This window comes from Rhodoferax sp. U11-2br, assembly GCF_018619435.1.
Taxonomy (GTDB): Bacteria; Pseudomonadota; Gammaproteobacteria; order Burkholderiales; family Burkholderiaceae_C; genus Rhodoferax.
On the sequence record NZ_JAHFZF010000015.1, the window covers coordinates 1 to 103,021 of the forward strand.

The following is a 103,021-nucleotide window of genomic DNA, read 5'->3' on the forward strand; positions in this document are numbered from 1 at the left end:
AGACAGGGGGCTGGGGAGATAGGGGTGTTCATAGCGGTGGGGACAGGGAATCAGGTTCAGCGGCCATCGATGTGGGGTTCGGGCTGTGTCAGGGCTGCGTCTGCCAGCCGCCACCCAGCGCTTTGACCAGCCGGACATGGTCGGCACCCAGGGTGGCCTGCAGACTGGCCACACTGTCCTGGGTGCTGAGCAGGGTGCGCTGGGTTTGCAGCACGGTCTGGAAGTCGATCAGGCCGCTGGCAAAGCGGTTTTGCGCCAGCAGATCGGCGTTGCGGGCTGAGTCGGCGGCTTGTTGCAACAAAACCAGGCGTTCGCGGTCGTTTTTGAGGGCGATCAACGCATCTTCCACCTCTTTGAGCGCGGTCAACACCGTGTTCTGGTAGCTTGCGCGGGTCTGCTCCAAGGCAGCTTCCTGCGCCAGCACCCGGCTTTTGGCGGCACCGCCGTCGATCAGCGGCACCGAGACCGAGCCCAGCAGACTGCTGACCAGCGTGGCGCCGTTGCCCAGGCCCGTCAGGGTCAGGGCGCTCAGGGACAGGGAGCCACCCAGCTTGAAGCTGGGGTAACGCGCGGCATCCGCCGCATCCACCCGTGCCAGAGCGGCGCGGATGCGGTACTCGGCGGCACGCACATCGGCACGCTGGCGCAGGGTCTCGGCGGGAATCTGTTGGGTCATGGTGCTTCTGGCTTGTGGCACAGCACGCTCAGGCAGCAGCAGGGTGTCCAGATCCAGCGGACGCTGGCCGGTCAATACCGCCAGGCTGTGGCGGGTCTGGGCCAGGCTGGTCAACAGCGAGGGGATTTGTGCGGCTGTCTGCGCCGCAGCGGTTTGCGCCTGCTCCACTTCGAGCGAGGTCACCAGACCGGCCTGAGACCGCCACTGGGTGATCTGCAGGGTTTGTTGCTGGCTGGCCAGGTTGTTCTGGGCAATGGCCAGTTGGGCCTGGGTACCGCGCAACTGCAGGTAAGCCAGCGCCACTTCAGCAGTGATACTGACCTGCACATCGCGCAGGCTGGCCTGGGAGGCGAGTGCGTCGGCCTCGCTGGCCCGGATGCTGCTGCGGTTGGCACCAAAAATGTCGACTTCCCACCCGGCGTCCAGGCCTGCCTTGAAACTGTTGCTGGCGTCGTTGCCCTCAGATTTGCTGCGTTGGCCCGAGCCAGACAGGTTCACATTGGGGCCTGCGGTGGCCACACTCACGTCCCGCAGGGCACGCGCTTGCTGTAAGGCGGCTTGCGCCGAGCGGATGCTGGTGTTGGCCTGCAAAGCCTGGTTCACCAGCTGGCTCAGCAAGGGGTCTTGAAAATCGTCCCACCAGGCGGTGGGTTGCTGGGTCGAGGTGCTGCTTGCCTCCCAAGTCGGCTCTGGTGAGTCAGACGTTGTGCTCAGGTTGGCGCATCCGGCCAGTGCCAGGCTGGCGGTGAGTGTGAGCAACAGGCTGGGGCGGGCAGACGGGCAGAAGCGGGCGGTGCGAAGCGGTTTGGGGTGCATCAAAAAGGGATGTAGGGGCGGCGGCTGGGCCGGACGGGCGGATTGTGCTGCATCTTGATGAAAGCAGCGTCTCAGAGCGGTGAAGCTGTGTAAAGTTCCCGCAGCGGCCAAGCCGCCACTGGCTTGATAAGGTGCAATCCCCGGGTGATATCGCCGATTTGCACCGCTGCCCGGTGGCTCATGGGACAATGCGCGCCCTATGCATCCAAAAGCCCTGCTTGACGCCTGTTCTGAACTGGTTCGTCTCACCCTCAAATTCGATCACCCGGCAGACGCCATTGTGTCGCGCTTTTTTCGCGACCACCGCGGCCTGGGGCCGCGTGAGCGCGCCACCCTGGCCGAAACCGTGTACACGGTGCTGCGCAAAAAAAACCTGTTTGACCACTTTGCGCCATCCGGCAGTGGCCCTAAAGAGCGGCGCCTGGCGATTCTGGGTTTTTACGGCCCGGGTGATTTTCTGCGCAGCGCCCTGAGTGATCAAGAAATCAACTGGCTCGACCAGTGTGAAAAGATCCAGCCACAAGACCTGATGGACCGCCATCGCCACAACCTGCCCGAGTGGCTGGTGCAGCCGCTCAAAGACCAGCTCGGTGACGGTTTCTGGCCGCTGGTGGAGAGTTTTAACAAAGGCGCCGGGCTTGATCTGCGCGTCAACACCTTCAAGGCCAAACGGACCGATGTGCAAAAAGCGCTGGCCGAGTCCGGCATCAAGGCGCTGCCCACGCCGTACTCCCCCTGGGGCCTGCGTATTTCGGGCAAACCAGCGCTGAACAAACACCCTGCCTTTGTGGCTGGCGACTTGGAGGTGCAGGACGAAGGCTCACAACTGCTGGCGATGCTGCTGGACGCCAAACGCGGCGAGATGGTGGTCGATTTTTGTGCCGGTGCCGGTGGCAAGACGCTGGCGATTGGTGCGGCCATGCGCAGCACCGGGCGGCTTTATGCGTTTGACACCTCGGCTGGGCGGCTCGATGCCTTCAAGTCGCGCCTCGCCCGCAGCGGTTTGTCCAATGTGCACCCTGCTGCTATTGCGCATGAGCGTGACGACCGCGTCAAACGCCTGTCAGGCAAGATTGACCGGGTGTTGGTGGATGCACCCTGCACCGGCATGGGCACGCTGCGACGCAACCCCGACCTCAAATGGCGCCAGGACATGAAAGCCGTCGAGGAGATGGCGGTCAAACAAACGGCCATTTTGCAAAGTGCTGCGCGCCTGGTGAAATCGGGTGGCCGCCTGGTCTATGCGACCTGCAGCGTGTTGCCGCAGGAAAACGAAGCCATTGCGCAGGCATTCTCCGAGGCCAACAAGGACTTTGAGCCACTGGATGTGGGCGAAGTGTTGACCCAGCTTAAAGTCGAGCAAGCGGCTACCTTGTGCAGCGGTGGGGACAACGGCCAGCGTTATTTGCGACTGTGGCCCCACCAGCACCAGACCGACGGCTTTTTTGCCGCAGTCTGGCAGCGTAAATAAGCCGCGCTGCCGCAACTCGGTGCCAGTGATCCACTGGTAGCGCGGGATATTTATAAAGAGGGACAAAGCTTGACGACTTTTTTGCTCGATTGGGCCAGTGTGGGCCTGTGGGACATCAGTGCCTGGGCCATGGTGCTGTTCACGCTGGTGATGACCCACATCACCATGATTTGCGTCACCATCTTTTTGCACCGGCATCAGGCGCACCGCGCGCTCGATTTGCATCCGGTGGCCGCGCATTTTTTCCGCTTCTGGCTCTGGCTCACCACCGGGCAGGTCACCAAGGAGTGGGCGGCCATCCACCGCAAACACCACGCCAAGTGTGAGCAGAGCGACGACCCGCACAGCCCGCAGGTGTATGGCATCCGCACCGTGCTGCTGCAAGGTTACGAGCTGTACCGCAAGGAAGCGTCCAACCTCGACACCCTGGCGCGTTACGGCCACGGCACACCCGACGACTGGCTGGAGCGCAATGTTTACAGCCGGTTTTCGTCGGCCGGTGTGATCCTGATGCTGCTGATTGATCTGACTCTGTTTGGTGCGGCAGGGTTAGCCGTGTGGGCGGTGCAGATGATGTGGACGCCGGTGATGGCGGCCGGCATCATCAATGGCGCCGCGCACTACTGGGGTTACCGCAACTTTGAGGCGCCCGATGCCAGCACCAACATCTCGCCCTGGGGTGTGCTGATTGCGGGTGAGGAGTTGCACAACAACCACCATACCTACCCGACCTCGGCCAAGTTGTCGGTTAAGCCCTATGAGTTTGACATCGGCTGGATGTACATCAGCCTGCTGCAGCGCCTGCACCTGGCCAAGGTCAAAAAGACGCCGCCCCGGCTGGCACTGGGCAGCGTGCGGGCGGTAGCGGACGAGCAGACGCTGGAGGCGCTGATCCACAACCGTTTTGAGCTGATGGCGCGTTATGCCCAGGGCATGCGCAGCGCGTTCAAGCAGGAGGTCAAAGCCCTGCGCGCGCGCCAGGCCGATGCCAGCATGATCCGCGCCGCCAAAAGCTGGTTGCACCGCGATGCCGAGAAGATCCCTGCGGCGATGGCCGCGCAGCTGGCGGCAGCCCGTGCGGCCTCACCAGTGCTCGACAAAATGGTGGTGATGCGTGAAGAGCTGCGCCAGATGTGGCTCAACCGTTTGCACACGCGCGAGCAACTTGCCACCGAACTGCAGGCCTGGTGCCAGCGCGCAGAGGCCAGCGGCATTGCGGCGCTGCAAGAGTTTTCAAAAAAGCTGCGTGCCGTGCAGGCCTGAGGTTGCTGCAAATATAGGCACGAAACGGGCATTTAGCCCTTTTTCCAAGTGGATAGAATGCTTCTCTATTCATAGCGTTTCTGGGCGACTAGCCCCTGCCGCTGCCCCTTGGATGCCAGCCTTTTTGTGAAAGATGTTGACCATGATCCTGTCTGCGTTCCTGACCTTGCCTGCTGCGCCCTGGCCAGCCACTGATCACCTTGTGGGCTACGCCACGATGGGTTGCTTGTTTCACACCGGGAGCGCAACATGAACTTTGGACTGGCAGCGCATCGCCTGCACCGTATGGGAACAGATAGCACCTTGCTGCGTTGGGCGCGTGTGTGTGAACCGGCTCTGCCACTGCTTGGCCTCACCTGGCACGCCACCGGTGGGGCGCATGACACACTGGTGGTTAATGACTTGTTTCGTGGCCAGTTGATGTCGGTGGGTTATGGACGTGACGGCGGTTTGATGCGGCTGGTGTCGCGTATTGCGGGTGGCCTGACGCCTGAGGCTGAGCTTGATGGGGTGTTTTTTTTCATCGATCCGGTCAACCCGACCTCGATTTTTCCGGAGGCGCAGGCCCTCAAGCGCCAATGTGTGATCCATGGCAAACCCTTTGTGGCGACCTTCGCTGGCGCGGTAGAGTGGGTGGCCTTGGAACTGGTGCGTGCGGGCGTGGGCACGGGGCCGGTGCCGATGGCGGCGCAGCTGCTGGCGCTGGAATCCCAGGTGGTGGCGCTGATCGCCCACGATGCACTCAAAGAGGACATGGTCGACTTTGCCATGAAACACTTTGACACTTTGTCGCGTTTTGCCGGGCGGGTTGCCACCGGCACCACCGGCAGTCGCCTCAATGCCATGGCCTGGGCACGTGGCTGGCCAGCATCCCAGCCCTGGGTCACCTGTTACCAGAGTGGCCCGCTGGGTGGGGACTCGCAGATTGCCGAGCTTGTGCTGAATCGGCGTTGCCAGAAAGTGATCTTTTTTGAGGATCCGCATGTGGCGCGCCAGCATGAGGCCGACATCCAGCTGCTCGACCGTGCGGTCTACAGCGCGGGTGATGTCACCACCTGTTTCAACACCCCCGCCATGGCCGGGCGTTGGGCTGAGGCCATATCAAAAAACAGCTAAATTGGCCTCTAGCCCTTGATATGCAAGGGCTGATAGCTACAGTTATAAAAGCAAAAAGCCCGCTGGAAGCGGGCTTTTTGGTACTCAGAAACAACTGAATTACTTCAGCTTCATTTCTTTGTAGTCCACATGCTTGCGAGCCTTGGGATCAAATTTCTTGATCAACAGCTTTTCGGGCGTGGTCTTCTTGTTCTTGTCGGTGGTGTAGAAGTGACCGGTGCCAGCGGTTGATTCCAGCTTGATTTTTTCGCGTCCGCCTTTGGTTGCCATGATGATTCCTTCGTGAAATTAGGCTTGACCACGTGCGCGCAGGTCAGCGAGCACAGCGTCGATACCGTTTTTGTCGATCAAACGCAGACCGGCGTTGGAAATGCGCAGGCGAACCCAGCGGTTTTCAGTTTCCACCCAGAAACGGCGGTATTGCAGGTTCGGCAGGAACCGACGTTTGTTTTTGTTGTTGGCGTGGGAAACTGTGTTCCCAACCATCGGGCCTTTGCCCGTGACTTCACATACGCGTGCCATGTGGACACTCCGATATTTTTAACGGCCCCGACTGACGCCAGGAGCCTCACCTCGCCAAGAAAAAGGGTGGCGGTAACCCGATTGCCGTCCGATCCCCTCACGGGGGCGTTCAGCAAAGCCCAGCATTATAGCCCGCTATTTGTGCTTAGCCCTGTTGCTCCAGAAAACGCTGTGCGTCCAGCGCCGCCATACAACCGGTGCCAGCACTGGTGATGGCCTGGCGGTAGACATGGTCCTGCACGTCGCCAGCGGCAAAAATGCCGGGCACACTGGTCTGGGTGGCAAAACCCTTGTTGCCACCTTGGGTGATGATGTAGCCGTTTTCCATAGCCAGCTGGCCTTCGAAAATGCCGGTGTTGGGGGAATGGCCGATGGCGATGAAACAGCCTTTGAGCGTCAGGTCCTCCAGCGCGCCGGTGGTAACGTTTTTGATGCGGGCACCGGTCACACCGCTCTGGTCACCCAGCACCTCTTCGAGTGTGCTGAAGGTGCGCAGTTCGATCCGCCCGGAGGCCACTTTCTCCATGAGTTTGTCGATCATGATCGGCTCGGCGCGGAATTTGTCGCGGCGGTGGATCAGATACACCTTGGACGCAATGTTGGACAGGTACAGCGCTTCTTCCACAGCGGTGTTGCCACCACCCACCACACAGCAGACCTCATTTCGGTAGAAAAAGCCGTCACAGGTGGCGCAGCCGGAGACGCCGCGGCCCATGAAAGCATCTTCCGATGTCAGGCCCAGGTACTTCGCGGACGCGCCGGTGGCCAAAATCAATGCGTCACAGGTGTAGCTGGCGCTGTCACCGGTCAAGGTGAACGGGCGTTTGGAGAAATCAACCTGGTTGATGTGGTCAAACACAATCTCGGTATTGAAGCGTTCGGCGTGTGCCAGAAAACGCGCCATCAGGTCCGGGCCCTGCACACCGTCCACGTCGGACGGCCAGTTGTCGACCTCGGTGGTGGTCATTAGTTGCCCGCCCTGGGCCATGCCGGTGATCAGCAGTGGGGAGAGGTTGGCGCGGGCGGCGTAGATGGCGGCGGTGTAACCGGCGGGGCCGGAACCCAGGATCAGAACTTGTGCGTGACGTTGGCTTGTCATTTGTTACCTTTTGAATACGAGGGGCTGACGTGTACAGTCGAGATAATTTTTTAAACTATCGGGTTGCTTGAGGAACGGAAATTGTGCGTATTTTGATGCTATCTGTTCTGGGAATCTGCGTTTTTTAGGGTGATGAGATGGCTATGTTGACAACATCGGATTTATTGCGCAGGGTGCCTATTTTTGCGGGGCTCACCCCGGCGCAGATGTCTCAATTGTCCGGCAATGTGGTCAAACAGCGCTACAAGCGGGGTGAATTGATCGTTGAACAGGGCAAAAAAAGTGGTGCCTTGTTCATCATCCTGTCGGGTCGGGCCCGGGTCGTCATGACCGACCGGCGTGGCAAGGAGGTGATCCTCAACACCCTCGGGCCGGGCGATTGCATTGGTGAGATGAGCCTGATCGACGGTCAAAGCCATTCTGCCAGCGTCAAGACCGATATTCAGACCGATGTGTTGGTGCTCAGCTACACCGAGTTTGTGCGCTGCTTGGCCGAAAACCAGAGCATCGCGTTCTGGATCATGAAGGGCCTGGTGCAGCGTTTGCGCAAATCGGGTGAGATGGTCAGCTCGCTGGCGCTGATGGATGTTTACGGGCGCGTGGCCAAGGTGCTGGTGGACGCAGCCCAGCCCCAGGGAGAGAACGATCTGGTGATTTGCGAAAAAATGACACGCCAGGACATTGCCAAAATGGTGGGCGCCTCGCGTGAAATGGTCAGCCGGGTGATGCGTGATTTTGAAGAGCAAGGTTTCATCCAGACCAATGAAGCTGGCTGCTTTGTGCTGAAAGAACGTCGTCTGGCGTTGCGCCAACTCCCATGACCTATTCCCTCAATACCCTCAACACACCCCGTAACGAGGCGCCCAAGGCGGGCCGCTCGGTGATGGGCCGCTTTGCGCAGGAGCTTTGGCTGCTGATGGGACTGGTGTTGCTGGCGCTGTGGCTGCTGGCGCTGCTGAGTTATTCCCCGCTGGACCCGGCATGGTCCACCTCGGGCAACGGCGGACCCTTGCAGAACTACGCCGGTCATGTGGGCGCCTGGTTAGCCGACGGCAGCTACTTCCTTCTGGGGTATTCGGCGTGGTGGTGTGTGGCCGCCGCCCTGCGTGCCTGGTTGTCGGCCCTGGCGCGTTGGCTGCGCGGGCATGAGGAGGTTCTGGCACCGGCCAAACCCGGCGCTGAGGCCGTGTCGGCCGAAGGCGGGCGGGCCCTGTTCTGGCTCGGCTTGCTGGTGCTGATGTGCGCCAGTGCCACGCTGGAGTGGACGCGTTTTTACAGCCTGGAGTCGCACCTGCCGGGTCACGGCGGTGGATTGCTGGGCTATTTTTTGGGGCCCCTGGGGCTGCAGGGCCTGGGCTTCACCGGCTCGGGACTGGTGGCGATTGCCGCCGGGGTGATGGGTTCGTCTCTGGTGTTTGGTTTCTCCTGGGGGCTGGTGGCCGAACGGCTGGGCGCCTGGATGTTTGGCCAGATCGAAAACCGTCGCGAAAAAATCGCCCAGGACGAAGACCTGGCGCTGGGCCAGCAGGCCGCCCAGGCACGGGCCGAGGTGCTGGTTGAAGAGCGCCAGGACCAGGCGGTGCACCACCCCAAACCGGTTGTAGTGGTGGAGCCGGTGGTGATGGAAGTGCCCAAGAGTGAGCGTGTGGTCAAAGAGCGCCAGAAGCCGCTGTTCCAGGAAATTGACAGCAAGCTGCCGCAGGTTGACCTGCTGGACGCCGCCCTGCTGCGCCAGGAAACCGTGGCACCCGAGACGCTGGAGATGACCAGCCGCATGATCGAGAAGAAGCTCAAAGACTTCGGCGTCGAGGTGGCGGTGGTGCTGGCGCAGCCCGGGCCGGTGATCACCCGTTACGAGATTGAACCCGCTACCGGCGTCAAGGGCTCACAAATTGTGGGCCTGGCCAAGGATTTGGCACGCTCCTTGAGCCTGGTGTCGATCCGTGTGGTGGAAACCATTCCGGGCAAAAATTTCATGGCGCTGGAGTTGCCCAACGCCAAGCGCCAGACCATCAAGCTCAGCGAAATCCTGGGCTCCAAGATCTACAACGAAGCCAAATCGATGCTTACCATGGGGCTGGGCAAGGACATTGTGGGCAACCCGGTGCTGGCCGATCTGGCCAAGATGCCGCACGTGCTGGTGGCCGGTACCACCGGCTCGGGCAAGTCGGTCGGTATCAACGCGATGATCCTCTCGCTGCTGTACAAGGCCGAGGCCGATGACGTGCGCCTGCTGATGATCGACCCGAAGATGCTGGAAATGTCGGTCTACGAGGGCATTCCGCACCTGCTGTGCCCGGTGGTGACCGACATGAAACAGGCCGCCAATGGCCTGACCTGGTGTGTGGCCGAGATGGAGCGTCGCTACAAACTCATGAGCAAGATGGGTGTGCGCAACCTGGCCGGCTTCAACACCAAATGGGACGAGGCCAAGGCGCGTGGTGAGTTCATCTACAACCCGTTCAGCCTGACGCCCGAGGCGCCCGAACCGATTGAACGCCTGCCCCACATCGTGGTGGTGATCGACGAGCTGGCTGACCTGATGATGGTGGTAGGTAAAAAGATCGAAGAGCTGATTGCCCGCCTGGCGCAAAAAGCCCGTGCCGCCGGTATCCACCTGATTTTGGCCACCCAGCGCCCCAGCGTGGACGTGATCACCGGCCTGATCAAGGCCAACATCCCGACGCGCATTGCCTTCCAGGTGAGCAGCAAGATCGATAGCCGCACCATCCTCGACCAGATGGGCGCCGAGGCGCTGCTGGGCATGGGCGACATGCTCTACATGCCCAGCGGTACCGGCCTGCCGATCCGGGTGCACGGCGCCTTTGTCAGCGACGAGGAAGTGCACCGCGTGGTCAGTTACCTCAAAAGTCAGGGTGAGCCCAACTACATCGAAGGGATTCTGGAAGGCGGCACGGTCGACGGCGAAGACGGCGCTGGCGCGCTGGACGGCGGTGGTGGTGAAAAAGATCCGATGTACGACCAGGCGGTCGAGGTGGTGCTCAAGAACCGCAAAGCCAGCATCTCACTGGTACAGCGGCATCTGAAAATTGGTTATAACCGCGCCGCCCGGCTGGTGGAAGACATGGAAAAAGCCGGTCTGGTCAGCAGCATGAGCACCAGCGGCCAGCGCGACATCCTGGTGCCCGCGCGCAACGAATGATGGGTCCCACAATGCATTTCAAACGACTATTGATCACTACGGCTTTGATAGCTATCGGGGCAGGTAATACCTGGGCTGGCGGCATAAAAAGCTTGGAAGACTTCGTCAAAACCGTGAAAACCGGCAAGGCCGACTTCACCCAGGTAGTGACTTCACCGGCCAAGGACGGGCAGGCGCCACGTGTCAAAACATCGAGTGGCCAGTTTGAATTTGCCCGGCCCAACCGCTTCAAGTTTGTCTACGTCAAACCCTTTGCCCAGACCATCGTGGCCGATGGCCAGACCTTGTGGTTGTATGACGTTGACCTGAACCAGGTCACGGCGCGCCAGCAGTCGCAGGTGCTGGGCTCGACCCCCGCAGCGCTGATTGCTTCGGCCGCTGATCTGAAGGCGCTGCAAGCCGACTTCACCTTGACTGACGCACCCGACAAGGACGGGCTGCAATGGGTGCTGGCCACACCGAAGGCCAAGGACGGCCAGTTGCAGTCGGTGCGGGTCGGTTTCAAGGCTGGTGGCACCGAGGTGGCCACCCTCGAAGTGCTGGAGATTCTGGACAGTTTTGGTCAGCGTTCGGTGCTGAGTTTTGCGGGTTTCCAGGTCAATCCGGCTTTGCCAACCAAAGGGTTTGAGTTCAAACCCCCGCCTGGGGCGGATGTGCTCAAACAGTGAGGTCTGGCTGGTGATGGCCCCGGCCTGATCTGGTCGAGCCGTCTGCCTGAGCAGCGCGAGCGGGCGTGTTCCCGCTGCTGGTATCAAAAGACCCACCCAGGCTGACCTGGCCTGTATCTGCGCTGGAGTTGATCCAACTGGGGCTGGTGTGTGGTGCCTCAGGTGGAAAATGGCCCTGTTTCCGGCAGAATGTGGCCGCCGCACATTCGGGCGCCAGGGCCACTCTCAAGACACCAAACTTTTTACCTCACTGTTTATGCCAGCCCCTTTGCCGTCTGAGCGCCTGTCGACCATCCGGGCTTTGTTTGACGACTACATCGCGCAGTACGCCACGCGTGATGACCGGTTGACCACCCGTTTCAGCGACAACTTCAGTGGTTACAGCGGTGGCGGGGATGTGCTGGTGAAGGACCGCGCCGAGTGGGTGAAGATCACCCGGCAGGACTTTGCCCAGGTGCCGCAGCCGTTGCGCATCGAGATGCTCGACATTTGCCTGCAAGACCTGTGTCACGAGGTGGTGGTGGTCACCGCGTTTTTCCACATCCACCTGCCCGGTCCGGAGCATGTGTTGTCCCGCGAAACGGCGCGGCTGGTGCTGATTTTCCGGCTGGAGCAGGCTGACTGGAAAATTGTGCACAGCGGGATCTCCATCCCCTACCACCTGGTGCAGGCCGGTGAGGTCTACCCCTTGAAAGGTTTGCAGGACCGCAACAGCGCGCTGGAGAGTCTGGTCGAGCAGCGCACCAAACAACTCCAGGACAGCGAGGCGCTGTACCGCCTGCTGACCGAAGAAACCCTGGACGTGGTCTGGAAGGCCGACCGCAACTTGCGCATCACCTATATCAGCCCGGCCGACGAACGGCTGCGTGGCTTCAAGGCCGAAGAAGTGCTGGGCCAGCATGTGTTTGAGCTGTTTACCGAAGACGGTGTGGCCACGGTCCAGAACATCCTCAAAAACCAAGCCCAGGCCGGTGAGGGCAAAAGGTCCCCCGAAGGCTTTTGGATCTTTTCTGTACAACACCGCGCCAAAAACGGCCGGGTCTTGTGGGGCGAGGTGCTGGCCAAGCCGGAATATGACGCACAAGGCAACATCCTGGGTTACCACGGCACCACGCGCGAGTGCACCGACCGCGTCCGGCTGGAAAACGAGGTACGGCAACTGGCTTTTTTTGACCCGCTGACCAGCCTGCCCAACCGGCGCCTGCTGGATGACCGGCTCGGGCAGAGTCTGGTGGTGAGCAAACGCAGCGGCAACTATGGCGCGGTGATGGTGCTGGACCTGGACAATTTCAAAACCCTCAATGACCTGCACGGCCACCATGTGGGTGATTTGCTGCTGCTGGAGGTGGCCCGGCGGCTGGTGGACTGTGTGCGCCAGAAAGACACCGTGGCGCGTTTTGGTGGCGACGAGTTTGTGGTGATCCTGGGTGAGTTGAGTGCCGACCGGCCACGCTCCATCCAGCAGGCCACCGACGTGGCCGAGAAAATCCGCACGAGCCTGGTCGCGCCTTACCTGCTCAAGGTGTCCCAGAGCGGGCAGATGGACACCCTGGTGGAGCACCACTGCTCGGCCAGCATCGGCCTGGCGCTGTTTCTGGGCCAGGACGCCAGTCAGAATGACCTGCTGAAATGGGCTGATGCTGCGATGTACCGAGCCAAAGCGGCGGGCCGTAATGTGATCCGTCTGGCTGACGGCTGAGCGGACAACGGGGTCATTTTCCCGCTTGGTCAAGCCACAATAGGGCCATGAGCACCGCGCCCTCCAACCACCCACCGCTGGCCGAGCGCCTGCGCCCCAAGATACTGGCCGAGGTGATTGGCCAACAACACATGCTGGGGGAGGGCATGGCCTTGCGCCTGGCCTTTGAGTCAGGTCAGCCACACAGCTGCATCCTGTGGGGGCCACCGGGCACCGGCAAGACCACCATTGCGCGGCTGATGGCCGATGCGTTTGACGCGCAGTTCATCACCATCAGTGCGGTGCTGGGTGGGGTCAAGGACATTCGCGAGGCGGTCGAGCAGGCGCAGTTGGTGCAAGCACAAGGTCGGCGCACACTGGTGTTTGTCGATGAGGTGCACCGCTTCAACAAAAGCCAGCAGGACGCTTTTTTGCCGCATGTGGAAAGCGGTTTGTTCACCTTTATCGGTGCCACCACCGAAAACCCCTCGTTCGAGGTGAACTCGGCCCTGTTGTCACGCGCCGCGGTGTATGTGCTGCAAGCACTCACTGCAGATGATTTGAAGCAAATTGTGGCCTCAGCCCAGACGCTGCAAGGGGCGCCTGCTATTGAAGATGCAGCAGTTGAGCGTTTGGTGGCTTATGCCGATGGGGACGCCCGGCGACTGCTGAACACCCTGGAAACCCTGGCCGTGGCGGCGGCACAGGAGAAGCGCAGCGAGATCACCGACGATTGGTTGCTCAAGGTGCTGGGTGAGCGCATGCGTCGTTACGACAAAGGTGGTGAACAGTTTTACGACACCATCTCGGCCCTGCACAAAAGTGTGCGCGGTAGCGACCCGGACGCCGCGCTGTATTGGCTGGTGCGCATGCTCGACGGCGGCGCCGACCCCAAATACATGGCACGACGCCTGGTTCGTATGGCCAGCGAAGACATTGGCCTGGCCGACCCGCGGGCGCTGCGCCTGGCGCTGGACGCCGCCGAGGTCTACGAGCGCCTGGGCAGCCCCGAAGGTGAGCTGGCGCTGGCCGAATGTGTGGTTTATCTGGCCATCGCACCCAAGAGCAACGCGGTCTACAAAGCCTTCAACGCGGCCAAGGCTTTTGTCAAACAGGACGGCACCCGCCCGGTGCCGATGCACCTGCGCAACGCCCCCACCAAGCTCATGAAACAGCTGGACTACGGCAAGGGTTACCGCTACGCGCACGACGAGGCTGGCGGCTTTGCGGCCGGTGAACGTTATTTGCCCGACGGCATGGCCGAACCCGGTTTTTATCAACCGGTGGAGCGTGGTCTGGAGATCAAGATTGCCGACAAGATGCGTGGCTTGCGTGCGCAAAACCAGGCCGCTATGTCTGCTGGCAAAAACTGAAGCAAGGGCAGCGGGCCGCCAACCCGTGTCTGACCCAGCAGCGGCCCATACACTGGGACTGGCGTGCGCAGGTCGCCTCAATGAGACATCGTCATCCCCGATTAGCTGATCTGATGGAGCGTGAATCCGGGGGTAAACCCGCGCCAGCATTGGGGCGGCGGGCCATTTGACCTTGACTACAATCGCGGCCACTTCCGCCCCCGGTGCTTTGTACTGGCAGGCTTATTGCTAGAGAAACCGGGTTGCTTGTAGTGCATGGTTTTGCAGACCCTTACCCAGGGTCGACGTACCGGCCGACACAATTATTCGGCTAATTTCGGAGAAAAATATTTATGGAAACCTTGATACAGCAGATCATCAATGGTCTGGTGTTGGGCAGCATGTATGCCTTGGTGGCGTTGGGCTACACCATGGTGTACGGCATCATCGGATTGATCAATTTTGCCCATGGCGAGGTGTTGATGGTGGGGGCACTTACCAGCTGGAGCATCATCGGTTTGATGCAGGACGCGATGCCCGGTACCCCCGGCTGGCTAATCTTGCTGGTGTCGATGTTGATTGCTGCGGTGGTCGCTGCGGTCTTGAACTTTTCGATTGAAAAACTGGCGTATCGTCCCTTGCGCAACAGCCCCCGGCTGGCGCCGCTGATCACCGCCATTGGTATGTCGCTGTTGCTGCAGACCCTGGCCATGATCATCTGGAAACCCAATTACAAACCCTACCCGAACCTGCTGCCGATGGTGCCTTATGAAATTGGCGGCGCGGTGATCACCCTCACGCAGGTGCTGATTTTGGGTGTGACAGCGATCTCTCTGGCGGTGCTGATGTGGTTGGTGAACTACACCCGGCTCGGTCGCGCCATGCGGGCCACGGCGGAAAACCCACGGGTAGCCGCTCTGATGGGTGTCAAACCCGACTTTGTGATCTCGGCCACTTTTGTGATCGGTGCGGTGCTGGCCGCGATTGCCGGGGTGATGTGGGCTGCCAACTACGGCACAGTGCAGCACACCATGGGCTTTTTGCCGGGTCTGAAGGCCTTCACAGCGGCGGTGTTTGGTGGCATTGGCAACCTGGCTGGTGCTGTGGTCGGTGGTATTGCGCTGGGCCTGATCGAGTCGCTGGGTGCCGGTTACATCGGTGCCCTCACCGGTGGTGTGCTGGGTAGCCACTATTCCGACATTTTTGCGTTCATTGTGTTGATCATTGTGCTGACGTTGCGGCCCTCCGGCCTGCTGGGCGAGCGCGTGGCTGACCGCGCTTGAGGAGACGGGTCATGAAACAGAAACAAATCATCGTTTTCCTGCTGGCGGCCGTGGGCCTGCTGGTCACCCCCCTGATCCTGCAGGGCTTTGGCAACGCCTGGGTGCGGATTGCCGACATGGCGCTGCTGTATGTGCTGCTGGCGCTGGGTCTGAACATTGTGGTTGGTTACGCCGGTCTGCTGGACTTGGGGTATGTGGCGTTTTTTGCCATTGGCGCCTACATGTACGCGCTGCTGGCCTCGCCGCATTTGACCGAAAACTTCCCGGCCATTGCGGCCATGTTCCCGAACGGCTTGCACATGCCGATCTGGGTCATCATCCCGGCGGCTGCGGGTTTGGCGGCGCTGTTCGGCGTCTTGCTGGGTGCGCCCACCTTGCGTTTGCGTGGTGACTACCTGGCCATCGTGACCCTGGGTTTTGGTGAAATCATCCGCGTGTTCATGAACAACTTGGACCACCCAGTCAACATCACCAACGGCCCCAAAGGCATGGGCGAGATCGACTCACTCACGTTTTTTGGCATGAGTTTTGGCAAACGCATCGACATTTTTGGGTACGACATCTCATCGGTGACGCTCTACTACTACCTGTTCCTGGTGCTGGTGGTGTTCAGTGTGCTGATCTCGCACCGCCTACAACTGTCGCGTGTCGGCCGGGCCTGGATGGCGATCCGTGAAGATGAAATTGCCGCCAAGGCGATGGGCATCAACACCCGCAACCTGAAGCTGCTGGCTTTCGGCATGGGCGCCACCTTTGGTGGTGTCTCGGGTGCCATGTTTGCCTCGTTCCAGGGCTTCATTTCGCCCGAGTCCTTCAGCCTGATGGAGTCGGTGATGATTGTGGCGATGGTGGTGCTCGGTGGCATTGGCCACTTGCCCGGTGTGATCCTGGGTGCTGTGGCCTTGTCGGCCATGCCTGAAGTTTTGCGTTATGTGGCCGGGCCCTTGCAAAGCATGACCGGTGGTCGGCTCGATGCCTCCATCCTGCGCCAGCTGCTGATTGCATTGGCCATGATCAGCATCATGCTGCTGCGCCCACGTGGCCTGTGGCCCGCGCCAGAGCATGGCAAATCACTGACCAGCACCAAGCCCTGAGCGGTGTCTCAAAGGAATCGACGACTATGACAGATACAGTTCTCAACGTCTCGGGTGTGTCCAAGCGTTTTGGTGGCCTGCAGGCCCTCAGCGATGTGGGCATCCAGATCAAACGCGGCCAGGTGTACGGCCTGATTGGCCCCAATGGTGCCGGTAAAACCACGTTTTTTAATGTGCTCACCGGTTTGTACACGCCAGATACCGGCACGTTTGAGCTGGCAGGCAAACCCTACCAGCCCACCGCGGTGCACGAGGTGGCCAAAGCCGGCATTGCCCGCACCTTCCAGAACATCCGTTTGTTTGCCGAAATGACGGCTCTGGAAAACGTCATGGTGGGGCGCCATGTGCGCACCCATTCCGGCTTGCTGGGGGCGGTTTTTCGCACGCCGGGTTTCAAGGCCGAAGAAGCCGCCATCACCCAGCGTTCGCATGAGCTGCTGGACTATGTGGGCATTGGCAAACTGGCCGATTTCAAGGCCCGCACCCTGAGCTACGGTGACCAACGCCGCCTGGAAATTGCCCGCGCCCTGGCTACCGACCCGCAGCTGATTGCGCTGGACGAACCCGCTGCGGGCATGAACAGCACCGAAAAGGTGTTGCTGCGTGAGCTGATCGACAAAATCCGCAACGACAACCGCACCATTCTGCTCATCGAGCATGATGTGAAGCTGGTGATGGGCCTGTGTGACCGGGTGACTGTGCTGGACTACGGCAAGCAGTTGGTCGAAGGGACACCCGCCGAAGTGCAACGTAATGAAAAAGTGATTGAAGCCTATTTGGGCACGGGTGGCCACTGATATGACAAAAACTCTTCTGAAAGTAAAAGGCCTCAAAGTGGCTTACGGCGGCATCCAGGCCGTCAAAGGTGTGGACTTTGAAGTGCGCGAGGGCGAACTGGTGTCGCTGATCGGCTCCAACGGTGCGGGTAAAACCACCACCATGAAGGCCATCACCGGCTCGCTGCCGATCAACGACGGTGACATCGAGTACCTGGGCAAGAGCATCCGTGGTCAAGGGCCGTGGGATCTGGTGAAACAAGGCCTGGCCATGGTGCCCGAAGGTCGCGGGATTTTCACGCGCATGACCATCCTGGAAAACCTGCAGATGGGCGCCTACATCCGCAACGACAAGCCTGAGATCCAGATGGACATCGAGAAGGTGTTTGGCATCTTCCCGCGCCTGAAAGAGCGCAAGGACCAGCTCGCTGGCACGCTCAGCGGGGGTGAACAACAGATGCTGGCGATGGGCCGTGCGCTGATCAGCCGCCCCAAGGTGTTGTTGCTCGATGAGCCGTCAATGGGTCTGTCACCCATCATGGTCGACAAGATCTTTGAGGTGGTGCGTGATGTGTACGCCCAGGGCGTGACGGTGCTGCTGGTGGAGCAGAACGCCAGTCGCGCACTGGCTCTGGCGAATCGCGGCTACGTGATGGACTCCGGCCTGATCACCATGACCGGTGAGGGCAAGACCATGCTCAAAGACCCCAAGGTGCGCGCCGCCTACCTGGGCGAATAGTTCAAGCCTTTTATGCTTCTAGCCCTTATGCAAAAATGGCTGGTAGCTGCATAAAACGCAGCACGTCTCAGTGCACCAAATTGGCTAGCTGGCGGGCCAATCGGTTGTGCCTCTCAACCAACGGGCCCAGTTCCAGCGTGCTGAGTTGCCCTTTTCGCACCACAACGGTGCCGTTGACGACGGTGTAAGCCGCTTGTGGGCTGGCGCACAACAACAGTGCGCCGACCGGGTCATACACCGCCGCACCGGCAAATGCCAGCGTCTCCAGATCAAACAAGGCCAGATCGGCACACATGCCGACCGCCAGGTGGCCAATGTCGGGCCGTCCCAGCACCTGCGCGCCACCGCGTGTAGCGATGGTCAGCGCATCACGCGCGGTCATCTCGGCTGGCCCCAGATCACAGCCAAAAAAAGTGCGCTGTGAACCGTCCGCCTGGGTCCGTGTTTCTGGCGGCAACATGGCCCGGCCCACACGGGCCAGCAACAGGGCCTGGCGTGCTTCGTTGACCATGTGGGCGGCGTCGTTGCTGGCGCTGCCATCCACTCCCAGGCCGACCGGTACACCGGCATTGAGCATCTTGCGGATCGGCGCAATGCCCGAGCCCAGGCGCATGTTGCTGCACGGGCAGTGCGCCACCCCGGTGCGCGTGGCTGCAAACAGGCTGATGCCAGCCTCATCGAGCTTGACGCAGTGGGCATGCCAGACATCGGGGCCGAGCCAGCCCAGGTCTTGTGCGTACTGTGCGGGGGTGCAATTGAATTTTTCGCGACTGTAGGCCAGGTCGTGGTCGTTCTCGGCCAGATGGGTGTGCAGGCGTACCTGGTAGTTGCGTGCCAACAGGGCCGACTGGCGCATCAGATCTTGACTTACGCTGAAGGGTGAACACGGTGCCACCGCCACATTCACCATCGCACCATGACGTGGGTCATGCCAGGTCTCGATCAGGCGTTGGGTGTCTTTGAGGATGAACGCCTCGTTCTCGACCACGGCATCGGGCGGCAAACCCCCTTGCGACTGGCCCACACTCATGCTGCCCCGGCTGGCGACAAAACGCATGCCGATGGCCTGGGCGGCCTCAATGCTGTCATCCAGCCGCACCCCATTGGGGTAGATGTAGAGGTGGTCGCTGCTGGTGGTGCAGCCGCTCAGCAGCAGCTCGGCCATCGCGATCTGGGTGCTGACCCGCACCATTTCGGGTGTCAGCCCGGCCCAGATCGGGTACAGGCCACGCAACCAGCCAAACAACTCGGCGTTTTGCACCTCAGGAATAGCCCGGGTGAGGCTCTGGGTCATGTGGTGGTGGGTGTTGATCAGGCCGGGCGTCACCAGATGGCCACGCGCGTTGATCACCTCGTCGGCCGTGTTTGGCAGCTGTGCCGCAGGTCCGATGGCCTCGATGGTGTTGCCACGGATGAACACCGAGGCGTCCCTCAACTCGCGCGCGGCCAGGGGATCGGCGTTGTCAAAGGTGGCGATGCAGTGGGCGTTGTGGATCAGCAGGGTCTGCATGGTCGTCGGAATCGGTGGTGTTCGAAGGGGGCATGTTCGCATCAATGGCCTGGTCCCGATACCGGGCAAAGCGGGCAGAAGCCCGATGTTGTAGGTGAAGATGTGGTTGTTTCGCGTCAAAACAGGCCTTGTTTGATCTATCTCAAGGTTGTCAACTTGGGATTACGGCACAGTCACTCCCATGTTCTCAGTACACACCATCAATCCGCAGGCGCAAATGCGCACCCTTAACCGTGGTCAAGTCCTGCTGCGCCGCGGGTTTGAGGCGGATCAAGTTTGTTACATCGAGTCCGGCCGCGTGGCGCTGGGTGTCATGGGCGCTGAGGAGATGGAACACCAGATTGGTGTGTTGGAGGGCCCGTGCTGGCTCGACGCCAGCTCGGTGGTGCTGGGTTTGCCACATCTGGTGGATGCGGTGGCGGACACCCCCTTGCAACTGTGCTCGGTTGCCACCACAGATTTCAAAAAAGCCATTGCCGACATGCATGGTTCTGCCCAGGCGGTGCTGACCGATGTGGCGATGGCGCACCGTCGCCAGACCGAATTTGCGATGAGCCGTCTGGCCAAAGATGCCGAAGCACGTTGCGCCGAATGGCTGCTGAGCCATGCCCGTTTTGGTGCCAAGGGTGATTTGGCGGTGGAGCTGCAGCAGCGCAAACGCAGCATTGCCGCGCAGCTCGGTATTGCGCCAGAGACTTTCTCGCGGGTGTTGCGCACCCTGCGTGAAAAACGCCTGATCAGCGGTTCGGGCCGGGTGTTGAACCTGGTCAACCCGAGTGCATTGCGCTCTCTCGCCGGTTTCTGAGTCCCTCCCCAAACTATCCAAACGCCGCTTCTGCGGCGTTTTTCGTTTCTGACAGGTCCGTGCACCCAGGCTGGCCATTCAGCGCGCCTGTGTCAGGGCTTTGAGCAGTTTTTCCGGTGTCGCCGGTGCGTTGAGCTGCACCACCTCGCCATCATCCCGCGCACGCGCCACCGCGTCGCGCAGCGCCTCAAACACACTGATGGCGAGCATGAAGGGTGGTTCCCCCACGGCTTTGGAGCCACCGACGTTGTCCTCGGTGTTGGGCGCGTCCCACAAATCGACCTTGAAATGGGCGGGGATGTCACCCGCGGTCGGGATCTTGTAGGTGCTGGGGGCGTGGGTGGTTAACAAACCCTTGTCATTCCAGACCAGCTCTTCGGTGGTGAGCCAGCCCATGCCCTGCACAAATCCCCCTTCGATCTGGCCCACGTCCAGCCCGGGGTTGATGGAGCGACCGACGTCGTGCAGGATGTCGACACGCATCACCTTGTTCTCGCCAGTCAGGGTGTCGATGGCGACTTCGGTACACGCCGCGCCATACGCAAAGTAATAAAACGGCCGACCACTCAGCGTGGTTTTGTCGTAATGGATCTTGGGCGTGCGGTAAAAACCATCGCTCCAGAGCTGGATGCGGTTGGCATAGGCAAGCTGCACCACCGCATCGAACGTGCGCGTGGTCTTGGGGGTGAACACCTGGCCGCCCTGGAAGGTGACCGCACCGGCGCCCACACCGTCGAGCCCGCCGACAAAAGCCGCCAAGTTGTCACGCACATGGCGCGCCGCAAACTGGGCCGCGCGGCCATTGAGGTCGGTACCGGCCGAGGCCGCAGTGGCCGAGGCGTTGGGGATTTTGCTGGTGTCACTCGCCGTGGCCAGCACCTTGGCCAGCGGCACACCCAGTTCGTCGGCCACGATCTGTGCCACCTTGGTGTTGAGGCCCTGGCCCATCTCGACCCCGCCGTGGTTGACCTGCACACTGCCGTCCAGGTACACATGCACCAGCGCACCAGCCTGGTTGAACAGCGTGGCGGTGAAGCTGATACCAAATTTGATCGGTGTCAGGGCGATGCCACGCTTGAGCGTCTGCTGCTGCTTGTTCCATGCGGAAATGGCTTCCAGCCTTTGTTGGTATTGGGCTGACTGCTCCAGTGTTGAGAGCAAGGGCTGCAGGATATTGCCTTCCACCTGCATGCCGTAGTGGGTGGTGTCGCGGCGCAGGCCGGGCTCGGCAGGGTTGAGCGGCTCATCGCTGTAGAGGTTGCACAAGCGCACGGTTAATGGGTCGAGCCCGAGCTGGCGCGCGATGTCGCCCAGAATCGTTTCGGTCACGATCATGCCCTGCGGCCCGCCAAAACCACGAAACGCGGTGTGGCTTTGGGTGTGGAGCTTGAGCCGGTAGGAGGTGATGGCCACATCCTGCAGGTAATAGGCGTTGTCGGCGTGGAAGATCGCGCGGTCGGCCACCGGGCCGGACAGATCGGCGCTGAAACCACAGTGTGCAGCCATCATCAGTTTGAGGCCACACAGGCGGCCGGTGTCATCAAACCCCACGGTGTACTGGTAACTGAACGGGTGGCGTTTGCCGGTGATCAGAAAGTCGTCGTCGCGGTCCAGCCGCAACTTGACCGGGCGTTTCACCTTGGCGGCGGCCACCGCCGCCCACACTGCCAGATGGCCGGCCTGGGTTTCCTTGCCACCAAATCCGCCACCGAGTCGGCGGCATTCAACCCGCACCGCGTGGTTGTCCAGCCCCAGCGCATGCGCCGCCCAGTGCTGTACCTCGCCCGGGTGCTGGCTGCTGCTGTAGATTAACCACTGGTTTTGCTCCTGCGGCAGCGCGTAGGCGATCTGGCCTTCCAGGTAAAAGTGTTCTTGGCCACCGACTTCGAGCATGCCCGAGAGTTGGTGCGGCGCACGGGCCAGCGCCGCCTCGGCGTCACCTCGGGCCACCGTCACGGGTGGCAACACATAACTTTTAGCGGCCAGAGCGTCGGGGACCGTAAGGATCGCGGGCAGCGGTGTGATGTCGAGCTTGACCAGCCGCGCAGCACGTCGGGCCAGCATCACGTCATTGGCTACGACCAGGCCAATCACCTGGCCAATGTGCTGGACGGTGTCACGGGCGAACACCGGCTCGTCCCCGGCAAAGGCTGCCAGCATGGGGTCGCCCGGCACATCACTTGCCAAAACAATAGCAACTACCCCAGGCAAGGCAAGGGCTGCAGCCGTATGGATCTCATTGATCCTGCCGTGCGCCACGGTGGATAGGATGGGCGCCGCGTACAAGGTGCCGCGTAACTCGGGCAGGTCGTCGATGTAGGGGGCGGCGCCGGCGATTTGTGCACGGGCACTTTCGTGGGCCACGGTGTGGCCGATGCTCTGGGTGGTGGTGCTCATAGACCCTCCAGCGTCAGATCGGCCAGCGTCACAAGGGTTTGCCTCTGGCTCTCCAACCAGAAGCGCTGCATCAGGTTGCCCAGCACCTGTCGGCGGTAGTCGCTGCTGGCGCGCATGTCGGAGATCGGCTGGAACTCCTGGCGCAGCGTGGCGGTAGCGGTTTCTACCGTGGCTGCGGTCCAGGCTTGGTCGCTCAGTGCGGCTTCGGTCTGAAATGCGCGCACCGGTGTGGCAGCCACGCCGCCAACGCCGATGGAGGCTTGGCTCACAACACCGTCCTGTACCTGCAGCCGAATCGCGAGGCAGACCGCAGAAATATCGTCCTCCTGGCGTTTGGAGATTTTGTAGACCCGCAGCAGTTCACCGGGCTCGGGCTTGGGCACGATGATCTGCGTCAGCAGTTCGTCGCTTGCCATCACATTCTGGCGATAGCCGGTGTAGAGCGCCTCCAGCGCCAGCTCGCGGCTGCCACGCACACTGGCCAGTTGCACACGCGCCTGCAGCGCAATCAGCAGCGGCATCGAGTCCCCAATCGGTGAGCCATTGGCCACATTGCCACCGAGCGTGCCCGAGTTGCGCACGGGCGCCCCGGCAAAACGATTGGCAAAAGCAGAGAGAGCAGGGCGGTCCTGGACCAGCGCGGCAAAAGCGTCGGTCAGCGTCACCGCCGCGCCGATGCGCAGGTGGGTGTCGTCGGTGCTGATCTGGCGCAACTCGGCCACCCGGGTCACATCGAGCACCTGGGCAAAGTCCTTGTGCAACTTGTTGATCCACAAGCCCACATCGGTGCAACCCGCGACGATCTGCGCCTGCGGGTGGGCTGCACGTAGGGTCAACAACTCAGCCAGTGTGGTGGGCGATTTATAAGAAAAATCGGCCTCCAGCCCTTTGGGTACATGGGCTATTTGCTCCAGTTTTAAGAGTATTTCAGCCTCGTCGAGGGTGACCCGGGGCAGCGTCTGCATCTGCTGTGCGGCATCCAGAATCGGCCGGTAACCGGTGCAGCGGCACAGGTTGCCCGACAGCGCCTCCTGGGCACCCTCGCGGTTCACAGGTTTGCCCTGGCAAACCTGGTTCTGGTACAGGCCAAACAGGCTCATGGCAAACCCCGGTGTACAAAAGCCGCATTGGCTGGCGTGTTGGTTGAGCAGCGCCTGTTGCACCGGGTGCAAGCTGCCGTCGGCAGCACTCAGGTCCTGCGCGGTCCACAGCGCCAGACCGTGGATCGAATGCGCCAGGCGGATGCAGCTGTTGACCGCGCTGTAGTGCAGGTGGTCGCCACGTTGTTCACCGATCACCACGGTGCAGGCGCCGCAATCCCCTTCGTTACAGCCTTCTTTGGTGGCGGTCAGGCCCAGGTCGTCGCGCAACAGTTGCAGCAGGGTGCGGGTCGGTGGCACCTCGCGCAAGTGAATGATCTGACCACGGTGCACAAAGGAAAGCTCGGGATGGGGCATAAACATGGGGCCACAAGGCGGCGGTTGGTGTCAGGTAAAAGAGCGTTTTTAGCAGGTTTGGAGCAAGATCCTTGCCAAGGGTGGCATTGTCCTTGCTTTGAATTGATTGTTGCTTTGGGCGCTGAGTGGCCCGGTTTATTCAATACACTTCCGTCCAAAATCATTTTCCGCCCACCTTTGCTCGGTTTTCTGAAACACATCTTGCGCGTCCGTCCATGACCACTCCCCGACTCCAACTCAGCGGCATCACCAAGCGTTACCCCAGCGTGGTGGCCAACAGTGAAGTCAATCTGGTGGTGCTTCCCGGCGAAACCCATGCGGTGCTTGGTGAAAACGGCGCTGGCAAATCGACCCTGATGAAGATCATCTATGGCTCGGTCAAGCCCGACGAGGGTTCGGTGCTGTTCAATGGCCAGCCGGTGCACATCAAAAATCCGCAGGAGGCGCGGGCCCTGGGCATCAGCATGGTGTTCCAGCATTTCAGCTTGTTTGACACCATCACCGTGGCAGAAAACGTCTGGCTGGGTTTGAGCAAGACACTGAGTCTGGCGGAAGTGACCCGCAATATCGAGGTCAAGGCCGCTGAGTACGGGCTGGATATCGACCCGACGCGCCCGGTGCACACCCTGAGTGTGGGTGAGATGCAGCGGGTGGAGATCATCCGTGCGCTGCTGACCAACCCGCAGTTGCTGATTCTGGATGAGCCGACCTCGGTGCTCACACCACAGGCGGTCGACAAGTTATTTGTGGTGCTCAAGAAACTGGCTAGCGAGGGCTGCAGCATCCTCTACATCAGCCACAAGCTGCATGAAATCCGCGAACTCTGCAATGCCTGCACCGTGTTGCGCGGTGGCAAGGTCACCGGTGTCTGCAACCCGGCGCAGGAAAGCAATGCCTCCCTGTCCAAGCTGATGATCGGCGCCGAGCCGCCGCAGCTGACGCACCGGGCGCAAGACCCCGGCCCGAGTGTGCTGCGGGTCAGCAACCTGACGCTGGCGCGTGAGGACCAGTTTGGCGTCGACCTGGAAGCGGTGTCCTTTGAAGTGCGTGCCGGTGAGGTGGTGGGTATTGCCGGTGTCTCTGGCAACGGTCAGAAAGAACTGTTGTGCGCCTTGTCGGGTGAAGACACCCGCGCCAAACCCGGCAGTGTGCGCATGGGCCGCATCGATGTAGCGGCGATGCACCCGGGGCGCCGGCGCAAACTGGGCCTGCATTTTGTGCCCGAGGAGCGCCTGGGCCGTGGCGCGGTGCCGACCTTGCCCTTGGCACACAACCTGTTGCTGACACGCCAGGAGGCGATCGCCTACCCGCGTTTTTTGGGGGGCTGGGTGCGGCTCAGCCAGCTGGAGGCGCAGGCGGACGACATCATCAACCGCTTCAAGGTCAAGGCCGGTGGGCCGCGCTCGCTGGCGCGTTCACTCTCGGGCGGCAATTTGCAGAAATTCATTGTCGGGCGCGAGATTGACGCCAAACCCAAGCTGTTCATCGTCTCGCAGCCGACCTGGGGTGTGGATGTGGGCGCTGCTGCACAGATTCGGGGTGAGATTCTGGCGATGCGAGACGCTGGTTGTGCGGTGCTGGTGGTGAGTGAAGAGCTCGATGAGTTGTTTGAGGTGTGTGACCGGCTGCATGTGATTGCGCGTGGCCAGTTGTCGCCCTCGGTGCCGGTGGCGCAGGCCACGGTTGAAAAGATTGGGGAATGGATGAGTGGGTTGTGGGATGTGGAGGTGCAGGCGCATCTGGCCGAGATGTCGGGTGTGGTGGTGCAGGAGGCGGGTCATGCTGAAGCTTGAAGCGCGTCCCGAGCCGTCCAAAATCTGGACCTTTGCCTCGCCTTTGCTGGCGCTGGTGATCACGGTGCTCATTGGTACGCTGATGTTTGTGGCTTTGGGCAAAGACCCGGTCAAAGGGCTGCAGATGTTTTTCTGGCTGCCCATCAGCAGCGCCTACGCCTGGGGTGAACTGCTGGTCAAGGCCACACCCCTGCTGATCATTGCGCTGGGGCTGGCCGTGTGTTTCCGCTCGAACGTCTGGAACATCGGTGCCGAGGGCCAGTACATCATCGGTGCCATTTTTGCCTCGGGTGTGGCGCTGCTGGCTGAGCCGGGCACCAGTGCCTGGATCGTGCTGCCGATCCTGATCGCCGGGGTGCTGGGTGGCATGGTCTGGGCTGGCATCACTGCCTTGTTGCGTGACCGCTTCCATGCCAACGAGATTCTGGTGAGCCTGATGCTGGTCTATGTGGCGGTGCAGCTGTTGAGTTACCTGGTGGGCGGGCCTTGGAAAGACCCGATGGGTTTCAACTTTCCGCAAAGCAAGACCTTTGAGGCAGTGACCCACATTCCGAGGCTGTTTGCGGGCTCACGCGTGAGCATCGGGGTGTTTTTTGCCTTGCTGGGTGTGACTGTGTTGTGGGTGTTCCTGTTTCGCACCCGTGCCGGGTTTTCGCTGCAGGTGGGTGGGCTGGCACCAGCGGCGGCGCGTTACGCGGGCTTTTCGTCGCGCAAGGCCTTGTGGACGGCGCTGCTGATCTCGGGCGGGGCGGCCGGGCTGGCCGGGGCGTTGGAGGTGGCCGGGCCGATCGGTCAGCTGACCATTTATGTGCCTGCGGGTTACGGGTTTGCCGCCATCATCGTCGCCTTTGTCGGGCGCCTGCACCCGGTCGGCATGGTGTTCTCGGCCTTGTTGATGAGCATGTTTTACATTGGGGGTGAGCTGGCGCAGTCGCGTCTGGGGCTGACCAAATCCCTTACCGGTGTGTTCCAGGGCCTGCTGCTGTTCAGCCTGTTGGCCTGCGACACCCTGATGAACTACCGCCTGGTGTGGCAAAAGCAAAAGAACAGGAGTGAGTGATGGAGTCTTACGCGCTGCTGTTGGCAGCCACATTAAATGCGGGCACGGTGCTGGCCATTGCCTCGCTGGGGCTGTTGATCAACGAGAAGGTGGGCATCGTCAACCTCGGGGCCGAAGGCATGATGTTGTGTGCCGCCATCGCCGGTTTCGCCACGGTGGTCAGCACCGGGTCGGACTGGTTGGGTTTTGCCGCAGGCATGGTCGTGGGTGGCGCGCTGGCGGCGGTGTTTGGCCTGCTGGTGATCTGGCTCAATACCAACCAGTACGCCACCGGCTTGGCGCTCACCTTGTTTGGCACCGGCTTCTCCGCCTTTGTAGGCACCAGTTTTGTGCAGGCCAGGATTCCCGAACGTGCGTCGTTCGCTGTGCCCTACCTGTCAGACATCCCGCTGGTTGGCCCGGCGCTGTTTCGCCACCATCCTTTGGTGTACCTGACGGTGTTGTTTGCGCTGGCCTTGATCTGGTTCCTGTACCGCACCCGCAGCGGCCTGATTGTGCGCAGCGTGGGTGAAAGCCCCGAGTCGGCCCATGCGCTGGGTTACCCGGTGCGTCGTATCCGTCTGGCAGCGGTGGTGGTGGGTGGCGCGCTGTGTGGGCTAGCTGGCGCCTACATCTCGGTGATCTACACGCCGCTGTGGGTCGAAGGCATGGTGGCGGGCAAAGGCTGGATTGCGCTGGCCTTGACCACCTTTGCCACTTGGCGCCCGGCACGGGTATTGCTTGGTGCTTACTTGTTTGGTGGTGTGACGATGTTGCAGTTCCACCTGCAGGGCACCGGGGTCGATATTGCTAGCCAGTTCCTGAGCATGTTGCCGTATCTGGCAACCATTCTTGTGTTGGCGCTGATTTCGCGCAACCCGCAGTGGATCCGCATCAACATGCCAGCCAGCATTGGCAAGCCCTTTTATCCCGGCGCCTGAGCCTTGACGAATCGGTTTGCGCTGGGCTCATAATCACTGTTTTCTTCAACCCGTCGTTACCCCTTTGATAAGGATTCAACATGACTGATCTGCAAAAACGTACGCTGCTCAAGGTGGCTGCGCTGACCGCCGTGGCTTCTGCCGCGCTGGTAGGCTGTGGCAAAAAAGAGGAACCGGCTCCTGCGCCAGCAGCCGCTCCAGAACCGGCAGCGTCCGCACCCGCACCAGCCAAGCCTGAACCACTGAAAATTGGTTTTGCCTATGTCGGCCCGGTGGGTGACGGCGGCTGGAGCTTTGCCCACGACAACGGCCGTAAGGCCCTGGAAGCGGCCATGGGTGACAAGATCGTCACCACGTTTGTGGAAAACGTGCCCGAGTCCGCCGATGCCGAACGTGTCATCCGCGACATGGCTGGGCAAGGCAACAAGCTGATTTTTGGCACCACCTTTGGTTACATGGAGCCAATGGTCAAGATTGCGGCCGACATCAAGGACGTGAAGTTTGAACACGCCACCGGCTACAAACAAGGTGAAAACCTGCGCACCTATGACAGCCGCACCTACGAAGGCGCCTACATGGCCGGTGTGATTGCCGGCAAGATGACCAAGAGCAATACCCTGGGTGTGGTGGCTTCGGTGCCGATCCCGGAAGTCATCCGCAACATCAACAGCTTCACACTCGGAGCCCAAAGCAGCAACCCCAAGATCAAGACCAAGGTGGTCTGGGTGAACACCTGGTTTGACCCACCGAAAGAAACCGAAGCGGCCACCAGCCTGATCAATGGCGGCGCCGACGTGTTGTTCCAGAACACCGACTCAGCGGCTGTCTTGAAAACCGCTGAAGCCAAAGGCAAACGCGCCTTCGGCTGGGATTCCGACATGACCGCTTATGGTCCGAAGGCCCACTTGGCATCTTCTGTCATCAACTGGGGTCCGTACTACATCAAGGCCACCCAGGAAGTGCTGGACGGCACCTGGAAGGGTGGCGGTCACAGCTGGTGGGGTGTGAAGGAAGGCGCGATCGATATCGTCTCCATCGCTGAAGACGTGCCTGCTGAGACCAAGACCAAGGTCGAAGAAGTCAAGAAGGGTCTGGCTGACGGTTCCTTCGTGATCTGGAAAGGTCCTCTGAAAGACAGCGCTGGCAAGGAAGTGCTGGCCAAGGATGCTGTGGCAGACGACAAGTTCCTCAGCGGCATCAACTTCTACGTCAAGGGTGTGGAAGGCAAAGTGCCGGGCGCCAAGTAAACTATGGTGTTCCCACCCAAAAAAGCCGCCTGAGGGCGGCTTTTTTGTTCACTGACTGGCCGCTTGCGGGCGGTCTTGATGTTGCCCTGGCTCACGCCTTGGCCAAACCACCTATGAAACGGATTGCCATGAACACCGTCAAACCCATTCCCGCCCACCGACTGTCCGACTTGCTGCGGGTGTTGCCCAAGGCCGAGTTGCACATGCACATCGAAGGCTCGCTTGAGCCCGAGCTGATGTTTGCGTTGGCGGCCCGTAATGGCTTGAGCCTGCCTTATGCCGATGTGGCTGCACTCAAACGGGCCTATGTGTTTGGCAACCTGCAGGAGTTTCTGGACGTGTACCACGCAGGTACCCAGGTGCTGCGCACCGAGCAGGACTTCTACGACATGACCTGGGCTTACCTGGAGCGTGCGGCGGCGGATCATGTGGTGCATACCGAAATCTTCTTTGACACCCAGACCCACACCGGCCACGGTGTGGACACCGACACCGTGATCAACGGCCTGCACCGCGCCTGTGTGGATGCTCGGTCCAAATTGGGCATCAGCGCCGGGTTGATCCTGTGTTTCTTGCGCCATCTGAGCCAGGCCGAGGCTTTTGAGGCGCTGGAACAGGCCACGCCACAGCTCGACAAGTTGTTGGGTGTGGGGTTGGCCTCCAGCGAACTGGGTCATCCGCCTGAAAAGTTCACCGAGGTGTTTGCCAAAGCGCGCAAGCTGGGCCTGCGCTTGGTTGCCCATGCAGGCGAAGAAGGGCCACCAGCCTATATCTGGAGCGCTCTGGATGCGCTTAAAGTTGAACGTATTGACCATGGCGTGCAAGCTACGAGAGACCCGGCGCTGGTGGCGCGGCTGGTGCGTGAGCAGATTCCGCTCACGGTGTGCCCGCTGTCCAACCTGAAACTGTGTGTGTTCCCGACGCTGGCGCAGCACAACCTGGGTGCGATGCTGCAGGCCGGTCTGGTGGCCACAGTCAACTCGGATGACCCGGCGTATTTTGGTGGTTACATCAATGAGAACTTCACCCAGACCTTTGCGGCATTGGGCCTGAGCTCGCAGCACGCTTATCAGCTGGCAAGCAACAGTTTTGAGGCGAGTTTCATCGATGCATCAGCCAAACGGGCCTATCAAGACCAGTTGGCTGAGCTGTTTGAAACCTTTGAATGAGGGGTGTGTGAAGGGAAAACCGGCAACTTGCGGGTTGCCGGTCGGGTGGCCAGGTGCTTAGCGCACCGGCACCCACAGCTGCAGGCGCGGCAGCATCACGCGGTAGGGCGCCAGCAGCACCGCGGCCATGAGCCACTTGATGCTCAGGTCGCCAGCGGCCAGCATCAGCCAGTTCATGTCGGAGCCCGCAAACGCCAGAAAGAAGAAGATGCCGGTGTCGACCACCGATGCCACGGCCGAGCCAATCAGCGGTGCTTTCCACCACGATCCGGCGCGCAGGCGGTTGAAGGCCACGATGTCGAGCAGCTGGCCCACAATGAAGGCCGCACCGGAGGCCACGGCAATACGCCACGGCGCCAGGGCAAACGACACAACTACCGCAATCGCAAAACCGGCCCAGGCCACACGGCGGGCTGCCGCATTGCCGACCGCTCGGTTGGTCAAATCGGTCACCAGAAAGGCCACCGGGAAGGTGAAGGCGCCCCAGGTCAACCAGTCGTTGAGCGGGAACTGCACCAGGTAATTGGACGAAACGATCACCACCAGCATGGCCAAAATCGGCCGCCAGAGGGTCAGAAGAGGGGTAGTGGGCTGGGAATTCATCCCGCGATTATCGCAGTTGGCCCCCAAGGCCGCCTGCTGGCGACGATTTCCGGACAAATTAGGTAAGCTCAGCGCCTATGAAAGCTTACCGTGCCGCCCTTCTTTATTTCAAGCCAGAGGCCGATCCGCGCCAGTGTGTGGTCTATGAGCCCGACGGCCTGCTGGTGGTGGGGCCCAACGCCAGTGGCACCCAGGTGGTGCTGGCTCTGGGACCGTATGACGCGTTGCAAGCCGACTACGCGCGGCTGCCGGTGCAACACTGGCCGGGGCGCATCATCGCGCCGGGTTTTGTCGACCTGCACAGCCACTACCCGCAAACCAATGTGATTGCCTCACCCGCCGATGGCTTGCTGCCGTGGCTGGAGGATTACACCTTTCCTGAAGAAAATCGCTTCTCAGCCACCGAATACTGTGCGCAGGCAGCTCAGTTTTTTGTAGCGGAAATGTTGCGCAACGGGGTCACTACCGCGCTCACCTTTGCCACCTCACACCCGGCCTCGGTCAACGCTTTGTTTGTGGAGGCACAAGCTCAGCATTTGCGTTGGATGACCGGCCTCTGCCTGATGGACCGCCATGCGCCGTCCAGCTTGCTGAACCAGCCATCCATGCCCGGCCGCGTCGACGCCACTGAGCAAAGCCTGATCGACTCCGAAGAGCTGCTGCAGCGCTGGCATGGTGTGGATCGCCTGGGTTATGCGATCACGCCACGTTTTGCTCCCACCAGCACCGACGCCCAGCTGCGTGGTGCGGGGGAGTTGGCAGCACGTTACCCGGACGTCTGGATCCAGTCCCATGTGGCTGAGAACAAAGATGAAATCGCCTGGGCGCGTGCGCTGTTTCCGGCCTCCAGCAGCTACCTGGCCACTTACGCCGACTTTGGCCTGCTGCGCCAGCGTTCGGTGTACGCCCACTGCATCCACTTTGACGATGCCGACCGGGCCCTGATGCGCGACAGCGGTGCGGCAGCGGCGGTCTGCCCGACCAGCAACCTCTTTTTGGCCAGCGGCTTTTTTGACTACGCCGGCGCCGACCGTGTGGGTTTCAAGTACGGCCTGGCCAATGACGTGGGTGGCGGCACCAGCTTCAGCCCGTTTCACACCATGCTGGCGGCCTATTACGTGGGGCGCGAGGGGCGGGGTAAAACCGGCCTGTCGCTGTCGCCCCAGCAACTCTGGTGGCAACACACCGCAGGTGCGGCGCAGGCGTTGGGCTTGGAGGGTGTGGTGGGCAATCTGTTGCCGGGTTGTGAGGCAGACTTTGTGCTGCTCAACCCGCAAGCCACGCCCTTGCTGGCGCGGCGCACGGCACAAGCGGCCACGCTCGATGAGCTGCTGTTTTCGATGATCGTGCTGGGTGATGACCGGCTCGTGGAGCGCACCGTGATTTCACAAGCAGTTTGAGCCTCTGGCCCTTTTGCAACAAGCGCTTCTTGCTACTTAAGTCGTAGTCAATCATGCCACCCCTCACACCCCGTCCCGCCTGGTTTGCCTTGGTTTGCGGCTGGGTTGTGATGTTGTTGTCTGCCTATGCAAGTCAATCCAGCCCGCTTTGATGGCGTGAGCAGTGGTGTGCGTCGTTACAACGGCGAGTACCAGAGCCACGCGCATGACCATGTGCAGATCATGTTTGGCTTGCAGGGGCGCATGGAGCTGGATGTGGCTGGCCACAGTGCTTTTGCCGATGCTTCCTGTGGTTTGCTGATTCCTGCGGGCGTGTCCCACGGCTTTCTGGCTGGCCCGGACACCCGGATGTTTGTGATTGAACTTCCCGCACAAGAGGATCTGGGTCGCGCACGCAGTTTTGCGGTCACTGCCGCTTGCCGTGAGAGTGTGGTCTGGGGTGATGCCCGCGTGCAACTGGCCCAGGTACTGCAGGCGCCGCGCATTCTGGCGCGCCGTGGCATCGATCTCGCGCAGCTGGATGCTGCGCTGACCAAGGCCTTGTTCGAGTCCTGGAGTACACAGCGCATGGCCGCGCTGTTTTTCCTGAGCCCACAGCGTTTTCATGCGCGCCTGCTGGAACTCACCGGGCAGACGCCACAGGACTACCTGCGGCGTCTGCGCCTGGATGCGGCAGAGCGCCTGCTGCGCCTGGGCCTGGCGCTGGAAACGGCCGCTTTGCAGGTCGGCTACCGCTCCGCCAGTGCCTTGAGTTATGCCCTCAAACGAGACCGCCAACTCGGTGCCCGCGTTCTGCGCCAAGCCTGACCACAGGTCAAGAGGATCTCGCAAGTTGGTACGCCACCCGGCGGCACCATGTGGCCATGAAACATCCAACATTTGCCGGAATTGCCATGGCACTTTGCGCCGCTGCCCTGTGGGGCACCACCGGCACCGCACAAACCTTTGTCTCGGCCCAGGCGTCGCCCTATTGGATTGGTGCCTTGCGGCTGGCCATTGGCAGTGTCTTCTTCGCCGCCTGTCTGCTTGTTGGTCGCGCGGGTCATTTTGCTGGTGGTCAGGGCTTGCGAACCGTCTGGCGCTGGGCGCTGCTGGCAGGCACGGCCGTCGCGATCTATAACCTGAGTTTTTTTGCCGGTGTCAAGGCCACCGGGGTGGCGGTGGGCACCGGGGTGGCCATTGGCAGCGGTCCGGTGTGGGTGGGCCTGTTGGAGGCCTTGTTCAACAGAAAAGCGCCGCGTCCGGTGTGGTGGCTCGGAACCGCCTTGGCGGTGGCCGGCATCAGTTTCATGATGATGGCCGGTGGCGCCGACGCCCAGGTGAATGTGACGGGTTTGGGGCTCTGTTTGCTGGCAGGTTTGTCGTACGCCAGTTACACCATCGTCTCCAAACATCTGGTGGGGCTGACGACGCCGACCATGGCGACGTTTTTGGTGTTCTCCGTGGCGGCGGTGATGGCCGTGCCGGTGGCGGCGCTGGTGTCGCCACCCTGGGTGAACTCGGCCGCCACTTGGTGGATGGTGACTTACCTGGGCGTGGTGGTCACCGGTGTGGCGTATTTGTTGTTCAGCCACGCCTTGCGCCGGGTGTCGGCAGCCACCTGTGTGACCTTGACGCTGGCCGAGCCGGTGACAGCTTTTGTGCTGGCGATTGTGGTGGTGGGTGAACAACCAGGCACCCTGGCCTACGGCGGTCTGGCGCTGGTGTTGCTGGGCCTGTTGTGTGTGGTGTGGGGCGAAACCAGGCCACAAGCTGCGGGTAATTTGCCGTGAAGCCTGCGGGTTGTCGCGCACAGCGGATGATGGTATGACAAGCCTTTTGGGCCTCTAGCCCTTTTATATCAAGGGCTGAAAGCTATATTATTGATAGTTTTCTCTGTTGATGTGCGACACTTGTGCTACCGACCCTTTGGCCGCGCCCGGTGCCTGCTTACAATCCGCTACCCCTTCCGGAGACTGACTTCCCATGAGCATCAAAAGCGACAAATGGATCCGCCGCATGGCAGAGCAACACGGCATGATTGAGCCGTTCGAGCCCGGCCAGATCCGCCAGCGTGACGGCAACAAAATCATCAGCTACGGCACCAGCAGCTATGGCTACGACATCCGCTGCGCGCCCGAGTTCAAGGTGTTCACCAACATCCACAGCACGGTGGTTGACCCGAAAAACTTCGACGAGAAGAGTTTTGTCGACTTCAACGACGACGTCTGCATCATCCCGCCCAACAGCTTTGCACTGGCGCGCACCATGGAGTACTTCCGTATTCCGCGCAATGTGCTGACGATTTGCCTGGGCAAAAGCACCTACGCACGCTGCGGCATCATCGTCAACGTGACCCCGTTCGAACCCGAATGGGAAGGTTATGTGACGCTGGAGTTCTCCAACACCACACCGCTGCCCGCCAAGATTTACGCCGGTGAAGGCTGCGCCCAGGTGCTGTTTTTCGAGAGCGACAAGGACGACGTCTGCGAAACCAGCTACAAGGACCGTGGCGGCAAATACCAGGGTCAACGCGGCGTGACCTTGCCCAAGGCCTGAGGGCGCAGCGGCCCTGCCGATGGTGAGCAGCGTGACTCACGCGGGGCGTTCGTTTAGCCCGGCCTTTGGCCGCTTGCCAGCAGAATGGAAGGCTTGGGCGATAATGAGGGTTTGCTCCAGTTCGTGGGGCTGCACCAGCTATCGGATGGGTAGCAACTGACACTGGCTCTGAATGACCGACCTGACTCCTGATCTTTCGAACGAATTAACCGCCGACACGCTCCCGATGGCGTTTGCACAGCTGCAATTGTCGGCACCTCTGGCCCGCGCTGTGGCCGAGATGGGCTACGAGTCCATGACCCCGATCCAGGCGCAAGCCATTCCCGTGGTTCTGCAAGGCCGCGACGTGATGGGTGCGGCCCAGACCGGCACTGGCAAAACCGCAGCCTTTGCGCTGCCGTTGTTGCAACGCATGCTCAAGCATGAAAACGCCTCGACCTCACCCGCGCGCCACCCGGTGCGTGCGCTGGTGCTGTTGCCGACGCGTGAACTGGCTGACCAAGTGGCCGAGCAGGTCCGGCTGTATGGCAAATACACCAACCTGCGCAGCACCGTGGTGTTTGGTGGCATCGACATGAAGCCGCAAACCGCCGAGCTCAAAAAAGGCGTGGAGGTGCTGGTGGCCACCCCGGGGCGCTTGCTGGACCACATCGAAGCCAAGAACTGTGTGTTGAACCAGGTGGAGTATGTGGTGCTGGACGAGGCCGACCGCATGCTCGACATCGGTTTCCTGCCTGATCTGCAACGTATCCTGAGCTACCTGCCCAAACAACGCACCACCTTGCTGTTCTCGGCCACCTTCTCGCCCGAGATCAAGCGCCTAGCCAACAGCTACCTGCAAGACCCGGTGACGATCGAGGTGGCGCGCTCCAATGCCACCGCCTCCACGGTGGAGCAACACTTCTACAGCGTGGGGGATGACGACAAACGCCACGCCTTACACCAGATTCTCAAGCAGCGTGAGCTCAAACAGGCTTTTGTGTTTGTCAACAGCAAACTTGGTTGCGCCCGTCTGGCGCGTTCGCTGGAGCGTGAAGGCCTCAAAACCACCGCACTGCACGGCGACAAGAGCCAGGACGAGCGCCTCAAGGCGCTGGAGTCCTTCAAATCAGGCGAGGTCGACCTGCTGGTGTGTACCGACGTGGCCGCACGCGGGCTCGACATCAAGGATGTGCCCGCGGTGTTCAACTTCGACATCCCGTTCCACGCCGAAGACTATGTGCACCGCATTGGCCGTACCGGTCGTGCTGGCCAGTCCGGTCTGGCGGTGAACTTTGTCTCCAAGAGTGACGCGCGCTTGATTGCCGACATCGAAAAACTGCTCAAGACCAAGATTGAGCTGGAAGCCATCGAGTTCGAGGAAGACCTGCCCGATATCCGCAAGCAGGGCCACATCAACGATGGTCGGCGTCTGTACAAACAAGAGAGCGAGACGTCCGGACGTGATGCTTATGTGGCGCGTGCGCCGCGTGAACCACGCAGCGACTACAAGCCTAGAGCGCGCGCTGCCGCACCGGCCGATCCCTTCTTTGACAAACCGTATGAGCCGTCCTTGCCGCCCGAAGCCGCTCCCCCGTGGGAAGCTGCAGCAGCGCGGCCCGGAGTGCGCACCATTTCCGGCAACATCCGCTCCAAACGCAAGGTCGCGGCGCTGTTCACCCCGGTTTAACCGGGCTCAGTCTCCGGGGCGTTGCGCTTGCGGGCAAGGCACCTGGATCAGTTCATGGGCGGCCTGACGGCTCTCGCCGAGCTTGAGGGCGCTGAGCGCACCACCCCAGACACAGCCGGTGTCCAGTGACAAGACATCTGTGCGGCCCAGCCAACCCAGGGTCGACCAGTGGCCAAACGCCACACACGCATCGGCAGTCTGGCGGCCCGGCACCTCAAACCAGGGCAAATAGCCGGCTGGTGCCGCAGCCGGGCCGTCGGTGACAGAGAACTCCATCTCGCCCTGTGGCGTACAAAAACGCAGCCGTGTCAGCGCATTGACGATGACACGCAGCCGCTCAACGCCGGTTAGTGCATCACTCCAGCCAGCGGGTGTGTTGCCATACATCTGGTGCAGGAATTCTGGCAGCCCGGCGCTGCACAACACGCTTTCCACTTCGCTCGCGAGTGCCATGGTTTTTGTAGCACTCCAGCCAGGCAGGATACCGGCGTGGACCATCAAATACTCTGAACCTTGGTGCTGCAGCTGGATCGCCAGGCGCTGCTGGCGCAGCCAATCGAGCAGGGCGGTCCGGTCTGGTGCGTTCAGCACACCCTCCAGGGTGTCCTTGCGTCCCGGTTTGCGGGCGCCGTGTGCCGCCGCCAGCAGATGCAGGTCGTGGTTGCCCAGGAGGCACTGCGCAGACTGGCCGTAAGCCATCAGTCGGCGCAATACGCCAGCAGAGTCCGGCCCCCTGTTGACCAGGTCGCCCAGAAGGTAGATCGTGTCGCGGCTGGGTGAGAAAGAAATGGTGTCGAGCAGGTGTTGCAGAGCGCTATCGCAGCCCTGCACATCACCAATCAGGTAAAGTGCCATGGTCTTGATTGTCGTTTGTACCGCATGGAATTTTTGCTGATTGTTTTTCTGACCCTGCTCAATGGTGTGTTTGCCATGTCTGAGCTGGCCCTGGCGGCGAGCCGCAAATCGCGCCTGAGCGCGATGGCTGAAGGGGGAGACAAGGGCGCGCAGGCCTCGCTGACGCTGCTGGCCAACCCCAACCAGTTTCTCTCCACCGTACAGGTGGGCATCACCTCGATCGGTGTGCTCAACGGCATTGTGGGTGAGGCTGCGTTCAGCGATGGGTTGGCGCACTGGTTACACACGCTGGGTGTGGCGGAAAAAGCGGCCGCCTTGTCGGCCACTGCGCTGGTGGTGACACTGATCACCTTTACCACCATCATTTTTGGGGAACTGGTGCCCAAACGGATTGGCCAGCTTTACCCGGAGTTGGTGTCACGTTGGGTGTCCCGGCCGATGTTGTGGCTGGCACGGGCGGCGGGGCCGTTTGTGAAACTGCTGTCGGGGTCGACCGCTGCCGTCTTGCGGCTGCTGCGCATCGACACCAACACCTCGCGCGCCATGACCGAAGAGGAAATCACTGCGAGCCTGGAAGAAGGGGTGGATGCCGGTGTGATCGAAGAACATGAGCACCAGATGGTGCAAAACGTGTTCAGCCTGGACGACCGGCCACTGACCTCGCTGATGGTGCCCAGTGCTGAGGTGGACTGGCTCGACGCCAGCATGACGGTGGCCTTGAGTCTGCAGAAAGTGGGCGCTGATGGGGCAGAAAAGTCGCACTCCTGGTACCCGGTGTGCCGGGGTTCCCTCGACGATGTCATTGGCAAGATCAGCGTGGCGCGCTTGCTCGAACTCGGGGCCAACAGCTCGGGGACGCTGGCAGACTATGTCACCCCCGCCGTGTTTGTGCCAGAAACCCTCAGCGGCATGGAGCTGTTGGAGCAGTTTCGCGCCAAGGTGGGGCGCCTGGTGCTGGTGGTGGATGAGTACGGCGTGGTGCAGGGGCTGCTGACACCCTACGACCTGCTCGAAGCCATCACCGGCGAGTTGCAACCCGGTCTACAGGCCGATGCCTGGGCCACCCAGCGGGAAGATGGCAGCTGGTTGCTCGACGGCATGATGCCGGTGAATGAACTCAAGGCCCGGCTCGATATTGATGACCTGCCCGACGAGGATCGGGGCCGTTACAACACCGTGGCTGGTTTATTGATGGCGGTGAGTGGCCATTTGCCATCCATCGGCGAAAAAATCGTGTGTGACAACTGGTTGTTTGAGGTGATGGACCTGGATGGCAAACGCATTGACAAGGTACTGGCAAGCTTGCTGCCCAGCGCAGAGTAAGCCGCCCGGTGTTCAGGCGCGGCCAGACAGGCGGTAGGCCAGTTGGCCCAGCAGTTCATGCAGGGCCAGGCGCCATTTCGCCACACCCTGATCCATCGAGTACTGTGACCAGGGTGTGCTGGCGCCACTGCGGAAGTCCACCGGGTACGCAGAGACGTTCCAACCCGCACGGCGAAATGAGGCCATGGCACGTGGCATGTGGAATGCCGAGGTCAGCAGCAGCCAGGGTTGTGTGGCATCTACCCCCTCAAGTTGTCGGCTCAACACGGCGTTTTCATAGGTGGTGCGCGAGGCAGACTCCAACAGCAGCTGGCTGGAGGGCCGCCCCTGGCCCAGGAAGAACCGGCTGGCGCGCTCGGCCTCCGACGGGCCATTGGCAAACAGCTCACCTTCGCCGCCAGTGAACAGCACCGTCAACTGAGGTTGCTGGCGCAGCAGAGGGATCACCTCCGTCATCCGTTCGGCGGCGCCATTCAAGGCGCTTTGCTGCGGTGCGGTCCAGACATACGCGGGCTCCAGGGCGCCACCCAGAACAACCACCCCCACATAAGCAGCCCCAAGCGTGTTGGGTGTAACGGCGGGGTACTGCGTCTCGAGTGAGCGCAAGACCATATTGGGCAAAGGCTCCCAGCCCAACAACATCAGCAAGCCCAGTGCCGAGGCACACAAACGTTGGGCCCAGCGGGGGCGGGTGCGAATCAACAGAAGGCCGGCCAGCAGCAGGGCAGCCACCCAAGCCAGTGGCTGGGTCAGAAACATCAGCAATTTGGAAGCCAGAAACATCGGGGTCAGTGGTGGTTGTGCACAGAAGAACAAAAAAGCATGATCAAAATCAATGCTTTGTTAATGAATAATTAATGATTGTGGCAGGGGGATATACTGACCAGCAACAAAACACAGCGTCAAACCAGAGCCTGATTTTGACGCCTCAGTGTATTGGTGCCGCATGACACACAGCCACATAGACGGGAAATACGATGACCCTACCGATTGAAGCCATGAACACCTTGCGCGATCGGCGCGAGAAGATCACCAAGCACATCAACCCGGAGAAGCTGGCTGCCTTGCACGCCAAAGGCATGTTGTCGGCACGCGAGCGGGTGGAGAACCTGTTCATCCAGGGCAGCTTCCAGGAAATGGGCATGCACGCCCACCACAACGCAGTGTCCTTTGGCATGGCGGGCCGTGAGTTGCCGACCGACGGTGTGATCACCGGTACCGGTTATGTGGGCAATATGCAGGTGGCGGCTTTCAGCCAGGACTTCCAGGTACTGGCCGGCACCATGGGCAAGATGCAGGCCCGCAAGATTGTGCGTTTGATGCGCCATGCATTGCGGGTGGGTGTGCCGATGGTCGCGTTCAAGGACTCGGGCGGTGCCCGGATTCAAGAGGGTGTGGATGCCTTGTCCGGTTATGGCGACGTTTTTTATTACAACGTGGCGCTTTCCGGTGTGGTGCCGCAGATTGCCGTGGTGCTGGGTCCATGTGCTGGCGGCGCGGCCTATTCACCAGCCTTGATGGACTTTGTCATCATGGCGCGGCACAACGCCTACATGTTCCTGACCGGCCCCGAGGTCATCAAGGCCGTGACCGGGCGCACCACCACCATGGAGGAAGTAGGCAGCGCCGAGATGCATGCGTCGGTGAGCGGCAACGTGCATTTCATCGCTGAAGACGACCAGCACGCGATTGCCCTGGTCAAAAGTCTGCTGTCCTACCTGCCCTCCAACAACACCGAAGAGCCGCCGCATGACCTGTCGGTGCCGATCGAGGAGCAGGTTGATCTGGGCATGGCCGAACTGATTCCCTCCGACTCATCCGAACCTTTGGACATGCATGCGGTCATTCGCCGTCTGGTGGACCGGGGTGAGATGCTGGAAGTGCATGCCAACTTCGCCCGCAATGTGGTGGTGGGGTTTGCCCGCATTTCCGGCGCGGTGGTCGGCATTGTGGCCAACAACCCGATGGTGATGGCAGGCGCACTGGACATGGACGCGGCCGACAAGATTGCGCGTTTTGTGCGTACCTGCAATGTCTACAACATCCCGCTGGTCACGCTGGTGGATGTGCCCGGTTTTCTGCCGGGTGTGGATGAGGAGCGTGGCGGCATCATCCGCCACGGCGCCAAGATGCTGCATGCGTTTGCGTCTGCCACGGTGCCCAAACTCACGGTCATCTTGCGCAAGTCCTACGGTGGCTCTTACCTGGCGATGTGCAGCCAGGAAATGCGGGCCGACATGGTCTACGCCTGGCCGTCGGCAGAAATTGCGGTGATGGGGGCCGAGGCTGCCGTCAAGATTTTGTACCGCAAGGAGCTCAAGGAAGCCGCCGACCCTAAGGCCAAGGCGGTGGAGTTGACCCAGCAGTACCGCGACGAGTTTGCCTCGCCCTATGCCGCCGCGTCCAACTTCTACATCACCGATGTGATTGACCCGGCTGACACCCGCTGGACCCTGGCGCTGGCCTTGCGCAAGACGCTGGGTAAACGCGAACTGCGCCCGGGCAAAAAACACGGCAACATGCCGCTTTAAGTGAGCAACAGCAACAGCTTGCAAGATGAATAACCCAGTTCTTTTTTCGCTGCAAATCTACGGCATATCGATCGTCATCGCCATGTTGGTGGCGGTGTTGATCAAGGTGATGGTGTCCGTCACCGGGCGCCTGGAGCGCAGCACTGCTGCCAAGACGGTGCCTCATGGCGAAGTGTGTCCGGTCGCCGAGGGTATTCCGGATGAAGATGTGGCGGCCTTGTCGGCAGCGATCTTCGCGGCGATTGGTGCGCACCATATTTTGCATATTTCGCCGACCCATCGCACCTGGTCCAGCCACGGCCGGACGGCACAACATACATCCCACGCCGTGTTGCAACGGCCTCAACATTAAGGCAGGAAATCACCATGACCCGATTGTTCAAAGTAACTGTCAATGGCCGCGAGTATGACGTGGCGGTTCTGGAGCTCACGCCAGGTGCCGCGTCCACAGGTTCTCCTGCGGTACCGGGGCTGTCGGCAGAACCCGTGGCCGGTGGCGTAGCGGCTGCTGCACCTGTTCGCGCGCCCGTTGTGGCGGCTGCGTCAGCCGGGGCTGGCGACGAGGTGGCCCAGATGGGGGGGGTGATCGTCCAGGTCAATGTCAAGGTCGGGCAAACGGTGGCCGTGGGTGACAGTTTGTTGGTGCTCGAGGCCATGAAGATGAAGAACCATCTGCTGGCCAGCCGCTCTGGCACCGTGACGCGGGTTCTGGTGGCAGCGGGTGACGCGGTGGAAGGTGGTCAGCCCGTGCTGACCATCCAGTAATCCCGACACAGCTTGAGCCAAAAGCCATGGAAAACCTGAGTTTTCTCAACCTGTTCCAGGGTATTGCGACCCTGGTGGCGGCCGACCCGGCCGTCATGTACGGTCGCATCTTTTTGATGCTGCTGGGTTTTTTGCTGATCTATCTGGGGACTCGCGAGGTTCTTGAGCCCTTGTTGATGATTCCGATGGGCTTGGGCATGTCGGCCATCAATGCTGGCGTCATGTTTCTCGAAGGGGGCAAAGCCGGCACGCTGTTCATTGATCCACTGATGTCGAACCCGACCGATCTGGTCAACATCATGCAGATCAACTGGCTGCAACCGATCTACACCCTGACCTTTAGCAACGGTCTGATCGCCTGCTTCGTGTTCATGGGCATCGGTGTCTTGCTGGACGTGGGTTATGTGATGGCACGGCCATTTCAGAGCATGTTCATCGCACTGTTTGCCGAGTTGGGCACGATTGCCGTGTTCCCGATTGCGGTGTGGCTGGGTATGTCACCGGGTCAGGCGGCTTCGGTGGCCACCATCGGTGGTGCGGATGGCCCCATGGTGTTGTTCACCTCGCTGATTCTGGCCAAAGACCTGTTTGTCCCGATCACCGTGGTGGGGTATTTGTACCTTGGCCTCACCTATGGCGGCTACCCGTATTTGATCAAGTGGCTGGTGCCAGAACACATTCGCGGCATCAACATGTCCACCGACCGGGGTCCCAAGATCAGCCGGGCCCAAAAAATGGTGTTTGCGGTGGTGGTTTGCACGTTGTTGTGCCTGCTGTTCCCGGTAGCTGCACCGCTGTTCTTCTCGTTGTTTGTGGGCGTGGCGGTGCGTGAAAGCGGGCTGGAGTCTTTCAGCAAGCTGCTGGGCGAAACCTTTTTGTACGGCGCCACATTTTTCCTGGGCCTGACCCTGGGCGTGTTGTGTGAAGCCAGCACCTTGCTGGACCCGGTGGTGCTCAAGCTGCTGTTGCTGGGTATGCTGGCGCTGCTCATTTCTGCCCTGGGCGGTTTGGCGGGGGGTTACATCCTGTACTTTGCTACCGGCAAGAAGTTCAACCCGATCATTGGTATTGCCGGAGTGAGTTGTGTACCCACCACGGCCAAGGTGGTGCAGAAGATTGCATCACAAGCCAACCCCTCGGCCATCATCCTGCCGCAGGCGCTGGGCGCCAACATCAGCGGCGTGATCACCACCGCCATCATTGCTGCCACCTATGTGAGTGTGTTGCGCTGAGCTGAGCCAAGCCCGTTTCATCAAGACACGCATGCACGGGCTGCGGTCCGAGGTCGCGGCTTGGCGCGGATGTCGGGTGTATTCACCACACCCGCGCCGCGCACCTCCAGCTGGATATTGTCAAGAACACAACCCCTGGCATCGGTGATCTGCACCAGGTGCCGACCGGGCCAGGGCAGCCACTGCGCTGAGGAGCCGCTAGCGAATACTTTGCCATCCACCAGCCAGCGCACCCCGCTACCCGTGGCGGTGAACGTGATACGTTGGTGGTTCGGTGGAATGTCGGGGTCCAGCGCAACGATGGTGCCGTTGGTGGGGTTGCTGATGCGCACACCGGAGGGATTGGCAGTCTTTAAGTCATTTTGACCCGTATACCTTGTTTTATATGGTTTTATTGCTTCGTTATCAATAGCGAAGTGGGTTTGTTGTGTGCCTTGGATAAACCATTCTGAGCGGGCTGCCTCCAGCGGCAAAGCGTTGCGGGTGTTGGCATTGGGTTCTGCAAACTGCACCGGCACTTGCACCACACCTGCGGGTGGTTTTGGTGCGTGGCTGGGCTGGGTTTGGTGCAGGTAATGCATCACCGCAGCCCAGATCGGCGCTGCGCCAGAGGTGCCGCTCACGTCCCACATCGGTGCGCCGCTGGCGTTGCCCACCCACACGCCAACGGTGTAGCGTTGTGAATAACCGAGCGCCCAGTTGTCGCGCATGTCTTTGCTGGTGCCGGTTTTGACCGCGCTCCAGAAGCGCGTGGCCAGGATGCTGTCAGAGCCAAAGGTGCGGGCGCGTGCCAGTGGGTCACTCAAGATGTCGCTCACGATGAAGGCGGCGCGTGGGTCTAGCGCTGATCGCATCGTGGGTTTGGTCCCCGGCAGCAGTGACGTGGCACTGAATTGCCCACCATTGGCCAGCGTGCGGTAGGTGTTGGTCAGCGACAGCAGCGACACCTCGGCACTACCCAGTGCCAGGCTGTAGCCGTAGTAGTCGCCGCTTTCCTTCAAGGGCAGGCCGAGCCTGACCAACTGCTTGAAAAAGGCGTCGGGTGACACCATGACCAGCGTGCGCACGGCGGGCACATTCAGCGACGCACCCAGCGCGGTGCGCGCTGACACCCAGCCTTTGAACTGGTGGTCGTAGTTTTGCGGAATGTAGAGCCCGCTGGTGGTCTGGATTTGGGCGGCCGAGTCTTCCAGCAGGGTGGCTGCGGTGATGCGCCGCTCGGCCATGGCTTGCGCGTACAAAAACGGTTTGAGGGTGCTGCCGGGCTGGCGCAGCGCGGTAACGCCATCAACCTCGGCGGCGTTGCTCAACTCGCCCGACGAGCCCACCCAGGCCAGCACCTGGCCGCTGGCGTTGTCCAGCACCACTAACGCGCCGTCCTCGACATGGCGGCTGACAAGTTCGCGCAAATGTTGTTGCAGCGTTTGCACTGCAAAACGTTGCAGCGGGGCAGACAAGCTGGTGGTGATGCGGGTCGGCGCTGTTTGGCCCACGGCGTCGCGCAGCACTTGGCGTGCAGCGTGTGGTGCAACACCTTCGCTGGCACCATAGTCGCGTCGTTGCAGGGCGCCCGTGGTGAACATCTCCAGTGCGTCGCAAGAGGCGGGTGCATCGCTGTTGTGCAAAGCTTTTAATACCCCACAAGCGCGTTGTGCCACCAGCTTTGGGGCGGCATTGGGCGCACGCACCAGCGCGGTTGCCACGGCGGCCTCACGCTCGTCCAGACCGTGCGCGGCTTTGCCAAACAAGGTCTGGCTCAGGGCGTCGATACCCACCAACTCACCCTTGAGCGGCACCAGGTTCAGATAGGCCTCCAGAATCTGGTCTTTGCGCCAGCTGCGCTCCAGCCACTGGGCAGAGATGGTTTGCTGCACCTTTTGAAGCACACTGCGGCCGCCAGCGCTGCGCTTAAGGTCATCGTCCAGCAAGCCCGCGAGCTGCATGGTGAGGGTGGAGGCGCCGCGCGTTTTGGTGTTCCACAGATTGGCCCAGGCGGCGGCTGACACTGCTTGCCAGTCGACGCCGCTGTGTTCATAAAAACGTTTGTCTTCTGACAAAACCAGCGCAGTGCGCATGGCCGGCGAGATATCGGACAGGGCCAGCCATTGGCCGCGCCGCGCGGTAGCGTCTGTGCGCACACGCTGCAGCAGTTGACCATGGCGGTCGAGGATCTGCGTGTCAGACGGTTTCCAGGATGCTTTTACATCATTAAAACTGCTTGTAGCCCAGGAAATATGAGGGCAGATAGCTATTGAGAAAATAGCGACGCAGCGGGCAATGTGCAAGGGCTTCACGATGGCAAGAGCTGCTGCATGTTGAGCAAATGCCAGGCCCTCAAAGGCCTTGTCACTTGCCTGCCTCCACCTTCACCCGCGCATTCGGGGTTTCGCCAAACATCTCTGGCGCGTACATCGCTTCGACGCGTGAGGGCGGCAGCGAGAACTCGCCGACGTTGTTCAGGCGGAGGGTGTAGGCCATCTTGACCGTGCCCTTGGGCAGAAACTGGTAGTAGCTGCGGAAGGATTCGAAGCTGCGTTCTTCAAACGCGGGCCAGCCGTCGCCTTCGCTCTTTTCGCCCTGCGTGGCGATTTCGCTGTCACGACCCAGGCCACTGCCCAGAATGGTCGCACCGCCGGGTACCGGGTCGGTGATCACAGCCCAGCTCATGTCCGCGTTGGCGGTGACTTCCAGCGTGATGCGCAACACATCACCGCGGGTGTAGCTGCCCGCAGGCAGGCCCTTGTTGGCCTGCTCGACTGGGGTGATGGTTTTCTTGATCTGGTATCCGGCAAAAAACGGCTCTTTGAGCGCAATGGCGGCCACCGACTGCAGCGTCAGCCACGGTTTGCCAGGGCCTTGATGCGCCACGCTCAGCACCTCCTTATCGGCCGTTTTGCCCCAGGGCAGGAACATGCTGTTGTTCTTCAGATTGCCGGGCGCTGCAGGCGCGCCAAACCAGCTGGAAAGATGTGCCGCGCCAGCCGCGTTGTTGGCCTGGAAGCGTTCAACCTTGTTCCAGTCCACGCTGGCGGCGTTGGTGCCCATGCTGGCCTTGGTGGTGCCGGAGACGGGCGTGGCTTCAAATTTGGCCGAGAACTTCTCCAGCGCCAGACCGCCCCACAGGTTGGCGGTGGTGGTGTGCCAGGCACCGTTTTGCTGGCGTGCAATAAAGCCGTTGGCCAGGCGGCCCATGTCGTCTTGCCAGGCCGGGTCACTCATCACCGCCAGCATCAGTCGTGCAGTATTGACGTCGCCGTTTTGCATCAGCCACCACCAGTAGTCGTCACGTTCGGTGCTGAAGACCATTTTGGTGCCCTGGTAGCTGATGCGTGCGCGCAGGATCTGGTTGGCCTCTGCCAGACGTTTGTCGTGGTCAGGCACATCCGGCACACGTTTCAAGATGTTCAGCCAGTCGATCACCGCGTGGGTGGGCCACTGATTGGGCGCGATGGTGATGCTGCCCAGCATGCGGCCCTGCGCTTTGCCGTAGCGCGACAGCGCCTCAATCGCCGCAAGTTTGCGCACGTCCAGGTCTTTGCGTGGGCTCCAGAAGTTGCGCTGGATCTTTCCCTCCACAAAGTTGATCAAACCACGTTCCATCGGGGCACGTGCATCGTCGCTCAAGGCAAATGCGGGGTCGATGTCGGCGGCCTCCTGGGTGGCGGCCAGCAGGTAGGCGGTGAGGGTGTCGCTGCCGTGATCGGCCTCGCCATCACGCGGCGGGAAGTAGCTGGCCAGGCCGTCGCGGTCCAGGTAGCTGGGCAGCTGCGCCAACACGGTTTGCCACAGTTTGCCGTCACGCAGGCCGACCGCCTTGCTGGTTTTTTGCTCGAGGCAGGTAAACGGGTAGTTGGCAAACCAGTCTTTCACACCTGGCAACCCCTCGGCCAGCTTGGGTTGCAGCGACATCTTCAGACCACCGCGTCCAGGCAAGGCATCGGCGGGTGGAGCCACATCCAGCGTCAAGGCCTTGTCGATCTGCACCAGCGTGGCCTGTTGCACGGTGAGTGGCACGGCCGGGATGATGCGCTGGCTGCTCTTGAGGGCATCACGCGCGCCGCTGAGGGTGTCTTTGGCCTCGATCTCCCACAGGATGGCCTCCGAGCGGGTTTGCGCTAGCTGCGCCGGGGCTTTTACCGTCCATATGACCTCACGAGCCTCTAGCCCAGGTATGTCAAGGGTTTGCTGCTCTAAATTCAGGAGAGTGGCGCGTGGCGTCACCTGCACCTTCATGGTTTGCTTGGTGGTGTTGCGCAGCGTGATCTGGGCGCGGTACACATCGTCTTCACGCACCAGCGGTGGCAGGCCGCTGATGATTTGTAAGTCTTGTGTGGCGCGGATGCTGGTGCTGCCGGTGCCAAACAGACCGGTGCTCGCATCGGCCACGGCAACAATTTTGAACGTGGTCAGCGCGTCGTTGAGGGGTACGGTTACCGTGGCGTTGCCGTTGGCATCGAGCTTGATACTCGGGTTCCACAGCAGCAAGGTGTCGAGCAGCTCACGTGTGCCGCTGTGTCCACCACCGCCACCCGCTGGCACGGCTTTGCGGCCATAGTGGCGCCGGCCAATGATTTCCATCTGAGCCGTCGACGTTTCCACACCCCAGCTGCGGCGCTGCAACATCGCGTCGAGCAGGTTCCAACTGCTGTTGGGCATCAGCTCCAGCAGGGCTTGGTCCACCGCGGCCAGCGCGACTTCGGCGTTGGCAGCAGGCTGGCCGTTGGGCAATTTGACGTTGATCGTCACTTTGGCCTGGCTGCGCACCGCGTAGCTTTCTTTGTCGGTCTTGACACTGACCGCCAGCTGGTGTGCTTGGGTGCCAACGCGGATCTCCGCCACACCCAGGCGGAAGGCCGGTTTGCTCAAATCGACCAGCGCGGTGGGGGCGACGTATTCACGGCCTTCGTACCAAAAGGACGTCCACCATTCACGCGGTGCCTTGTAGCCCCAGGTGAAAAAGCTGTACCAAGGCACCTCGCGCAGGCGCCCACGCAGGGCCAACACACTCACATACACATTGGGGCCCCAGCCCTCTTTGATCTTGAGTTCCACCGTTGGGTCCTGGCCGTTCAAGGTCACCACCTCAGTTTGCAGGATGCCTTCGCGTTCCACCGCGACCAGCGCGGTGGCAAACCGGAACGGCATACGCACCTGGAATTTGGCGGTGTCACCGGGCTGGTAGCTCTTTTTTTCAGGCAGCAGGTCGATGCGGTCGGTGTTTTCGCCACCAAACCACAACTCACCTTGTTTGGTGACATACACGCTGGAGGCGGCCTGGATGTTATTGCCAGCGCTGTCACGTGCCGTGACAACCAATTCCACTTCACCGGCTTCGTTCAGACTGGTGTCACATAACAACAGACCGCGTGCATCACTTTTGCCGCTGCAGACGCTGCCCAGATCTTTCAGGCGGGTCTGGTTGTCATAGGTGTAAAAGCCACCGACCATGCGTTTGCGGCTGGTGGTGGTGATGCGGGCAATGGCTTTGACCTCCAGCGCCACGTCGGCCTGGGGTTTGCCGCTCAGGTCAAGTGCCAGCGCCTGGAATTTGATTTTTTGACTGCTGGACACCCAGCCCTCGGTCTTGATGCCCGCCACCACGCTGGCCGGCCACAGCGTTTGGGTGCTGCGCAGGGTTTGCACCTCGCCATTGGGGTCGGCGTAGCTGGCTTCCAGCAGCAGGTCTTGTGGCTGGCGGCTGCTGGGCACCGGGTCGATGCTGAGTTTGCCTGCGCCGTTTTTGTCCAGGATCAGTGGCAGTTTGTCGGCGATCACCTTGGCATCCTGGCCGGTGTTGGTTTCTTCCTCGTCGCGGCTGGCTGTGGTGTTGCCTTGTGGCGGCGCGAAGCTGAAGCCCTCAAAGTCGCTGAAACTCACCGCTTTGCTGCGCACCAGGGCCGACACACGCACCGGCAGCTTGCTGGCGCCGCCACCCGAGACGTAATTCACCTGCACGTCCACTGGCACAAGCTTGGCATTGACCAATGGTTTTTTCTCGCTGGGGGTGATGCGACCCTCCAGCACCGGCAGGCGGAATTCCTCCACACGGAACTGGCCGCTGTCAAAGCTTTGGTGGTGGTCACCGCCGCGCAATGTCACTTCATAGACCCCCAGTTTGGCCGCTGGCGGGATCGCAAACGTGCTCTCGGCGCTCTGGCCGCCGGTGGCGGTTTTGCGCCAGACCAGGGGCTGGCTGTACTGCTGGCCGCTGCCCACATGGGTGATCACCAGGGTGTCGGGCTGGTTGCTGGCCAGGCCAAAACCTTGTGATGTTTCGCTGCGCAACAGGTGTTTCATCGACAGAGTTTCACCGGCGCGCAACAAGCTGCGGTCAAAAATGGTGTGGGCGCGCTCATCGGGCTGGGCCTCAGAGCTGGTGGGCAGGTTGAAGCGCCAGGGTTCGATGCCTTTGTTCCAGTCGCTCCAGGTGAAGGCCATGTCCAGCACACCGGCCTGTTGGGCGCGGGCGCTGACAAAGTAGGCGTTGTTGTAGCCCTCGTCACCGCTGCACACCGGTGCGCGCGGGCTGATGCCGGTGAAGCTGGCAATGCCTTGTGCATTGCTGGTGGCTGTGGCCACTTCGCGACCGTGGCAGTCAGACACCACCACCCGCGCGTTGGCCACGGGTGTGCCCTTGTCGAGTGTGGTGACCCAGGCCAACGCGTTTTCGCGGCCCAGTTTGAAGTGCACACCCAGGTTGGTCACCAGCGCCGAGGTGCGTACATACATGGTGCGCTTGGCGCCATAACGTTCGTCCAACAGGGACTCACCCAGCTTGGGTGACGCGACTTCCACCACATGGAAGCCGGGGCTCAAGGGAATACCCACCACCTCAAACGGACGCGGGTCGTTGTTGGTCGGTTTGGGCAAGTCCAGTGTCTTGACGCCAGCGTGCCCTTGCAGCAAGGACACCATGCGGGTCTGCACCTCGCTGTTTTTTGGATCACCTGGTAGCTGAGGCAGCGGCGTGTGAATGTCCTTTGTGGCCTGCTTGCGCGACACGTTGTAGCCGTCGTAGCGCTGCACTTTTCTGAACCAGGCAATGATGTCTGCATCCGACGTGGGGTTGAGGTCGCTGACTTTGCCTGTGCTCGGCTGGCCGCCTGGGCTCAAGGCCTTGACCGACAGGTTGGCTTCCACACGGCGCAGTGTGATCGGCAGCATGGCCAGACCATCCGGCTCGGCGAAGCGTTCCAAGATGCCAAAAGGCGCGGCGGCAAATTTGGCAAGCGGTGGCATGGGCCCGGTGGCCACCTTGAGCGGGAAGCTGTCGGCATTCCGCAGGGTACGACCCGACGCGTCTTGAAAGCCGTTGGGCAACACCACTGAGAACGCGGTCAGCTCCGGCAGCATGGGTTTGAAGCTGATGCTGCTGACCACGCTGTCGTCGTCACCTTCTTGCTCGTCAAAACTGGGTTTGAACGTGTCTTTGGCCGATGTCAGGCGGATGCCCTCGAGCAGCTTGCGCGCCACCGGCGCATTGAAACTCAGGCGCAGCGGGCGTATCGGCAGGCAGGCCGACTGTGCGTTTTCACGCTCACACGTCAGGCTGGCGGCAAACGGCTCGCGCACCTGGAACACAAAGCGCGACTCCACTGAGTTGACAACGCCCTTGGCCATGCCGGTAGCGCCTGGACTCGCCACCCCCTTGCCGTACACCAGTGTGACTTTTGCGCCTGGTGTGAGGCGCCGGTTGCAGGCCAGCGTGACAAAGCTCAAGGGGTCGCGTGCCGTCTGCTCATCCAGGCCTTGGGAGGTCAGCAAGGCCTCGCGGTCTTTGCCGCTGATCAGCCGCACGGCCAGGCGTTCACCAACGCCATCGGCGCTGCACCACAGGTTGGCCTGCAGACTGGCCAGCGTGGCGGGGCCGCTGAGCTGCAGGATGAAAAATTGCTCCTCGTCGATGCGTGAGCTGGGGCTTGGCTGGATGCTGCGTACAAACGGACCGCCACTATTAAAGTGGTAGCTATCAGCCCTTGTGATAACTTGGCCAGAGGCCGATTTGATTTCTTTTTTGAGCTGAGCGGAGCAGCTTACGCCCGGTGGTAGATCGGCCGCCAGGTCGAAAACCCACTGCCGGTCAGTGAGCCAGCGCCCCGTGCCTTGGCTGGCTTGGGCATCACTGCAACGCAGATCAAGCGGTGCGCCGGCTTTGGGGTCGCCGAAGTTGACAACCGCAGCATCAAACTTCACCACCACCTGGTTGATGCGCGCCACTTCACCTTGTGGTGAGAAGCTGACCACCTGGAATGCGTGGCTGAAAACAGATGTTGCCAGCAGGCTGCCTGCTGCCAGGAGTTTGATGAGGTTCACTGGGAGTCCTTAGAGTGCTCACTCATCCTAGCCCAAGCGATTTACAACGCCTTTTGTACCAGGGCTCCTGTGTACAGGTAAGGCAGGCGAGGCATCCGGCCCGCTTCAACGCCACCTTTGTTCTCGACACTGATCGCCAGGCCCACCGCCTGCGACAGGATTTTGTCGCTGACCGGGACCTGCGCGGTTTTTAACTTGGTGGGCAAGACACCCAGAGACAGCGGGCGCCCCTCGCTGTCGAGTGCCCACAGTTGCATGCTGTCCTCTTGCCCTTCTTTGACGTCATTGAGGCGCTGCACCTGCAGGTAAGCGTCTTGCAGGTCAAAACTCAGCAGCATCGCGGGCCGCTGCTTGTCATCGAGCAAGACCGACACGTATTTGATCTGCTGCGTGGTCTTGAGCTTGGTTTGTAAATGGCTGACCTGGGCCTTGAACTGCTCCATCATGCTGGCCATGGTGGCGGCCGCCACCGCCAACAGGATGACACAGGCAATCGTGGCTAGGCGCCAGCGTTGCAGCGTCCAGTTGTAGGGTTTGGGGGTGTTGTTGTCGGGGGTATCAGTCATGGGAAGGCTCGATCAAAGGTCAGGGGAGGGCGCAAGCCGCGCCCTGGACACATTAGACCGCAGCCCGGTGGCTGTGGTTGTTCGGGTGACCCGGCTGCTTATGCCAGGCGCTGTTGATGGCGTGCGATCTGGGCCCGCACCTGCACCGGTGCGGTGCCCCCCAAGACTTGGCGCGCGTTGAGTGAGCCACGCAGCGACAACACGTCAAACACGTCTTTGCCGATGTGGGGGTTGAACTCCTGCAGCACCGCGAGCGGCAGTTCGGACAGGTCCACCTGGTGGTTGACGGCTGCCTTGACGGCGTGGGCCACGGTTTCATGGGCGTCGCGAAACGGCAGGCCTTTTTTGACCAGGTAGTCGGCCAGATCGGTGGCAGTGGCGTAACCCTTGAGCGCGGCCTGTTCCATGGCTTGGGCATTGACCGTGATGCCACCTTCTTTTTTGCCAGTGGCCGGGTTGAGCTGGCCGCCAATCATCTCGGCAAAGATGCGCAGCGTGTCTTTGAGGGTGTCCACCGTGTCAAACAGCGGCTCCTTGTCTTCCTGGTTGTCCTTGTTGTAGGCCAGTGGCTGGCCTTTCATGAGGGTGATCAGGCCCATCAGGTGGCCGACCACGCGGCCGGTTTTGCCACGCGCCAGTTCGGGCACATCGGGGTTTTTCTTCTGCGGCATGATGGAGCTGCCGGTGGTGAAACGGTCGGCAATTTTGATGAAGCCGAAGTTCTGGCTCATCCACAGCACCAGTTCTTCGCTCAAACGGCTGATGTGCACCATGCACAAGGAGGCCGCGGCGGTGAACTCAATCGCAAAGTCGCGGTCACTGACCGCATCCAGGCTGTTTTGGCAAACCTGAGGGCGGCCTTGTTCGTCGACCATCTGCAGGGTTTTGGCCACACGTTCACGGTCCAGCGGGTAGCTGGTGCCGGCCAGCGCGGCAGCGCCCAACGGCAAGCGGTTGACGCGGCGGCGCACCTCGGCCATGCGCTCGGCATCGCGGCTGAACATCTCCACATAAGCCAGCATGTGGTGGCCAAAACTCACCGGCTGCGCCACCTGCAGATGGGTGAAGCCGGGCAAGATCACCTCCACATGTTGCTCTGCCACCGCCAGCAGGGCTTTTTGCAGCTCGGTGAGCAGTTCGGAGATCAGGTCCATCTCACCACGCAACCACAGGCGCACATCGGTGGCGACCTGGTCGTTGCGGCTGCGGCCGGTGTGCAAACGTTTGCCCGCGTCACCCACGAGTTGGGTTAGGCGCGCCTCGATGTTCAGGTGCACGTCTTCGAGGTCGAGCTTCCATTCAAAGGCGCCGGATGCGATCTCAGAAGTGATTTGGGCCATGCCCTGCTCGATGGCGGCCAGGTCTTTGGTGCTGATGATGCCTTGGGCAGCCAGCATGTCGGCATGCGCCAGGCTGCCTGCGATGTCGGCCTGCCACAGGCGTTTGTCAAAAAACACGCTGGAGGTGTAACGCTTGACCAGGTCACTCATGGGTTCGGAAAACAGGGCCGACCAGGCCTGGGACTTTTTGTCAAATTGGTTTTGGCTCATGGTGTGTCAAGGGTGAGTAAACGGGAAGGTTAGGCGGGAGCTTGTGACCGGGAATCATCAATAATGGGCGGCGCAACCAACCTGTCCGCCGCAATCCGCTGGTCAATGAAAGATTCTCAAATTTTATCGGTCTTCCAGGAGACCACCTTGCAGCCCATTCCCAAGCTGGCGTCAACGTCTGACCGCTTGGTGTTTGATGCCTGCCGGGTGGGGGTGGTGTTGCGTGCGGTCCTGTTTGTGGAGGCGTCGGTGGCGGTGGTGGCCATGTTTGGCGCGGCCGACGCCTTGCAGTGGCTCACACGGCTGTCACTGATTACAGGGGCCGCCTTGCCAGCCACCCTGGTCTGGTTGCTGCTGGCCTGCAGTCTCAAAAAGCTGCTGGCGCGCCTGCGGCCCGCTTTGCAGCAGCTGGCCGGTGTGCTGCTGGGTGCGCTGGCGGGGCTGTATGGCTGTGGGGTGTTGTGGTTCATGGGGCTGCTGGAGAGCGCCCCCTGGTGGTCCAGCGCCTGCAGCGGGGCCTTGCTGTCAGCGGTGTTGGTGGCCGTGCTGGTGTTGCGCGCCAAGGGCAAGACACCGGCCGCCACCACCGCCCGATTGGCAGAGTTGCAGGCGCGGATTCGACCGCATTTTTTGTTCAACACCCTCAACAGTGCGATTGCGTTGGTGCGCGCCGAGCCGCGCCAGGCCGAGCGTTTGCTGGAAGACCTCAGTGACCTGTTTCGCTACGCGCTCACCGTGCAGGCACAAAGTGTGACGCTGGCGGACGAGATTGCGCTGGCTCAGCGTTATCTGGCGATTGAGCAGGTGCGTTTTGCCGAGCGCATCCAGGTGGAGTGGGCCTTGGATGCGCAGGCGGATGGTGCCCGTTTGCCACCTTTGCTGTTGCAGCCCCTGGTCGAAAACGCGGTCAAACACGGGGTGGAACCCAGTCCCGGCGGCGCGCGCATCCGGGTCAGTACCCAGCGCCGTGGCGACGTGGTGGTGATCAAGGTCAGCAACACGGTGGCCGCCACGGCGGCGCCCAGTTCACCCGGGCATGGCCTGGCGCTGGACAATGTGCGCGAACGCCTGAGCCTGTTGCACGATGTTCAGGGGCGTTTTCAGTGTGGTTTAAAAGACGGTTTGTTTCAGGTCAGGATCGAGGTGCCGGTATGAGGGGCTTGGAGGTGTTCACATGGTGTTGAGGGTGCTGATCGTGGATGACGAAGCTCTGGCCCGTTCCCGGCTCAAAAGCTTGCTGGCCGATTGCACGGCGCCCGGCGCCCGGGTGGTGGGGGAGGCAGCCAACGCGGTGCAGGCCCTGCAATGTGTGAGCCAGCAGGTGGTGGATGTGGTGCTGGCCGACATCCACATGCCGGGCGAGGACGGCCTGGCGCTGGCGCAGCGCTTGCGTGCTTTGCCACAGCCGCCTGCCGTGGTGTTTGTCACCGCCTACACCGAACACGCGCTGCAGGCGTTCGAGCTGGCCGCGCTGGACTACCTGACCAAACCGGTGCGTTTGGAGCGTCTGCAGGCATCACTTCAAAAAATAGAGCGATTGACCCAGATAAATAAAGGGCTTGAGCCTGATTTGACCCAAGATGTTCTGGTGATCCAGGAACGCGGCCGGACCGAGCGCCTGCCACTCGCCGAGGTGCTGTACCTCAAAGCTGAACTCAAATACATCACGGTGCGCACCGCCAGCCGCAGCTACATCCTCGAAGGTGCCTTGAGCGAGCTGGAGAGCCGCTATGCCGAGCGTTTTCTGCGGATCCACCGCAACGCGCTGGTGGCGCGCCAGGCGGTGCGCTCGCTGGAGCGTCATCACGACGCCATCGAGGGGGACGGCTGGGCGGTGCGGCTGGACCGGATCAGCGAGCCGCTGCTGGTGTCGCGTCGGCAATTGGCCGCGGTCAGGGCGCTGGTCGAGGCACGCTGACACTTTTTTGAAAATACCGGGCCTTCGGCTGGGATAATCGGCCGCAACAGCGTTTATTCATGCCTGAGTCAGGTCTCCCGAGACCCGGCCAACGAAGCCCCGTTCACCATCCCGACACCCGCACACACCATGAGCACCACACATTTTGGATTCAAGAACGTTGACGAAACCGAAAAAGCCAGCCACGTCAAGGGCGTGTTTGACTCGGTGGCGCCCAAGTACGACCTGATGAACGACCTGATGTCGATGGGCTTGCACCGCGCCTGGAAGGCCTATACCGTGATGGTGGCCAACATCCAGGAAGGAGACAAGGTGTTGGACATTGCGGGTGGCACCGGCGACCTGTCGCTGGCTTTTTCCAAGAAGGTCGGCTCATCGGGCTGTGTGGTGCACACCGACATCAACGAGGCCATGCTCAGCACCGGGCGCAACCGGCTGATGGATCTGGGCGTGTTTCTGCCCACGCTGGTGTGTGACGCCGAAAAACTGCCTTTCCCCGACAACCACTTCAACCTGGTCAGCGTGGCCTTTGGCCTGCGCAACATGACCCACAAGGACGTGGCACTGACCGAGATGAACCGGGTGCTCAAGGCGGGCGGCAAGTTGCTGGTGCTGGAGTTTTCCAAAGTGGCCAAGCCGCTGGAGAAAGCCTACGACTGGTATTCCTTCAACATTCTGCCCAAACTCGGTGAGTGGGTGGCGGGGGACGCGTCAAGCTACCAGTATCTGGCCGAGTCGATCCGGATGCACCCCAGCCAGGAAGAGCTCAAAACCCTGATGAAGGCTAGTGGCTTTGGGCATGTGGATTACCACAATCTGACCGGTGGTCTGGTAGCCTTACACGTCGGGATCAAATGTTGACCCGAATCAATGCACCGTATTTTGTAAAAACAGGAGATGTTATGAAAAAGTGGCTTTGGGTTTTGACAATGAGCATGGCACTGTTTGCCGGTCAGGCCGAAGCTGCCAAACGTTTTGGTGGTGGCAAGTCTTTTGGACAGCAATCCAGCAATGTGACGCAGCGTCAGGCCACACCGCCCGCAGCTGCGCCCACCCAGGGTGCGACCAACTCAGCGGTCAAGCCGCCGGCGGCTGCGGCTGCCCCCAAGCGGCCTTGGGGCGCCATGCTTGGTGGCTTGGCAGCGGGCTTGGGCCTGGCTTGGTTGGCCAGTTCGCTGGGGTTGGGTGAAGAAATGGCGCAGTTCATGATGTTTGCCCTGCTGGCCTTTGTGATCATGGCGGTAGTCGGTTATGTGATGCGTTCGCGCAAGGCACGTGGCGCAACACCAAGTGCGTCACCGTTTGCGTTCCAGGGGGCAGGGGCTTCTGGCCACACCGCCACACCAGCCAGCTATCGTCCGGAAAATGTGGGCAACGATGCGTCAGCCCGTCCGTGGGAACGCACGGCCACCGCTTTTGACAGCAGCAAGGCGGGTGGCATCGGTGGCGCAAGTGGTTCCATCATCGGCTCCGGCCTGTCAGGTTCCCAGTCCTGGGGCATTCCGGCTGGTTTTGATGTGGATGGTTTCTTGCGCTCCGCCAAGGCGAATTTTGTGTCTTTGCAAGCGGCCTGGGACAAGTCCGACATGGGTGCCCTGCGCATCATGATGACCGACACCATGCTCAAGGAAATCCAGGCCCAGCTGGCCGAGCGTGAGGCCCACACCGGTGGCCCGGTCAACCTGACCGAGGTGGTAATGATTGAAGCGCATCTGCTGGGCATCGAAGACCTGGGTGACGACTACATGGCCAGCGTCGAGTTTTCCGGCATGATCCGCGAGGAACCCTCGTCTGGTCCGGCACCGTTCCGCGAAGTCTGGAACATGACCAAGCCCAAGAACGGTCAAAGTGGCTGGTTGGTAGCAGGGGTTCAAGCGCTGCAATAGCCGTTACTTCATAAATTTCAGGAATAATCGGGGACTATGGCAACACAGTCCCCTTTTTCATGGCTGGAGGGTCTCCTCCCGCACCTCCCCCTCCCCAAACTGCAAGCCCCTGAGTGGGCCGTTTCCGAGGCTCAGCACCGCATTGTTTTGCTGCTCAACCATGTGTTGATGCAGGAAAGTGAGGCCACGGCCCGTTTGGTGCGCCAAAAGGGCCGTGTGGTGCTGGTGCAGTGGCGTCATTTTTCCTTCAAATTGCAGGCGACACCCGCGGGTTTGCTGGATCTGGCGCCAGCGCATGTGCCAGCGGACCTGGTGTTGACCGTCACAGAAGAATCCCCCTTGGTGTTGGCACAAAGCGCCTTGCGCGGCGACAAGCCAGCGGTGCGTATTGAAGGGGATGTGCAACTGGCGGCCGAGGTCAACTGGCTCACCGAGCACGTGCGCTGGGACATCGAGGAAGATCTGGCGCGTATCCTGGGTGACGTACCGGCGCGTGTGATGTGCCAGTGGAGCATGAACCTGGTGATGGCTGTGCGCCAATTTGTAGCCAAGGCATCGACTCTCGTTCCTGGTCAAGCAGCCCGATGAGGCGTCTTATTCGCGGTGTTTTCATCCTGTGGGTGCTGTTGCGCCACGGCTTGGATGAGCTGGTGTTGTCCAGCCAGAAGGCCCCTTGGCTCAAGCGGCTGGCCCGCACCTTGTCGTGGGGGCGCGATTTAAGCGCCCCGCGCGGCCAGCGCATTCGGCAGGCACTGGAAAGCCTGGGCCCCATTTTTGTCAAGTTCGGTCAGGTGATGTCCACCCGGCGCGATCTGCTGCCGGTCGACATTGCCGATGAGCTGGCCAAACTGCAGGACCGTGTTCCGCCTTTTCCGAGTGGTGTGGCGGTAGCCATCATTGAGAAGGCTTTCAAGAAAAAACTGGAAGACATTTTTGTCTCGTTCGAGCGCGAGCCTGTGGCCAGCGCCTCGATCGCCCAGGTGCACTTTGCTGTCATTCGGGACCGCGATGGTCGTCAGCGTGATGTGGCTGTGAAGGTGCTGCGCCCGGGCATGCTGACGGTGATCGACAAAGACCTGGACCTGATGCGCATGATGGCCGGCTGGGTGGACAACCTGTCTGACGATGGCAAACGCCTCAAACCCCGCGAGGTGGTGGCCGAGTTCGACAAGTACCTGCACGACGAGCTGGATCTGGTGCGTGAGGCCTCCAGTGCTGCCCAGTTGCGCCGCAACATGGCCGATCTGGATCTGGTGCTGATCCCAGAAATGTTCTGGGACTACTGCATGCCCGACGTGATGGTGATGGAGCGTATGAAGGGTGTGCCGATCAACCAGGTCGAGCGCCTGCGTGCGGCGGGTGTGGATATTCCCAAACTGGCGCGTGACGGGGTGACGATTTTCTTCACCCAGGTGTTTCGTGACGGTTTTTTCCACGCCGACATGCACCCGGGCAACATCCAGGTGAGCCTGGAGCCCGCCACCTTTGGCCGGTACATCTCGCTGGACTTCGGCATTGTCGGCACCTTGACCGAGACCGACAAAGAGTACTTGGCGCAGAACTTCACCGCGTTTTTCCGGCGTGATTACAAGCGGGTGGCCGAGTTGCACATCGAATCGGGCTGGGTGCCCGAGTCGACGCGGGTTGATGAGCTGGAATCTGCCATCCGCTCGGTGTGTGAGCCGTATTTTGACCGGCCGCTCAAAGAGATTTCTCTGGGCTTCTTGTTGATGCGTCTGTTTCAGACGTCCCGTCGTTTCCAGGTCGAGATCCAGCCGCAGCTGGTGTTGTTGCAAAAGACCTTGCTCAATATTGAGGGTCTGGGGCGCCAGTTGGACCCGGATCTGGACCTCTGGAATACCGCCAAACCGTTCCTTGAGAAGTGGATGCTGGACCAGGTGGGGCCCAAAAAACTGTTTGAGCAACTGCGCAACGAAGGCCCGCTGTATGCCAAGCTGTTGCCCGAGTTGCCGCGTTTGCTGGTCGACTTCCTGCAGACCAACACACGTGGCCGGGGTGAGGATGTGCAGGCGCTGTTGCTGGAGCAGAAAAAGACCAATCGCCTGCTGTCCACCCTGGTTTATGGTGGTGTTGGTTTCATCCTGGGCTTGGTGGTGATGCAGGTGTTGGTTCGGGTGCGGGTGTTTTAGGCTGCCACTTTATAATGACAGGCTTTGCGACTCTTTCCCGGAGATCTGAACACCATGCCGATTTATGCCTATAAATGTGATTCCTGCGGGTTTGCCAAGGATGTGTTGCAGAAAGTGTCTGATCCTCTGCTCACCGAGTGCCCACACTGCGGCAAATCCAGCTTTTCCAAACAAGTGACGGCCGCTGGCTTCCAGCTCAAGGGCTCGGGCTGGTATGCCACCGATTTCAAGGGTGGCAGCGGCGCCACTGTGGCTGCACCAGCAGCTGCGGGTGATGCTGCTGCGCCTGCCAGCACCCCGGCTGCAGCCACCACCGAGACAGCGGCGGCACCGGCTGCGGGTTGTGCTGGTGGCTGTGCATGCCACAGCTGATTCCTTACTGAAAGTCAACGTGTCGTTTAAAAAATACCTGCTCACTGGTTTGTTGGTGTGGTTGCCGCTGGCGGTGACCATCTGGGTACTGCTGTGGCTGATGGGTTTGCTCGACGGCGTTTTTCAGGGCGTGGTGACCGGGCTTCAGGCCATTTCGCCTGAAACCGATACCGCGTTCTGGGAGCAGCTCAAGCATATTCCCGGCCTGGGTCCGGTGCTGGTGTTTGCCGGTTTGTTGTTGACCGGCGCCATGGTTTCGAACGTCGCTGGTCGCTGGTGGCTGGGGCAATGGGAGCGTTTGCTGACCCGCATCCCGGTCTTCAAGTCGATTTACAACAGTGTCAAGAAGGTGTCAGACACCCTGTTCTCCAGCAATGGCAACGCTTTCCGTACCGCTTTGCTGGTGCAGTACCCGCGCGCCGGCAGCTGGACCATTGCGTTTCAGACCGGCTCCCCGAGCGGTGAAGTCGCTGGTCATCTGGGGGATGATTTTGTCAGCGTCTATGTGCCCACCACCCCCAACCCGACCAGCGGGTTTTTCCTGATGTTGCCGCGAGCTGATGTGATTGAGCTCAAGATGAGTGTGGATGAGGCCCTGACCTATGTGATTTCGATGGGTTCGGTGGCGCCGGGTGTGGTCACGCCACCCACCCACCCCTAGTTTTTTGACAACCTTGTCACCCATCCGGGTGACTTTTGAAAGCTGTTTATGGCAATGCGTTCTCATTATTGTGGTCTGGTGACCGAGGCCCTGCTGGGCCAAACTGTGACTCTCTGTGGCTGGGTCAATCGTCGGCGCGACCATGGCGGTGTCATTTTTGTCGATGTGCGTGACCGCGAAGGTTATGTGCAGGTGGTGTGTGACCCGGATCGCGCCGAGATGTTCAAGGTGGCCGAAGACTTGCGCAACGAGTTCTGCATCCAGGTCAAAGGCTTGGTGCGTGCACGCCCGGACGGCACGGTCAATGAGAACCTGAAAAGCGGCAAGATCGAGGTGCTGTGCCACGAGTTGAAGGTGCTTAACCCCTCCGTCACACCGCCGTTCCAGCTCGACGAAGAAAATCTCAGCGAAACCACCCGTCTGACGCACCGTGTGCTGGACTTGCGCCGCCCCTACATGCAAAACAACCTGATGCTGCGCTACCGCGTGGCGATGGAAGTGCGCAAGTTCCTGGACACCCATGGTTTTGTCGACATCGAAACCCCGATGTTGACCAAGAGCACGCCCGAAGGTGCGCGCGACTACCTGGTGCCCAGCCGGGTCCACGACGGTCACTTTTTTGCCCTGCCGCAAAGCCCGCAACTGTTCAAGCAGTTGTTGATGGTGGCGGGTTTTGACCGCTACTACCAGATCACCAAGTGTTTCCGCGACGAAGACTTGCGCGCGGACCGCCAGCCCGAGTTCACCCAGATCGATATCGAAACCTCGTTCATGGAAGAGGAAGACATCCGCGACCTGTTCCAGGGCATGATCAAGACCGTGTTCCAGAACACACTCGGTGTGGACCTGGGCGAGTTCCCGGTGATGAGTTACCAAGAAGCGGCGCTGCGTTTCGGTTCCGACAAGCCCGATCTGCGCGTCAAGCTCGAGTTCACCGAACTCACCGACGTCATGGGTGATGTGGACTTCAAGGTGTTCTCGGGTGCCGCCAACATGAAAGGTGGCCGTGTGGTGGCCTTGCGGGTGCCCGGTGGCGCGCGCGAAGGTTCCGGCCTGTCACGTGGCGAGATCGACAGCTATGGTGAGTTTGTCAAGATTTACGGTGCCAAGGGCCTGGCTTGGATCAAGGTCAACGACTTGGCCAAGGGACGCGACGGTCTGCAAAGCCCGATTGTCAAGAACCTGCATGACAAAGCCATTGCCGAAGTGCTGGCACGCACCGGTGCCCAGGACGGCGACTTGCTGTTCTTTGGCGCCGACAAGGAAAAGATTGTCAACGACGCCATCGGTGCCTTGCGCATCAAGATTGGCCACAGCGCGTTTGGCAAGAACAACGGCCTGTTCGAAGACCGCTGGGCACCCCTGTGGGTGGTGGACTTCCCGATGTTCGAGTACGACGACGAATCCGACCGCTGGATGGCAGTGCACCACCCCTTCACCGCGCCGAAGGACGGGCACGAGGATCTGATGGTCACCGACCCGGGTAAATGCATCTCCAAGGGCTACGACATGGTCCTCAACGGCTGGGAAATGGGTGGCGGCTCGGTGCGGATTCACCGTGCAGATGTGCAGCAGAAGGTGTTTGACGCGCTCAAGATCAGCCCTGAAGAAGCCCAGCTCAAGTTTGGCTTCCTGCTTGATGCGCTGCAATACGGTGCGCCGCCGCACGGCGGTCTGGCTTTTGGTCTGGACCGCATCGTCACCATGATGACCGGCGCCGAGTCGATCCGCGACGTGATCGCTTTCCCGAAAACCCAGCGTGCCCAGTGTCTGCTGACACAAGCACCGTCGCTGGTGGACGAAAAGCAGTTGCGTGAACTGCATATTCGCCTGCGCAACGCCGATCTGGTCAAACCAGCCTGATCCGCGGACATTGCTGCTTCAGGCAGAATCAAAGGGCGCTCTTTGTGGCGCCCTTTTGTTTTTTGGAAACCATGACCGCGTTCAAACTCCCCGAGTCCGTGCTGGTGGTGATTTACACCCCGGCGCTGGATGTGTTGCTGATCCAGCGCGCCGATGTGGCTGATTTCTGGCAATCGGTCACTGGCAGCAAGGACCATGTGGACGAGAGCTTTGAGCAGACCGCCCGGCGCGAAGTGTTTGAGGAAACCGCCTTGGACTGCCGCGAGGGTGCGGCTTTGCAGCCCCATTTGCACGACTGGGGGCTGGAGAACGTGTACGAGATTTATCCCCGCTGGCGTCACCGTTACGCCCCAGGGGTGGTACTCAATACCGAGCACCTGTTTAGCCTGGAAGTGCCTGCCAGCACGCCGGTGCGTTTGAACCCCGATGAACACACCCACTACCAGTGGTTGCCTTATGCGCAGGCGGCTGAACGCTGTTTTTCGCCTTCCAATGCCGAAGCTTGCCTGATGTTGCCGCGTCTGGCCAAGCGCAAGGAGGTGTCATGACCGGTCCCTGCCAAACCATCCGTGTGGTGACCTATAACATCCACAAGGGGGTGCTGGGTGTGGGTCCAGCACGGCGCCTGGAGATCCACAACCTGGCCGACGCGGTGCAGGCGTTTGACGCCGACGTGGTATGCCTGCAGGAGGTGCGTCAGACGAACCGCCGTGAACAAAAGCGCTTCAAACAATGGCCCGAAGGCGGGCAGGCCGACTTTTTGGCGCCACCCGGCTACAGCTCGGTGTACCGGACCAATGCCATCACCCGGCATGGTGAGCACGGCAATGCGCTGCTGTCGCGTTGGCCGGTGGTGACGCATCAGCATGAGGACATGAGTGACCACCGTTTTGAGCAGCGTGGTCTGTTGCATGTGGAGCTGATGATCCACGGACGCAGCCTGCATGTGCTGGTGGTGCATCTGGGGCTGGTGCGCGCCAGCCGGGTGCGCCAGGTGGCCCAGCTCCAGCGGTTTGTCCAGCGCGAAATTCCAGCCGATGTGCCGCTGCTGATCGCCGGGGACTTCAATGAAAGTGGTTGGCGGCTTGATGCCTTGTTTGCCAGCATGGGTTTGCGGGCTTGGGCCGGTGTGCCACGGCCAACTTTCCCCGCACGTTTGCCGCTGGCCCAACTGGACCATGTGTTTTGTCGTGGTCTGAAACCGACCAGCCTGGCAGCGCCCCAAGGCCGCGCCTGGTGGCGCATGTCGGACCATTTGCCACTGATCGCCGAATTTGAGATAGACGCATGAGGTCGGTGCATGCCTGACTACAGCGCGGGTCACCAGCTGGATCTGCTACAGGGTGCCCAGGCGTTTTTTGATGCCTTGGTGAGGGATATCGATGCCGCCACCCATGAGGTGCGCTTGGAGACCTATATCTTCCAGGTGTATGGCAGTGGCGAGCGGGTGGCTCAGGCGCTGATGAATGCTGCCCAACGCGGGGTGCAGGTCTATCTGGTGATGGACGGTGTCGGCACGCCTGGCTTGCCCGAGCCCTGGCCCAAGCGTTTTGACGCAGCCGGTGTGCACTGGCTGATTTTTGCGCCATTGGGCACCTTTGGGCTGCTGCGGCCCAGCCGCTGGCGGCGATTGCACCGCAAGCTGTGTGTGGTGGATGGCAAGCTGGCGTATTGCGGTGGCATCAATATCCTGGATGACTGGTGGGACCCGCACTACGGTCCACTGGAGGCGCCGCGGTTTGATTTCACTGCACGTATCACCGGCCCGCTGGTGCGTGACACCCATGCTGCCATGGCCCAGTTCTGGTGGCGTCGCCAGATGGTGCGCAGTGCCCAGCAGGTGGATTGGGCGGGAGCCTGGCAAGCCTTGCAGCAGGCGGTGCACGACGACCCGGTGACGGGTCAGGTGATGACCAAGGGCAAGGGAGCCCTGGCCCAACTGGTGTTGCGTGACAACGTGCGTTTTCGCGCGCGTATCGAACGGACCTACAGCCAGGCGCTGGGTGAAGCGCGCAAAGACATCATGCTGGCCAACGCCTACTTTTTACCGAGCCGCAAGATCCGCCGCAGCTTGGTCAGCGCCGCGCAGCGCGGTGTGCGGGTGCGCCTGTTGCTGCAGGGCCGCTACGACTACTTCATGTCCTACCACGGCACCCGTGCCCTGTACGGTTATCTGCTGGCCGGAGGTGTCGAGATTTACGAGTACCAAAGCAGTTTCCTGCACGCCAAGGTGGCGGTGGTGGATGGGCATTGGGCCACGGTGGGGTCGTCCAACATCGACCCCTTGAGCCTGCTGCTGGCGCGTGAAGCCAATGTGGTGGTGAACGATGCGGCTTTTGCCGGCACCCTCAGCGCCGCCTTGGAACAGGCGCTGGCACACCATGCGGTGCGGCTCGACACCCATCAGCATGCCCAGCGTTCACTGGGCCAGAAGCTGCTGGATCGGGTGGCTTTGCTGGTGATGCATGCGCTGCTTTTGTTGACCGGCAAGAGGTATTAAATTGATAGCAATATGCCCTTTATGGAAAAGGGGTAGAGCCCAATAACCCTTGAAACAAAAGACTGATACCATCATCAGTCAAACAATTGATTACCATGAACCTCATGAACCCTGTTGACGCCGACGAAGGCACCCCGGTATCCGTCAAAATCCGCGAGCGCATTCTGGCCGCACGCAAACGTTTCCACGCCAACGACAACATTGCCGAGTTCATCCAACCTGGCGAACTCGAGTTGTTGCTTGATGAGGTTGAAGAAAAGATGAAGGGTGTGCTCGGCAGCCTGGTGATCGACACCGAGCACGACCACAACACCGACAAAACCGCCCGGCGCGTCGCCAAGATGTACCTCAAGGAGGTGTTTCAGGGACGTTATGTCCAGGCTCCGACGATCACCGAATTCCCCAACGCCGAACACCTCAACGAGCTCATGATTGTGGGCCCGATCACGGTGCGCAGCGCCTGCAGCCACCACTTTTGCCCGATCATGGGCAAGATCTGGATTGGGGTCTTGCCCAATGAACACACCAATGTGATTGGCCTGTCCAAATACGCCCGGCTGGCTGAATGGGTGATGGGGCGCCCGCAGATCCAGGAGGAGGCGGTGGTGCAACTGGCCGACCTGATCCAGCGCAAAACCCAACCCGATGGCCTGGCCATCGTCATGGAGGCCAGCCACTTTTGCATGAGCTGGCGTGGTGTCAAGGACGTGGACAGCAAGATGATCAACTCGGTCATGCGTGGCAGTTTTCTCAAGGATGCCAACTTGCGCCGCGAGTTTCTGTCATTGATTCCCCAGAAAGGCTGATCATGTTGGTACGTTTGCTTTACGCCAGCCGGGCGATTGACGCCTGCCCCGAAACCATCGAAGCCATCCTGCACGAATGCCGCACCCGCAACCCCAACAGCGGTATCACCGGGGTCCTGTGTTATGGCGGTGGCATCTTCTTGCAGGTGATCGAAGGGGGTCGCATGGCCATCAGCCAACTCTACAACCAGATCCAGCGCGATGCCCGCCACAAGGACGTGGTGTTGCTGCACTACGAAGAAATCACCGAGCGGCGTTTTGCGGGCTGGACCATGGGTGAGGTCAACATGACACGTGTCAACGTCTCGATCCTGCTCAAGTACGCCGAAAAACCTGAACTGGACCCGTATTCAGCCTCGGGCAAAGTGTCCATGGCCTTGCTTGAAGAGTTGATGGTCACCGCCTCGGTGATTGGCCGGGCCTGATCTTTTTTCCTGGTTTGTCCACTGCATTGACGCCAGCGGCTGGCCTGAGCCCGGTCTTGCTGGGCTGCGATTTTTCCAGCGCCCCCAGCCGCAAAAAACCGATTGTGATTGCCCTGGGGTCCTTATCTCATGGGCGTGTTGTGCTATCAAAACTGGTTCAAATCGAGAGCTTGCCGGCCTTTGCCGACTGGCTCCAACACAGCGGCCCCTGGCTGGGTGGGTTCGATCTGCCGTTTGGTCTGCCACGCGAGCTGGTACAGACTTTGGGTTGGCCAACCGACTGGCTGGCCTGCATCACGCACTACCAGTCGCTCAGCCGGGAGCAGATTCGGGCGAGCTTTGCTACGTTCTGCCATGAACGCCCCGTCGGTGGCAAGTTTGCACACCGTGCCACCGATTATCTGGCGGGCAGCAGCCCGAGCATGAAATGGGTCAATCCACCAGTGGCCTTCATGTTGCAAGCAGGTGTGCCGCTGTTGCTGCAAGCCGGTGTGCGCTTGCCGGGCCTGTCTTACGCATTGGGCAGCGCACCGGGCGAGTCAACACCACGCATCGCGTTGGAGGCCTATCCTGGCTTGCTGGCGCGTGAGGTGCTGGGTCGGCGCAGCTACAAAAGTGATGACAAGGCGCACCAGACACCGGATCGCCTGATCGCCCGCAAAGACCTGGTCACCGCGCTGGAGCAAGGCAGGACCCGCCTCGGGCTGCGTCTGAAACTGAGCCACGCCCAGCACGATGTCCTGGTGGACGACGCACGGGGAGATGCGCTCGATGCGGTGCTGTGCCTGATGCAGGCGGCCTGGGCACAAGCCCGGTTTGAAGCGGGTGATAGCGCCTATGGTTTACCAGCCAACATGGACCCGCTGGAAGGTTGGATCATCACCGCCTGACGGGCTGTTGCTCGGCCAAACAGTTTGTGGCACGTGATTCAGGCGAAGAGGAGCCTCGCCTGTTGCTACTTTCACAGCCGTCGCCTGCGCACAGCACGGTTGGCAGGCGACAGATGTGCTCAGTAACGCGCAAGCCAATGGGCATAAGGCGCAGGCAGCGTCCACGACGCGCGCTCGACGCCGAGTTCCTTGGCCGCAAAATACGCCCAGTGAGGATTGGCCAGATGCGCTCGGCCCACCATCACCAGGTCCAGTTGCTGATCCTTGACGACCCGTTCTGCAATCTCTGGTGTGCCAAAACCCCAGGCGGATGACACCGGCACATTGGCTTCCCGGCGCACACGTTCTGCCACCGGAGCCAGGAAGGCCGGACCCCAAGGGATCGACGTTTCTGCAATGGTGAAGCCGACGCTGACGCTGAGCATGTCCATGCCGGCCGCCTTGAAGTCGCGCACCAGGGCGATCGATTCGAGCATCGTCTGTTCGTCGCGACCATCGTATTCGAGTACACCAAAACGCACGGTCAGCGGCAGGCTTTCCGGCCACACCTCACGCACCGCTTTGAGTGTCTCCAACAGAAAACGGCCGCGGTTTTCAACACTGCCGCCATAAAGGTCGTCGCGCTGGTTCGAATGCGCGGAAAAGAAACTCTGCGCCAGGTAACCATGGGCAAAGTGCAATTCCAGCCATTCAAAACCGGCGTCGCGCGCGCGCATGGCGGCGTCGACAAAGTTCTGGCGCACACGTGTGATGTCATCCAGGCTCATCGCGTTCGGCAGCTTGGGCAGGCCCGCGCCATAAGCGATGGCGGACGGCGCAATGGTTGGCCAGCCACGTGCGTCCCCTTCGGCTATGTGGTCGTCACCTTCCCAGGGCAGATTGGCGCTGGCTTTGCGGCCGGCATGGCCGATCTGGATACCCGGCACCGAACCGGCCGCCTTGATCGCCTGCACCAGCGGCACAAAGGCTTGCGCCTGAGCGTCATTCCAGATCCCTGCGCAACCCGGCGTGATGCGACCTTCGGGGGCGACCGCCGTCGCCTCGGCAATCACCAATCCGGCACCGCCACGCGCCATGCTGGCGTAATGCGACAGGTGCCAGTCGTTGAGCAGGCCGTCGACGGCCATGTACTGGCACATTGGCGGGATGGCGATGCGGTTGCGCAACGTGATGTCTTTGAGTTGGAAGGGCTGGAACAAAGCGGACATGGCGGGCCTTTTGCAAAATGGGAAATATTCAGTTCCATAGTTCGAAGATTATCGAACTATAGAACGAGTATAGCCCACGGTGTATCATGCTGCTCATGCGTCCCTACAAACACCCCGCTGCCAGTGAACTCTCACTTGAGCGCGTGCTTTACGCCTTGAGCGATTCGATCCGCCTAGAAATCGTCCGGCAGTTGGCGGGTGTGGAGGTGGCAACCTGCGGCGATCTTGACGGCGGGCGACCGAAATCTACCGTCTCTCACCATTTCAAGGTGTTGCGCGAGTCGGGATTGGTGCGCACCGAAAACAACGGCACCATCCACATGAACTCGCTGCGCCGCGCAGACATCGACAGTCGCTTCCCGGGGTTGCTGACCGCCATATTGGCGCAACACCCAGCAGACTAGACCTATCGGGTGTGGCTACGCATCCGTAACCAGCTGAGTCCAGTCCGCATGGCTACGGGCTGGCGGGCGCCAGCTCACAGGGGTTTGTTGATCAGGGTGTCTTCTATCTTGCCGGCCAGTTGCGACACCGCCAACGCCGCCGGGCAACCCGGCGTGGACAAAATCAGCAGCTGACGGCGCATCACGGCCTGGCGCACCGCGGTATCTGCCGGGATGTCACCCATGTGGATCAGGCGAACTTTTTCACCCGGCTTGGCCACCACAAAACGGTCCAGCACCTGTTGCAGCTGGGTGGTGATGGCGCGGCCATCCCCCATGCGGGCGGTCTGGTTGATCACCATACGGATGGTGCGCCGTTGTTGTTCCCCTACCAGCACCTTGATGGTGGCGTAGGCGTCGGTCAGCGATGTGGGTTCGGGTGTGGCCACCACCAGCACCTCGGAGGCTAGAGACACCGCAAACAGCACCACGTCCGAAATGCCGGCACCGGTGTCGAGCAACACGATGTCGTAGTGCGGCAGCAAGCCCGACATGATGTGTAAAAAATCTTGCCGCACGGTGGGGGTCAGGCGGGAATACTCGACCATGCCCGAGCCAGCCAGCAACACCGAGAACCCACCCGGCGCCCGCACAATCGCCTCTTCGAGTTTGGCTTTGCCGGTGAACACATCGTGCAGCGTGATCTTCGGGTACAGATTGAGCACCACGTCCAGATTGGCCAGCCCCAGGTCGGCATCCAGCACCAGCACTTTTTGGCCGCGTTTGGCCAAAGCCGCAGCCAGATTGGCTGACACAAACGTCTTGCCCACACCACCTTTGCCGCTGGTGACGGCCACCACCTTGCCCAGTGGTTTCACGGGAGCGGGTTTTGCCACGGGGCGCTCTGCAGTGGGTCGCGTTTCGTCGTTCATTTCAGTTCACTCTGTTCATAACGCTACCTGACGAACCGGTAGAACCATCGTTGGCAATGCTCTCAATCCAGGCTGGGTCACCCAAGGAGAGGGGACCAAACAGCAAATTCTTTTCCTCGGCGCTGACCGCCAGCATCGGTTGCGCCTCAATACACACGCGGTCACGACCTTCCGATTTGGCGCGATACAACTCGATGTCGGCCCGGTCCACCCACAGCTCGGAGGTCGAGCGCACCCAGCGCGGCGCAAACGCACCACCAATGCTGATGGTCACCCGCAGAGCCACCCCGGATGGCAACTCCACCTTCAACGCGCTGACAGAGTCACGAATCCGCTCTGCAACCTGCAGGCCATATTGACCCTGGCAGCTCGGCAAAATGATGGCGAACTCTTCACCACCAAAACGCGCCACGGTGTCCATCGGGCGCACACAGCCCGCCAGTGTTTTTGCAACCGCTTGCAGCACCGCGTCACCCGCTGGGTGGCCGAATTGGTCGTTGACACTCTTGAAATGGTCGATATCGAGCATCAGCAGCAGGGCGGACTCACCTGAGCGTGCCACCATCTCGATCTCGCGCATCAGGATGCTCTGAAAATAGCGTCGATTGGAGAGACCGGTCAGTGGATCTTTGAGGGACAACTCGCTGAGTTTGTCGATCACCGCCTGCAAAAATTCGGTGGAGTCCGCGTGCCGGTCAGGCAGGCGTTGGCCACTATGCTCCAGCAATGCTCGCGCATCGTCCAGCCGCAATTGGCGCAAATCAACCAGAGGGGATGCAGTGGAAGAACTCAAGGTGGCGACGCTTGTTGGGATGCTTTGAGTCTAACAGGTCTGACATTTGTCCCAGGCTAACAACAGAGGTTGATGGATGAGCCTGTTGTATGGTTTCTTCTTTGATGTGAGTCGGGTGTCTATCGTTACAGAAGGGTACAAATTGACAGGCAGACACACATTGCTTTTTTGCCAGCGCCTGTTGTTGGCTGGGCTGGTGAGCCTGTTTGCTACAAATGCTGAAGCTGATGAGGCTTATATGGCAAGGGCTGAGTCCGTTTCTGATGGCGATACCTTGTGGGTTGAGCCGGAGGCGGGCGGGGCACCGCGCAAACTGCGCCTGTTGGGGGTGGATGCCCCGGAACTCTGCCAGAGTGGTGGTGTGGCCGCACGCGAAGCCTTGCGTGTCCTGGTGCTGCAACGCCGGCTCAGGGTGCAGGTCAAGTATCTGGATGACTATGGCCGTGGCCTGGCCCGGATCGCGGTGGGCGGGCAGGATGTGGCCGAGGTGATGGTGCGTCAAGGCTGGGCCTGGTCGAGCCGCTGGCGACGCAGTCTGGGGCCGTATGCAGAGCAGGAAGCACAGGCGCGCCAGGCTAGGCTCGGTGTGTTTGCCCAGCCCAGCCCCGAGTTGCCGCGCGACTTTCGCCGACGTCACGGCAGCTGCTTTGTACCTGATGACAAGGGTGGTTTCAAGCTGAAGTGAGCGGGCCACACACCGAGCAGCTGGGATTGCGCCTGAGCCCGATCTCGGTGAAGTGCATGGCCCGGCCATCGAGCATCAGCAAACGGCCGGTGAGTGGCTGCCCAACACCGCCCAATAGCTTGAGTGCTTCGGCGGCCTGCAAACTGCCGATGACACCCACCAGCGGTGCAAACACACCCAGGGTGGCGCAGTGGCTGTCTTCTGGTGGTGTCTCTGGCGGGAAAAGGCAGGCGTAGCAGGGTGAGCTCGGCTCACGCGGGTCGTACACCGCCAGTTGCCCGTCAAAACGGATGGCAGCGCCCGACACCAGTGGCTTGTTGTGTTTCACGCAGGCGGCGTTGATGGCCTGGCGCGTGGCAAAGTTGTCGCAGCAGTCCAGCACCACGTCCGCCTGGGCGACCAGGGTGTCCAGCAGCGCAGCGTCAGCCCGGGCCTGGATGCGGGTGACGTGCACCTGGTCGTTCAATGCCGCCAGGGTGGTTTGCAGCGAGTCCACCTTGGGCCAGCCAACTTGGGCCTGGGTGTGGGCAATCTGGCGTTGCAAATTTGTCAGGTCCACCGTGTCGTGGTCCACCACGGTGATGTGGCCCACACCGGCTGAGCACAGGTACAGTGCGGCCGGACAGCCCAGGCCGCCCGCACCAATGATCAGCGCCTGGGCCTGGTTAAAACGTGTTTGCCCTTCAAAGCCAATCTCATCGAGCAGAAGGTGGCGCGAGTAACGCAGCAGGTCGCTGTCTTGCATCTGCCAGCACGGACTCAGTTGTCTTTTTTTTCTTCGGCGCGTTCAACCTGGGTTTTGCTGGCCAACACGGGTTGACCCTTGAGTTGTTTGATGGCTTGTTGCAGCTGGAAGTCCTTGTCCGAACCGTACTCGGGCAACTTGCGATCGGCCGCAGGTTTTTTCATTTCTTCTTCCAGTTTCTTGCGGGCTTCTTCGCGCACTTTCTCGCGCGCGGCATCCTTGACCTCATCACCTTGTCCACTGGCCAGGTGCTTTTCCAGGTCAGCTTCACGGGTGCGCAGGGCCGCAAACAGGTTGCCTTCTTCGGTCTCATCAACCATCACATCGGGCACGATGCCTTTGGCCTGAATCGACTTACCGCTGGGTGTGTAGTAGCGGCTGGTGGTGAGTTTGAGTGCAGCCGTTGGACAGTTGTCCATGCGGAATGCGCCGTCCAGGCACACTGCAGTTTGTACCGAGCCCTTGCCAAAGGTCTGGCTACCCAGCAGCTTGGCACGATGGTGGTCCTGCAACGCACCGGCCACAATTTCGCTGGCCGAGGCCGAGCCTTCGTTCACCAGCACCACCAAGGGCACGGTGCTAAGGGCTTTGCGGGTGGCCGGGTTCAGTTGTGCCAGCGGGTCGTTGCCATGGCGGGCGTAAAACTGGGGTGACGCTTTGTAAGTGAACTTGCTCTCGGGCAACTGGCCGTTGGCCGACACCACGGTGACGTTCTCCGGCAAGAAGGCGGCCGAGATGGCCACCGCAGCGTCTAGGTAACCTCCCGGGTCGTTGCGCAAATCCAGCACCAGGCCTTTGAGGCGCGGCTCCTGCTTGTACATGTCTTCCACCTTGCGCGCAAAGTCCGCCACCGTGCGTTCCTGGAATTGGCTCAGCCGAACCCAGCCATAACCGGGCTCGACGATGCGGGCTTTGACGCTTTGTGTTTTGATCAGTTCGCGGGTGATGGTCACCTGGAACGTGCGGTTCTCGTCCTTGCGGAACACACTCAGCAGCACCTTGGTGTCGGGCTCACCCCGCATGCGTTTGACACCTTCGTTGAGCGACAGCCCTTTGACCAAGGTGTCGTCAATCTTGACGATCAGGTCGTTGGGTTTGAGGCCGGCTTTGAAGGCGGGCGAGTCCTCAATGGGTGAGACCACCTTGATGTAGCCGTCCTCCTGGGTGATCTCGATGCCAACGCCGACAAACTTGCCGGTGGTGCCTTCGTTGAAATCTTTCAGGGTCTTGGCATCCATGTAGACCGAATGGGGGTCCAGCCCTGCCACCATGCCGGCAATCGCATCGGTGATGAGTTTTTTCTCGTCCACTGGATCGACATAGTTGCTTTTGACCATGCTGAACACGGCAGCCAGTTGCTGCAGCTCTTCGAGCGGCAAGGGCGCCAGTGAGCCACGTGCTGCGGTTTGCAGCGAGATGCTGGCCAGGGCGCCAGCCAGCGCTCCGGCAGACAGTAAGCCAACGATTTTCAATTTGTGACCCATTTTTGATTCCAAAGCGTGAGGATGCGAGGTGTGATGAGCCGTTTGGACCATGAACCCGGGTGTGGGTTCCGTGTCCGGCTGCTCTATTTCAGGTTTTGCCTTGAGCGGCCACAGCGGCAGCGGCCTTGGCCGCCGCCTCAGCGTCACCCAGATAGTAGTGGCGAATGGGTTTGAGCTCGTCATCAAGCTCATAAACCAGTGGAATGCCATTGGGAATGTTCAAACCCACGATGTTGTCGTCGGAGATGTTGTCGATGTACTTGACCAGCGCCCGGATCGAGTTGCCGTGTGCCGCCACCACCAACCGTTTGCCACGTTGCAAAGCCGGTGCCAGCGCGTCGTTCCAGAACGGCATCACACGCACCACGGTGTCTTTGAGGCATTCGGTCAAGGGGATCTGGCCGGGTGCGAGTTTGCTGTAGCGGATGTCGCCGCGTTCGCAACGCGGGTCGGTGGCTTCCAGAGCGGGTGGCGGTGTGTCATAACTGCGGCGCCAGACTTGCACCTGCGCCTCACCGTATTGTTTGGCCGTCTCGGACTTGTTCAGGCCCTGCAAGGCGCCGTAGTGGCGTTCGTTCAGACGCCAACTGTTGACCACCGGCAGCCAGGTGCGGTCCATCTCGTCGAGCACATGCCACAGGGTGTGGGTGGCGCGTTTGAGCACGCTGGTGCAACACACGTCAAAGTCATACCCACCAGCCTTGAGCAGACGCCCGGCTTGCCTGGCCTGCTCGATGCCCAGCGGCGTCAGCTCGACATCGGTCCAGCCTGTGAATCGGTTTTCCAGATTCCAGGTGGATTCGCCATGGCGAATAAGGACAAGCTTGTGCATGGTTTCCAATCGATGTCGGTAATGGGAACAAGCGCATTCTAAAATGCGCGGCTAAGGTCATTTCTCAACATAAGGATTCGCAAGTGAAATTTATTCTCGACAACTGGATGATGATTGCCGTGGCATTGGCATCTGGTGGCATGTTGTTGTGGCCGCTCATCAAAGGTGGCGCGACCGGTGGTTTGAGCGCCGAGGCTGCAGTGCAGCTGATCAACCGCGAAAAAGCGGTGGTGGTGGATGTATGTGAAACCGATGAGTTTGCGACCGGGCATGTGGTGGGTGCCAAGAACATTCCTCTGGGCCAGTTGGAAGAAAAATTGGCGGGTGCGGTCAAGAACAAGGCTTTGCCCCTGATCCTGGTGTGCCGCTCGGGCGCGCGCAGCGGCCGCGCAGTGGCAGTGGCCAAAAAGCTCGGTTTCGAGAAGGCGCAATCGCTCTCGGGTGGCATGGGCGCCTGGCGCGCGGCCAATTTGCCGGTTGAAAAAGCCTGATTCTTCTGATCGAAAGCCCTCTTTATGCAAGCTGTCAAGATGTACACCACGGCTGTCTGCCCTTACTGCATACGTGCCAAACAACTGCTCAAGTCGCGCGGCGTTGAGGTCATCGACGAAATCCGCATCGATCTGGACTTGCAACAACGCGACCAGATGATGAGTCTCACCGGTCGACGCACCGTGCCACAGATCTTCATCGGCAGCACCCATGTGGGTGGCTGTGATGACCTGGTGGCACTCGACGCACGCGGTGGTCTGATGCCGCTGCTGCAGTCCTGACTTTTTTCTGGCGCTGCGGGCGCCGCAGGCGCCGGGCGCCCTCCCGATTTACCAACCACGAGAACCTTATGTCCGATACCCCCAACCCCGTTTTCCAGATTCAGCGCGTTTACCTGAAGGAAGCCTCTCTGGAGCAGCCCAACTCACCCGCCATCCTGCTTGAACAGGAACAGCCCACGGTGGACATCCAATTGGGTGTGAATGCCTCGACCGTGGCCGACGGTGTGTATGAAGTGGTGGTGACGGCCACCGTGCAGACCAAGATCAAGGAGCGCACCGTGTTCTTGGTCGAAGCCTCGCAAGCCGGCATTTTCGAGATCCGCAACCTGCCGGACGAACAGATGGGCCCGATCATGGGCATCGCCTGCCCGCAAATCGTCTACCCGTATTTGCGCAGCAATGTGTCTGACCTGATCCAGCGCGGCGGTTTCCCGCCGGTGCACCTGTCGGAAATCAACTTCCAGGCGATGTACGAGCAACAACAGGCCGCCCAAACCGAAGAGACCCCCGCGGTTCAGTAAGTTATTGACCATATTGGCCTGTAGCCCTTGAATCACTTGCCTCAGCAGCTATGAAAATAATGGTTCTGGGTGCCGGTGCTTGGGGCACGGCGCTGGCCAGCAGTGCGGCGGCACACGGCGCCGGACACCAGGTCAGCTTGTGGGCGCGTGATACCCGCCAGGTGTTGGCGCTGCAGCAGCAGCGTGCCAACCAGCGTTACCTGCCCGGTGTGGCCTTGGCGCCCGCGCTGCAATTCAGTGCCGCGCCCGTGGCCGAGCTGCCCGCTCTGGCCAACACCTGTGACTTGGTGGTGGTCGCCACCCCGATGGCAGCTTTGCGACAGATGGTGCAGGCGCTGCGTAACTGCCGTGTGCCCGTGGCCTGGTTGTGCAAGGGGTTTGAGGCTCCGGTTTCTGAGCCTTTTGGGCTGCTAGCCCACGAGATACAAGGGAGTATTGCTCCTGAAATGCAAGCGGGTGTGCTCAGTGGCCCCAGCTTCGCACTCGAAGTGGCGCGTGGCCAGCCGACCGCGCTGGTGGCCGCCAGTGCCCATGAGGCGGTGCGCCAGGCGTTGGTGGCTGCGTTTCACAGTTCGGCGCTGCGGGTTTATGCCAACGACGACATCGTGGGGGTGGAGGTCGGTGGCGCGGTGAAAAACGTGCTGGCGATTGCCACCGGCCTGTGTGATGGCCTGAACCTGGGCCTCAATGCCCGTGCCGCCCTGATCACACGGGGCCTGGCTGAGATGACGCGCCTGGGTGTCGCCCTGGGCGCCCGTGCCGAAACCTTCATGGGCCTGAGTGGTCTGGGGGATCTGGTGCTGACTGCGACTGGTGACTTGTCGCGCAACCGCCAGGTGGGTCTGGCGCTGGCGCAAGGGCAGAGCTTGCAACAGGCCACCGGTGCCCTGGGCCATGTGGCCGAAGGGGTTTACAGTGCTCGCACAGTGGTGCAGCGCGCCGCCCATCTGGGGGTGGACATGCCGATTGCCCAGGCAGTGGTCGATTTGCTGGACGGACGCATGACACCGCGCCAGTCCGTCGCGCGTTTGATGGGGCGTGAGCCCACCACCGAACTGGCGGCTTTGGTTTAGAAGAATACGCAGGAGGATCTGATGGCAGCTTATTTTGATTTTTCCGCCGAAGCCGTGGCGGCGCTGGCGCAGGCCGATGTGGCACGGGCTCTGCTCGAAGATGTCGGTGACGCCGACCTCACCGCCGGTCTGGTCGACCCCACGCGCCTGGCTCGGGCCACCGTGGTGGCGCGTGAGTCTGCGGTGATTTGTGGCGCGCCCTGGGTGGAGCGCGCGTTTCGGGTGCTGGCCCCGACGGTTGAATTGACCTGGCACATCGGCGAGGGCCACCGCGCCGCAGCCGATCAGGTGGTACTGGAGGTGCACGGGCAGGCACGTGCTTTGTTGACCGCCGAGCGCACCGCGCTCAATTTCCTGCAATTGCTCAGCGCAGTCGCCACCAAAACTGCGAACTTTGTGCAGGCGGTGCGCGAGGTGCCTGGCGCCCGTACCAACATCGTTGACACCCGCAAAACCCTGCCGGGCCTGCGCCTGGCGCAGAAATACGCGGTGCACATGGGCGGCGGTGTGAACCACCGGCTGGGTCTGTATGACGCGGTGCTGATCAAGGAAAACCACATCGCCGCCGCCGGTGGTGTGCGCGCCGTGTTGCAACGTGCCGCCGAAGTGGCGCCGCAGGCCCGTTTTGTCGAGATCGAGGTGGAGAGCCTGGAGCAGCTCAAGGAAGCGCTGGACGCCGGTGCCACCATGATCCTGCTTGACAACATGGGCCTGATGCACCTGCACGAGGCGGTGCGCATCACCGCCGGGCGTGCGGTGCTCGAGGTGTCGGGGGGTGTCAATCTGTCGAGCGTCTGTGCGATTGCCTCCACCGGGGTTGATCGCATCTCGATTGGCGCTTTGACGAAAAACGTCAAGGCCGTCGACTTTTCGATGCGATTTGCCGATGACCCGCTCTGAGCCTGGCGGGACAACTCATATTCTTGAATCTGGAGTCACCATGACCGACAGCGCCCTGGCCATCAAGGCGGTGGACTACGAACAGCCGGACAACTCGCCCGCCGGTGGTGCGGTGTGCGCCACCAAACACGCCTGGGCGCGTGTGCCGGTCGAGCCCAGCGCGGCCGAGCGTGCCGCGCTCAAGGACAAGATCCGGCGCCTGCTCAAGGAAAAAAACGCGGTGATGGTGTCGCACTACTACGTGCACCCGGATTTGCAAGATTTGGCTGAGGAAACCGGTGGCATCGTCAGCGACTCGCTTGAGATGGCGCGGTTTGGCCGCGACCATGCTGCCACCACGCTGGTGGTGTCGGGTGTGCGTTTTATGGGAGAAACCTCCAAGATTTTGTCGCCCGAGAAACGCGTGCTGATGCCCGATCTGGACGCCACCTGCTCGCTTGACCTGGGTTGCCCGGTGGACGAGTTTTCAGCCTTTTGTGACGCCCACCCGGATCGTACCGTGGTGGTCTATGCCAACACCAGCGCGGCGGTCAAGGCTCGCTCGGACTGGCTGGTGACCTCCAGTTGCGCGCTCGACATTGTCAAAGCCCTCAAAGACCAGGGTCAGAAAATCCTGTGGGCGCCAGACCGGCACCTGGGTGGTTACATCCAGCGTGAAACTGGCGCCGACATGGTGATGTGGGGCGGCTCCTGCATCGTGCATGACGAGTTCAAGGCCTTTGAGCTCGAAGAACTGATGCACGAACACCCCGGTGCCAAGCTGTTGGTGCACCCTGAGTCACCGGCTGCGGTGGTGGCGTTGGCGGATGCGGTGGGTTCCACCTCTGGCATTCTGAACGCCGCCCGCGAGATGGATGCCAAAACCTTCATCGTTGCCACCGACAACGGCATGATGCACAAGTTACGCACGCTGAACCCCGGTAAGACCTTCATCGAAGCGCCCACTGCGGGCAACAGCGCCACCTGCAAAAGCTGCGCGCACTGCCCGTGGATGGCGATGAACGGCCTGGCCGATGTGGCGCGGGTGCTGGAAACCGGTGCCAACGAGGTCCATGTGGACCCGGCACTGGGCTTGCGCGCCCGCGTGCCGATTGACCGGATGCTGGCCTTCACCGCCGCCCTTAAACAAGGCCCTGTGCCTGGAAGCCTGGTAGCCCATATCGGTGCTGCCTGAGTTGCTACTTTATTGATAACGACCGCTGGTCCATTGAAAACCGAACCATGAACGACACCACCCAACGCCCGGAACTGCCTGACCACCTCGCTATCGACGCCCGCAGCCCGTTTTACAACGCCGCCGTGTTCCAACACGACATCGGCATCCGCTTCAACGGCAAGGAACGCACCGATGTGGAGGAATATTGCATCAGCGAAGCCTGGGTCAAGGTGCCTGCTGGCAAAACCCGCGACCGTCACGGCAAACCGCTGCTGATCAAGGTCAAAGGCACGGTCGAGGCTTATTACAGCTAACCCCGTTTCTAAACCATCCGTGTTGTTGCGTCGCCTTGGCGCGCGATGGCACGGCATGCGGCACCCGGTTTGCCGCCGGGTGGTCTGGTATCAGATTTCCAGGTTGTCGATCAGTCGTGTATTGCCCACACGTGCTGCCGCCAGCAGCACCAGGCCTGCGTTGGCCAGCAGAGGGGCCAGCTCGGTTGCGGAGGGTGTTTGCAGGTTGTTGCGCTGGCGCACGGTCAGGTAGTCCGGTTTCCAGCCGCGTGTTTTGAGCGCGTGTATGGCCTGGGCTTCCAGCGCGGGCAGATCGGTTTGACCAGCGCGCAGCGCCTCGGCCATGGTCTTGAGCGCCAGTGACAGTTGTACCGCTTCCTGGCGTTCAGCCGGGCTCAAGTAGTTGTTGCGTGACGACAGTGCCAGACCATCGGCGGCGCGCAGTGTCTCGCCGCCAATCACCTCGATGGGCAGGGCAAACTGCTGCACCATGCGCTGGATCACCATCAGCTGCTGGTAGTCTTTTTTGCCAAACAGAGCGACCCGTGGGCCGACGATGGCGAACAGCTTCATCACCACGGTGCAGACGCCGCCAAAAAAACCTGGCCGGAAATGCCCTTCAAGCATGTTGGCCAGCTCGGTGGGTGGCTGCACGGTGAAACCCTGCGGCTCCGGGTACAGCTCTTTTTCGCTGGGTGCAAACAACACATCACAACCGGCCTCGGCCAGCGCGTGGCAATCGGCCTCCAGCGTGCGTGGGTAGGTGTCAAAGTCCTCGTGCGGCAGAAACTGCAGGCGGTTGACAAAAATGCTGGTCACCATCACGTCACCCAGCGGCTTGGCCTGGCGCACCAGCGCCAGGTGGCCGTCGTGCAAATTGCCCATGGTGGGCACAAAGGTCGGGTGCCGGAAGGCCGACAGGTGCTCACGCAGCTCGGTGATGGTGTGTATGGTTTTCATAGTGAAAGGTTGAGGCAGCACAATGGCTGTCGGCTGATTTCTTGCAAAAACGTAAGAAGTGTTCGGGCCCGGCTGTGGCCATCGCCCGTGCTTGAATCTGCTGCCTGTGCTTACCAGGCGTGCAGGGTGTTGTCCGGGAAGCTGCCGTTTTTGACGGCTTGTACATAAGCGGTGATGGCTTCCTTGATGCCGTGCTGGCCCGGGATGCCGGGCAACTCGGCCATGAAATTGCGAACAAACTTGGGGTTTTTGCCCAGGTTCAGGCCCAACATGTCGTGCAACACCAGCACCTGGCCGGCGGTGTCCTTGCCCGCACCGATGCCGATGGTGGCGCAGTGGTTCAGTTCGGTGGAGAGTTCGGCTGACAGCGCGGCGGGCACCATCTCCAACACCAGCAGGGTGGCGCCAGCATCCTGCAGTTCGTGTGCGTGGCGCTTGAGGAGGGTGGCTGATTCGGTGGTTTTACCCTGGACCCGATAACCACCGAGCGCGTGCACGGTCTGCGGGGTCAAGCCCAGGTGGGCACACACCGGGATGCCCCGGTCGACCAGGAAACGCACCGTATCGGCGGTCCAGCCGCCACCTTCCAGCTTGACCATGTGGGCCCCGGCCTGCATCAGCACCACCGCGCTGCGCAGCGCCTGCTCCTTGGACTCATGGTAGGTGCCGTAGGGCAGGTCGCTGACGATCCAGGCCGTGCCTTGTACCCGGCGCACGCCCCGGGTGACACATTCGGTGTGGTAACGCATGGTTTCCAGTGACACCCCCACCGTGCTCGATAGACCCTGGCAGACCATGCCGAGCGAATCACCGACCAGGATGCACTCGACACCTGCCGCATCGGCCACCGCCGCAAAGGTGGCGTCGTAGGCGGTGAGCATGACAATCTTCTCGCCACGCGCATGCATTTCCAGCAGGCGTGGCAGGCTCACCGGTTTGCGGGTGGCCGGGCTGCTGGCTGGCGGCAAGGTGCCGTAGGGGCTTGCATTCTGGGTGGTGGAATCGGTCATGTGGGTGTCTCCCCAAAAAAAGTGGCGCGAGTCTAACGCAGACGAAAAACGATCTGACTCAGCGTTGTGGGCTCAGGATGGTGGGCAGCGCCTCAGGCAGCAGATCCGGGTAATCGCGGCTGAAATGCAGGCCACGGCTCTCGTGGCGGGCCTGGGCCGAGCGCACGATCAGGTCGGCCACCAGCACCAGGTTGCGCAATTCCAGCAGGTCACGCGTGACGTGGAAGTTGGCGTAGAACTCCTGGATTTCGCCTTTGAGCAGCTCGATGCGGTGGGCGGCGCGTTCCAGCCGTTTGTTGGTGCGCACAATGCCCACGTAGTCCCACATGAAGCGGCGCAACTCGTCCCAGTTGTGCGAGATCACCACCGCCTCGTCGGCATCACCGACCCGGCTCTCATCCCAGACCGGCAGGGTGCCAATGGGCTGGGTCGAGGCCTGGGCAATGTCGGTGGTGGTGGCCTGGGCAAACACCATACATTCGACGAGCGAGTTGCTGGCCAGCCGGTTGGCGCCGTGCAAGCCGCTGCAGGCGGTCTCACCAATCGCGTACAGACCCGGAATGTCGGTGCGGCCATGCAGATCGGACAACACACCACCGCAGGTGAAGTGGGCCGAGGGCACCACGGGAATAGGCTGTTTGGCGATGTCGATGCCCAGCTCCAGGCAGCGCGCGTAGATGTTGGGGAAATGTTCCAGCAGGAAGGTTTTGGGCTGGTGCGAGATGTCGAGGTAGACGCAGTCAAAGCCACCTTTTTTCATCTCGAAGTCAATCGCACGGGCCACCACGTCGCGTGGCGCCAGCTCCAGCCGTGCGTCGTGGTGCTGCATGAAGCGGGTGCCGTCGGGCAGCAGCAGGCGACCACCTTCACCACGCACCGCTTCGCTGATCAGGAAGGACTTGGCATGCGGGTGGTAGAGCGCGGTCGGGTGGAACTGGATGAACTCCATGTTCTGCACCCGGCAACCTGCGCGCCAGGCGGCAGCGATGCCGTCGCCGGTGGCGGTGTCGGGGTTGGTGGTGTAGAGGTAGACCTTGCCCGCCCCACCGGTGGCCAGGATGGTTTGTGGTGCCTCGAAGGTGATGACCTCGTCGGTCTCGCTGTCGAGTGCGTACAGGCCAACGCAGCGTTTGTCGGTCTGGCCGAGTTTGTCGGAGGTGATCAGATCGACCAGGGTGTGTTGTTCAAACAGGCTGATGTTGGGGGTCTTCTTGACTGCGTCGATCAGGGTGCTTTGCACCGCCGCACCGGTGGCATCGGTCACATGCACGATGCGCCGGGCGCTGTGGCCGCCTTCGCGGGTCAGGTGCAGCTGGCCATCCTCCTGCGAGAACGGCACGCCCATGGTTTGCAACCAGGCAATCGCCTTGGGCGCGTTTTCCACCACAAAACGGGTGGCGTCCGGGTCACACAGGCCAGCACCGGCAATCTGGGTGTCCTGGATGTGGGCCTCAAAACTGTCGTCCTTGTTCCAGACCGCCGCAATGCCACCTTGTGCCCAGCCACTGGAGCCCTCCATGACCGCACGTTTGGTGATCACCGCCACCTTTTTGGTGGGGGCCAGCAGCAGGGCGGCACTCAGGCCCGCCAGGCCGCTGCCCACGATCAAAACATCGAATACCAGAGGAGGACGTGGGGTGGATTTGACAGGGCGTGCGTTCATGGTGTGGACAGGGTGTGGGTTCAGGTCGGGGTGTAGGCCAGGCGCACATAAATCGGCGCAAAGGCCTCAGCCTGGGTGATTTCAATGAGGGTTTCCTTGGCGAGTTCGAGCAAGGCGATGAAGGTCACCACCAGCACCGGCGCGCCTCTGTCGGGGTTGAACAGGTCTTCAAATTCAACAAAACGGTGGCCTTGCAGGCGCTTGAGCACCTGGCTCATGTGTTCACGCACCGACAGTTCCTCGCGTGTGATTCTGTGGTGCTGCACCAGCCGCGCGCGCTGCAGGATGGCGGCCCAGGCTTCCTGGAGCTCCTGCACACTCACATCGGCAAAACGGGGCTGCAGGGAGCGTTCGATGTAGGCCTGCGCCACCACAAAGTCGCGCCCGAACTGCGGTATCGCATTGAGGTTGGCAGCGGCCAGTTTGATCTGTTCGTACTCGAGCAGGCGGCGTACCAGCTCGGCACGCGGATCTTCGGCCTCCTGACCTTGTGCCTCCGGCTTGGGCGGCAGCAACATGCGCGACTTGATCTCGATCAGCATGGCCGCCATCAGCAGGTACTCAGCGGCCAACTCCAGGTTGCGCTGGCGGATTTCATCCACATACAGCATGTACTGGCGCGTCAGGCCAGCCATGGGGATGTCGAGGATGTTGAAGTTCTGGCGCCGGATCAGGTAGAGCAGCAGGTCCAGCGGGCCCTCAAAGGCCTCCAGAAACACCTCCAGCGCGTCGGGCGGGATGTAGAGGTCCTGCGGCAAGGAGAACAGCGGCTCACCATACAGGCGCGCCACCGCCACCTGGTCCACCACCGTGGGCATGTCTGCGGTGGTGGCGGATGCTGAACTGACCGGCACTGCCGATGCAACCATTGCGCGGATAAATCGCTATTTATTAAATAGCTGAAGACGCTTGATATATAAGGGCTACAGGCCAAAAAGCCTGTTACTCACCGGCGCTTTGGTAAACGTAGGGCTGTTGCGCCACTCTGGCTTCACGGAACTGCGCGGCGGCGTCGCGGTCCACCGCCTTGTCCCACAACAGGCTACGTCCCAAGCGCTGCCCTTGCACGATGGCCGGGTTGTTGGCCTTGAGCGTCTTGAGGAACTGCGTGATTTCGGATTCGTACTTGGGGCGGTAGAAAAGGTTCATGGTGTGAGGTCTCGTTGCGGCATTTTAGCCCGGCACCGGGATTGTGCGCCCGCCAGCTTGCGGGTGGCTAACACCCAAAAAGGGCGGGTGTAATATCCGAGGCCTTCCCCTCTTCACATTTGTTGCCGCTACATGAACAGTTTTGCCCCGGCCGCCACTTGGATCCATCTGGATTGGGTGTTGCTGGTTGTGGTGACTTGGTTGTTGATCGGTGTGGCGGGTATCGCGGCACTGCGGCGTTTTCGGATTGTCTCGACCCTGCTGTTTCCGCTGGGCGCTGTGGCCTCGGTCGGCTTGATGGCGGTGGCGTTGAGTGCGACCTTCGCCAGCACCGAGACGGCCGTGCTGCCGCTGGGCCTGCCGCAGTTGCCTTTTCATCTGCGCCTGGACAGCTTGTCGGCTTTTTTCCTGTTGCTCATCGGTGGCGTGTCGGCCGGGGTGTCGACCTTTGCTGCGGGGTATTTTCGCCAGGGGGAGGGCACACCGCCGGGGCTGTTGTGCCTGGAATACCACGTGTTTCTGGCCAGCATGGTGATGGTGGTGCTGGCTGACGATGCCTATGTGTTCATGGTGATGTGGGAAACCATGGCGTTTTCCTCTTTCTTTCTGGTGTTGGCCAACCACCGCATTCCCGAAATCCGCAGCGCCGGTTACCTCTATATGCTGGTGGCGCACGTGGGGGCGCTGGGCATTTTGCTGTGTTTTGGGGTGTTGCAGGCTAACACCGGTGACTACACCTTTGCCAATATGCGCGCCCAGGCCTTGAGTCCGTTCTGGGCCTCGGTGGCGTTTTGCCTGGCGGTGTTTGGTTTTGGTGCCAAGGCCGGGCTGTTGCCCTTGCACGCCTGGCTGCCCGAGGCGCACCCGGCGGCACCCTCACCGGTATCGTCGCTGATGAGTGGGGTGATGCTCAAGATTGCGCTATATGGCGTGTTGCGCGTGTCGTTTGACCTGTTGCAAACGCGGCTCTGGTGGTGGGGTGTGTTGTTGATGGGCCTGGGGCTGGCCACCGCGCTGTTTGGGGTGGTGTTCTCTACGGTGCAGGTGGAGATGAAGCGTCTGTTGGCCTATTCCAGCATTGAAAACATCGGGCTGATGGCCGCCGGTATCGGGCTGGCATTGCTGTTTTCCAGCTACCACATGCAGGCGCTCTCAGCGCTAGCGCTCACTGCAGCGCTGTACCACATGCTCAGTCATGCGTTTTTCAAGGGCCTGCTGTTTTGCAGCACCGGTGCGGTGTTGCATGCCACCGGCGAGCGCAGCCTGGGCCGACTTGGTGGCCTGATACGTTACATGCCTTGGGTGGCTTGGCCGACCTTGGTGGGGGTGCTGGCCTGCGCGGGTTTGCCGCCGTTTGGCGGGTTTGTCGCCGAATGGTTGTTGTTGCAAAGTTTCTTGTTCACCACCGGGCTGCCGGGCTCGTTTTTGGACATGCTGGTGCCGGTGATGGCAGCGCTGATTGCGCTGATTGCGGCGCTCTCAGGCTTCACCATGGTCAAGTACTTTGGCGTGGTGTTTCTGGGTCAGCCGCGTGAGGCCAAGCTGGCCCAGGCTCATGACGCCGGGCGCTCCGAGCGGCTGGGCATGTTGTGGTTGGTGGCGGGTTGTGTGCTGCTGGGCTTGTTTCCGAACCAGGTGATTGCGCTAATGGACCCGGTGACACGCAGCCTGGTGGGCGCCGGGCTGGCTCAGATGGTGGCCAACAGCAGTTGGCTGCTGGTGCCGGTGAATGTGGAGCGGGCCAGTTATGCGCCGGTGATTTTCCTGCTGGGTGTGGTGCTGAGTTTTGGCATCGCTTTTGTGCTGGTGCGCCGCCTCTACCACGGCCGTCTGCGCCGGGTGCCGCCCTGGGACTGCGGTCACCCCTGGCAGACCGCGCGTATGCAGGACAGCGCCGAAGGCTTTGGCCAGCCGATCCGGCAGATCTTTGAGCCGTTTTTCCGCATCACCAAACACCTGCCGACTGCTTTTGATGCCGAGCCCAGTTACCAGGTCAAGGTGGAAGACCCGCTGTGGTACGCGCTCTACCTGCCGCTGGCCCGAGCGGTGGCCTGGGTGTCCAAACTGGTGGGGGTGTTGCAGCAGGGACGGATTGCGGTGTACCTGATGTACAGCTTTGTCACGCTGATTGTGGTCTTGCTGGTGGTGAAACGATGAGTGCACTCGGGGCTTTTTCACAGTTGCTGGCCTTGGTGGTCGCCTTGTTGCTGGCGCCACTGCTCACCGGTTGGATCAACCAGTGGCGCCACTGGTTGCAAAACAAATCGGCACCGAGCCTGCTGCAGCCTTATATGAACCTGCACAAGCTCTTCAACAAAGAGTCGTTGATGGCCGAACACGCCTCACCGCTGTACCGCTTTGCGCCCTATGTGGTGTTTGGTTGTATGTTGCTGGCCAGCGCCATCATCCCGACGCTGTCCACCGACTTGCCGCTGTCACCCGCCGCTGATGCGATTGCGCTGGTGGGCCTGTTTGCGCTGGCGCGGGTGTTCATCTCGCTGGCGGCGATGGATGTGGGCACCGCCTTTGGCACGCTCGGTGCCCGGCGGGAAATGCTGGTGGGTTTTCTGGCCGAACCGGCTTTGCTGATGGTGCTGTTTTGTGCCTCGATGATCACCGGCTCCACCTCGTTGACCACCATTGTGGAGACACTCGCGCACCGGGAGCTGGCGATTTACCCGAGTCTGTTGCTCGCCGGGGTGGCTTTCACCATGGTGTCGCTCGCAGAAAACGCCCGGGTGCCGGTGGACAACCCCGACACCCACCTTGAACTCACCATGATCCACGAGGCGATGATCCTGGAGTATTCGGCACGCCACCTGGCGCTGCTGGAATGGGCTGCCAGCCTCAAGCTGTTTGCCTACTCCTGTATCGGGCTGGCGCTGTTTTTCCCGTGGGGTGTTGCCGAGGCCAACGCGCCGCTGGCCCTGCTGCTGGCTTTGCCGGTGCTGGTGTTCAAACTGGCGGTGGGCGGCATGTTGATGGCCATGATTGAGACCGCGAGTGCCAAGATGCGTATCTTCCGGGTGCCGGAGTTTCTGGGCACCGCCTTCCTGATGGCTGTGATCGGCCTGCTGGTCAACGTGTTGCTGGGGGGCAAATGATCAAGTTTGTGCCCCAGCTGATCAATCTGTTGGCGACGCTGATTTTGCTGCTGTCGTTTGCGATGATCGCCCAGCGGCGCATTGTGTCGCTGATCAACCTGTTCATGATCCAGGGGGTGGCGCTGGTGGCGGCGTCCTTTTTGCTGGGCTATGTCACCCAGCAACCTGATCTGTACATCTCTGGCCTGCTCACGCTGGTGCTCAAGGTTGTGTTTATCCCTTGGATGCTGCACCGGGTGATCCGCAAGCTCAATGTGCGCTGGGATGTGGAAACCCTCATCAACATCCCGACCACCATGCTGGTGGGCATCGGGCTGGTGATTTTTGCCTTCAGTCTGGCGCTGCCGATCTCGCGCCTGTCGGACTCTCTGGCCGGTGGGGCGCTGGGCATTGCGCTGGCCTGTGTGATGTTGTCGTTCATGATGATGATCACCCGCTCCAAGGCGATCCCGCAGGTGATTGGCTTTTTGTCGATGGAAAACGGTTTGTTGTTTGCTGCCACCACCGTCACCAGCGGTATGCCGATGATTGTGGAATTTGGCATTGCCCTGGACGTGCTGGTGGGTGTGTTGATCCTGGGGGTGTTCATGTTCCAGATCCGCGAGAAGTTCGACAGCCTGGACATCCGCAAGCTCGAAAACCTCAAGGAAGAGTAACCCTGATATGCACGCCTTGAGTTTTGTTCTGGGGATTCCGTTGCTGGGTGGCCTGGTGCTGGCGCTGGTGGGGCACCAGCCCCGTGCGCGTGATGTCAACGTGGGTTTCAGTCTGTGGACCTTTCTGGCCTGCTGTGTGATGACCTACGAGGTGATTGAGGGCGGGCCGCAGTTTCTCTGGGCCAAACAGTTCTACATCGACCCGCTCAACGTGTTTCTGGTGACCCTGACCGCTTTTGTCAGCCTGACCACCGCGATTTTTTCGCGTCCCTACATGCGGGTCGAGCAGGACCACGGCAAGATGACACCCAAACGCATGCGCCTGTACCACAGCATGTACCAGCTGTTTGGTTTCACCATGCTGCTGGGGCTGACTACCAACAATCTGGGCATCATCTGGGTGGCGATGGAGGCCGCCACACTCACCACCGTGCTGCTGGTCAGCGTTTACCGCACCCCGGCCAGCCTGGAGGCCGCCTGGAAATACTTCATCCTGTGTGGCGTGGGTATTGCACAGGCGTTGTTTGGCACGATCCTGGTCTACATGGCGGCCGACAAGGTGCTGGGCTCGGAACACGCCACGCTGCTGTGGACCAACCTCTCGGACATCAAGGGCCAGCTGGACCCGACCATCATGTCGCTGGCCTTTGTCTTCCTGCTGATTGGTTACGGCACCAAGATTGGCCTGGTGCCCTTGCACAGCTGGCTGCCCGACGCCCATGCCGAAGGCCCGACACCGGTGTCCGCTGTGCTCTCGGGCCTGCTGCTCAATGTGGCGATGTACGCGGTGCTGCGCTGCAAGGTGTTGACCGACGGCGCCTTGGGCACCCAGATGGCAGGCCAGCTGATGATGGGTTTTGGCCTGTTGTCGGTGGTGGTGGCGGCGTTTTTTATCTCGCGCCAGAAAGACGTCAAGCGCATGTTTTCGTACTCCAGCATCGAACACATGGGGCTGATCACCTTTGCTTTTGGCATGGGTGGGCCGATTGCGAGCTTTGCCGGGTTATTACACATGACGGTGCATTCGCTGGTCAAGTCCGCGATCTTTTTCACTGTGGGCCACGCCACACAAAAAGCGGGCACCCAGACCATGAGCGAGATTCGCGGCCTGATCAAGGTCAACCCGACGGTGGGCTGGGGCCTGATGCTGGGGGTGATGGCCATTTTGGGCATGCCACCGTTTGGGGTGTTTGCCAGCGAGTTCCTGATTTTGACCACTGCCATGCGTGAGCAGCCCTGGGCCACACCGTTCCTGTTTTTGGCGCTGGGCGTGGCTTTTGCCTCGATGCTGATCCGGGTGTTGCCAATGGTGTTTGGTGAAGACACCAAGCTCAAACCCCTGGCGCATTCCCCCGCCTTGGTGCCGGTGTTTGTGCATCTGGGTTTGGGCCTGGCGCTGGGCCTGTACATCCCGCCTTACCTCAACGGCTGGTATGTGGCCGCCGCACGCATGATGGGAGGCTAGCGCCATGAAGATGCCCGGTCTTGACCTTGAATTTGCCAGCCTGCCCGCGCCGGTGCCGGTGTGGTTTGGGCGGGTCACCGCCACGCAGTGGGTTGACGCTGCCAGTGCGGTCCACGCGCACGGTGGCCGACTGGTCGCTTTGTGGGCTGGCTGTGCTATTCATTCAGAAGCTATTAGCCCAGAATATATAAGGGCTAGAGCCATATTTGTTGCCTATGTCACGCTGGACGGTCTGTTTTGGCTGGAACTGCCGCTGCAAGCTGATGCCACTTACCCCGACCTGTCTGCCCAGTTTCCAGCCGCCTCCCGCATGCAGCGTGCGGCGGCTGATCTGTCTGGTGTTGTGGCGGACGGTGCGTTTGACCGGCGGCCCTGGCTCAACCACGGCGCCTGGGCGGCCAACCACCACCCGCTGCTGCAAGACCCGCAGCATTTGCCCCAACCCGAGCCGGGTGCCCTGCAGGACTACCCGTTTGTGCGGGTCGAGGGGGAGGGTGTGCACGAGATCGCGGTCGGCCCGGTGCACGCGGGCATCATCGAGCCGGGCCACTTCCGCTTCTCGGTGGTCGGTGAAAAGGTGCTGCGCCTGGAAGAGCGGTTGGGCTACACCCACAAAGGCATCGAGCAGCGCATGACCCAGCTGCCGGTGTTGCAGGCCTACCGGCTGGCGGGCCGGGTCTCGGGTGACAGCACCGTGGCTTATGCCTGGGCCTATTGCATGGCGCTCGAATCGATCTGTTTGACCCAGATCACACCACGCGCGGCCTGGTTGCGTGCCTTGCTGCTGGAGTGTGAACGGGTTGCCAACCACCTGGGGGACCTGGGCGCGCTGGGTAACGACGTGGCTTTTGCTTTTGCGCTGGCGCAATTCTCGCGTCTGCGTGAAGACTGGTTGCGCGCCTGCAAGGGGGCTTTTGGTCACCGGCTCATGATGGACAGCATCGTGCCCGGTGGGGTCAAAGCGGACATCAACGCAGCGGGGTTGACCCAGCTGCTGAGCTGTTGTGACGCGGTGTTGACCGATGTGAAAAAGCTGTATGACGTGTTTGAGGCCCATGCCGGACTGCAGGACCGCTTCATTAACACCGGGCGAGTGCGCCCCGAGCTGGCCGCACAGCTGGGGCTGACCGGTTTGGCCGGTCGTGCCAGCGCCCAGGCCTGGGACCTGCGTTGTGACCACCCGTTTGTGCCCTATGACCAGCTGCGCGTGGTGATGGGTGGCCACACACGTGGCGACGTCGGCGCGCGCGCGCTGGTGCGCTTTCAGGAGGCGCTGGAGTCGATCCGACTGATCGAACGTATGCTGCGCGAGATGCCAGAGGGCCCGGTGAGCACGGATGTGGTGTTGCCCGAGCAGCCGTCACGTGGCGCTGGCTGGGTCGAGGGCTGGCGCGGCGAGATTGTGGTGGCGCTGGAAATCGAAGGCGCCGACCAGGGCCACCGCATCACGCGCTGCCACCTGCACGACCCGTCCTGGCAGAACTGGCCGGTGCTCGAACACGCCATCATGAAAGACATCGTGGCCGATTTCCCGCTCATCAACAAGTCGTTTAACCTGAGTTATTCGGGGCAAGATTTATGAGGCACATCGCATGATCTGGAAAGTCGTCCGTCAGATCGCGCGGGTTGGCATCCCGAGCGAGCCCGCGCCCGACATTGGTGAGAAAAATCAGGCTGAGGCCTCGCGTATTCAGGCTGAGCTGCTCTCTATTTTGGGTGACGCGCTGGCCATCCGCGAGGTCGACGCGGGCTCCTGCAACGGCTGCGAGATGGAGATCAACGCGCTGGGCAACCCCTACTACAACATCGGTGGCTTGGGCATCAAGTTTGTCGCCAGCCCGCGCCATGCCGACATGCTGTTGGTTACCGGCCCGGTGTCGCGCAACATGGAGATGGCTCTCAAACGCACCTATGAGGCCACGCCGGAGCCCAAGCTGGTGGTGGCCGTGGGTGACTGCGCCTGCAATGGCGGCATCTTTGGCGAAAGTTATGCCACCTGTGGTCGGGTTGACAAGGTGATCCCGGTCGATGTGATGGTGCCGGGCTGCCCGCCCGAGCCTGTGGACATTTTGCGAGGCATCCTGCAGGCGGTGCGGCGGCGGGTGAAGTAGGCGCAGCCAGAGAGGACGGTTTTGGCGGGGCGCCTGTCACGACCGAAGTGGTTCAAGCCGGTCTTTTTTTGACGACCTTGTTGCGTAGCGTGACAAACTCTTCCGCTGCTGAGGGGTGCAAGGCCACGGTGGCGTCAAAGTCGGCTTTGGTCGCCCCCATGTGAAGGGCAATCGCCAGGCCCTGGATGATTTCGGGCGCATCCGCCCCCACCATGTGCGCACCCAGCACACGTTGGCTGGCACTGTCCACCACCAGTTTGACCAGCGTGCGTTCCTCCGACCCCGACAGGGTGTGGCGCAGGCTGTGAAAGCTGCTGCTGTAAACGTCGATTTCGCCATGCTGCGCCAGTGCCTGGGTTTCGGTCAGTCCAACGGTGCCAATCGGTGGCTGGCTGAACACGGCGGAAGGCACGGTGCGCAGTTCGGCACTGACCGGCGTGGGGCCAAACAGTGTGCTGGCCAGCGCCGCACCTTCGCGTATGGCCACCGGCGTGAGTGAAATGCGCTGGGTCACGTCGCCCACCGCGTGCACACTGGGTAGATTGGTTTGACCAAACGCATCCACCTTGATCCCGCCCTTGTCGTTCAGCGCCACCCCGACTTCTGCCAAACCCAAACCCTGGGTGTTGGGCACCCGGCCGGCGGCATACAACACCGCATCCACCAGCAGCGGTGCTGCCTGCGCGCCAACCAGCGTCACAGACAAGCTGCCGTCCGTCAACTTTTGGATCTGTGCCACATCTTGATTCAGCAGAACGGTGATGCCTTTCTTGACCATCTCGGCTTGCAGGTGCGTTGCCACCTCGTCATCAAACCCGCGCAAGATGTGTTGGCCCCGGTAACACAGGGTGACTTGTGTACCCAGCCCGTTCAGGATGCCCGCAAACTCCACGGCGATGTAACCACCCCCCACAATCAGCACCCGTTTGGGCAACTGCGGCAGATTAAACACCTCGTTGGAGGTGAGGGCGTGTTCAATGCCTGGGATGCTTGGCAAGTAAGGCGTGCCACCGGTGGCAATCAGGATGTGTTCGGCACGGATGTGCTGGCCGTTCACCTCCACGGTATGCGGGTCCAGCAGGCGGGCATTGCCGTGCAACACCGTCACCTTGGATCCCAACAGGTTGTTTTCGTAAATGCCGCTCAGGCGGGTTATCTCTTTGTCTTTGGCCGCAATCAGTTGCCGCCAGGAAAACTCGGCGGGCGGAACCGTCCACCCAAAACCCTTGGCATCGGCAAAATCCTCGGCAAAGTGCGCGGCGTACACCAGCAGTTTCTTGGGCACACAGCCACGGATGACACAGGTGCCACCGTAACGAAAACCCTCGGTTATCGCCACGCGTGCGCCCAGGCCAGCGGCGATGCGCGCAGCGCGCACACCACCTGAACCACCCCCTATGACAAAAAGCTGGTAGTCATACGATGTCATGTGTGTTCCGTGGGTTGAAGCGGCAGGTTCAAGAGGCTGGGGAAAAAGGGCCAGATCTCATCCAGGGGTGTGAGCGCCTTAGTGGTGGATGCCGAGCTGTTCCTTGCGGTCCCAGTCGGCTCGGATATGGCCAATGCAATCCAGCACCGAGTCAAATGCCCGCACCACGGCCGGATCAAAGTGGCTGCCCGAACTGTCCCGAATCGTGGCAATCACCTTCTCCTGTGGCCAGGCCTCCTTGTAGGGGCGTTTCATCGTCAAGGCATCAAACACATCTGCCAAAGCGACCACCCTGGCCGATACCGGTATCTCCTCACCCTTCAGATTGTCGGGGTAACCGCTGCCGTCCCAGCGTTCATGGTGGTGCAAGGCGATGCCTGCCGCCATCTGAAACACCGGCTCATCACTCTTGGACAAAATGTCGTGCCCGATGCGGGAGTGGGTCTTCATTTGTGTCCACTCATTGGCATCGAGCTTGCCGGGTTTTTTGAGGATGGCATGGGGAATGCCAATCTTGCCGGTGTCGTGCATTGGTGCCGCCAGTTCAATCAGCTCACATTGCTCCTTGTTGAGGCCATAGGCCGAGGCGATCACCCCGGCATAGGCGGCCATGCGCCAGATGTGTACACCGGTGTCGGTGTCGTTGAAATGACCTGCTTCCCCCAGCATGTGGATGGCGTCGCGGTGACTCTTGTCGAGCCGGCTGGCCCGAACCAATGACAAATGGGTGTTCACCCGCGCCCTCAAGATGGGTCTGGAAATCGGTTTGACGATGTAGTCGACGCCGCCGCTGGCAAAACCCTCTTCCTCGTGACCGGCGTCTGCCAGGCCCGAGATAAAAATCACCGGAATGGCTTCGGTGCGTGGGTTGGCCTTGAGCTGGCGGCACACCGCATAACCGTTCATGTCCGGCATTTGAATGTCCAGCAGGATCAGGGACGGCAGGTGTTTGGTGGCAGCGGCCAGCGCTTCTGCGCCATTGCGGGCAAACAGCAGGCTGTAGTCGTCACTCAAGGCCGCCTCCATCACCGCCAGATTGAGAGACTCGTCATCCACCATCAGTATTGGGTTTGTCGTCATCAGGTTTCCTGTCTCAGAGCAGCCAACTGCGTTCGCAGTTCAAGTGTGGCGGTTTCACCCACCCGGAAATCATAGTTGTCCAAAGCAGCCTGTATCTGGGCCAGACGTGAGCTGGGTACCAGCGTGCCCAACTCTGTCAGGGTCTGTCGGACCTCTTTGGCACTGTCGCTGTGCCAGGCCTGCTGTAGCTTGGTGATCAGCGCATCAATCGCACCTGCATCTTCTGGCCGCACATCTCGCGCAGCAAACCCAACCTCATCGGGTGCAAAAAGCGCAATACTGACCAACACACTATCCATCGCCGCCTGTAGTTTTGTCAAGCCATCGGAGCGACTCGCGCCGACACGCACAGCTGCTTCCAGCTCGGCGGCGCTTGTGGCCACATCCAGCAGCGCCATGTTGGCAGCAGCCCCCTTGAGTTTGTGCAACAAAGCGGCACCCTGTGTGTTGTCCAGGGATGCCAATTGGGCAACTACATCGGCGTATTTGCTGGCAAACAGGCGCAAAAAGCGTTGGTAGGTAGCGATGTCTCGCCAGATTTCCAGACCTCTGGACAGTGCAATGCCTGGCAGTTCCTCCGGCGAGACATCCGGCGAGGGACGGGCGTCGGTCGTGGCCTGTGCCGCAGGTGTTACCACATGCCCCGTGAGTTTCACAATCAGAGCAACGGCGGTATCCACATCAAAGGGCTTCGAGATGAAACTGGTCATGCCTGCCTCGTGGGCCAGCTCCTGCTGATCGCGAAACGCACCCGCGGTCAAGGCCACAATCGGCAACTCGGACAAAGCCGGTATGCGGCGGATCTGCCGGGTTGCCTCATAACCGTTGAGTACCGGCATCTGGACATCCATCAACACCAAGTCGACCGCATGGTCATGGTTTTGCAACCAGTCCATGGCCTCCTGGCCATTGTTGGCCAGACTGACCAGCGCACCTTCACTGACAAAAATGCGTTGGGCCACCTCCCGGTTGATGTCACTGTCATCCACCACCAGGATGCGCAGGCCGGCCAGACGCGACTGGTTGTGGGCCGGAGCCTGTGTTTCAGCGCCGCGACGCACCCGCATGGCACGTGTGACGGCGTCATAAAGTGTGGAGGGTGTCACCGGCTTGCTCAAGATCGCATCGGCCAGATGGGCCTGCGGGTGGCCAAGCAGTTCGTCGTTGGCGTAGGCGGTGACCAGAATCACAATCGGGTCAACTTGCCCGGACTGGCCCTCACGAATGGCCCGGGCAGTTTCCAGCCCGTCCTTGCCTGGCATCTTGAAGTCCAGCAGCAACACCTCTGGCGCCCCCTTCAAAGGTGGTCTTGAATTCAGGTGGTCAATCACCTCATCGCCAGACTCAAAGACGCTGGCGCGCCAACCCAACCCATCCGCAATGGTGTGCAGGGCTGCCCGCGCAATCGCGTTGTCGTCGGCAATCACCACCGACAGGTGCGCCATGTCCGGTGTGGCTGCCAGCGCATCCTCGATGCGTTGAAACGTCAGTACAAACCAGAATTCGCTGCCACGGCCCAGCACACTGGTCACTTTCAACTCACCACCCATGGCTTCCACCAGCCGCCGACTGATGGTCAGCCCCAGTCCGGTACCGCCGAACTGGCGGCTGATGGAACCATCCGCTTGTGAAAACTCCGCAAAAATCTCCTGCTGTTGCTCAGGGGCAATACCGATCCCAGAGTCACTGACCGCAAAGCGCAAACTGATGCTGTCACTGGTTTCGTGCAATTTGATGATGTTGAGCGCCACATGACCCTGTGCGGTGAACTTGATGGCGTTGCCCGTCAGATTGATCAGCACCTGCTCCAGCCGCAGTGAGTCACCGATGAGCTGGCTGGTGCCAATGGGTGTTGGCGCGATGATGACCTCTAGGTCCTTGTCGCGCGCATTGGTCGACATGATGCCGGCCAGGTTGTTGAGGATGTCTCCCAGCCGGAACGGGGCGGATTGCAGGTTCAGCTTGCCCGATTCAATTTTCGAGAAGTCCAGCACATCGTTGAGCATGCCCATCAAGGAGGTGCTGGACTGGCGTATCTTGCGCACCAGGTCGCTGGCGTCCCCCGGCAGGCTCATCATCTTTTCCAGCAGGTAGGACAACCCCAGTATGGCGTTCATGGGGGTACGCAGTTCATGGCTCACATTGGCAATGAAAGCACTTTTGGCCACGGTAGCCGCCTCTGCTGCATGCATGGCCTTGTCCAGCGTTTGTTGGGCCTGTTTGTGGGCAGAAATGTCGGTGTAGGTCAGCAGTGTCCAGCCGTTGGACATGGGCACACCACAGACCTCAAGGAAGACACCATTGGCTTGTCGCCGCTCAAACTTGATGGTTTGTTGCGTGATCATGGCTTGGGTAAAAAACGTCAGCACCTCGTTGAAGGGCCGATCTGCGTAGTCTCCGCGGGCATGGTTGAATGCGATCATCTCGCTGAAGCTGACCTGCCCGGGCTCAAAAAAGTCCGCCGGGTAGTCCAGCAGACGTGACACCCTGCTGTTTTTGAGCCTGACCTGGCGCGTCTCGTCCAGCACAACCACGCCATAGGGCAGGGTCTCGACCACTTCCTGGAGCAGGTTGTTCAGGGTTTCAATCTGGTTGGTCTGGGCTTTGCGCTCGGTGTTGTCGACCATCGTGCTGCGGGTAAACAGCGGCGCACCGGAAGCGTCTCTGACCAGGTTGGCGTCCACGAGAAACGGACGTGTGGAACCATCTTTGCAAACAAAGTCAACCTGTAGGTTCCTGATATACCCCTGTTGCAGGACCTGAGGCAGCTGGACCTTGAGGACCCGGGTGCTCTCGGGTGTCATGAACTCAGCAATGGGGTGACCAATGTACTCGTCGCTGGTGTAGCCCAGCATGTTCAGCTCGGCTTGGTTTGCCCGCAAAATCAGGCCCTCTGGCGATAGCGAGTGGTAACCACAGGGCGCGTGGTCGTACAGGTCCTGGAACTCCTGCGTACGCAATGCCACTTTGGACTCCAGCTCCTGGTTCAGTCGCTTGAGGTCTTCCTGGGCAGCGATCAGTCGGTCGTGCATCCGCTTGCGTTCAGTGATGTCATGGCCCAGGCCCAGCACCCCGATGACCTGGCCCTGAGCATTGCGCACCGGGGTTTTTGTGGTTTCCAGCAACTCCCGGTGACCGTCAGAGGCAAAAGTGACCCATTCTTCGTTGGTACAGGGAATCCCTTTTTGCATCGCCAGCTGGTCGTTTTTGCGAAAAAAGTCGGCCAGCTCCTTGTCCACAAAGTCGTAATCTGTCTTGCCAACAATGTCCGCCTCGGCTGCGCCAAAAAGCTGCTCAAAGCGCGAGTTGCAGGACAGGTAGGCACCTTCTGTGCCTTTGAGCCAGACCAAGTCAGGAATCGCCTGGAAAAGCGCACGCATCTGTAGCTCGCTGGTGATCAGCCGATGCTCCGCCTGTTTGCGCTCGGTGATGTCGCGTGAGATGCCAAACAACCCCCGTACCTGGCCATCGGCCTCGCGCAGCGGACCTTTGGTCACCAGGAAAGTCCTCTCACCCATGGTGGTTGCGACGGTTTCCTCGAAGCTGATGACCCGGTCTTCTGACATCACCCGCTGGTCGTTGGCGCGGATCATGGCGGCCTGTTTCGGGAACAAAGCCGCGTCGTCTTTGCCCAGTGCCTTGTCGGTGGTTTGGCCAAGCAAACGCGCTGTTTCCTGGTTGAACAGCAGGTAGCGTCCTTCGGTATCTTTGGCATAAATGGCGTCCGAGGAGCTTTCGACGATGTTGTCCAGCAGACGCCGAATGGCTGCACGGTCTTTTTGAACCGTCAACTCGCGATCAGAGATATCTTGCGCCCGACTCTGCATTCTTCGGATCAATCCGTATAGCATCAGGCTGGTGACCGCCACAAACAACCACCCCTTGGCAATGCTGATGCGACTGATCAGCACCGGGTCATTGACCAGCCAACTCACCAGATTGTCGGACGCGAGTATCCAGAAGCTGGCAAACGCCGCGTAAATCAGGATGATCCGCTTGGCGGCGGTGGCGGAGTAACTGGTGTTCTCCACGTGCGCAGGCAATGGGGTGGCAGGCTTTGACATGAGCAATTGTCTGGACGACCTCTCCGAACTCCATGTGTCACCTGATGCTACACCACACGCTGGCGCACTCAAAGCTGATGCGATGGCCGTGCAAGAGACCATGGCTGAACTGTGGGTTTCATGTCAACTGATGGGGTCAACTTCGCCTGTAGAGCGCCTCCGGCTGCGTTTGATCAACTCCGAACGGAAATCTGCCGGCATTGTGATCACATGGTTATGAGAGAGACTCTGAAATGGACGAGAATGGCTCTTTGATTTTGGATATGCCTGTTTTGAGTGTCTCTCATGAGTTCTGACCTTCGATTTTTGATAGTAGATGACTTTTCTACCATGCGTCGCATCATCCGCAACCTGCTCAAGGAGAGCGGTTTTGCCAACGCAGATGAGGCCGAAGACGGAGCGGTGGCCTGGCGCATGCTCCAGAACAGTCACTTTGACTTTGTGGTGAGCGATATCAACATGCCCAACATGAATGGCTTTCAGTTGCTGGCCGAGATCAAGAAAGACGACAAGCTCAAACACATCCCCTTTTTGATGGTGACGGCCGAAGCCAGAAAAGAAGACATTGTTCTGGCCGCCCAGCAGGGTGCAGCCGGCTACATTGTCAAACCCTTCACCAAGGCGGTTCTTGAGGAAAAGGTGCTGAACATCCTCAAGCGCCTAGGTTTGTAAGCAGCGCTCTTTTTTAACGTGCCTGGCGGCCCACCGCCAGCGCAACCAGAACCAGACCCACCGCCACGGCAAACGTAGCGTGTAAGCCGGCTGCAATCTGCTCCGGGCGGGCTGTTGTGATCTCGGTCACGCCTGACCCGGCCACAAACACTGCCCCCATCACCGAAGCACCGGTGATCAGCCCCAGGTTTCGCGACAGGCCCAGCAGGCCGGACACCACACCCCGCCGCTCGGCTGGCACATCACGCATCACCGCGGTGTTGTTGGCCGCCTGAAACAGCGCATAACCGGCAGTGACCACCACCAGCGGCAAGACGTAGCCCGCGACACCCCAAGCCATGGGCTGCAGCGCCAGCAGGGTCGAACCCACCAACATGGTGGCCAGCCCGCACAGGCCCATGGTGTGAGCGCCCAAGCGGTCCACAAACCGACCCGCCGGCACACCCGTCAACGCCGCCACCACCGGTCCGGCCGACATCACCAGGCCCACATGGGCCGCTTCCAGCTGCAGTGCAGCTGACAGGTAAAACGGACCCACCACCAGCGTGGCCATCACCACAGTGGTCACCAGGGTACTTGTCACAAAGCCGATACCCGGTACCGGCTTGCTGACCATGGCCCACTGGATCAAAGGGGAGCGCGCCCGGTTTTCCACCCACACAAACACCCCCGCCCCCAACACAGCCGTCAACAACAACGCCGCGTTGAACCAACCAAAATTGCCGCGCCCCAGCGTCATGGCCAGCGCATAGACCACCAGTGTCAGCGCCAGCAGCAGCGTGCCTGGTCCATCAAAACTGGCCCAAGCCGTTTTTGGCCCTGGGTGATCCATGGGCAGATAACGCCACACCAGAAGAAAAGTCAGAGCGCCAAGCGGCACATTCACCCAGAAGATGGCCTGCCAACCCCAACTGCCAATCAGCACACCACCCAGCGTGGGCCCCAGCGTCGTGCCCACCGCCGACATGGTGCCCAGCAAGCCCATGGCGCTGCCCGTCTTTTCTTTGGGCACGGCTTCACCTACCAGCGCCATGGTCAGCGCCATCAACATCGCCGCACCCAGGCCCTGCAGTGCTCGCGCGGCGATCAGCAGCCAGAGTGTGGGGGCGGCAGCGCACAAGCTTGAGGCCACACTGAATAGCCCGATACCTGCCAGCAAGAGCCGCCTGCGGCCCATGATGTCACCCAGCCGACCGGCACCCACAATCAGGCTGGTGATGGCCAGCAGGTAGGCCAGTACCACCCACTGCACTGCCTGAAACGACACATCAAACACCTGCGCCAAAGTCGGCAGCGCCACGTTGGTGATGCTGGTGCCCAGTGAGGACAACAACATGGCCATCGATAGGCTCAGCAGCACCCACGTTGCTGCAGGCTTTATCTGCACTGCGCCATCGGTCTGTGTTGGAGGTTTGGAAATCATGTTGAGCTCTGTCCTGAAGGGTTGATGTCTGGATCGTAGGGACGGCAGTGCCAGAGCGGAAGGCGCTACATTTGCACTGTGTGATTGCGTCTGACGCCAGTTCTCAGCGCCCAGCCCACCCCATGTCTACCCCTGATCTGAACCAACTTGTCACGCTGGACGTGTTGCTTGCCGAAGGCAATGTGACGCGTGCCGCGCAACGGCTGCACCTGAGCCCGTCTGCCATGAGCCGCGCCTTGGCGCGCCTGCGTGAGACCCTGGGCGACCCGCTGCTGGTACGGGCCGGGCGCGGCCTGGTGCCCACCCCCCGCGCGCTGCAGCTGCGTGCGCAGGTGAGCCAACTGGTGCAGGACGCGCAGGCGGTGTTGCGCCCCGCCGAGTTGCTTGACCTGTCACAGCTGGTGCGCATCTTCACCCTGCGTGTCAGCGACGGTTTCACCGAAAATTTTGGCCCCAGCCTGATTACCCGCATCAGCCAGGAAGCGCCCGGTGTGCGGCTACGTTTTGTGCCCAAGCTCGACAAACACAGCTCCGCCTTGCGCGACGGCAGTGTGGATCTGGAAACCGGTGTGGTGGGCGACGACACTGGCCCGGAGGTCCGCACCCGTGTGTTGTTCCATGACCGATTTGTGGGTGTGGTGCGCCTGGGCCATGCGTTGTGCCAGGGTGAGATCACACCTGCCCGTTATGCGGCAGGCCAACATGTGCTGGTGTCGCGCCGGGGCCTCGACAAGGGTCTGATGGACGAGGCCTTGTCAGCGCTGGGGCTGGAGCGGGTGATTGGCGCCTATGTCGGCGGCTTTTCAGCCGCGCTGGCCATCACGCGCGCCACCGACCTGATCACCACCGTGCCCGAGCGCCACACCGGCAAGTTGCGCGCGGATATGTTCAGTTTTGCTCTGCCGGTGCCCGCCCCAGAGATCACCGTGTCCATGCTCTGGCACCCGCGTATGGATGGTGATGCTGCGCACCGCTGGTTGCGGGGGTGTGTGTTGGAGGTGTGTGGGGTGGCGCCCGTTGATTTGGTGAGACCGGCGTAAATAGTTTGTTGTGGCAGTTGCAGCCAATGAGCAACATCACCCGTTTGGGGGATACCCAAACTATGTTGTGTCATTGAGAATAGGTCATCAAGTGATACGAGCCATTTCCTGGAAGTGTGCCGTTTGTTGCTACGTTTAGCAGAGCTATTTGTTCATATTGGATAAGGGCTTAGGGCACTTTTGTCGATGAACTTCCCCAAACTGTTTTCTTCACCGAACCTAGCACGCATCGCTGTTCGGTTGTTACTTGCGATCCTGACAATACTCGTTATCCGCGCGTGCCTGCCAGAGCGGACGGCTCTTGGTGGCGATGCTCTGGTGGGAACCAACCGCCACTTGATCATCGTTCCGACCGATGGTCTGCCTTCACTTTTTTTGGACGCTCTTCGAGCTAGGTTGGCAGAACAGCACAAGTTCGAGGTGTTGACCACGGTGCAAATGGCGCTACCGACTGACACCGAGATCGGAAGCACCGGCCAGCATGACATCGAAAAGATTGGAAGGGCGGGGTGGGACGTTTGCCGCAGCAATTCGACCAGCGATGAGTACTGCGTCGTCCTAACCAACCGAGACATCAACGTCAAGAACTCTGGGCTCCGATACCTCTTTTCCGAGCACCGAAAAGGGATCTCGGTGGTGTCCACTGCGCGATTGAGTGACGCCAACTTTGGTGCCCGACTCAACCTGATTTCGACGCCGATCATTGCCGAAAGAATCATTTCCCGAACAACCAAGCTGATCAATAAGGGCGTGGGCCTTGGCTACTATGGATACGCGCTGTCCACAAACAGAAACAGCGTCATGTTTGCACCCGTGATGAGCCTCTCGGACCTGGATTCCGTTGGCGATTGGTACCAAGCTGATGAGGTAAGGCGAGACAACTTTGGCGGCTCCTTCTAGGTATACAAGCCGATGGTTTGTGACTGTGACGTCTGTTGTCTGGAGGTTCAAAGGACAGTTTGGGGTTCTCAGAATTCCCCCTGATTGCGCTGCTGACCTGGCTCCGCCCATTGCCCTGAAACATACCAAGCGCACAATCCCACCCATGCACCAGCACCTGTTTCCCAGGGCGTTGTTAGGCAAGGGATTCGCACCATGTTCACACGCAGACACTTCACCACCTCAGCCCTCCTGGGCAGCTCACTGGCCCTCGCAGGTTGTTCATCAGAACTCGCAGACAACAGTTATGAGTCGGTGGCCGACCAGACCTGGCGGCTGGGTGCGCTGACCGGGTTCAACGGCGCCGCGCTGGGGCGGGAGCTGGTGCGTTACGCCACGTTGGCGCCGTCCAGCCACAACACGCAGTGCTGGAAGTTTGCGCTGGACAGCAGCGGTCAGGCCATCAGCATCTTGCCTGACAGGACGCGCTTGTGTCCTGTGGTGGACCCGGACTTGCACCATGTGTTTGTGTCGCTGGGTTGCGCGGCCGAGAACCTGGCCCAGGCCGTACTGGCCCATGGGCTCCAGGGCGAGGTGGTGTTTGATCCCGTCACCGACGCGCTGCGCGTGTCGCTCAGCCCCACGGCGGCACAGGCCACCGATGTGTTCAAGGCCATCCCGCTGCGCCAATGCACCCGGGGTGACTATGACGGCCAGCCGCTCAGCACGGCCGAGCTGGCGTTGCTGCAGCGTGCGGGCAGCTCAAGCACTGTGCAACTGCTGTTGTTGACCGAGCCCGCAGCGATGGCGCAGGTGCTTGATCTCACTCTGCAGGGCAACACGGCCCAGCTGGCAGACCCTGCATTTGTCACCGAACTCAAGACCTGGCTGCGTTTTAACGGCGCGGACGCGGCGCGCACGCGCGACGGCCTGTACAGCGCGGCGTCGGGCAACCCGAGTGTGCCGGCTTGGCTGGGTGACAAGCTATTTGACTGGGTGGTCACCCCAAAAAGTGAGAACGACAAGCTGGCGCGGCAGGTGCGCGGTTCGGCGGGGATCGCGGTGTTTGTGGGCCAAGCCGCTGACAAGGCGCATTGGGTGGAGGTGGGGCGTTGTTATGAGCGTTTTGCACTGCAGGCCACTGCGCTGGGCATCCGCAACGCGATGTTGAATCAGCCGGTGGAGGTGGCGGCATTGCGCCCGCAGTTGGCAAGTCTCCTGGGGCTGGGGGGCCAGCGCCCGGATCTGGTGGTGCGGTTCGGGCGCGGCCCAAGCCTGCCCAGGTCTTTGCGCCGCACGGTGGAGGCGGTACTGGTCTGAAGAGTGGGTGTTGGCCACTAGCTTTTAAGTAGCTACCAGCCCTTTATCAATAAGGGCTGGAGGCCAATTTCTCTGAAAATTGCACGTGCAGCGCACCAGGGCAGATGTCTGCGCTGGTGCGGCTGAGGCTCAGCCGCCCGGCTTAGAAGCTCTCCCACTCCTGAGAACCACCCGCTTTGTTGTCGCTGTCATGGGTCAAGGCGGCTGCTTGGGGCGCTGCCTTGGTGGCGGCTTGTCGGCTGCTGGCGAGTTGCTTGGGGGGGGTGGGACTGACCGGGCTGGCCAGACTGGGTGTTGGCGTGGGTGTTGCGCACCCACTGTCTTGCCC

Annotated in this window: 92 protein-coding genes; 62 read left to right on the top strand and 30 right to left on the bottom strand. The window is 60.8% G+C overall.

The annotated features are described in order from the left end of the window. Window positions 1-88: 88 nt before the first annotated feature. Window positions 89-1,492, bottom strand: a complete 1,404-nt coding sequence (locus KKO72_RS11065) for an efflux transporter outer membrane subunit (protein WP_214938210.1) — start codon at window positions 1,490-1,492, stop codon at window positions 89-91. Window positions 1,493-1,691: 199 nt separating this feature from the next. Between KKO72_RS11065 and KKO72_RS11070 the strand changes: the two genes are divergently transcribed. The 3 genes from KKO72_RS11070 (at window position 1,692) to KKO72_RS11080 (ending at window position 5,342) form a co-directional block, all read left to right on the top strand. Beyond that, entirely contained in the window at window positions 1,692-2,963 is a 1,272-nt protein-coding gene (locus tag KKO72_RS11070; RefSeq protein ID WP_214938212.1) for an RsmB/NOP family class I SAM-dependent RNA methyltransferase, read from the top strand. 129 nt (window positions 2,964-3,092) lie between these two features. Beyond that, a complete protein-coding gene (locus KKO72_RS11075) occupies window positions 3,093-4,226 on the top strand; it encodes a fatty acid desaturase (protein ID WP_214938356.1) in 1,134 nt (377 codons plus the stop codon). A gap of 249 nt (window positions 4,227-4,475) precedes the next feature. After that, a complete protein-coding gene (locus tag KKO72_RS11080; protein ID WP_214938214.1) occupies window positions 4,476-5,342 on the top strand; it encodes a methylglyoxal synthase in 867 nt (288 codons plus the stop codon). 99 nt (window positions 5,343-5,441) lie between these two features. On the opposite strand, the gene rpmG is transcribed toward KKO72_RS11080, so the two are convergent. From rpmG to trxB, 3 genes are all read right to left on the bottom strand, one after another. Continuing rightward, window positions 5,442-5,612, bottom strand: a complete 171-nt coding sequence (gene rpmG, locus KKO72_RS11085) for a 50S ribosomal protein L33 (protein ID WP_180131837.1) — start codon at window positions 5,610-5,612, stop codon at window positions 5,442-5,444. Window positions 5,613-5,630: 18 nt separating this feature from the next. After that, window positions 5,631-5,864, bottom strand: coding sequence for a 50S ribosomal protein L28 (gene rpmB, locus KKO72_RS11090; protein ID WP_180131834.1), 234 nt, complete (start codon window positions 5,862-5,864; stop codon window positions 5,631-5,633). Between the two features lie 145 nt (window positions 5,865-6,009). Then, window positions 6,010-6,963: a thioredoxin-disulfide reductase gene (gene trxB, locus KKO72_RS11095; RefSeq protein ID WP_214938216.1), complete on the bottom strand. Its 954-nt coding sequence runs from the start codon at window positions 6,961-6,963 to the stop codon at window positions 6,010-6,012. A 137-nt stretch (window positions 6,964-7,100) separates the two neighbouring features. On the opposite strand from trxB, the gene KKO72_RS11100 reads away from it, so the two are divergent. From KKO72_RS11100 to KKO72_RS11140, 9 genes are all read left to right on the top strand, one after another. Beyond that, window positions 7,101-7,784, top strand: a complete 684-nt coding sequence (locus KKO72_RS11100) for a Crp/Fnr family transcriptional regulator (RefSeq protein WP_214938218.1) — start codon at window positions 7,101-7,103, stop codon at window positions 7,782-7,784. Then, window positions 7,781-10,126 (top strand): DNA translocase FtsK, encoded by a 2,346-nt coding sequence (locus tag KKO72_RS11105; protein ID WP_214938219.1) that lies wholly within the window; start codon window positions 7,781-7,783, stop codon window positions 10,124-10,126. The genes KKO72_RS11100 and KKO72_RS11105 overlap by 4 nt, the downstream gene beginning before the upstream one ends. Before the next feature lie 11 nt (window positions 10,127-10,137). Beyond that, window positions 10,138-10,794, top strand: coding sequence for an outer membrane lipoprotein chaperone LolA (gene lolA, locus KKO72_RS11110; protein WP_214938221.1), 657 nt, complete (start codon window positions 10,138-10,140; stop codon window positions 10,792-10,794). A 256-nt stretch (window positions 10,795-11,050) separates the two neighbouring features. After that, window positions 11,051-12,493: a diguanylate cyclase domain-containing protein gene (locus KKO72_RS11115; protein WP_214938223.1), complete on the top strand. Its 1,443-nt coding sequence runs from the start codon at window positions 11,051-11,053 to the stop codon at window positions 12,491-12,493. 47 nt (window positions 12,494-12,540) lie between these two features. Continuing rightward, entirely contained in the window at window positions 12,541-13,845 is a 1,305-nt protein-coding gene (locus KKO72_RS11120; RefSeq protein ID WP_214938225.1) for a replication-associated recombination protein A, read from the top strand. A 332-nt stretch (window positions 13,846-14,177) separates the two neighbouring features. After that, window positions 14,178-15,107, top strand: a complete 930-nt coding sequence (locus tag KKO72_RS11125; protein ID WP_214938227.1) for a branched-chain amino acid ABC transporter permease — start codon at window positions 14,178-14,180, stop codon at window positions 15,105-15,107. An 11-nt stretch (window positions 15,108-15,118) separates the two neighbouring features. Beyond that, on the top strand, window positions 15,119-16,201 hold the full coding sequence (locus tag KKO72_RS11130) for an ABC transporter ATP-binding protein (RefSeq protein WP_180131789.1): 1,083 nt from the start codon (window positions 15,119-15,121) through the stop codon (window positions 16,199-16,201). A 26-nt stretch (window positions 16,202-16,227) separates the two neighbouring features. Further along, a complete protein-coding gene (locus tag KKO72_RS11135) occupies window positions 16,228-16,998 on the top strand; it encodes an ABC transporter ATP-binding protein (protein WP_078363757.1) in 771 nt (256 codons plus the stop codon). Window position 16,999: 1 nt separating this feature from the next. Then, window positions 17,000-17,716, top strand: coding sequence for an ABC transporter ATP-binding protein (locus KKO72_RS11140; protein ID WP_078363756.1), 717 nt, complete (start codon window positions 17,000-17,002; stop codon window positions 17,714-17,716). Window positions 17,717-17,783: 67 nt separating this feature from the next. Here KKO72_RS11140 and KKO72_RS11145 read toward each other — a convergent pair whose 3' ends face one another. Then, the gene (locus KKO72_RS11145) at window positions 17,784-19,226 is read right to left on the bottom strand and encodes an 8-oxoguanine deaminase (protein ID WP_214938229.1); all 1,443 of its coding nucleotides are present in this window, start codon (window positions 19,224-19,226) and stop codon (window positions 17,784-17,786) included. A 181-nt stretch (window positions 19,227-19,407) separates the two neighbouring features. On the opposite strand from KKO72_RS11145, the gene KKO72_RS11150 reads away from it, so the two are divergent. Further along, entirely contained in the window at window positions 19,408-20,031 is a 624-nt protein-coding gene (locus tag KKO72_RS11150; protein WP_078363754.1) for a Crp/Fnr family transcriptional regulator, read from the top strand. A gap of 78 nt (window positions 20,032-20,109) precedes the next feature. Here KKO72_RS11150 and xdhB read toward each other — a convergent pair whose 3' ends face one another. Both xdhB and xdhA read right to left on the bottom strand, forming a co-directional pair. After that, window positions 20,110-22,428, bottom strand: a complete 2,319-nt coding sequence (gene xdhB, locus KKO72_RS11155; protein ID WP_214938231.1) for a xanthine dehydrogenase molybdopterin binding subunit — start codon at window positions 22,426-22,428, stop codon at window positions 20,110-20,112. Next, window positions 22,425-23,891, bottom strand: a complete 1,467-nt coding sequence (gene xdhA, locus KKO72_RS11160; protein WP_214938232.1) for a xanthine dehydrogenase small subunit — start codon at window positions 23,889-23,891, stop codon at window positions 22,425-22,427. The genes xdhB and xdhA overlap by 4 nt, the downstream gene beginning before the upstream one ends. A gap of 209 nt (window positions 23,892-24,100) precedes the next feature. On the opposite strand from xdhA, the gene KKO72_RS11165 reads away from it, so the two are divergent. From KKO72_RS11165 to KKO72_RS11185, 5 genes are all read left to right on the top strand, one after another. Further along, window positions 24,101-25,678 carry an ABC transporter ATP-binding protein gene (locus tag KKO72_RS11165; protein WP_214938234.1) on the top strand — a complete coding sequence of 526 codons (1,578 nt, stop codon included), beginning with the start codon at window positions 24,101-24,103 and terminating at the stop codon, window positions 25,676-25,678. Next, window positions 25,665-26,738 carry an ABC transporter permease gene (locus KKO72_RS11170; RefSeq protein ID WP_214938237.1) on the top strand — a complete coding sequence of 358 codons (1,074 nt, stop codon included), beginning with the start codon at window positions 25,665-25,667 and terminating at the stop codon, window positions 26,736-26,738. The genes KKO72_RS11165 and KKO72_RS11170 overlap by 14 nt, the downstream gene beginning before the upstream one ends. Beyond that, window positions 26,738-27,658 (top strand): ABC transporter permease, encoded by a 921-nt coding sequence (locus tag KKO72_RS11175; RefSeq protein WP_214938239.1) that lies wholly within the window; start codon window positions 26,738-26,740, stop codon window positions 27,656-27,658. Before KKO72_RS11170 ends, KKO72_RS11175 begins: the two co-directional genes overlap by 1 nt. An 80-nt stretch (window positions 27,659-27,738) precedes the next feature. After that, window positions 27,739-28,905, top strand: coding sequence for a BMP family ABC transporter substrate-binding protein (locus tag KKO72_RS11180; RefSeq protein ID WP_214938241.1), 1,167 nt, complete (start codon window positions 27,739-27,741; stop codon window positions 28,903-28,905). 128 nt (window positions 28,906-29,033) lie between these two features. Beyond that, window positions 29,034-30,074 carry an adenosine deaminase gene (locus KKO72_RS11185; RefSeq protein WP_214938243.1) on the top strand — a complete coding sequence of 347 codons (1,041 nt, stop codon included), beginning with the start codon at window positions 29,034-29,036 and terminating at the stop codon, window positions 30,072-30,074. 57 nt (window positions 30,075-30,131) lie between these two features. Here the strand turns inward: KKO72_RS11185 and KKO72_RS11190 are convergent, their stop codons facing one another. Then, window positions 30,132-30,677: a VUT family protein gene (locus KKO72_RS11190; protein WP_251140595.1), complete on the bottom strand. Its 546-nt coding sequence runs from the start codon at window positions 30,675-30,677 to the stop codon at window positions 30,132-30,134. 77 nt (window positions 30,678-30,754) lie between these two features. On the opposite strand from KKO72_RS11190, the gene guaD reads away from it, so the two are divergent. The 5 genes from guaD (at window position 30,755) to KKO72_RS11215 (ending at window position 36,284) form a co-directional block, all read left to right on the top strand. Next, complete coding sequence (gene guaD / locus KKO72_RS11195; protein ID WP_214938245.1) at window positions 30,755-32,077, top strand: guanine deaminase; 1,323 nt, start codon at window positions 30,755-30,757, stop codon at window positions 32,075-32,077. 126 nt (window positions 32,078-32,203) lie between these two features. Further along, the gene (locus KKO72_RS11200) at window positions 32,204-32,884 is read left to right on the top strand and encodes a helix-turn-helix domain-containing protein (RefSeq protein ID WP_214938247.1); all 681 of its coding nucleotides are present in this window, start codon (window positions 32,204-32,206) and stop codon (window positions 32,882-32,884) included. An 86-nt stretch (window positions 32,885-32,970) separates the two neighbouring features. Continuing rightward, complete coding sequence (locus KKO72_RS11205; protein WP_251140596.1) at window positions 32,971-33,849, top strand: DMT family transporter; 879 nt, start codon at window positions 32,971-32,973, stop codon at window positions 33,847-33,849. A gap of 193 nt (window positions 33,850-34,042) precedes the next feature. Next, window positions 34,043-34,615, top strand: coding sequence for a dCTP deaminase (gene dcd, locus KKO72_RS11210; RefSeq protein ID WP_214938251.1), 573 nt, complete (start codon window positions 34,043-34,045; stop codon window positions 34,613-34,615). Between the two features lie 226 nt (window positions 34,616-34,841). Next, window positions 34,842-36,284: a DEAD/DEAH box helicase gene (locus tag KKO72_RS11215; protein WP_251140597.1), complete on the top strand. Its 1,443-nt coding sequence runs from the start codon at window positions 34,842-34,844 to the stop codon at window positions 36,282-36,284. A 6-nt stretch (window positions 36,285-36,290) separates the two neighbouring features. Here KKO72_RS11215 and KKO72_RS11220 read toward each other — a convergent pair whose 3' ends face one another. Next, window positions 36,291-37,139, bottom strand: a complete 849-nt coding sequence (locus tag KKO72_RS11220) for a symmetrical bis(5'-nucleosyl)-tetraphosphatase (RefSeq protein ID WP_214938255.1) — start codon at window positions 37,137-37,139, stop codon at window positions 36,291-36,293. A 24-nt stretch (window positions 37,140-37,163) separates the two neighbouring features. Between KKO72_RS11220 and KKO72_RS11225 the strand changes: the two genes are divergently transcribed. Further along, complete coding sequence (locus KKO72_RS11225; RefSeq protein WP_214938257.1) at window positions 37,164-38,462, top strand: hemolysin family protein; 1,299 nt, start codon at window positions 37,164-37,166, stop codon at window positions 38,460-38,462. A 12-nt stretch (window positions 38,463-38,474) separates the two neighbouring features. Here KKO72_RS11225 and KKO72_RS11230 read toward each other — a convergent pair whose 3' ends face one another. Continuing rightward, window positions 38,475-39,245, bottom strand: a complete 771-nt coding sequence (locus KKO72_RS11230) for a YdcF family protein (RefSeq protein WP_214938259.1) — start codon at window positions 39,243-39,245, stop codon at window positions 38,475-38,477. 194 nt (window positions 39,246-39,439) lie between these two features. Between KKO72_RS11230 and KKO72_RS11235 the strand changes: the two genes are divergently transcribed. Genes KKO72_RS11235 through KKO72_RS11250 form a run of 4 tightly spaced genes read left to right on the top strand, consistent with a single transcriptional unit; the run spans window position 39,440 to window position 42,990 of the window. After that, window positions 39,440-40,993, top strand: a complete 1,554-nt coding sequence (locus KKO72_RS11235; RefSeq protein WP_251140598.1) for an acyl-CoA carboxylase subunit beta — start codon at window positions 39,440-39,442, stop codon at window positions 40,991-40,993. 25 nt (window positions 40,994-41,018) lie between these two features. Beyond that, on the top strand, window positions 41,019-41,345 hold the full coding sequence (locus KKO72_RS11240) for a hypothetical protein (RefSeq protein WP_214938261.1): 327 nt from the start codon (window positions 41,019-41,021) through the stop codon (window positions 41,343-41,345). A 14-nt stretch (window positions 41,346-41,359) separates the two neighbouring features. Then, entirely contained in the window at window positions 41,360-41,758 is a 399-nt protein-coding gene (locus KKO72_RS11245; RefSeq protein WP_214938263.1) for a biotin/lipoyl-containing protein, read from the top strand. Window positions 41,759-41,784: 26 nt separating this feature from the next. Beyond that, entirely contained in the window at window positions 41,785-42,990 is a 1,206-nt protein-coding gene (locus KKO72_RS11250) for a sodium ion-translocating decarboxylase subunit beta (RefSeq protein ID WP_214938265.1), read from the top strand. Window positions 42,991-43,010: 20 nt separating this feature from the next. Here KKO72_RS11250 and pbpC read toward each other — a convergent pair whose 3' ends face one another. From pbpC to argH, 4 genes are all read right to left on the bottom strand, one after another. Continuing rightward, the gene (gene pbpC / locus KKO72_RS11255) at window positions 43,011-45,284 is read right to left on the bottom strand and encodes a penicillin-binding protein 1C (RefSeq protein ID WP_371736868.1); all 2,274 of its coding nucleotides are present in this window, start codon (window positions 45,282-45,284) and stop codon (window positions 43,011-43,013) included. Window positions 45,285-45,336: 52 nt separating this feature from the next. Further along, window positions 45,337-51,303 carry an MG2 domain-containing protein gene (locus KKO72_RS11260; RefSeq protein ID WP_214938267.1) on the bottom strand — a complete coding sequence of 1,989 codons (5,967 nt, stop codon included), beginning with the start codon at window positions 51,301-51,303 and terminating at the stop codon, window positions 45,337-45,339. A gap of 41 nt (window positions 51,304-51,344) precedes the next feature. Beyond that, window positions 51,345-51,869 carry an anti-sigma factor gene (locus tag KKO72_RS11265; RefSeq protein WP_214938269.1) on the bottom strand — a complete coding sequence of 175 codons (525 nt, stop codon included), beginning with the start codon at window positions 51,867-51,869 and terminating at the stop codon, window positions 51,345-51,347. A gap of 98 nt (window positions 51,870-51,967) precedes the next feature. Continuing rightward, on the bottom strand, window positions 51,968-53,419 hold the full coding sequence (gene argH / locus KKO72_RS11270; protein WP_214938271.1) for an argininosuccinate lyase: 1,452 nt from the start codon (window positions 53,417-53,419) through the stop codon (window positions 51,968-51,970). A gap of 105 nt (window positions 53,420-53,524) precedes the next feature. Between argH and KKO72_RS11275 the strand changes: the two genes are divergently transcribed. The 15 genes from KKO72_RS11275 to KKO72_RS11345 all read left to right on the top strand — a co-directional run bounded on the left by KKO72_RS11275 (window position 53,525) and on the right by KKO72_RS11345 (window position 66,890). Continuing rightward, window positions 53,525-54,574 carry a sensor histidine kinase gene (locus tag KKO72_RS11275; RefSeq protein WP_214938273.1) on the top strand — a complete coding sequence of 350 codons (1,050 nt, stop codon included), beginning with the start codon at window positions 53,525-53,527 and terminating at the stop codon, window positions 54,572-54,574. Between the two features lie 19 nt (window positions 54,575-54,593). Beyond that, window positions 54,594-55,337 carry a LytTR family DNA-binding domain-containing protein gene (locus tag KKO72_RS11280; RefSeq protein ID WP_214938275.1) on the top strand — a complete coding sequence of 248 codons (744 nt, stop codon included), beginning with the start codon at window positions 54,594-54,596 and terminating at the stop codon, window positions 55,335-55,337. A 129-nt stretch (window positions 55,338-55,466) separates the two neighbouring features. Continuing rightward, window positions 55,467-56,198 carry a bifunctional demethylmenaquinone methyltransferase/2-methoxy-6-polyprenyl-1,4-benzoquinol methylase UbiE gene (ubiE, locus tag KKO72_RS11285; RefSeq protein ID WP_214938277.1) on the top strand — a complete coding sequence of 244 codons (732 nt, stop codon included), beginning with the start codon at window positions 55,467-55,469 and terminating at the stop codon, window positions 56,196-56,198. 41 nt (window positions 56,199-56,239) lie between these two features. Next, entirely contained in the window at window positions 56,240-57,223 is a 984-nt protein-coding gene (locus KKO72_RS11290; protein WP_214938279.1) for a Tim44 domain-containing protein, read from the top strand. A gap of 36 nt (window positions 57,224-57,259) precedes the next feature. Further along, window positions 57,260-57,811 (top strand): hypothetical protein, encoded by a 552-nt coding sequence (locus KKO72_RS11295; protein ID WP_214938282.1) that lies wholly within the window; start codon window positions 57,260-57,262, stop codon window positions 57,809-57,811. Beyond that, on the top strand, window positions 57,808-59,373 hold the full coding sequence (ubiB, locus tag KKO72_RS11300; protein WP_214938284.1) for a ubiquinone biosynthesis regulatory protein kinase UbiB: 1,566 nt from the start codon (window positions 57,808-57,810) through the stop codon (window positions 59,371-59,373). Before KKO72_RS11295 ends, ubiB begins: the two co-directional genes overlap by 4 nt. A gap of 54 nt (window positions 59,374-59,427) precedes the next feature. After that, window positions 59,428-59,745: an FmdB family zinc ribbon protein gene (locus KKO72_RS11305; protein WP_214938286.1), complete on the top strand. Its 318-nt coding sequence runs from the start codon at window positions 59,428-59,430 to the stop codon at window positions 59,743-59,745. A gap of 19 nt (window positions 59,746-59,764) precedes the next feature. Then, window positions 59,765-60,406, top strand: a complete 642-nt coding sequence (locus KKO72_RS11310) for a DUF502 domain-containing protein (protein WP_371736869.1) — start codon at window positions 59,765-59,767, stop codon at window positions 60,404-60,406. 48 nt (window positions 60,407-60,454) lie between these two features. Next, window positions 60,455-62,269 (top strand): aspartate--tRNA ligase, encoded by a 1,815-nt coding sequence (aspS, locus tag KKO72_RS11315; RefSeq protein WP_214938289.1) that lies wholly within the window; start codon window positions 60,455-60,457, stop codon window positions 62,267-62,269. Between the two features lie 71 nt (window positions 62,270-62,340). After that, window positions 62,341-62,817: a dihydroneopterin triphosphate diphosphatase gene (nudB, locus tag KKO72_RS11320; protein WP_214938291.1), complete on the top strand. Its 477-nt coding sequence runs from the start codon at window positions 62,341-62,343 to the stop codon at window positions 62,815-62,817. After that, complete coding sequence (locus KKO72_RS11325; RefSeq protein WP_214938293.1) at window positions 62,814-63,560, top strand: endonuclease/exonuclease/phosphatase family protein; 747 nt, start codon at window positions 62,814-62,816, stop codon at window positions 63,558-63,560. Before nudB ends, KKO72_RS11325 begins: the two co-directional genes overlap by 4 nt. A 9-nt stretch (window positions 63,561-63,569) precedes the next feature. Beyond that, window positions 63,570-64,769 (top strand): cardiolipin synthase ClsB, encoded by a 1,200-nt coding sequence (clsB, locus tag KKO72_RS11330; RefSeq protein WP_214938295.1) that lies wholly within the window; start codon window positions 63,570-63,572, stop codon window positions 64,767-64,769. A gap of 104 nt (window positions 64,770-64,873) precedes the next feature. Then, a complete protein-coding gene (gene folE, locus KKO72_RS11335; protein ID WP_214938297.1) occupies window positions 64,874-65,575 on the top strand; it encodes a GTP cyclohydrolase I in 702 nt (233 codons plus the stop codon). 2 nt (window positions 65,576-65,577) lie between these two features. Next, entirely contained in the window at window positions 65,578-66,000 is a 423-nt protein-coding gene (locus KKO72_RS11340) for a BLUF domain-containing protein (protein WP_078363720.1), read from the top strand. 14 nt (window positions 66,001-66,014) lie between these two features. After that, complete coding sequence (locus tag KKO72_RS11345; protein WP_251140599.1) at window positions 66,015-66,890, top strand: DUF429 domain-containing protein; 876 nt, start codon at window positions 66,015-66,017, stop codon at window positions 66,888-66,890. 119 nt (window positions 66,891-67,009) lie between these two features. Here the strand turns inward: KKO72_RS11345 and KKO72_RS11350 are convergent, their stop codons facing one another. Beyond that, on the bottom strand, window positions 67,010-68,098 hold the full coding sequence (locus KKO72_RS11350; RefSeq protein ID WP_214938299.1) for an NADH:flavin oxidoreductase/NADH oxidase: 1,089 nt from the start codon (window positions 68,096-68,098) through the stop codon (window positions 67,010-67,012). Window positions 68,099-68,193: 95 nt separating this feature from the next. Between KKO72_RS11350 and KKO72_RS11355 the strand changes: the two genes are divergently transcribed. Beyond that, window positions 68,194-68,502 (top strand): helix-turn-helix transcriptional regulator, encoded by a 309-nt coding sequence (locus KKO72_RS11355; protein WP_214938365.1) that lies wholly within the window; start codon window positions 68,194-68,196, stop codon window positions 68,500-68,502. 74 nt (window positions 68,503-68,576) lie between these two features. Here KKO72_RS11355 and KKO72_RS11360 read toward each other — a convergent pair whose 3' ends face one another. Both KKO72_RS11360 and KKO72_RS11365 read right to left on the bottom strand, forming a co-directional pair. Then, on the bottom strand, window positions 68,577-69,413 hold the full coding sequence (locus KKO72_RS11360; protein ID WP_214938301.1) for a MinD/ParA family protein: 837 nt from the start codon (window positions 69,411-69,413) through the stop codon (window positions 68,577-68,579). Between the two features lies 1 nt (window position 69,414). Beyond that, entirely contained in the window at window positions 69,415-70,206 is a 792-nt protein-coding gene (locus KKO72_RS11365) for a GGDEF domain-containing protein (RefSeq protein ID WP_214938303.1), read from the bottom strand. A 238-nt stretch (window positions 70,207-70,444) separates the two neighbouring features. Here KKO72_RS11365 and KKO72_RS11370 point away from each other — a divergent pair, with 238 nt between their 5' ends. Continuing rightward, window positions 70,445-70,891: a thermonuclease family protein gene (locus KKO72_RS11370; protein WP_251140600.1), complete on the top strand. Its 447-nt coding sequence runs from the start codon at window positions 70,445-70,447 to the stop codon at window positions 70,889-70,891. On the opposite strand, the gene KKO72_RS11375 is transcribed toward KKO72_RS11370, so the two are convergent. From KKO72_RS11375 to gpmA, 3 genes are all read right to left on the bottom strand, one after another. Beyond that, entirely contained in the window at window positions 70,878-71,636 is a 759-nt protein-coding gene (locus tag KKO72_RS11375; RefSeq protein ID WP_214938307.1) for a molybdopterin-synthase adenylyltransferase MoeB, read from the bottom strand. The genes KKO72_RS11370 and KKO72_RS11375 overlap by 14 nt on opposite strands. 14 nt (window positions 71,637-71,650) lie before the next feature. After that, window positions 71,651-73,120 carry a S41 family peptidase gene (locus tag KKO72_RS11380; RefSeq protein WP_214938309.1) on the bottom strand — a complete coding sequence of 490 codons (1,470 nt, stop codon included), beginning with the start codon at window positions 73,118-73,120 and terminating at the stop codon, window positions 71,651-71,653. An 88-nt stretch (window positions 73,121-73,208) separates the two neighbouring features. Continuing rightward, on the bottom strand, window positions 73,209-73,952 hold the full coding sequence (gene gpmA, locus KKO72_RS11385; protein ID WP_214938311.1) for a 2,3-diphosphoglycerate-dependent phosphoglycerate mutase: 744 nt from the start codon (window positions 73,950-73,952) through the stop codon (window positions 73,209-73,211). Window positions 73,953-74,035: 83 nt separating this feature from the next. On the opposite strand from gpmA, the gene KKO72_RS11390 reads away from it, so the two are divergent. The 7 genes from KKO72_RS11390 (at window position 74,036) to KKO72_RS11420 (ending at window position 78,689) form a co-directional block, all read left to right on the top strand. After that, a complete protein-coding gene (locus KKO72_RS11390; protein ID WP_078363713.1) occupies window positions 74,036-74,443 on the top strand; it encodes a rhodanese-like domain-containing protein in 408 nt (135 codons plus the stop codon). Between the two features lie 24 nt (window positions 74,444-74,467). After that, complete coding sequence (gene grxC, locus KKO72_RS11395) at window positions 74,468-74,725, top strand: glutaredoxin 3 (protein ID WP_078363712.1); 258 nt, start codon at window positions 74,468-74,470, stop codon at window positions 74,723-74,725. Window positions 74,726-74,793: 68 nt separating this feature from the next. Beyond that, window positions 74,794-75,246, top strand: coding sequence for a protein-export chaperone SecB (gene secB / locus KKO72_RS11400; RefSeq protein ID WP_214938313.1), 453 nt, complete (start codon window positions 74,794-74,796; stop codon window positions 75,244-75,246). Between the two features lie 50 nt (window positions 75,247-75,296). After that, on the top strand, window positions 75,297-76,319 hold the full coding sequence (locus KKO72_RS11405; protein WP_214938315.1) for an NAD(P)H-dependent glycerol-3-phosphate dehydrogenase: 1,023 nt from the start codon (window positions 75,297-75,299) through the stop codon (window positions 76,317-76,319). 21 nt (window positions 76,320-76,340) lie between these two features. After that, complete coding sequence (nadC, locus tag KKO72_RS11410) at window positions 76,341-77,219, top strand: carboxylating nicotinate-nucleotide diphosphorylase (RefSeq protein WP_214938317.1); 879 nt, start codon at window positions 76,341-76,343, stop codon at window positions 77,217-77,219. 40 nt (window positions 77,220-77,259) lie between these two features. Next, a complete protein-coding gene (nadA, locus tag KKO72_RS11415) occupies window positions 77,260-78,393 on the top strand; it encodes a quinolinate synthase NadA (protein ID WP_214938319.1) in 1,134 nt (377 codons plus the stop codon). A 47-nt stretch (window positions 78,394-78,440) separates the two neighbouring features. After that, window positions 78,441-78,689 (top strand): DUF3297 family protein, encoded by a 249-nt coding sequence (locus tag KKO72_RS11420; RefSeq protein ID WP_214938321.1) that lies wholly within the window; start codon window positions 78,441-78,443, stop codon window positions 78,687-78,689. A gap of 90 nt (window positions 78,690-78,779) precedes the next feature. On the opposite strand, the gene panC is transcribed toward KKO72_RS11420, so the two are convergent. The 5 genes from panC to KKO72_RS11445 form a co-directional block, all read right to left on the bottom strand. Beyond that, complete coding sequence (gene panC, locus KKO72_RS11425; protein ID WP_214938323.1) at window positions 78,780-79,628, bottom strand: pantoate--beta-alanine ligase; 849 nt, start codon at window positions 79,626-79,628, stop codon at window positions 78,780-78,782. Between the two features lie 110 nt (window positions 79,629-79,738). Then, complete coding sequence (panB, locus tag KKO72_RS11430; RefSeq protein WP_214938325.1) at window positions 79,739-80,638, bottom strand: 3-methyl-2-oxobutanoate hydroxymethyltransferase; 900 nt, start codon at window positions 80,636-80,638, stop codon at window positions 79,739-79,741. Between the two features lie 58 nt (window positions 80,639-80,696). Continuing rightward, complete coding sequence (nadB, locus tag KKO72_RS11435) at window positions 80,697-82,301, bottom strand: L-aspartate oxidase (RefSeq protein WP_214938327.1); 1,605 nt, start codon at window positions 82,299-82,301, stop codon at window positions 80,697-80,699. A 20-nt stretch (window positions 82,302-82,321) separates the two neighbouring features. Continuing rightward, window positions 82,322-83,170 carry a ScpA family protein gene (locus KKO72_RS11440; protein WP_214938329.1) on the bottom strand — a complete coding sequence of 283 codons (849 nt, stop codon included), beginning with the start codon at window positions 83,168-83,170 and terminating at the stop codon, window positions 82,322-82,324. 73 nt (window positions 83,171-83,243) lie between these two features. Next, entirely contained in the window at window positions 83,244-83,450 is a 207-nt protein-coding gene (locus KKO72_RS11445; RefSeq protein WP_214938331.1) for a DUF3460 family protein, read from the bottom strand. Between the two features lie 132 nt (window positions 83,451-83,582). On the opposite strand from KKO72_RS11445, the gene hyfB reads away from it, so the two are divergent. Genes hyfB through KKO72_RS11475 form a run of 6 tightly spaced genes read left to right on the top strand, consistent with a single transcriptional unit; the run spans window position 83,583 to window position 90,786 of the window. Beyond that, on the top strand, window positions 83,583-85,607 hold the full coding sequence (gene hyfB, locus KKO72_RS11450) for a hydrogenase 4 subunit B (protein ID WP_214938333.1): 2,025 nt from the start codon (window positions 83,583-83,585) through the stop codon (window positions 85,605-85,607). Beyond that, on the top strand, window positions 85,604-86,554 hold the full coding sequence (locus tag KKO72_RS11455) for a respiratory chain complex I subunit 1 family protein (RefSeq protein ID WP_078363700.1): 951 nt from the start codon (window positions 85,604-85,606) through the stop codon (window positions 86,552-86,554). The genes hyfB and KKO72_RS11455 overlap by 4 nt, the downstream gene beginning before the upstream one ends. Then, window positions 86,551-87,210, top strand: coding sequence for a formate hydrogenlyase (locus KKO72_RS11460; RefSeq protein WP_078363699.1), 660 nt, complete (start codon window positions 86,551-86,553; stop codon window positions 87,208-87,210). Before KKO72_RS11455 ends, KKO72_RS11460 begins: the two co-directional genes overlap by 4 nt. A gap of 7 nt (window positions 87,211-87,217) precedes the next feature. Beyond that, on the top strand, window positions 87,218-88,675 hold the full coding sequence (locus tag KKO72_RS11465; protein ID WP_214938335.1) for a hydrogenase 4 subunit F: 1,458 nt from the start codon (window positions 87,218-87,220) through the stop codon (window positions 88,673-88,675). A gap of 4 nt (window positions 88,676-88,679) precedes the next feature. Then, complete coding sequence (locus KKO72_RS11470) at window positions 88,680-90,257, top strand: NADH-quinone oxidoreductase subunit C (protein WP_214938336.1); 1,578 nt, start codon at window positions 88,680-88,682, stop codon at window positions 90,255-90,257. A gap of 13 nt (window positions 90,258-90,270) precedes the next feature. Further along, complete coding sequence (locus KKO72_RS11475; protein ID WP_214938367.1) at window positions 90,271-90,786, top strand: NADH-quinone oxidoreductase subunit B family protein; 516 nt, start codon at window positions 90,271-90,273, stop codon at window positions 90,784-90,786. Window positions 90,787-90,838: 52 nt separating this feature from the next. Here KKO72_RS11475 and gor read toward each other — a convergent pair whose 3' ends face one another. The 3 genes from gor to KKO72_RS11490 all read right to left on the bottom strand — a co-directional run bounded on the left by gor (window position 90,839) and on the right by KKO72_RS11490 (window position 97,359). After that, window positions 90,839-92,215 carry a glutathione-disulfide reductase gene (gene gor / locus KKO72_RS11480; RefSeq protein ID WP_214938338.1) on the bottom strand — a complete coding sequence of 459 codons (1,377 nt, stop codon included), beginning with the start codon at window positions 92,213-92,215 and terminating at the stop codon, window positions 90,839-90,841. A 78-nt stretch (window positions 92,216-92,293) separates the two neighbouring features. Then, the gene (locus KKO72_RS11485; protein ID WP_214938340.1) at window positions 92,294-93,295 is read right to left on the bottom strand and encodes a two-component system response regulator; all 1,002 of its coding nucleotides are present in this window, start codon (window positions 93,293-93,295) and stop codon (window positions 92,294-92,296) included. After that, window positions 93,295-97,359, bottom strand: a complete 4,065-nt coding sequence (locus KKO72_RS11490) for a PAS domain-containing protein (protein ID WP_214938342.1) — start codon at window positions 97,357-97,359, stop codon at window positions 93,295-93,297. Before KKO72_RS11490 ends, KKO72_RS11485 begins: the two co-directional genes overlap by 1 nt. 285 nt (window positions 97,360-97,644) lie before the next feature. Between KKO72_RS11490 and KKO72_RS11495 the strand changes: the two genes are divergently transcribed. Then, window positions 97,645-98,031 (top strand): response regulator, encoded by a 387-nt coding sequence (locus KKO72_RS11495; protein WP_214938344.1) that lies wholly within the window; start codon window positions 97,645-97,647, stop codon window positions 98,029-98,031. 13 nt (window positions 98,032-98,044) lie between these two features. On the opposite strand, the gene KKO72_RS11500 is transcribed toward KKO72_RS11495, so the two are convergent. Further along, window positions 98,045-99,454, bottom strand: coding sequence for an MFS transporter (locus KKO72_RS11500; RefSeq protein WP_214938346.1), 1,410 nt, complete (start codon window positions 99,452-99,454; stop codon window positions 98,045-98,047). 122 nt (window positions 99,455-99,576) lie between these two features. Here KKO72_RS11500 and KKO72_RS11505 point away from each other — a divergent pair, with 122 nt between their 5' ends. From KKO72_RS11505 to KKO72_RS11515, 3 genes are all read left to right on the top strand, one after another. Next, window positions 99,577-100,494 (top strand): LysR family transcriptional regulator, encoded by a 918-nt coding sequence (locus KKO72_RS11505; RefSeq protein ID WP_214938348.1) that lies wholly within the window; start codon window positions 99,577-99,579, stop codon window positions 100,492-100,494. 186 nt (window positions 100,495-100,680) lie between these two features. Continuing rightward, complete coding sequence (locus KKO72_RS11510) at window positions 100,681-101,394, top strand: hypothetical protein (RefSeq protein ID WP_214938350.1); 714 nt, start codon at window positions 100,681-100,683, stop codon at window positions 101,392-101,394. Window positions 101,395-101,589: 195 nt separating this feature from the next. Next, the gene (locus KKO72_RS11515; protein WP_214938352.1) at window positions 101,590-102,693 is read left to right on the top strand and encodes a Tat pathway signal protein; all 1,104 of its coding nucleotides are present in this window, start codon (window positions 101,590-101,592) and stop codon (window positions 102,691-102,693) included. Between the two features lie 142 nt (window positions 102,694-102,835). On the opposite strand, the gene KKO72_RS11520 is transcribed toward KKO72_RS11515, so the two are convergent. Further along, on the bottom strand, window positions 102,836-103,021 hold a 186-nt coding region (locus KKO72_RS11520; RefSeq protein WP_214938354.1), incomplete at its 5' end, for a hypothetical protein.

Excerpts from the sequence above, each read along its gene's own strand:
- xdhA (WP_214938232.1), bottom strand. The coding sequence starts at position 23,891 with ATGTTTATGCCCCATCCCGAGCTTTCCTTTGTGCACCGTGGTCAGATC.
- KKO72_RS11490 (WP_214938342.1), bottom strand. The coding sequence starts at position 97,359 with ATGTCAAAGCCTGCCACCCCATTGCCTGCGCACGTGGAGAACACCAGT.
- KKO72_RS11355 (WP_214938365.1), top strand. The coding sequence starts at position 68,194 with ATGCGTCCCTACAAACACCCCGCTGCCAGTGAACTCTCACTTGAGCGC.
- KKO72_RS11070 (WP_214938212.1), top strand. The coding sequence starts at position 1,692 with ATGCATCCAAAAGCCCTGCTTGACGCCTGTTCTGAACTGGTTCGTCTC.
- KKO72_RS11230 (WP_214938259.1), bottom strand. The coding sequence starts at position 39,245 with ATGTTTCTGGCTTCCAAATTGCTGATGTTTCTGACCCAGCCACTGGCT.
- KKO72_RS11075 (WP_214938356.1), top strand. The coding sequence starts at position 3,093 with ATGGTGCTGTTCACGCTGGTGATGACCCACATCACCATGATTTGCGTC.
- nadC (WP_214938317.1), top strand. The coding sequence starts at position 76,341 with ATGGCAGCTTATTTTGATTTTTCCGCCGAAGCCGTGGCGGCGCTGGCG.
- trxB (WP_214938216.1), bottom strand. The coding sequence starts at position 6,963 with ATGACAAGCCAACGTCACGCACAAGTTCTGATCCTGGGTTCCGGCCCC.
- secB (WP_214938313.1), top strand. The coding sequence starts at position 74,794 with ATGTCCGATACCCCCAACCCCGTTTTCCAGATTCAGCGCGTTTACCTG.
- ubiB (WP_214938284.1), top strand. The coding sequence starts at position 57,808 with ATGAGGCGTCTTATTCGCGGTGTTTTCATCCTGTGGGTGCTGTTGCGC.
- KKO72_RS11140 (WP_078363756.1), top strand. The coding sequence starts at position 17,000 with ATGACAAAAACTCTTCTGAAAGTAAAAGGCCTCAAAGTGGCTTACGGC.
- KKO72_RS11190 (WP_251140595.1), bottom strand. The coding sequence starts at position 30,677 with ATGAATTCCCAGCCCACTACCCCTCTTCTGACCCTCTGGCGGCCGATT.
- KKO72_RS11200 (WP_214938247.1), top strand. The coding sequence starts at position 32,204 with ATGCAAGTCAATCCAGCCCGCTTTGATGGCGTGAGCAGTGGTGTGCGT.
- KKO72_RS11280 (WP_214938275.1), top strand. The coding sequence starts at position 54,594 with ATGGTGTTGAGGGTGCTGATCGTGGATGACGAAGCTCTGGCCCGTTCC.
- panC (WP_214938323.1), bottom strand. The coding sequence starts at position 79,628 with ATGAAAACCATACACACCATCACCGAGCTGCGTGAGCACCTGTCGGCC.
- KKO72_RS11180 (WP_214938241.1), top strand. The coding sequence starts at position 27,739 with ATGACTGATCTGCAAAAACGTACGCTGCTCAAGGTGGCTGCGCTGACC.
- KKO72_RS11485 (WP_214938340.1), bottom strand. The coding sequence starts at position 93,295 with ATGACGACAAACCCAATACTGATGGTGGATGACGAGTCTCTCAATCTG.
- KKO72_RS11265 (WP_214938269.1), bottom strand. The coding sequence starts at position 51,869 with ATGACTGATACCCCCGACAACAACACCCCCAAACCCTACAACTGGACG.
- nadA (WP_214938319.1), top strand. The coding sequence starts at position 77,260 with ATGACCGACAGCGCCCTGGCCATCAAGGCGGTGGACTACGAACAGCCG.
- KKO72_RS11150 (WP_078363754.1), top strand. The coding sequence starts at position 19,408 with ATGTTCTCAGTACACACCATCAATCCGCAGGCGCAAATGCGCACCCTT.
- KKO72_RS11440 (WP_214938329.1), bottom strand. The coding sequence starts at position 83,170 with ATGGTTGCATCGGCAGTGCCGGTCAGTTCAGCATCCGCCACCACCGCA.
- KKO72_RS11235 (WP_251140598.1), top strand. The coding sequence starts at position 39,440 with ATGACCCTACCGATTGAAGCCATGAACACCTTGCGCGATCGGCGCGAG.
- KKO72_RS11405 (WP_214938315.1), top strand. The coding sequence starts at position 75,297 with ATGAAAATAATGGTTCTGGGTGCCGGTGCTTGGGGCACGGCGCTGGCC.
- aspS (WP_214938289.1), top strand. The coding sequence starts at position 60,455 with ATGGCAATGCGTTCTCATTATTGTGGTCTGGTGACCGAGGCCCTGCTG.
- ubiE (WP_214938277.1), top strand. The coding sequence starts at position 55,467 with ATGAGCACCACACATTTTGGATTCAAGAACGTTGACGAAACCGAAAAA.
- KKO72_RS11350 (WP_214938299.1), bottom strand. The coding sequence starts at position 68,098 with ATGTCCGCTTTGTTCCAGCCCTTCCAACTCAAAGACATCACGTTGCGC.
- KKO72_RS11165 (WP_214938234.1), top strand. The coding sequence starts at position 24,101 with ATGACCACTCCCCGACTCCAACTCAGCGGCATCACCAAGCGTTACCCC.
- nadB (WP_214938327.1), bottom strand. The coding sequence starts at position 82,301 with ATGAACGCACGCCCTGTCAAATCCACCCCACGTCCTCCTCTGGTATTC.
- KKO72_RS11375 (WP_214938307.1), bottom strand. The coding sequence starts at position 71,636 with ATGCAAGACAGCGACCTGCTGCGTTACTCGCGCCACCTTCTGCTCGAT.
- KKO72_RS11360 (WP_214938301.1), bottom strand. The coding sequence starts at position 69,413 with ATGAACGACGAAACGCGACCCACTGCAGAGCGCCCCGTGGCAAAACCC.
- clsB (WP_214938295.1), top strand. The coding sequence starts at position 63,570 with ATGCCTGACTACAGCGCGGGTCACCAGCTGGATCTGCTACAGGGTGCC.
- gor (WP_214938338.1), bottom strand. The coding sequence starts at position 92,215 with ATGACATCGTATGACTACCAGCTTTTTGTCATAGGGGGTGGTTCAGGT.
- KKO72_RS11245 (WP_214938263.1), top strand. The coding sequence starts at position 41,360 with ATGACCCGATTGTTCAAAGTAACTGTCAATGGCCGCGAGTATGACGTG.
- guaD (WP_214938245.1), top strand. The coding sequence starts at position 30,755 with ATGAAAGCTTACCGTGCCGCCCTTCTTTATTTCAAGCCAGAGGCCGAT.
- KKO72_RS11515 (WP_214938352.1), top strand. The coding sequence starts at position 101,590 with ATGTTCACACGCAGACACTTCACCACCTCAGCCCTCCTGGGCAGCTCA.
- KKO72_RS11370 (WP_251140600.1), top strand. The coding sequence starts at position 70,445 with ATGGCAAGGGCTGAGTCCGTTTCTGATGGCGATACCTTGTGGGTTGAG.
- KKO72_RS11135 (WP_078363757.1), top strand. The coding sequence starts at position 16,228 with ATGACAGATACAGTTCTCAACGTCTCGGGTGTGTCCAAGCGTTTTGGT.
- KKO72_RS11340 (WP_078363720.1), top strand. The coding sequence starts at position 65,578 with ATGTTGGTACGTTTGCTTTACGCCAGCCGGGCGATTGACGCCTGCCCC.
- KKO72_RS11175 (WP_214938239.1), top strand. The coding sequence starts at position 26,738 with ATGGAGTCTTACGCGCTGCTGTTGGCAGCCACATTAAATGCGGGCACG.
- KKO72_RS11080 (WP_214938214.1), top strand. The coding sequence starts at position 4,476 with ATGAACTTTGGACTGGCAGCGCATCGCCTGCACCGTATGGGAACAGAT.
- KKO72_RS11460 (WP_078363699.1), top strand. The coding sequence starts at position 86,551 with ATGATCAAGTTTGTGCCCCAGCTGATCAATCTGTTGGCGACGCTGATT.
- KKO72_RS11185 (WP_214938243.1), top strand. The coding sequence starts at position 29,034 with ATGAACACCGTCAAACCCATTCCCGCCCACCGACTGTCCGACTTGCTG.
- KKO72_RS11325 (WP_214938293.1), top strand. The coding sequence starts at position 62,814 with ATGACCGGTCCCTGCCAAACCATCCGTGTGGTGACCTATAACATCCAC.
- KKO72_RS11275 (WP_214938273.1), top strand. The coding sequence starts at position 53,525 with ATGAAAGATTCTCAAATTTTATCGGTCTTCCAGGAGACCACCTTGCAG.
- KKO72_RS11455 (WP_078363700.1), top strand. The coding sequence starts at position 85,604 with ATGAGTGCACTCGGGGCTTTTTCACAGTTGCTGGCCTTGGTGGTCGCC.
- KKO72_RS11215 (WP_251140597.1), top strand. The coding sequence starts at position 34,842 with ATGGCGTTTGCACAGCTGCAATTGTCGGCACCTCTGGCCCGCGCTGTG.
- nudB (WP_214938291.1), top strand. The coding sequence starts at position 62,341 with ATGACCGCGTTCAAACTCCCCGAGTCCGTGCTGGTGGTGATTTACACC.
- rpmB (WP_180131834.1), bottom strand. The coding sequence starts at position 5,864 with ATGGCACGCGTATGTGAAGTCACGGGCAAAGGCCCGATGGTTGGGAAC.
- gpmA (WP_214938311.1), bottom strand. The coding sequence starts at position 73,952 with ATGCACAAGCTTGTCCTTATTCGCCATGGCGAATCCACCTGGAATCTG.
- KKO72_RS11305 (WP_214938286.1), top strand. The coding sequence starts at position 59,428 with ATGCCGATTTATGCCTATAAATGTGATTCCTGCGGGTTTGCCAAGGAT.
- folE (WP_214938297.1), top strand. The coding sequence starts at position 64,874 with ATGAACCCTGTTGACGCCGACGAAGGCACCCCGGTATCCGTCAAAATC.
- argH (WP_214938271.1), bottom strand. The coding sequence starts at position 53,419 with ATGAGCCAAAACCAATTTGACAAAAAGTCCCAGGCCTGGTCGGCCCTG.
- KKO72_RS11205 (WP_251140596.1), top strand. The coding sequence starts at position 32,971 with ATGGCACTTTGCGCCGCTGCCCTGTGGGGCACCACCGGCACCGCACAA.
- KKO72_RS11100 (WP_214938218.1), top strand. The coding sequence starts at position 7,101 with ATGGCTATGTTGACAACATCGGATTTATTGCGCAGGGTGCCTATTTTT.
- panB (WP_214938325.1), bottom strand. The coding sequence starts at position 80,638 with ATGACCGATTCCACCACCCAGAATGCAAGCCCCTACGGCACCTTGCCG.
- KKO72_RS11420 (WP_214938321.1), top strand. The coding sequence starts at position 78,441 with ATGAACGACACCACCCAACGCCCGGAACTGCCTGACCACCTCGCTATC.
- xdhB (WP_214938231.1), bottom strand. The coding sequence starts at position 22,428 with ATGAGCACCACCACCCAGAGCATCGGCCACACCGTGGCCCACGAAAGT.
- KKO72_RS11125 (WP_214938227.1), top strand. The coding sequence starts at position 14,178 with ATGGAAACCTTGATACAGCAGATCATCAATGGTCTGGTGTTGGGCAGC.
- grxC (WP_078363712.1), top strand. The coding sequence starts at position 74,468 with ATGCAAGCTGTCAAGATGTACACCACGGCTGTCTGCCCTTACTGCATA.
- KKO72_RS11130 (WP_180131789.1), top strand. The coding sequence starts at position 15,119 with ATGAAACAGAAACAAATCATCGTTTTCCTGCTGGCGGCCGTGGGCCTG.
- KKO72_RS11380 (WP_214938309.1), bottom strand. The coding sequence starts at position 73,120 with ATGGGTCACAAATTGAAAATCGTTGGCTTACTGTCTGCCGGAGCGCTG.
- KKO72_RS11505 (WP_214938348.1), top strand. The coding sequence starts at position 99,577 with ATGTCTACCCCTGATCTGAACCAACTTGTCACGCTGGACGTGTTGCTT.
- KKO72_RS11295 (WP_214938282.1), top strand. The coding sequence starts at position 57,260 with ATGGCAACACAGTCCCCTTTTTCATGGCTGGAGGGTCTCCTCCCGCAC.
- KKO72_RS11465 (WP_214938335.1), top strand. The coding sequence starts at position 87,218 with ATGCACGCCTTGAGTTTTGTTCTGGGGATTCCGTTGCTGGGTGGCCTG.
- KKO72_RS11065 (WP_214938210.1), bottom strand. The coding sequence starts at position 1,492 with ATGCACCCCAAACCGCTTCGCACCGCCCGCTTCTGCCCGTCTGCCCGC.
- KKO72_RS11470 (WP_214938336.1), top strand. The coding sequence starts at position 88,680 with ATGAAGATGCCCGGTCTTGACCTTGAATTTGCCAGCCTGCCCGCGCCG.
- KKO72_RS11105 (WP_214938219.1), top strand. The coding sequence starts at position 7,781 with ATGACCTATTCCCTCAATACCCTCAACACACCCCGTAACGAGGCGCCC.
- KKO72_RS11510 (WP_214938350.1), top strand. The coding sequence starts at position 100,681 with ATGAACTTCCCCAAACTGTTTTCTTCACCGAACCTAGCACGCATCGCT.
- KKO72_RS11120 (WP_214938225.1), top strand. The coding sequence starts at position 12,541 with ATGAGCACCGCGCCCTCCAACCACCCACCGCTGGCCGAGCGCCTGCGC.
- KKO72_RS11290 (WP_214938279.1), top strand. The coding sequence starts at position 56,240 with ATGAAAAAGTGGCTTTGGGTTTTGACAATGAGCATGGCACTGTTTGCC.
- KKO72_RS11220 (WP_214938255.1), bottom strand. The coding sequence starts at position 37,139 with ATGGCACTTTACCTGATTGGTGATGTGCAGGGCTGCGATAGCGCTCTG.
- KKO72_RS11495 (WP_214938344.1), top strand. The coding sequence starts at position 97,645 with ATGAGTTCTGACCTTCGATTTTTGATAGTAGATGACTTTTCTACCATG.
- KKO72_RS11145 (WP_214938229.1), bottom strand. The coding sequence starts at position 19,226 with ATGCAGACCCTGCTGATCCACAACGCCCACTGCATCGCCACCTTTGAC.
- KKO72_RS11170 (WP_214938237.1), top strand. The coding sequence starts at position 25,665 with ATGCTGAAGCTTGAAGCGCGTCCCGAGCCGTCCAAAATCTGGACCTTT.
- KKO72_RS11115 (WP_214938223.1), top strand. The coding sequence starts at position 11,051 with ATGCCAGCCCCTTTGCCGTCTGAGCGCCTGTCGACCATCCGGGCTTTG.
- dcd (WP_214938251.1), top strand. The coding sequence starts at position 34,043 with ATGAGCATCAAAAGCGACAAATGGATCCGCCGCATGGCAGAGCAACAC.
- hyfB (WP_214938333.1), top strand. The coding sequence starts at position 83,583 with ATGAACAGTTTTGCCCCGGCCGCCACTTGGATCCATCTGGATTGGGTG.
- KKO72_RS11240 (WP_214938261.1), top strand. The coding sequence starts at position 41,019 with ATGAATAACCCAGTTCTTTTTTCGCTGCAAATCTACGGCATATCGATC.
- KKO72_RS11500 (WP_214938346.1), bottom strand. The coding sequence starts at position 99,454 with ATGATTTCCAAACCTCCAACACAGACCGATGGCGCAGTGCAGATAAAG.
- KKO72_RS11225 (WP_214938257.1), top strand. The coding sequence starts at position 37,164 with ATGGAATTTTTGCTGATTGTTTTTCTGACCCTGCTCAATGGTGTGTTT.
- rpmG (WP_180131837.1), bottom strand. The coding sequence starts at position 5,612 with ATGGCAACCAAAGGCGGACGCGAAAAAATCAAGCTGGAATCAACCGCT.
- KKO72_RS11250 (WP_214938265.1), top strand. The coding sequence starts at position 41,785 with ATGGAAAACCTGAGTTTTCTCAACCTGTTCCAGGGTATTGCGACCCTG.
- KKO72_RS11445 (WP_214938331.1), bottom strand. The coding sequence starts at position 83,450 with ATGAACCTTTTCTACCGCCCCAAGTACGAATCCGAAATCACGCAGTTC.
- lolA (WP_214938221.1), top strand. The coding sequence starts at position 10,138 with ATGCATTTCAAACGACTATTGATCACTACGGCTTTGATAGCTATCGGG.